This window comes from Pseudomonas sp. Colony2 (genome assembly GCF_019382755.1).
In the GTDB taxonomy this organism is placed as follows: Bacteria; Pseudomonadota; Gammaproteobacteria; order Pseudomonadales; family Pseudomonadaceae; genus Aquipseudomonas.
In genome coordinates, this window is sequence record NZ_CP080030.1 from 1,915,076 (window position 1) to 2,028,851 (window position 113,776).

General features: G+C 59.2%; 105 protein-coding genes and 1 pseudogene (1 of these 106 only partly in view). 68 read left to right on the plus strand and 38 right to left on the minus strand.

Annotated features, from left to right (window positions below; genetic code table 11):
* Positions 1-5 precede the first annotated feature (5 nt).
* The 3 genes from JV201_RS08200 to JV201_RS08210 form a co-directional block, all read right to left on the minus strand.
* On the minus strand, positions 6-2,582 hold the full coding sequence (locus tag JV201_RS08200; RefSeq protein ID WP_219406725.1) for a fimbria/pilus outer membrane usher protein: 2,577 nt from the start codon (positions 2,580-2,582) through the stop codon (positions 6-8).
* 41 nt (positions 2,583-2,623) lie between these two features.
* The gene (locus JV201_RS08205) at positions 2,624-3,319 is read right to left on the minus strand and encodes a molecular chaperone (RefSeq protein ID WP_219406726.1); all 696 of its coding nucleotides are present in this window, start codon (positions 3,317-3,319) and stop codon (positions 2,624-2,626) included.
* 67 nt (positions 3,320-3,386) lie between these two features.
* Complete coding sequence (locus JV201_RS08210; RefSeq protein ID WP_003218890.1) at positions 3,387-3,965, minus strand: fimbrial protein; 579 nt, start codon at positions 3,963-3,965, stop codon at positions 3,387-3,389.
* Between the two features lie 437 nt (positions 3,966-4,402).
* Here JV201_RS08210 and mqo point away from each other — a divergent pair, with 437 nt between their 5' ends.
* Entirely contained in the window at positions 4,403-6,049 is a 1,647-nt protein-coding gene (mqo, locus tag JV201_RS08215) for a malate dehydrogenase (quinone) (RefSeq protein WP_177036279.1), read from the plus strand.
* An 85-nt stretch (positions 6,050-6,134) separates the two neighbouring features.
* Here the strand turns inward: mqo and JV201_RS08220 are convergent, their stop codons facing one another.
* Positions 6,135-6,788 (minus strand): NADPH-dependent F420 reductase, encoded by a 654-nt coding sequence (locus tag JV201_RS08220; protein WP_008437644.1) that lies wholly within the window; start codon positions 6,786-6,788, stop codon positions 6,135-6,137.
* A 97-nt stretch (positions 6,789-6,885) separates the two neighbouring features.
* Between JV201_RS08220 and JV201_RS08225 the strand changes: the two genes are divergently transcribed.
* Complete coding sequence (locus JV201_RS08225; RefSeq protein WP_219406727.1) at positions 6,886-7,782, plus strand: LysR family transcriptional regulator; 897 nt, start codon at positions 6,886-6,888, stop codon at positions 7,780-7,782.
* Here JV201_RS08225 and JV201_RS08230 read toward each other — a convergent pair.
* The gene (locus tag JV201_RS08230) at positions 7,779-8,627 is read right to left on the minus strand and encodes a LysR substrate-binding domain-containing protein (protein WP_219406728.1); all 849 of its coding nucleotides are present in this window, start codon (positions 8,625-8,627) and stop codon (positions 7,779-7,781) included. The genes JV201_RS08225 and JV201_RS08230 overlap by 4 nt on opposite strands.
* Before the next feature lie 97 nt (positions 8,628-8,724).
* Here JV201_RS08230 and JV201_RS08235 point away from each other — a divergent pair, with 97 nt between their 5' ends.
* Positions 8,725-9,624 carry a DMT family transporter gene (locus tag JV201_RS08235; protein WP_102605622.1) on the plus strand — a complete coding sequence of 300 codons (900 nt, stop codon included), beginning with the start codon at positions 8,725-8,727 and terminating at the stop codon, positions 9,622-9,624.
* A 160-nt stretch (positions 9,625-9,784) separates the two neighbouring features.
* Complete coding sequence (locus tag JV201_RS08240; RefSeq protein ID WP_023659079.1) at positions 9,785-10,114, plus strand: YXWGXW repeat-containing protein; 330 nt, start codon at positions 9,785-9,787, stop codon at positions 10,112-10,114.
* Positions 10,115-10,129: 15 nt separating this feature from the next.
* Here JV201_RS08240 and JV201_RS08245 read toward each other — a convergent pair whose 3' ends face one another.
* From JV201_RS08245 to JV201_RS08255, 3 genes are all read right to left on the minus strand, one after another.
* Positions 10,130-10,504: a hypothetical protein gene (locus JV201_RS08245; RefSeq protein WP_032899669.1), complete on the minus strand. Its 375-nt coding sequence runs from the start codon at positions 10,502-10,504 to the stop codon at positions 10,130-10,132.
* A 74-nt stretch (positions 10,505-10,578) separates the two neighbouring features.
* A complete protein-coding gene (locus tag JV201_RS08250; RefSeq protein ID WP_003218874.1) occupies positions 10,579-10,974 on the minus strand; it encodes a PIN domain-containing protein in 396 nt (131 codons plus the stop codon).
* On the minus strand, positions 10,971-11,285 hold the full coding sequence (locus JV201_RS08255; RefSeq protein ID WP_003218872.1) for an AbrB/MazE/SpoVT family DNA-binding domain-containing protein: 315 nt from the start codon (positions 11,283-11,285) through the stop codon (positions 10,971-10,973). Before JV201_RS08255 ends, JV201_RS08250 begins: the two co-directional genes overlap by 4 nt.
* A gap of 98 nt (positions 11,286-11,383) precedes the next feature.
* Here JV201_RS08255 and JV201_RS08260 point away from each other — a divergent pair, with 98 nt between their 5' ends.
* Positions 11,384-11,776 carry a RidA family protein gene (locus JV201_RS08260; protein WP_003218870.1) on the plus strand — a complete coding sequence of 131 codons (393 nt, stop codon included), beginning with the start codon at positions 11,384-11,386 and terminating at the stop codon, positions 11,774-11,776.
* Position 11,777: 1 nt separating this feature from the next.
* Here JV201_RS08260 and ppnN read toward each other — a convergent pair whose 3' ends face one another.
* Together ppnN and JV201_RS08270 are read right to left on the minus strand one after the other, a co-directional pair.
* The gene (gene ppnN, locus JV201_RS08265; RefSeq protein WP_003218868.1) at positions 11,778-13,151 is read right to left on the minus strand and encodes a nucleotide 5'-monophosphate nucleosidase PpnN; all 1,374 of its coding nucleotides are present in this window, start codon (positions 13,149-13,151) and stop codon (positions 11,778-11,780) included.
* 147 nt (positions 13,152-13,298) lie between these two features.
* Positions 13,299-14,123 carry an aspartyl/asparaginyl beta-hydroxylase domain-containing protein gene (locus tag JV201_RS08270; protein WP_003218865.1) on the minus strand — a complete coding sequence of 275 codons (825 nt, stop codon included), beginning with the start codon at positions 14,121-14,123 and terminating at the stop codon, positions 13,299-13,301.
* 384 nt (positions 14,124-14,507) lie between these two features.
* Between JV201_RS08270 and fabV the strand changes: the two genes are divergently transcribed.
* A complete protein-coding gene (gene fabV, locus JV201_RS08275) occupies positions 14,508-15,701 on the plus strand; it encodes an enoyl-ACP reductase FabV (RefSeq protein WP_003218863.1) in 1,194 nt (397 codons plus the stop codon).
* A 100-nt stretch (positions 15,702-15,801) separates the two neighbouring features.
* Complete coding sequence (locus JV201_RS08280; RefSeq protein ID WP_177080479.1) at positions 15,802-16,425, plus strand: HAD family phosphatase; 624 nt, start codon at positions 15,802-15,804, stop codon at positions 16,423-16,425.
* On the opposite strand, the gene JV201_RS08285 is transcribed toward JV201_RS08280, so the two are convergent.
* Positions 16,422-17,327 carry a LysR family transcriptional regulator gene (locus JV201_RS08285; RefSeq protein ID WP_102368413.1) on the minus strand — a complete coding sequence of 302 codons (906 nt, stop codon included), beginning with the start codon at positions 17,325-17,327 and terminating at the stop codon, positions 16,422-16,424. The two genes, JV201_RS08280 and JV201_RS08285, sit on opposite strands and share 4 nt — an antisense overlap.
* A 103-nt stretch (positions 17,328-17,430) precedes the next feature.
* On the opposite strand from JV201_RS08285, the gene JV201_RS08290 reads away from it, so the two are divergent.
* Positions 17,431-18,600 carry an aspartate aminotransferase family protein gene (locus JV201_RS08290; RefSeq protein ID WP_177050886.1) on the plus strand — a complete coding sequence of 390 codons (1,170 nt, stop codon included), beginning with the start codon at positions 17,431-17,433 and terminating at the stop codon, positions 18,598-18,600.
* Between the two features lie 65 nt (positions 18,601-18,665).
* Here the strand turns inward: JV201_RS08290 and punR are convergent, their stop codons facing one another.
* Entirely contained in the window at positions 18,666-19,598 is a 933-nt protein-coding gene (punR, locus tag JV201_RS08295; protein WP_003218855.1) for a DNA-binding transcriptional activator PunR, read from the minus strand.
* 122 nt (positions 19,599-19,720) lie between these two features.
* Here punR and punC point away from each other — a divergent pair, with 122 nt between their 5' ends.
* Entirely contained in the window at positions 19,721-20,914 is a 1,194-nt protein-coding gene (gene punC, locus JV201_RS08300) for a purine nucleoside transporter PunC (protein WP_008437667.1), read from the plus strand.
* Here punC and JV201_RS08305 read toward each other — a convergent pair.
* A complete protein-coding gene (locus JV201_RS08305; protein WP_219406729.1) occupies positions 20,911-21,744 on the minus strand; it encodes a nucleoside-binding protein in 834 nt (277 codons plus the stop codon). The genes punC and JV201_RS08305 overlap by 4 nt on opposite strands.
* Positions 21,745-21,888: 144 nt before the next feature.
* Positions 21,889-22,839, minus strand: a complete 951-nt coding sequence (locus JV201_RS08310; RefSeq protein WP_219406730.1) for a LysR family transcriptional regulator — start codon at positions 22,837-22,839, stop codon at positions 21,889-21,891.
* Between the two features lie 172 nt (positions 22,840-23,011).
* On the opposite strand from JV201_RS08310, the gene JV201_RS08315 reads away from it, so the two are divergent.
* Complete coding sequence (locus JV201_RS08315) at positions 23,012-24,523, plus strand: nucleobase:cation symporter-2 family protein (protein ID WP_010176247.1); 1,512 nt, start codon at positions 23,012-23,014, stop codon at positions 24,521-24,523.
* Between the two features lie 116 nt (positions 24,524-24,639).
* Here the strand turns inward: JV201_RS08315 and JV201_RS08320 are convergent, their stop codons facing one another.
* Positions 24,640-25,572: a proline iminopeptidase-family hydrolase gene (locus JV201_RS08320; protein WP_003218843.1), complete on the minus strand. Its 933-nt coding sequence runs from the start codon at positions 25,570-25,572 to the stop codon at positions 24,640-24,642.
* 94 nt (positions 25,573-25,666) lie between these two features.
* Positions 25,667-26,431, minus strand: a complete 765-nt coding sequence (locus tag JV201_RS08325; protein WP_008437673.1) for a LuxR family transcriptional regulator — start codon at positions 26,429-26,431, stop codon at positions 25,667-25,669.
* A gap of 182 nt (positions 26,432-26,613) precedes the next feature.
* Here JV201_RS08325 and JV201_RS08330 point away from each other — a divergent pair, with 182 nt between their 5' ends.
* From JV201_RS08330 to JV201_RS08355, 6 genes are read left to right on the plus strand one after another with little or no spacing between them, the layout of a single operon-like run.
* Positions 26,614-27,501: a proline iminopeptidase-family hydrolase gene (locus JV201_RS08330; RefSeq protein ID WP_008437674.1), complete on the plus strand. Its 888-nt coding sequence runs from the start codon at positions 26,614-26,616 to the stop codon at positions 27,499-27,501.
* 3 nt (positions 27,502-27,504) lie between these two features.
* Positions 27,505-28,452 carry an ABC transporter permease gene (locus tag JV201_RS08335; protein ID WP_003218838.1) on the plus strand — a complete coding sequence of 316 codons (948 nt, stop codon included), beginning with the start codon at positions 27,505-27,507 and terminating at the stop codon, positions 28,450-28,452.
* Positions 28,449-29,306, plus strand: a complete 858-nt coding sequence (locus JV201_RS08340; RefSeq protein ID WP_219406731.1) for an ABC transporter permease — start codon at positions 28,449-28,451, stop codon at positions 29,304-29,306. Before JV201_RS08335 ends, JV201_RS08340 begins: the two co-directional genes overlap by 4 nt.
* Positions 29,303-30,259, plus strand: coding sequence for an ABC transporter ATP-binding protein (locus tag JV201_RS08345; protein ID WP_102368420.1), 957 nt, complete (start codon positions 29,303-29,305; stop codon positions 30,257-30,259). The genes JV201_RS08340 and JV201_RS08345 overlap by 4 nt, the downstream gene beginning before the upstream one ends.
* Complete coding sequence (locus JV201_RS08350) at positions 30,256-31,227, plus strand: ABC transporter ATP-binding protein (protein WP_177036274.1); 972 nt, start codon at positions 30,256-30,258, stop codon at positions 31,225-31,227. The genes JV201_RS08345 and JV201_RS08350 overlap by 4 nt, the downstream gene beginning before the upstream one ends.
* Before the next feature lie 51 nt (positions 31,228-31,278).
* Positions 31,279-32,793 (plus strand): ABC transporter substrate-binding protein, encoded by a 1,515-nt coding sequence (locus JV201_RS08355; protein WP_177040076.1) that lies wholly within the window; start codon positions 31,279-31,281, stop codon positions 32,791-32,793.
* Positions 32,794-32,933: 140 nt separating this feature from the next.
* On the opposite strand, the gene JV201_RS08360 is transcribed toward JV201_RS08355, so the two are convergent.
* The 4 genes from JV201_RS08360 to JV201_RS08375 form a co-directional block, all read right to left on the minus strand.
* Positions 32,934-33,674, minus strand: coding sequence for a YciK family oxidoreductase (locus JV201_RS08360; protein ID WP_003218829.1), 741 nt, complete (start codon positions 33,672-33,674; stop codon positions 32,934-32,936).
* Between the two features lie 188 nt (positions 33,675-33,862).
* Positions 33,863-34,534: an N-acetylmuramic acid 6-phosphate phosphatase MupP gene (gene mupP / locus JV201_RS08365; RefSeq protein ID WP_003218827.1), complete on the minus strand. Its 672-nt coding sequence runs from the start codon at positions 34,532-34,534 to the stop codon at positions 33,863-33,865.
* Between the two features lie 4 nt (positions 34,535-34,538).
* On the minus strand, positions 34,539-35,237 hold the full coding sequence (gene ubiG / locus JV201_RS08370; RefSeq protein ID WP_003218825.1) for a bifunctional 2-polyprenyl-6-hydroxyphenol methylase/3-demethylubiquinol 3-O-methyltransferase UbiG: 699 nt from the start codon (positions 35,235-35,237) through the stop codon (positions 34,539-34,541).
* A 63-nt stretch (positions 35,238-35,300) separates the two neighbouring features.
* The gene (locus JV201_RS08375) at positions 35,301-36,632 is read right to left on the minus strand and encodes a TRZ/ATZ family hydrolase (protein ID WP_003218823.1); all 1,332 of its coding nucleotides are present in this window, start codon (positions 36,630-36,632) and stop codon (positions 35,301-35,303) included.
* Positions 36,633-36,740: 108 nt separating this feature from the next.
* Between JV201_RS08375 and mtnA the strand changes: the two genes are divergently transcribed.
* From mtnA to JV201_RS08515, 28 genes are all read left to right on the plus strand, one after another.
* Positions 36,741-37,817, plus strand: coding sequence for an S-methyl-5-thioribose-1-phosphate isomerase (gene mtnA / locus JV201_RS08380; RefSeq protein WP_087693679.1), 1,077 nt, complete (start codon positions 36,741-36,743; stop codon positions 37,815-37,817).
* 302 nt (positions 37,818-38,119) lie between these two features.
* On the plus strand, positions 38,120-40,783 hold the full coding sequence (gene gyrA / locus JV201_RS08385) for a DNA gyrase subunit A (protein ID WP_219406732.1): 2,664 nt from the start codon (positions 38,120-38,122) through the stop codon (positions 40,781-40,783).
* 218 nt (positions 40,784-41,001) lie between these two features.
* Positions 41,002-42,087 (plus strand): 3-phosphoserine/phosphohydroxythreonine transaminase, encoded by a 1,086-nt coding sequence (serC, locus tag JV201_RS08390; RefSeq protein WP_003218814.1) that lies wholly within the window; start codon positions 41,002-41,004, stop codon positions 42,085-42,087.
* Positions 42,087-43,181 (plus strand): prephenate dehydratase, encoded by a 1,095-nt coding sequence (gene pheA / locus JV201_RS08395; RefSeq protein ID WP_003218812.1) that lies wholly within the window; start codon positions 42,087-42,089, stop codon positions 43,179-43,181. The genes serC and pheA overlap by 1 nt, the downstream gene beginning before the upstream one ends.
* A 9-nt stretch (positions 43,182-43,190) precedes the next feature.
* On the plus strand, positions 43,191-44,303 hold the full coding sequence (gene hisC / locus JV201_RS08400; protein WP_219406733.1) for a histidinol-phosphate transaminase: 1,113 nt from the start codon (positions 43,191-43,193) through the stop codon (positions 44,301-44,303).
* Positions 44,304-44,331: 28 nt separating this feature from the next.
* Positions 44,332-46,542: a bifunctional prephenate dehydrogenase/3-phosphoshikimate 1-carboxyvinyltransferase gene (locus JV201_RS08405; RefSeq protein ID WP_008437686.1), complete on the plus strand. Its 2,211-nt coding sequence runs from the start codon at positions 44,332-44,334 to the stop codon at positions 46,540-46,542.
* On the plus strand, positions 46,539-47,228 hold the full coding sequence (gene cmk, locus JV201_RS08410) for a (d)CMP kinase (protein WP_003172653.1): 690 nt from the start codon (positions 46,539-46,541) through the stop codon (positions 47,226-47,228). The genes JV201_RS08405 and cmk overlap by 4 nt, the downstream gene beginning before the upstream one ends.
* Before the next feature lie 119 nt (positions 47,229-47,347).
* Positions 47,348-49,042, plus strand: coding sequence for a 30S ribosomal protein S1 (rpsA, locus tag JV201_RS08415; protein WP_003218806.1), 1,695 nt, complete (start codon positions 47,348-47,350; stop codon positions 49,040-49,042).
* A gap of 339 nt (positions 49,043-49,381) precedes the next feature.
* On the plus strand, positions 49,382-49,678 hold the full coding sequence (gene ihfB, locus JV201_RS08420) for an integration host factor subunit beta (RefSeq protein ID WP_008437689.1): 297 nt from the start codon (positions 49,382-49,384) through the stop codon (positions 49,676-49,678).
* A 23-nt stretch (positions 49,679-49,701) separates the two neighbouring features.
* Positions 49,702-49,944 carry a lipopolysaccharide assembly protein LapA domain-containing protein gene (locus tag JV201_RS08425; protein WP_003218802.1) on the plus strand — a complete coding sequence of 81 codons (243 nt, stop codon included), beginning with the start codon at positions 49,702-49,704 and terminating at the stop codon, positions 49,942-49,944.
* 266 nt (positions 49,945-50,210) lie between these two features.
* Positions 50,211-51,560: a Wzz/FepE/Etk N-terminal domain-containing protein gene (locus JV201_RS08430; protein WP_003218800.1), complete on the plus strand. Its 1,350-nt coding sequence runs from the start codon at positions 50,211-50,213 to the stop codon at positions 51,558-51,560.
* A 649-nt stretch (positions 51,561-52,209) separates the two neighbouring features.
* A complete protein-coding gene (gene tviB, locus JV201_RS08435) occupies positions 52,210-53,487 on the plus strand; it encodes a Vi polysaccharide biosynthesis UDP-N-acetylglucosamine C-6 dehydrogenase TviB (protein WP_102606086.1) in 1,278 nt (425 codons plus the stop codon).
* 51 nt (positions 53,488-53,538) lie between these two features.
* Complete coding sequence (locus tag JV201_RS08440) at positions 53,539-54,564, plus strand: NAD-dependent epimerase/dehydratase family protein (RefSeq protein ID WP_023659073.1); 1,026 nt, start codon at positions 53,539-53,541, stop codon at positions 54,562-54,564.
* A gap of 105 nt (positions 54,565-54,669) precedes the next feature.
* Complete coding sequence (locus JV201_RS08445) at positions 54,670-55,791, plus strand: DegT/DnrJ/EryC1/StrS aminotransferase family protein (protein WP_003218792.1); 1,122 nt, start codon at positions 54,670-54,672, stop codon at positions 55,789-55,791.
* Positions 55,792-55,805: 14 nt separating this feature from the next.
* Entirely contained in the window at positions 55,806-56,480 is a 675-nt protein-coding gene (locus JV201_RS08450; protein ID WP_207241541.1) for a WbqC family protein, read from the plus strand.
* 14 nt (positions 56,481-56,494) lie between these two features.
* Positions 56,495-56,908 carry an N-acetyltransferase gene (locus JV201_RS08455; RefSeq protein WP_219406734.1) on the plus strand — a complete coding sequence of 138 codons (414 nt, stop codon included), beginning with the start codon at positions 56,495-56,497 and terminating at the stop codon, positions 56,906-56,908.
* A 19-nt stretch (positions 56,909-56,927) separates the two neighbouring features.
* On the plus strand, positions 56,928-58,433 hold the full coding sequence (locus JV201_RS08460; RefSeq protein WP_003218787.1) for an oligosaccharide flippase family protein: 1,506 nt from the start codon (positions 56,928-56,930) through the stop codon (positions 58,431-58,433).
* A complete protein-coding gene (locus tag JV201_RS08465) occupies positions 58,430-59,350 on the plus strand; it encodes a glycosyltransferase family A protein (RefSeq protein WP_003218785.1) in 921 nt (306 codons plus the stop codon). The genes JV201_RS08460 and JV201_RS08465 overlap by 4 nt, the downstream gene beginning before the upstream one ends.
* 7 nt (positions 59,351-59,357) lie before the next feature.
* Positions 59,358-59,885: a serine O-acetyltransferase gene (locus tag JV201_RS08470; RefSeq protein ID WP_003218783.1), complete on the plus strand. Its 528-nt coding sequence runs from the start codon at positions 59,358-59,360 to the stop codon at positions 59,883-59,885.
* Between the two features lie 28 nt (positions 59,886-59,913).
* Positions 59,914-61,188 carry a hypothetical protein gene (locus tag JV201_RS08475; RefSeq protein ID WP_219406735.1) on the plus strand — a complete coding sequence of 425 codons (1,275 nt, stop codon included), beginning with the start codon at positions 59,914-59,916 and terminating at the stop codon, positions 61,186-61,188.
* Positions 61,189-61,239: 51 nt separating this feature from the next.
* A complete protein-coding gene (gene asnB, locus JV201_RS08480; protein ID WP_003218778.1) occupies positions 61,240-63,129 on the plus strand; it encodes an asparagine synthase (glutamine-hydrolyzing) in 1,890 nt (629 codons plus the stop codon).
* Positions 63,126-64,268, plus strand: a complete 1,143-nt coding sequence (locus tag JV201_RS08485; protein WP_219406736.1) for a glycosyltransferase — start codon at positions 63,126-63,128, stop codon at positions 64,266-64,268. The genes asnB (JV201_RS08480) and JV201_RS08485 overlap by 4 nt, the downstream gene beginning before the upstream one ends.
* Positions 64,268-66,226, plus strand: a complete 1,959-nt coding sequence (gene asnB, locus JV201_RS08490; RefSeq protein WP_219406737.1) for an asparagine synthase (glutamine-hydrolyzing) — start codon at positions 64,268-64,270, stop codon at positions 66,224-66,226. The genes JV201_RS08485 and asnB (JV201_RS08490) overlap by 1 nt, the downstream gene beginning before the upstream one ends.
* Complete coding sequence (locus JV201_RS08495) at positions 66,223-67,353, plus strand: glycosyltransferase family 4 protein (RefSeq protein ID WP_219406738.1); 1,131 nt, start codon at positions 66,223-66,225, stop codon at positions 67,351-67,353. Before asnB (JV201_RS08490) ends, JV201_RS08495 begins: the two co-directional genes overlap by 4 nt.
* Positions 67,350-68,318, plus strand: coding sequence for an SDR family oxidoreductase (locus JV201_RS08500; protein ID WP_219406739.1), 969 nt, complete (start codon positions 67,350-67,352; stop codon positions 68,316-68,318). The genes JV201_RS08495 and JV201_RS08500 overlap by 4 nt, the downstream gene beginning before the upstream one ends.
* Positions 68,319-68,357: 39 nt before the next feature.
* Positions 68,358-69,380 carry a glycosyltransferase family 4 protein gene (locus JV201_RS08505; RefSeq protein ID WP_134325981.1) on the plus strand — a complete coding sequence of 341 codons (1,023 nt, stop codon included), beginning with the start codon at positions 68,358-68,360 and terminating at the stop codon, positions 69,378-69,380.
* Positions 69,381-69,482: 102 nt separating this feature from the next.
* Positions 69,483-71,477 (plus strand): nucleoside-diphosphate sugar epimerase/dehydratase, encoded by a 1,995-nt coding sequence (locus JV201_RS08510; protein ID WP_219407144.1) that lies wholly within the window; start codon positions 69,483-69,485, stop codon positions 71,475-71,477.
* A 110-nt stretch (positions 71,478-71,587) separates the two neighbouring features.
* Positions 71,588-71,920 (plus strand): helix-hairpin-helix domain-containing protein, encoded by a 333-nt coding sequence (locus JV201_RS08515; RefSeq protein WP_003218764.1) that lies wholly within the window; start codon positions 71,588-71,590, stop codon positions 71,918-71,920.
* Positions 71,921-71,964: 44 nt separating this feature from the next.
* On the opposite strand, the gene JV201_RS08520 is transcribed toward JV201_RS08515, so the two are convergent.
* The 4 genes from JV201_RS08520 to eat all read right to left on the minus strand — a co-directional run bounded on the left by JV201_RS08520 (position 71,965) and on the right by eat (position 76,602).
* Positions 71,965-72,528 carry a TetR/AcrR family transcriptional regulator gene (locus JV201_RS08520; RefSeq protein WP_219406740.1) on the minus strand — a complete coding sequence of 188 codons (564 nt, stop codon included), beginning with the start codon at positions 72,526-72,528 and terminating at the stop codon, positions 71,965-71,967.
* Between the two features lie 353 nt (positions 72,529-72,881).
* The gene (locus tag JV201_RS08525) at positions 72,882-74,822 is read right to left on the minus strand and encodes a hypothetical protein (protein ID WP_257903295.1); all 1,941 of its coding nucleotides are present in this window, start codon (positions 74,820-74,822) and stop codon (positions 72,882-72,884) included.
* A gap of 137 nt (positions 74,823-74,959) precedes the next feature.
* Positions 74,960-75,127, minus strand: a complete 168-nt coding sequence (locus JV201_RS08530) for a DUF2897 family protein (RefSeq protein ID WP_008437727.1) — start codon at positions 75,125-75,127, stop codon at positions 74,960-74,962.
* A gap of 110 nt (positions 75,128-75,237) precedes the next feature.
* Entirely contained in the window at positions 75,238-76,602 is a 1,365-nt protein-coding gene (gene eat, locus JV201_RS08535) for an ethanolamine permease (RefSeq protein WP_219406741.1), read from the minus strand.
* A gap of 344 nt (positions 76,603-76,946) precedes the next feature.
* On the opposite strand from eat, the gene kdpF reads away from it, so the two are divergent.
* The 6 genes from kdpF (at position 76,947) to JV201_RS08565 (ending at position 84,951) form a co-directional block, all read left to right on the plus strand.
* Positions 76,947-77,036 carry a K(+)-transporting ATPase subunit F gene (gene kdpF / locus JV201_RS08540; protein ID WP_003218754.1) on the plus strand — a complete coding sequence of 30 codons (90 nt, stop codon included), beginning with the start codon at positions 76,947-76,949 and terminating at the stop codon, positions 77,034-77,036.
* A gap of 9 nt (positions 77,037-77,045) precedes the next feature.
* Positions 77,046-78,740: a potassium-transporting ATPase subunit KdpA gene (gene kdpA, locus JV201_RS08545; RefSeq protein WP_177019482.1), complete on the plus strand. Its 1,695-nt coding sequence runs from the start codon at positions 77,046-77,048 to the stop codon at positions 78,738-78,740.
* Positions 78,741-78,752: 12 nt separating this feature from the next.
* On the plus strand, positions 78,753-80,810 hold the full coding sequence (gene kdpB, locus JV201_RS08550) for a potassium-transporting ATPase subunit KdpB (protein ID WP_003218752.1): 2,058 nt from the start codon (positions 78,753-78,755) through the stop codon (positions 80,808-80,810).
* A 67-nt stretch (positions 80,811-80,877) separates the two neighbouring features.
* Entirely contained in the window at positions 80,878-81,423 is a 546-nt protein-coding gene (kdpC, locus tag JV201_RS08555; protein ID WP_087693688.1) for a potassium-transporting ATPase subunit KdpC, read from the plus strand.
* Positions 81,424-81,566: 143 nt separating this feature from the next.
* Positions 81,567-84,218, plus strand: a complete 2,652-nt coding sequence (locus JV201_RS08560) for a sensor histidine kinase KdpD (protein ID WP_177050910.1) — start codon at positions 81,567-81,569, stop codon at positions 84,216-84,218.
* Positions 84,219-84,255: 37 nt separating this feature from the next.
* A complete protein-coding gene (locus JV201_RS08565; protein WP_003218747.1) occupies positions 84,256-84,951 on the plus strand; it encodes a response regulator in 696 nt (231 codons plus the stop codon).
* A 128-nt stretch (positions 84,952-85,079) separates the two neighbouring features.
* On the opposite strand, the gene JV201_RS08570 is transcribed toward JV201_RS08565, so the two are convergent.
* On the minus strand, positions 85,080-86,117 hold the full coding sequence (locus JV201_RS08570; protein WP_219406742.1) for a patatin-like phospholipase family protein: 1,038 nt from the start codon (positions 86,115-86,117) through the stop codon (positions 85,080-85,082).
* Between the two features lie 217 nt (positions 86,118-86,334).
* Here JV201_RS08570 and JV201_RS08575 point away from each other — a divergent pair, with 217 nt between their 5' ends.
* The 3 genes from JV201_RS08575 to JV201_RS08585 all read left to right on the plus strand — a co-directional run bounded on the left by JV201_RS08575 (position 86,335) and on the right by JV201_RS08585 (position 88,357).
* Positions 86,335-86,613, plus strand: a complete 279-nt coding sequence (locus JV201_RS08575; protein ID WP_003218744.1) for a hypothetical protein — start codon at positions 86,335-86,337, stop codon at positions 86,611-86,613.
* Between the two features lie 80 nt (positions 86,614-86,693).
* Positions 86,694-87,458: a CHAD domain-containing protein gene (locus tag JV201_RS08580; protein ID WP_102368434.1), complete on the plus strand. Its 765-nt coding sequence runs from the start codon at positions 86,694-86,696 to the stop codon at positions 87,456-87,458.
* Between the two features lie 101 nt (positions 87,459-87,559).
* Positions 87,560-88,357, plus strand: a complete 798-nt coding sequence (locus JV201_RS08585) for an acyl-CoA thioesterase II (protein WP_008437738.1) — start codon at positions 87,560-87,562, stop codon at positions 88,355-88,357.
* A 19-nt stretch (positions 88,358-88,376) separates the two neighbouring features.
* On the opposite strand, the pseudogene JV201_RS08590 reads toward JV201_RS08585, so the two are convergent.
* The 3 genes and pseudogenes from JV201_RS08590 to JV201_RS08600 form a co-directional block, all read right to left on the minus strand.
* Positions 88,377-88,634, minus strand: a pseudogene (locus tag JV201_RS08590) (terminase); the annotation flags it as partial.
* Positions 88,635-88,742: 108 nt separating this feature from the next.
* Entirely contained in the window at positions 88,743-90,224 is a 1,482-nt protein-coding gene (locus JV201_RS08595; protein ID WP_219406743.1) for a methyl-accepting chemotaxis protein, read from the minus strand.
* A 96-nt stretch (positions 90,225-90,320) separates the two neighbouring features.
* Positions 90,321-91,127, minus strand: a complete 807-nt coding sequence (locus JV201_RS08600; protein ID WP_003218739.1) for a TatD family hydrolase — start codon at positions 91,125-91,127, stop codon at positions 90,321-90,323.
* Positions 91,128-91,365: 238 nt separating this feature from the next.
* On the opposite strand from JV201_RS08600, the gene JV201_RS08605 reads away from it, so the two are divergent.
* From JV201_RS08605 to JV201_RS08615, 3 genes are all read left to right on the plus strand, one after another.
* Entirely contained in the window at positions 91,366-92,787 is a 1,422-nt protein-coding gene (locus JV201_RS08605) for a transglycosylase SLT domain-containing protein (protein WP_219406744.1), read from the plus strand.
* Positions 92,788-92,891: 104 nt separating this feature from the next.
* Positions 92,892-93,326: a DoxX family protein gene (locus tag JV201_RS08610; RefSeq protein WP_003218737.1), complete on the plus strand. Its 435-nt coding sequence runs from the start codon at positions 92,892-92,894 to the stop codon at positions 93,324-93,326.
* A gap of 256 nt (positions 93,327-93,582) precedes the next feature.
* Positions 93,583-93,891: a hypothetical protein gene (locus tag JV201_RS08615; RefSeq protein ID WP_003218736.1), complete on the plus strand. Its 309-nt coding sequence runs from the start codon at positions 93,583-93,585 to the stop codon at positions 93,889-93,891.
* A gap of 4 nt (positions 93,892-93,895) precedes the next feature.
* Here JV201_RS08615 and JV201_RS08620 read toward each other — a convergent pair whose 3' ends face one another.
* The 3 genes from JV201_RS08620 to JV201_RS08630 are packed head-to-tail and all read right to left on the minus strand — an operon-like array spanning position 93,896 to position 97,365.
* Positions 93,896-95,701, minus strand: a complete 1,806-nt coding sequence (locus JV201_RS08620; RefSeq protein ID WP_219406745.1) for a Gldg family protein — start codon at positions 95,699-95,701, stop codon at positions 93,896-93,898.
* Between the two features lie 15 nt (positions 95,702-95,716).
* The gene (locus tag JV201_RS08625; protein ID WP_219406746.1) at positions 95,717-96,442 is read right to left on the minus strand and encodes an ABC transporter permease; all 726 of its coding nucleotides are present in this window, start codon (positions 96,440-96,442) and stop codon (positions 95,717-95,719) included.
* A complete protein-coding gene (locus JV201_RS08630; protein ID WP_219406747.1) occupies positions 96,439-97,365 on the minus strand; it encodes an ABC transporter ATP-binding protein in 927 nt (308 codons plus the stop codon). Before JV201_RS08630 ends, JV201_RS08625 begins: the two co-directional genes overlap by 4 nt.
* A 304-nt stretch (positions 97,366-97,669) precedes the next feature.
* Here JV201_RS08630 and JV201_RS08635 point away from each other — a divergent pair, with 304 nt between their 5' ends.
* Positions 97,670-98,899 (plus strand): hypothetical protein, encoded by a 1,230-nt coding sequence (locus JV201_RS08635; RefSeq protein WP_219406748.1) that lies wholly within the window; start codon positions 97,670-97,672, stop codon positions 98,897-98,899.
* Positions 98,900-99,051: 152 nt separating this feature from the next.
* A complete protein-coding gene (gene greB / locus JV201_RS08640; RefSeq protein ID WP_008437752.1) occupies positions 99,052-99,525 on the plus strand; it encodes a transcription elongation factor GreB in 474 nt (157 codons plus the stop codon).
* A 46-nt stretch (positions 99,526-99,571) separates the two neighbouring features.
* Here the strand turns inward: greB and JV201_RS08645 are convergent, their stop codons facing one another.
* Positions 99,572-102,082, minus strand: a complete 2,511-nt coding sequence (locus JV201_RS08645; protein WP_219406749.1) for an ABC transporter permease — start codon at positions 102,080-102,082, stop codon at positions 99,572-99,574.
* On the minus strand, positions 102,082-102,765 hold the full coding sequence (locus JV201_RS08650; RefSeq protein ID WP_003218726.1) for an ABC transporter ATP-binding protein: 684 nt from the start codon (positions 102,763-102,765) through the stop codon (positions 102,082-102,084). Before JV201_RS08650 ends, JV201_RS08645 begins: the two co-directional genes overlap by 1 nt.
* Before the next feature lie 10 nt (positions 102,766-102,775).
* Here JV201_RS08650 and JV201_RS08655 point away from each other — a divergent pair, with 10 nt between their 5' ends.
* The 3 genes from JV201_RS08655 (at position 102,776) to JV201_RS08665 (ending at position 104,774) form a co-directional block, all read left to right on the plus strand.
* Positions 102,776-103,381: an arylesterase gene (locus JV201_RS08655; protein WP_219406750.1), complete on the plus strand. Its 606-nt coding sequence runs from the start codon at positions 102,776-102,778 to the stop codon at positions 103,379-103,381.
* Between the two features lie 58 nt (positions 103,382-103,439).
* The gene (locus JV201_RS08660) at positions 103,440-103,733 is read left to right on the plus strand and encodes a hypothetical protein (protein WP_003218723.1); all 294 of its coding nucleotides are present in this window, start codon (positions 103,440-103,442) and stop codon (positions 103,731-103,733) included.
* Between the two features lie 72 nt (positions 103,734-103,805).
* Complete coding sequence (locus JV201_RS08665; protein WP_008437756.1) at positions 103,806-104,774, plus strand: L,D-transpeptidase family protein; 969 nt, start codon at positions 103,806-103,808, stop codon at positions 104,772-104,774.
* A 132-nt stretch (positions 104,775-104,906) separates the two neighbouring features.
* Here JV201_RS08665 and oprI read toward each other — a convergent pair whose 3' ends face one another.
* Positions 104,907-105,158, minus strand: coding sequence for an outer membrane lipoprotei OprI (gene oprI, locus JV201_RS08670; protein WP_003172710.1), 252 nt, complete (start codon positions 105,156-105,158; stop codon positions 104,907-104,909).
* Between the two features lie 626 nt (positions 105,159-105,784).
* Between oprI and JV201_RS08675 the strand changes: the two genes are divergently transcribed.
* Complete coding sequence (locus JV201_RS08675; RefSeq protein WP_003189869.1) at positions 105,785-106,066, plus strand: GNAT family N-acetyltransferase; 282 nt, start codon at positions 105,785-105,787, stop codon at positions 106,064-106,066.
* Positions 106,067-106,180: 114 nt separating this feature from the next.
* Here JV201_RS08675 and JV201_RS08680 read toward each other — a convergent pair whose 3' ends face one another.
* Complete coding sequence (locus JV201_RS08680; RefSeq protein WP_003218719.1) at positions 106,181-107,257, minus strand: 3-deoxy-7-phosphoheptulonate synthase; 1,077 nt, start codon at positions 107,255-107,257, stop codon at positions 106,181-106,183.
* A 133-nt stretch (positions 107,258-107,390) separates the two neighbouring features.
* Positions 107,391-107,825 carry a PilZ domain-containing protein gene (locus JV201_RS08685; protein ID WP_087693654.1) on the minus strand — a complete coding sequence of 145 codons (435 nt, stop codon included), beginning with the start codon at positions 107,823-107,825 and terminating at the stop codon, positions 107,391-107,393.
* Between JV201_RS08685 and JV201_RS08690 the strand changes: the two genes are divergently transcribed.
* The 5 genes from JV201_RS08690 (at position 107,824) to cysB (ending at position 111,750) form a co-directional block, all read left to right on the plus strand.
* The gene (locus tag JV201_RS08690) at positions 107,824-108,216 is read left to right on the plus strand and encodes a thioredoxin (RefSeq protein WP_102605075.1); all 393 of its coding nucleotides are present in this window, start codon (positions 107,824-107,826) and stop codon (positions 108,214-108,216) included. The genes JV201_RS08685 and JV201_RS08690 overlap by 2 nt on opposite strands.
* Entirely contained in the window at positions 108,213-109,175 is a 963-nt protein-coding gene (locus JV201_RS08695; RefSeq protein ID WP_102368441.1) for a putative 2-dehydropantoate 2-reductase, read from the plus strand. Before JV201_RS08690 ends, JV201_RS08695 begins: the two co-directional genes overlap by 4 nt.
* A gap of 14 nt (positions 109,176-109,189) precedes the next feature.
* Positions 109,190-110,107, plus strand: a complete 918-nt coding sequence (locus JV201_RS08700) for a 5'-nucleotidase (protein WP_003218711.1) — start codon at positions 109,190-109,192, stop codon at positions 110,105-110,107.
* 63 nt (positions 110,108-110,170) lie between these two features.
* Entirely contained in the window at positions 110,171-110,671 is a 501-nt protein-coding gene (locus JV201_RS08705; protein ID WP_219406751.1) for a universal stress protein, read from the plus strand.
* Positions 110,672-110,775: 104 nt separating this feature from the next.
* A complete protein-coding gene (gene cysB, locus JV201_RS08710; RefSeq protein ID WP_003218707.1) occupies positions 110,776-111,750 on the plus strand; it encodes an HTH-type transcriptional regulator CysB in 975 nt (324 codons plus the stop codon).
* 5 nt (positions 111,751-111,755) lie between these two features.
* Here cysB and JV201_RS08715 read toward each other — a convergent pair whose 3' ends face one another.
* Complete coding sequence (locus JV201_RS08715; protein ID WP_003218705.1) at positions 111,756-112,238, minus strand: GreA/GreB family elongation factor; 483 nt, start codon at positions 112,236-112,238, stop codon at positions 111,756-111,758.
* A gap of 15 nt (positions 112,239-112,253) precedes the next feature.
* Positions 112,254-112,622, minus strand: coding sequence for a hypothetical protein (locus JV201_RS08720; protein WP_003218702.1), 369 nt, complete (start codon positions 112,620-112,622; stop codon positions 112,254-112,256).
* A 131-nt stretch (positions 112,623-112,753) separates the two neighbouring features.
* On the opposite strand from JV201_RS08720, the gene earP reads away from it, so the two are divergent.
* On the plus strand, positions 112,754-113,776 hold the 5' portion of the coding sequence (gene earP / locus JV201_RS08725) for an elongation factor P maturation arginine rhamnosyltransferase EarP (RefSeq protein ID WP_178966197.1). It continues 111 nt past the right edge of the window; only the first 1,023 of its 1,134 coding nucleotides appear in the window; the start codon lies at positions 112,754-112,756; its stop codon lies off the right edge, out of view.

The window sequence follows — 113,776 nt, forward strand, 5'->3', positions numbered from 1 at the left end:
TCATGTCAGGAATCCTTGGCACCCGACCCACCGGCCGCGCGCTCACATTGAATATTCAGTTGGGTAATCCCGCCTTCGGCAGGCGCTGTTTCGTCCAGCTTCAATTCACGGCTGCACCACGGCTGGCCGTCGACGCTGACCAACAACCGCGCCTCGGGCGGCACGCCGGTCAGGAACGCGCGGCCTTTGTCGGCCACCAGGGTGTTGCCGAGGGCGCGGCCATCCGGGGCAAACAATTCGGCGCGGGCGGCAAACGGCGCTGCTTCGCCAAGGGGGTCGCTGATGCGAAACAGGATGCGTTGGCCGCGCCGGGTGTCGAAGTCGGCCAGTACAAACGCGCCGCGGTTTGGCGTGACTTCCTGCACCGGCTCGGCGATGTCGACGTCAGACGGCATCGACTGGGTGTCCAGCGACACGCGGTTTTTGCGATAGGGCAGGGCCTGCGGCACCACGGTGTAGCCATTGCTGTTGGTGCGCACACCGCGCTTGTTGCTGATGCCCACGTCGGCGGCGCCCGGTGTGGCGACGATCACATTGGTTTCGCCCAATGGCTGGCTGAACATCAGGTTGCTGCCATACGCCACCACCGAACCTTCGACGCCCATGTCCAGTTGGCGGCTGCCGGTGGTCTCGTTATAGGCACCGCGCACAATCGCGTTGGGCGCGTCGTATTGCGCGGCGAAGGTGCCGCCGGTCTGGCGTTGCGCGCCGCTGACTTGCTGCGACACACCCGCGCTGTAGGCCAGCGTATCGTCCTCGAACGCGTTGCCGCTCAGGGTCGCGGTGCGTGATGCCGAGCCCCGCGCGCTCTGGTTCATGTTGGCCGTAACGCGCTGGCTGCGCGTGCCGCCCAGGGGCATGCTGATGCTCAGGGACAGGCTGCGGTCGTCGCTGTTGGCGCCTTTGTTCAGGCCCAGCCCAAGGGAGTAGGAAATGTCCCCGACGCTCGCGCTGTATCCCAATTGGATCGAGGTGTCGGCCTTGCTCTTGTCCCAGTAGGCGGTTTTCGACACGTTGGCATAGACCCCGCCGTAGCCGCCCAATTGCTGCGACACGTTGGCGGTGAAGTTGCTTTTCATGTGGCCGCTGCGGTACGTGTCCAGGGTTTGCTCGGTGCTGCGGCTGTTCAGCGCTTCGTTGAACGAGTAGTAGCCGCCGGTGGAGTAGCGGTAGCCGATCAGGCTGAAGTTGGTGTCGGTGGCCGCCAGGGACTTGGAATAGCGAAAGCGAAACGACTGGCCGCTGGACGTGGTTTTCTCCCGGCCCACGGCGTCGCTGCGGGCGTGGGTCACGTCCACCGAGATCGCGCCAAAGCCGGCAAAGTCGTGGGCAAAACCCAGCAGGCCGGCGTTGTATTGATCACTCAGCAGGCTGCCGCCAAACAGCGTGGTGCTGCCGCTCAAACCGCGTCGCAGGGAGGCCTGGATAAATGTTGGGGTTTGCTGCACAAAGGACGATTGCGCCGGGCGGTATTGGCCGGCGAATACCGAATAGCTTTGCTGGCCTTCGCGCAGCATGTAGGGCACCGACGAGAACGACTGGGTGTAGACCTGGCGCTGGCCGTCCGGGCCTTCCACGGTGACTTCGATGTCGCCATTGCTGGCGGTGGGGTACAGGTCGGTCAAGGCGAACGGCCCCGACGGCACCCATTGCTCATGGATCACATAGCCGCGCTGGCGGATGATCACCCGCGAGCGGCCATTGGCAATGCCGCGAATCACCGGGGCGAATTCGCGGGCCTGGTCGGGCAGCATGTCCAGATCAGAGGCGATGCCCAACCCGCGATAGGGGATCGCGTCAAACAGGTCGCCTTCGGTGGTGGAATCGCCCAGGGTGGCGATCGCCATCATGTTGCCCATGTCGCGCTGGGCGTAGGTTTCCAGTGACTCCCAGCGCCCGGGCGTGGTGCTGCCTTTTTGCCAGGTCGAAAAATTGCGCAGGCGCCAGGCCCCGGCATTCACGCCGCTCCTCAGGCTGCCGAACTGGTCCTGGCGGCGGCCGCTGTCGGACTCTACGGTGCTGCCGGTAAAGCTGTAGTTGGTGAACGCCACTTGCTCGCCGTTGCTCCACTGCCGACGGCGCACTTCAAACGCGATGCTGCCCAGGTAGGCCTGGGGGATTTCAATCGACAGGATCTGGCGGTTGAAGTCGTAGTCGTAGCTCACGCCGGCCAGGCCCTGATCGAACGCAATGCAGGTGGGGTCGGCGTCGGTGCGGTTTTGCAGGGCCGTGTCGGCCACGCCCTGAGCGCGGAAGAACTCGACATCCAGGCAGGGGAACAGGCCGGTGCTCGAGCGTTCCTGGGTGCCGGTGGCGCGGATGAAGCGCACATCACGCTGTTCGATCGAACGCTGGTTGAGCTGGATATCCACCCGGTAAATCCCCGGCAGCTGGCCGTCGCTCATGGCGCTGACCTGCTGTTTCACGGCTGCCGAACTCTGCCCGCCGCCGATTTCGAGAAACGACGCATCGAACTCGTAGCCGGCGTGGGCGGGGGCCAGGTGCAAGGCGGCGGCGGCCACGAGCGGGCAGCCGAAAGCCTTCACGGCGCAACGGCGCATGAATGGGAATGAACGGAGCATGGTCGTTCCTGAAAAGGCGTTCCGGGGTTGTCGCTTGGGTATCAGTGAATGCGGATGACGGGGGCGGTCACGATGCTGCCGTAGTCATCGATGTAGCTCAGTTGCACTTCATCGCCGGCCTTTGCCTGGATCGGCAGCTCACGCGCTTCGCCTGGGCGCAGCACATCCGGCGCCTGTGTGATCGGCAGGCCGTTGAGCTTCAGTTCGCTGACCACCACGTGCAGCTTGGAGGCGTTATTGACGGCCAATGCACCCGCTTGGGCCTTCCAGTTCACTTGCGCCACCGCGTCCTTGAGCGAACCTTTGAGGCCGGCCGGGCGGTAGAACAATTTAATTGTGGTCTTGAGCGCGATCTGCAGCACGTTCTTGCCTTTTTGATCGTCGCTCATGGCCGGGATTGCCTTGACGTTCATCAGGAACAGGCTTTCGCGGTCCTGGGGCACTTCTGGGCCACCGGTAAAAATGATGCGCAGGATATTTTCCTTGTCGGCATCCAGCCGGAACAGCGGCGGCGTGACGATAAAGTTATCGACGCTTTCCTCGTTGCCACTGCCGAAGTGGCTGACCCAGGACTGCACGAGGTAAGGCGAGGTGTCGTCGCGGTTGCTGACGTTCAGGTTGGCTTCGTTGGAAGCGCCGTCGTAGATCAGTCGCGTGGCGCCGACGGTGACGGCGGCGTTGGCGGCGCTGTGCCAGAGCGGCAGCAGGGCGAGCAGAAGATAGACTTTCAAACGCATGACAGGGGGACCTCCGAAAGCCCGCGGGCCGGCGCGCGAACGCCTGGCCCACGGTGTTGACGAGCAATTACTTGTAGGTAACGTCGAAGCTGGCCAGCGCGTGCACCTGACCGGTGCTGATGCCGGAGGTGGTCACCGCGTCGTCGCCTTCGCCGGTGGTGGTGTCGGCGACGGTGCGCACGTAGGCAGCGGTGAAGTCAAAGGTGTTGGACTGTGCACGCAGGTCGTAATCGGCGGTCGGCGTGTTCAGTGGCAGTTTGTTGCCGTTACGGGAGTCGGTGATCTGGATCGCGATGCCGCGCACCTGGTTTTCACCGGTCAGGCCCAGCAATGTCGGGTCGCTGGCGTCTTGCTGGCCGCTGAAGGTGATCGCGACGTTTTTACGGGTCGCGGTGCTGCAGTTGTCCAGGCTGATGGAAAACGGCTTGGCTTTATCGGTGAGCACCGAACCCACGGTAGGCGCGAAGTCAGCGATGCGCACCGGGTCCAGGGTCACCGACTTGTTCACGTCGCCGGTGGTGATGGTGCAGGCGTTATCGGTGACGGAACCGGTGAATTCGATCTGCCCGTCCGCCGCCTGTGCGGTGCCGGCCAGCAACCAGCAAGCGCCGCAGGCGAGGGTGAGTTGGCTCAGTTTGTTCAGCATTGCAGTGCCTCTTTTAAGAGAAGGAAGGTTGTCTGCCTACCCGTCAGGTAAGCCAATCCATAGTGCAATGCTGTGATTTAGAGGCACATGAGACGGATCTTAAAAACTGGCGAACTGATGGCCGCCCGACCGCTGAGTCCATATAAGGCGCCGAGCGTGATATTCTGCGCGCCATCTTGGTCTAGCCTCTATCGAGTACGTACACCCGTATACGTCCCGGTGGTTGGCTGGCGCCCAGGTAGCTGAAGCCAATAATGATAAGAAGTCAGCGCAGAAGGGACATAAAAGTGAGGTCGATACGTCGGCCTTGTGTGCCCACCCTGCGGTCCCCGAATGAATGTGCACACCCCGCGGTGCGTTGCCTGGCGCAGCGTGATTGAGGGTTGCCCATGATCAGGGGCAGTGGGGCGGATGGCGTTTTATCATAGGTGCTACTGATGTTTAAAAAAGTAAACACTGCCCTGCTGGGGCTGGCTTTGTCGATGGGGATCACTTCCGTTCACGCGGAAGAGGCAAAGAAAGTCGATGTGCTGCTGATCGGCGGCGGCATCATGAGTGCAACCCTGGGTGTGTGGCTCAATGAGCTGCAACCGGATTGGTCGATGGAGATGGTCGAGCGCCTCGATGGCGTGGCCGAAGAAAGCTCCAACGGCTGGAACAACGCCGGTACCGGTCACTCGGCTTTGGCTGAGCTGAACTACACCCCGGAAGACAAGAACGGCAACGTTGAGATCCCGAAAGCGGTCGAGATCAACGAAGCGTTCCAGATCTCCCGTCAGTTCTGGTCCTGGCAGGTTCAGCAGGGCGTCCTGAAGAACCCGCGTTCGTTCATCAACTCCACTCCGCACATGAGCTTCGTGTGGGGCGATGACAACATCAAGTTCCTGAAGAAGCGTTACGAAGCGCTGCAAGCGAGCCCGCTGTTCGCCGGCATGCAGTACTCCGAAGACCCTGCGCAAATCGCCAAATGGGTTCCGCTGATGATGGAAGGGCGTGACCCGAACCAGAAAATCGCGGCCACCTGGACCCCGATCGGTACGGACGTGAACTTCGGCGAGATCACGCGCCAGTTCGTCGCTCACCTGCAAACTACGCCGAAGTTCGACCTGAAATTGTCGAGCGAAGTGCAGGACATCACCAAGAACGCCGATGGCACCTGGCGTGTCAGCTACAAGAACCTGAAAGACGGCACCAAGACGGAAACCGACGCCAAGTTCGTGTTCATCGGCGCGGGCGGCGGTGCACTGCACCTGCTGCAGAAGTCGGGCATTCCTGAAGCCAAGGAATACGCGGGCTTCCCTGTTGGCGGTTCGTTCCTGGTCACCGATAACCCAACGATTGCCGAGCAGCACCTGGCCAAGGCCTACGGTAAAGCTTCCGTTGGCGCACCGCCGATGTCGGTTCCGCACCTGGACACCCGCGTGCTGGATGGCAAGCGCGTGATTCTGTTTGGCCCATTCGCTACCTTCTCGACCAAGTTCCTGAAAGAAGGCTCGTACCTGGACCTGCTGACCAGCACTACCACCCACAACATCTGGCCAATGACCAAAGTCGGTATCCGCGAATACCCACTGGTCGAGTACCTCGCCGGCCAACTGATGCTGTCGGATGACGACCGCTTCAAGGCGCTGCAAGAGTACTTCCCGAACGCCAAGAAAGAAGACTGGCGCCTGTGGCAAGCCGGTCAGCGTGTGCAGATCATCAAGCGTGACGAAGAGCAGGGCGGCGTCCTGAAACTCGGTACCGAAGTGGTCAGCTCCGCCGACAACACCATCGCCGGCCTGTTGGGTGCATCGCCAGGCGCGTCCACCGCGGCTCCGATCATGCTGACCGTGCTGCAGAAAGTGTTCAAGGAACAGGTTGCTTCCCCGGCCTGGCAGGAAAAGCTGCACCAGATCGTGCCTAGCTACGGCACCAAGCTGAACGACAGCCCTGAAGCTGTGGCTAAAGAATGGGCCTACACCGCCAACATTCTGCAGCTGACGCCTCCACCTGCGATTCCGCAGCTGACTGCTCCGAAAGCCACCGAGGCTGCAAAGCCTGCGGCTGAGCCGAGCAAGCCAGCTTCTGACATCGCGCTGTAAGACGTTGGTGAGGTCCTGATTCAGGGCCTGCGCAACGTAAAAAGCCCGCTGAACCGGTGACGGTCAGCGGGCTTTTTTGCAGGTGTCACCAATGAGCGGGTACTTCGACCTGCCGCTCTGCAGCTGCCAACGCTGCCTTCAGTCCCTCTTTATCCAGAGGTATGCAGTACGCCGGCTTGGCGCGTTCAAACCGCCAGCTCTCATCCAGCCCACCGGCATCTACGGCGTCGAAGCCGATCTCGTCCAGCAGGGCGATGACTTGCGCCTTGGCTGCCGGGTCATCCGCCGCGACCGGGAGCGCGCGCCGGTCGGGTGCGCCGCGGCTGCGAGCATCCTGGGTCAGGTCCGGCGCCAGGATAGCGTTGAACACTTTCACCACATTTGATTGCGACAGGTGCTCGGCCACCAACCGGCTGGTGGTGGTTTCAAAGCGGTCGAGCACGGGAATATGGCCGTCGCGGTTCGGGTAGTAGTTGTTGGCATCCATCACGGTTTTGCCTTCCAGCCACTGCGCCGGCACGCTGCGGTAATGTTCGAACGGAATCGCCAGCAGGACCAGTTCGCCAAATTGCGCGGCGTCTTGCGCAGTACCCACTTGAACCCCACGAATGCCACTCAGCACGCTGCTCATCGACTGCGGGCCGCGGGAGTTGCTCAACATCACTTCATGGCCGGCCGCCAACGCCAACTGCGCAACGGCGCGTCCGATAAAGCCTGCTCCGATAATGCCAATTTTCATGTCGGTGCTCCTGAGTTGAGAGAGACGTTATGATGATTGGCTACTGGATGAGGATAAATGGCCGTTCTGGTCTTGGTGTTGTTACTGGGAGTTGTGAATGATGGACCGCCTTTCAAGCATGAGTGCCTTTGTGATGGCTGCCGAACTGGGGTCCTACGCCCGTGCTGCCGAACGCCTGGGAATGTCGCCGCAGATGGTAGCCAAGCATGTGGCGGCGCTGGAGCGGCGGCTGGGCGCACGCCTGCTCAACCGCACCACACGCCGGCAAAGCCTGACGGAGTTGGGAAGCGCGTACTACGAGCGCTGCAAACATATCCTGACAGAGGCAGAGGCCGCAGACTCCCTCGCCCAGATCATGAATGACACACCACGGGGCAAGCTCAAGATCAGCGCCCCAGTGACTTTTGGCTCCTACAGCCTGATGCCACTGGTGACCGAATTTTTACGCGACAACCCCGAGGTGGAAATCGACCTGCACCTGACCGACCGGTTTGTCGACCTGTTGGAGGAGGGCTACGAAGTGGCGTTCCGTATCGGCCCGCTGGCGAACAGCAGCCTCACCGCCCGGCCGCTGCAGCCCTACCGTCTGGTGGTCTGTGCGGCACCCAAATACCTGGCCGAGCGCGGCACGCCGCTGACGCCCGCTGACCTTGAACACCACGAGTGCCTGGGATACGCCTACTGGTCACGCCCGGCGGATCGCGAATGGTCGTTCTACCAAGGCGCCGTCCTGCACAAGGCGCAGGTTGCCAGCCGCCTGCACGTGAATGAAAGCCGGGCCTTGATGTCGGCCGCGCGGGATGGTTTCGGGATTGTGCTGGGGCCTGAGGATTTCTTACGCTCGGCCCTCAAGAGCGGTGAGTTGGTGCGAGTGCTGCCGGACTATGAGGCGCCAAGTCGGCAGATGCATTTGCTCTACACCGCGAATCGCCAGCGCACCGCCAAGCTGCGGCGATTTGTCGATGCGGTGCTGTTGCGTTTCGGACCGCCCTAGACGCTGAAGCCGGCCTTGACCTGCTCATACAGATGCAGTGCCAACAGGTTGCTGCTGTCGCCAAGCAGGTACAGGTGGTGCAGCGGCAGCGGCGGCAGTTCAGCTCCAGCAATCCGGCGCGTCAATCCCTTACCCATGCGGCTTTCTTCCACCAACCCCACCGCCATGCCACTGCGGATACACGCTTCAACAGCGGGCGAACTCGCGCTTTCCAGCAGCACCCGATAGTAAGTGCCGTGCTCCTTCAGCGCTCGAATCGCTGCAGCGCGATAAGGGCAACCTGTCAGTTGCACGGCAATCGGCAGCGGCGCCTGCGGTGGGCAGCTGAAGTGTTCGGCGGCCACCCACAGCGGCTGGATTTCTCCCAGGCGCTCGCCTTGTTCCAACGGCTGGGCGCTGACAATCAGGGCCAGGTCCAACTGCCTGCTGGCGAACAGCGTGAGCAGTTCGCCACTGGAGCGCGCCTCTACCTCCAGTTCCAGCAGTGGGTTGTCGGCGACCAGGCGGGGCAGGAACTCCTGCATGAAGTCTGGCGCGTAGGAATCAGGCAAACCCAGGCGAATCTTGCCCTGCATGCGTTGCGGCGTGAGGGAGGCCAGCAAGCGGTCGTGGCTCTTGAGGAATTCGGTGGTTTCGCCCAGGAGTTTCTTGCCGTACATCGTCAGTTCAACCCCCTGGTTGCTGCGGCTGAACAGGCGTTGGCCGACCTGGTCTTCGAGCTTCTGGATCTGCGTGGTCACCGTCGAGGCACTGCGGTGCACATGATTGGCCGCTTCGTTGAATCGCTGGAAGCGGGCCACCGCGTGGAAAGTGCGCAACAGGTCAATATTCAGTTGTTTGCCCATGATTCCACTTTTAAGGATTAGTGGTACAGATTATTCAAATATACAGAATCATGCGCGGCACTTAGCCTTTTGGTCAATCAAGCGAACCGGAGGCTCAATGAAGCGATCAACCGTGGGGCGGTTGCTGTTACAGGCGGTGTTCGTGCTGTCGTGGAGTTCGGGGTTTATCGGCGCGAAACTGGCGACCCGGAGTGATGGCGTGTTCAACGTGCTGTTCTGGCGTTTCTTGCTGGTGTCGTTGTGCCTGGCGCTGTTTTTGAACGTGCGGCTGCTGAAGGTTTCCTGGGCACAGATCCGCCATCACGCGGTGGTGGGTTTCCTCTCGCAGTTTCTCTATTTGACCTGTGTCTACGTGGCGATCCAGAACGGTTTGCCGCCGGGGATTGCGGCGATCATCGCGGCCCTGCAGCCATTGATGACGGCGGCGCTGTCATCGGGTAGCCACGCCGAACGCAGCGGCGGCTGGCAGTGGCTGGGGTTGATGATCGGTTTTGCCGGCGTGTCGATCGTCATCTTCGGGCAATACCGCAACAGCGGGGCCGAAGTCGGGTGGGTCATGTATGCATTGCCCCTGGTGTCGGCACTCGGTCTGACCGTGGCCACGCTGTACGAACGGCGGGCGGCCCGCACTGACTCCGGCGGCCTGAGCCTGGCGTTGTTTATCCAGTCGTTGCTGACCTTGATCGGCTTTGCTGCAGCGGTGCTGTACACCGATACGCTGAGCATTCCGCGGACCCCCGACGTATTGATCTCCATCGTTTGGCTGACGGTGTTCTCTACCTTCGTGGCTTACCTGAGCCTGTGGATGTTGTTGCGCGTAATGACGGCTACCCATGTGGCGACATTGGTGTACCTGGAGCCTCCCGTGACACTGGTGTGGGCGGCACTGATGTTTGGCGATGAGATTCATGCGTCGACATATGCAGGGATCGCCGTGGTGGTGGCCGGGCTGATTCTGGTGCGACTGAAACAGCCGGTCGCAGTCTGTGCCTCTTGAAAAGGTCAGTTTTTCTTTACCTGCTGTCTGCCCGTGGGTTCAGCAAGCTGACAGTTGGCACCTGTTAAAAAGTCTTATGGCCAAGCAGGAGCGCGGCTGGAACAAGGGGGCATTTTTTTTTCCGGTATAAACGCTGGGCGGTCACGCCCGAGGATTCTGTATGTTGTTACGTTATGCGGCATTGGCGGCTTTGGTCGTCGCGGCTTCCGGGTGTGTAGAGGAGCGGGTCGTGCATGATCGACGACCGGTGCAGCGTGAATATGTAGAAGTCGTCGCGCCGCAACCGCCGCCGGTGCAGGTCATCGAGGTCGAGCCCGAAGGGCGGCCAGGTTACCTGTGGTCGCGTGGCTACTGGCGTTGGGAAGGCGGGCGCTATGTGGCGGTTCACGGCCACTGGGAGCCGGTACGGCCAGGTTATCGTTATGTTCACCCGCATTGGGAGCAGCGTAACGACGGCTATCACTGGCAGGGCGGCGGTTGGGTTCGCTGACCGTTTTCCGATGGCTTAAATCGGCTTCTTCGTACCCAGAAGCCGAACTTCCCTGAGCAGCGCCGCGCCCAACTGGCCGGTGCCAAGCTCCTTGTAACCTACAGCTTTAACATCGCCATTCTCTTCCGCCTGGATGAGGATCACCGGTGTTTCCTTGCCGGTGCCTTCGTCGACATGCATGGCGTACTGCGGGATATCCAGCTTGATCGGCGTGCCTGCCGCCTTGCCCTTCACATTGATCAGAAACGCCGCACAACCGGTGTCCACATCCTGACTGGTAGCGGAGCGACCGCTGACGAAGCAGGTGTCGGGCAGGTCGGGCCAGGCGATGGCTTCGGCGAGGGTCAATGGGGACGTTAATGCCAGGCCGGCGAGAAAAAGCGTGCGCACGTTGGTCTTGTCTCTGGATAAAGTCAGTAAGGGCATTTTCTACCAAAGCCTTGACGCTTCTGCAACGCGACGCCTCAGGTCAGCCGCCGCATACCTGTAGCCTTGGCCGCGCTGACATCAAATGTCGCCGTATATTCACAGCCTGCTGCGTGGGCGCAGCGTTCAATCAGGCAGTCGGCGAAATCGGCCCTGGTGCTTGTAAATCGCCGGAGTGCCTGCCAGATAACGTCGGCGTGCTCTACGGTCAGTTCGCGGGTACGCAGCAGCGTCTCCAGGACCGCAACCACTTCACTCTTGGCTGACTGGTAACTGGACTGCAGGACCCACACCAGTTCCACCACTGAAACCAGGCTGACAAAACCCGGCGAGGCAGTGGTGAGCGACTCGATCAGTCTGGATGCCTTTGGCGATTGGACGGGATCATCCTGGGTGACGTAACGCACCAGCACATTGGTATCCAGTCCAATCATCGTGCTTTGGCTCCCTGTGCAGCGATGGCCAGGTTCATTTCTTCGATGCTGACGGGCTTGGCGGGTTTGCGGATCAGCCCTTTGAGGTCCAACACAGTCTTGCTGGCCGCGATGATCGCAAACTTGCCCTCTTCCATTTCGACGAATTCGACCCGGTCGCCAGTGTTCAGCCCAAGTGCGGCCCTGACTTGAACGGGAATGGTTATTTGGCCTTTTGAAGTGAGTGTGGCGGTAGCCATGTTGAAAGCCTCTCTCGTGATACTCCTTACCTTAGGGTAAGGAATAGTGGAGGGCAAGATCCATTGGTCCATAGGTTACTCATCTGGCGTGGGTGGGTCGGAACAGGTAAAACGATAGTCCGAACGTTTCCCGTCGACACGCCTGAAACCAGCCTTAAGAGATACAACATATGACCGACCGCCACCTCATCATCCCCACTTCCATGCACCCCATCGTCGAGCGCGCCGGCTACGTCCCGGCCGTAAAAGTCGGCAAGACCCTGTACTGCGCAGGGCAGGTCGGCCGCACGGAACACCTGGAAGTCATCACCGATCCCGAGGCACAGTTCGTCGCCGCCTGGGAGAGCCTGCGCCTGGTATTGGAGGAGGGGGGCTGTACGTTTGAAGACGTGGTCGACATGACCACCTACCACGTGAACATGAGCGAGCACATGGCGGTTTTCCGTGAAGTGAAAAACCGCCTGTTCCCTCGCGGGTTGTGCGCCTGGACGGTCATTGGCGTATCAGAACTGGCCAACCCAGGCTTGCTGCTGGAGATCAAGTGCGTAGCGGTTCAGCGCTGACTCACTGCACCACGCGGTAGCACGGCACGTAGGCGGCGCCGCCTGGCAGTTTCATCCGGTGCTGCTCTACGAACGCCTTCAGCAACTCATCCAGCGGTTTCATGATCGCCGGGTCGCCATGAATCTCATACGGCCCGTTCTGCTCGATCAGGCGGATGCCCTTGTCCTTGACGTTGCCCGCCACAATCCCCGAGAACGCCCGGCGCAGGTTGGCCGCCAGTTCATGGGGCGGCAGCGCGTGGCTCAGTTGCAGGCTGGCCATGTTGGCGTGGGTCGGGTCGAACGGGCGCTGGAAGCCCTCGTCGATCTTCAGCAGCCAGTTGAAGTGGAACGCGTCGTTGCGCTCGCGGCGGAACTGTTTGACCGCTTTCAAGCCGACGGTCATCTGCCGGGCCACCTCAGCCGGGTCGTCAATGATGATCTGGTAATGAGCCTGGGCCGCTTCGCCCAGGGTCGCGCCGACGAACGCGTGCAACTGTTGCAGGTACGGCGCGGCGTGTTTCGGCCCGGTGAGGATCACCGGGAACGGCACGTCGCGGTTGTCCGGGTGCATCAGGATGCCCAGCAGGTACAGGAACTCTTCGGCGGTGCCGGCGCCGCCCGGGAAGATGATGATGCCGTGGCCGACGCGCACGAAGGCTTCCAGGCGCTTTTCGATGTCCGGCAAAATCACCAGCTCATTGACGATCGGGTTCGGCGCCTCGGCGGCGATGATCCCCGGTTCGGTCAGGCCCAGGTAGCGCCCGCCGGTAATGCGTTGCTTGGCGTGGGAAATGGTCGCGCCCTTCATCGGGCCTTTCATCACGCCGGGGCCGCAGCCGGTGCACACGTCGAGGCTGCGCAGGCCGAGTTCGTGGCCGACTTTCTTGGTGTATTTGTATTCTTCGGTATTGATCGAGTGCCCGCCCCAGCACACCACGATCTTCGGCTCGACGCCCGGGCGCAGGGTGCGGGCGTTGCGCAGCAGGTGGAACACGTAGTCGGTGATGCCCTGGGAGCTGCTCAGGTCGATGCGCTGGCTGTCCAGTTCGTTTTCGGTGTAGACGATGTCACGCAGGGCGCTGAACAGCATCTCCCGGGTACTGGCGATCATTTCACCATCGACGAACGCGTCAGCCGGTGCATTCAACAGTTCCAGGCGCACGCCACGGTCCTGCTGGTGGATGCGCACTTCGAAATCTTTATAGGCGTCGAGGATGGTCTTGGCGTTGTCGATGTGCGCGCCGGTGTTGAGGATGGCCAGGGCGCATTGACGGAAGAGGGTGTAGATGCTGCCGGTACCGGCTTCGCTCAGTTGCTGGACTTCACGTTGCGACAGCGTTTCAAGGCTGCCTTTAGGGCTTACGGAGGCATTGATGACTTGTCTTTGGGGCATTCTGATTCCCTGAAAGCACAGCCACCGGACCATGCATGGCCAGTGGCTTGAGGATAGTGCGCGCCGTTTTCGGTCGCATTGGACTGGCATTTTCCCCGGCACTGGAGCCGAGCGCAAACACCGTCGCGCACCATCATGCCGCAGAAGTTACTGAATCAGCTTCCAGTTTTTGTAGAAAAACCGACGCAGGGTAAAGACTGCTCCGGCAAAGCCCGCGATCAGGCCGTTGAGCACCGACGGCACCAGGGTTGGCCGCACGATGTCGATGAACAGGCAGTAGCGCTTGGCGTCGTTCTTGTTGAAGGAGGCATGCATCAGCGTGTCATCGAAGATAAACAGCGGATCATCGTGCCAGTAGTGTTTGTGCTTGCCGACCTGGATGTAGACGCCATCGTGATGGGGCGCCGGTGCCATGTTGTAGAGCACGCGGAACATCATGCGCAGCGGGCCGAAGTGAAACGAGGTGGAACGGTTTTCGTTGAATACCGACACGCCGATGGTTTTCACGTAGGGCAGTTTTTCCCGCAGTTGCGGGATATCCAGGGTGGTCTCGATCGGGCGGCCGTACCATTGGAAAAACAGCATGCCGCGTTTTTTCTCGGCCATGCGCTCATCCAGGTACTGGATGATCTCGTCTTTGTTGGCCATGGCGTCGTCGATCACCTTTTGCAGGTCTTCGCGCCAGGCGGGCGGCAGGTCGTTCATTTTATAAACGTGGCGATTGCGCTGGCTCAACAGGTCAAACAGCGTGTTGAACGGCGCCAGCAACCAGGTATTGCGGCCGTTGCCGATGAAATACTTCTTGATGGTCGCGCCGTCGTACAGGCCATTGCGCAGGAAATCGTACAGGCCGCAGAACACCACCAGCATCAGAAACACCAGGGTGGTCTTGGGGAAGCAATAAATGAACAGCAAGACGCCAAGGACCCATGCGGCGGACGCCAGGCGTTTGCGGATGACACTCTTACTCATGAAACTGGGCTCCATCAGACGGTTTTCGATTGCTTCAAAACCGTCCGCGGTTGACTGGCAGGCCAGGCAAAGGAGTCAGTCAACCCGTGGGCATCATGCCCGAGCCGAAACATATCGAAATAATATGGTCATGATAGGGTGTTATCGCCCTCACGTGGCGTTTTAAATGCTGGAAATTTGTGAAGTCACTGCACAGATTTTTACCGCTGTCCCCCTAAAATGCCTCGGCGGATGGCCAGGCTGGCGGTGTTGCGGATAGCATTTTGTGAACAGAAGATTTGCGACTATCGTGACGCTTCGGTTTTCCGGGCGTCATAGACCCGTACGATTGACGCTGTAATGGCCACCATTGGCCTTCGGCACCTTGGAAGAGGCAGAAATTTTATGATCATCAAACCGCGGGTTCGTGGCTTTATCTGTGTGACCGCTCACCCGGTTGGCTGTGAAGCGAATGTCAAAGAGCAGATCGACTACGTGACCGAACACGGTGCCATTGAAGGCGGCCCGAAAAAGGTGCTGGTCCTCGGGGCTTCCACCGGCTACGGCCTGGCCGCGCGCATCAGCGCTGCCTTTGGCTGCGGCGCCGACACCCTGGGCGTGTTTTTTGAGAAAGAAGGCGAAGAAGGCAAGCTCAGCTCTGCCGGCTGGTACAACAGCGCCGCCTTCGAGAAGTTTGCGCTGGAAAAAGGCCTGTACGCCAAGAGCATCAACGGCGATGCGTTCTCTGACGAGATCAAGCGCCTGACCATCGAAACCATCAAGAAAGACCTCGGCAAGATCGACCTGGTGGTCTACAGCCTGGCCGCGCCACGCCGTACCGACCCGCAAGGCGTGGTGCACAACTCCACCCTGAAGCCGATCGGCAAGGCTGTGACCCTGCGCGGCATCAACACCGACAAGGGCGTCGTGGTCGACACCACCCTCGAACCGGCCACCCAGGAAGAAATCGACGGCACCGTGAAAGTCATGGGCGGCGAAGACTGGCAGCTGTGGATCGACGCCCTGCGTGACGCCGACGTGTTGGCCGAAGGCGCCAAGACCACTGCGTTCACCTACCTCGGCGAGAAGCTGACCCAGGATATCTACTGGAACGGCTCCATCGGCGAAGCCAAGAAGGACCTGGACAAGAAAGTCCTGACCCTGCGCGAAAACCTCGCGGCGCTGAAAGGCGACGCCCGTGTGTCGGTACTCAAGGCAGTAGTGACCCAGGCCAGCTCGGCGATCCCGATCATGCCGCTGTACCTGTCGTTGCTGTTTAAAGTGATGAAAGAGCAGGGCACCCACGAAGGTTGCATCGAGCAGGTCTACGGCCTGTTCAAGGACAGCCTGTATGGCAAAGAGCCCAAGCTCGACGCCGACGGCCGCCTGCGCGCCGACCTCGCGGAACTTGAGCCTAAGGTTCAGGACGCGGTAGCGGCCCTGTGGAATCAGGTCTCCGATGACAACGTCAACGAGATCAGCGATTTTGCCGGCTACAAGGCGGAATTCCTGCGCCTGTTCGGTTTCGAGATCGACGGCGTGGACTACGACGCTGACGTGAATCCGACCGTGAAGATCAAGGGCCTGATTCAGGCTTAAGCGCTTGCGGTAACGAAGAAGCGGCCTCCAGGGGCCGCTTTTTTGTGCGCGTCATGCCAGACTGCGGCCGTTATCACACCCACGCTAACGGAGGATCTACATGACGATTCGTGCAGTCGTTTTTGATTTCGGCGGTGTCCTGTTCGACTGGAACCCGCACCATCTCTACCGCCAGCTGATTACCGACGACCGGGAGCGCCAACGGTTCCTGGACACCGTCTGCACCCAGGCCTGGAACACCGAGCAGGACGCCGGGCGCAGTCTGGCTGAGGGCACCCGCGCGCTGATCGCCGAACATCCGCAGCATGCACCAATGATCCAGGCGTACTACGACCGCTGGCACGAGATGCTGCGTGGTTCATTGCCGGAGGGCGTGGCGATACTCGAAGCGTTGCATGAGGCGAAGATGCCGCTGTTCGGCCTGACCAACTGGTCCGCCGAGACCTTTCCCTATGCCCGCGCCCACTATCCCTTCCTGCAGTATTTTCGCGACATCGTGGTGTCCGGCGAAATCAAGCTGATCAAGCCCGATCCTGCTATTTACCAAGCCAGCCTGGCGCAGGTGCGCGCCCATTTGCCGGATATCCAGCCGGGTGAAGTGGTGTTTATTGACGACGTAGCCGGCAATACCGAGGCGGCTACTGCGCTGGGTTGGCAGGGGATTCACCACGTGTCTGCCGCGCAGACCCGGGAGCGCTTGATCGAGCTGGGGGTGAGCCTCTAGCGCGCCCATTTCTCCATGACGAAATCCACGAACGCCCGCAGCTTGGGCAGGCGATAGCGGTCCTGGGCGTACAGCAAATGCATGGGCCGGCTGGGCAGTTGGTAGTCCGTCAGTAATGCCACCAGTTTCCCGGCCCGCAGGTCTGGCTCGACCAGGGCGTCAGGTAGCATCACGATGCCCATGCCTTCCAGGGCAGCCTGGCGCAAGGCCTGCGAACTGTTGATGGTCAATGAGCCGGAAACCGGAATTTCCACTTCGCCCTCTGCACCGCGCATTCGCCACAACTTGTCGGCGTTGCGCCAATCGTCGGTCGCCGGGTAAGCGAACGCCAGGCAGTCATGTTGCTGCAGATCGTCGGGGCGTTGAGGTGTGCCACGGCGCGCCAGGTACTCCGCAGAGGCGCAGAGGGTGATGGTGTAATCCTGCATGGGGCGGGCAATCAGGCTTGGCGCGTCCAGGTCGCCCAAGCGGATGGCCACGTCGAAGCCGCTGTCGACCATGTCCATCCGCTGGTTGCTCAGCACCACGTACAGCTTGATCTGTGGGTAGCGCTGGGAAAATTCGCTGAGCGCCGGTGCCAGGCGTTCGGTGCCAAAGGCCGGTGGTGCGGTGATCCGCAGCAGCCCCTTGGGCACGTCACTGTTGGCTTGTTCGGCCATCTGCTCGGAGTCGGCCACCAGGCCCAGGACCTCCAGGCAACGCTGGTAATAAATCCCGCCAAACTCGGTCAGGCTTTGCTTGCGCGTGGTGCGCTTGAGCAGGCTGACCCCCAGCCTTTGTTCCAGCGCGCGCAGGTGATTGCCGACCATGGTGGTGGACATGCCGCACGCCTGCGCTGCCGCCGTCATGCTGCCGGCTTCCACCACTTTTACGTACACCGTCATCGCCTGGAACAGATCCATTATCAAGCCCTGGTTTAAAGTGATCGCAGTGTTGTGCAGTTTATCCAGCTCGGGTGGCTAACGATACTGGTGCCATCACTACGATGCACTGGAGCCTGATGCCATGACCGCCGCCTGCCTGATGACCACTTATCAACCGTCGCCCCTGAGCTTTACCCGAGGCCTTGGCACGCGCCTGTGGGACCAGCAGGGCCGTGAATACCTGGATGCGGTGGCAGGTGTGGCGGTGACCAACGTCGGTCATTCCCACCCGCGGCTGGTAGCGGCCATCAGTGAGCAGGCCGGTTTGCTGCTGCACACCTCCAACCTCTACAGCATCGACTGGCAGCAGCGCCTGGCCCAGCGCCTCACCCGGCTTTCCGGGCTGGACCAGGCGTTCTTCAACAACTCCGGTGCCGAAGCCAACGAAACGGCGCTGAAGCTGGCCCGGCTGCATGGCTGGAAAAAGGGCATCGAACAGCCGCTGGTGGTGGTGATGGAGAATGCCTTTCACGGGCGCACCCTGGGCACCCTGTCCGCCAGCGACGGGCCTTCCGTGCGGTTGGGATTTCAAAAACTGCCGGGGGACTTTATCAAGGTCGGCTTCGGTGACTTGAAGGCGCTGGAGGCCGTGACCCGGGAGTTTGGCCCGCGCATTGTTGCGGTGCTGCTTGAGCCGATCCAGGGCGAAAGCGGCGTGCAAGTCGCGCCGCCGGGCTATCTGAAAGCCTTGCGCGAGCACTGCAGCCGGCAAGGCTGGTTGTTGATGCTCGATGAGATCCAGACCGGGATCGGCCGCACCGGTCGCTGGTTTGCCTTCCAGCATGAAGGCATCGTGCCTGACGTGATGACCCTGGCCAAAGGCCTCGGCAACGGTGTGCCGATTGGCGCGTGCCTGGCCCGGGCCGCTGTTGCGCAACTGTTTACCCCCGGCAGCCACGGCAGCACCTTCGGCGGCAACCCGCTGGCCTGCCGTGTCGGTTGTACGGTGCTGGAGATCATCGAAGAACAAGGCCTGCTGGACAACGCGGCGCAACAGGGTGAGCGGCTGCTGGCGCGCCTGCGGGTGGAATTGAACGAGCATCCCCAGGTGCTGGCGATTCGCGGGCAAGGGCTGATGATCGGCATCGAACTGGCAACGCCTCAGCGCGACCTGGCCCACCGTGCGGCGCAAGAGCATGGCCTGCTGATCAACGTCACCCGGGGCAAGATCATCCGCCTGCTGCCGCCGCTGACCATCGATGCCAAGGAAGTGGAGATGATCGTGCGCGCACTTTCCCGGCTTCTGGACTAAACACGGATGAGGCTGACGCGGAGCGTCACTGGCTGCATTCCCACGCAGAGCGTGGGAACGATCAGTCAAACGGGGTAGCCGGAGCCCACCTGCACCCCGTTCAGCCATTCCTGATTCAGGGTCTCGGTATCCCCCAGGTAATCCAGCAACCAGGCCATGGCCGGCGACAGTTTGTTCTGTGCCCAGGCCACGCACGACGGGCTGGCAGGGAAGGGCCGGGACAGTTGCAGGGCGCTCAGCTCGCCGCGCTCGATCCACGGCTGCACCAGGTGCGCCGGTGCCATGCCGACGCACAAGCCATCCCGCAGGCAATCAATCGCCGAAGCCCAGTGCGGCACCACCAAACGACGCTGGTTATCCAGGGTCCAGGTGTCGCGCTTGGGCAGGTTGCGCGAGGTGTCGGTCATGCACAGGGAGGCGAAGGGCCGCAATTGGTCATCGCTGAGCAGGCCTTCGACCGCTGCCAGCGGATGCCGGCTGCTGACCACGCACAGCCAGTTCAGCAGGCCCATGTCACGAAATGTGAATTGACTGGCCACCGGCACCGCGCTGGTGGCGCCGATCACGATATCGGTGCGGTCATCGGCCAGGGCATCCCACACCCCGTTGTACACCTCGTAATCCAACAGCAATTCCACCTCCGGGAACTGCCGATAGAAATCCAGTACCAACTGCCGGCAGCGCTGCTGTTTAACGATGGAATCCACCGCGACTTTCAACTGGCCACTCCAGCCATTTGCCACTTGCTGGCACAGCCGGCGGGTGCCGAGCATTTTTTTCATGACGCCGCGGGCTTCGTCGATGAACAATTTACCCGCGGGTGTCAGCTCCACATCCCGATGCCGTCGGACGAACAGCGGCACCGCCAGCCATTCTTCGAGTTGCCGCACGGTGTAGCTGATGGCTGACGGCACGCGGTGCAGTTCCTGGGCGGCGGCGCTGAAGCTGCCGTGGCGGGCCACTGCATCCACCACATCCAGGGAATATTCAGACCACATGGGGTTTGCCTTCAAAATTATTGATAAGAGTTTCCAATTATTATCGCTTCACAGGGATTTGCTCAGCTTCATAATAGGCGCCAGTCAGCAAATAGTTTGATGGCAGGTTATACAAGGCTTCAATGAAAAATTCTTTTGGATTCACCTGGTACCTGGCGGGGCTGAGCATGCTCGGCTATCTGGCCATGGATATGTACTTGCCGGCGTTTGGCGCCATGGGCGAGCAACTGCAGATTTCCCCCGGCGCGGTGGGCGCGAGCCTGAGCATTTTCCTCGCCGGCTTTGCCGTAGGGCAGTTGCTGTGGGGGCCGCTGTCCGACCGGTTGGGACGCAAGCCGGTGCTGCTTACGGGCCTTTCACTGTTTGTGCTCGGCTGCCTGGGGATGTTCTGGGTCGAGACCGCACCGCAGCTGTTGGCCTTGCGTTTTGTCCAGGCGATTGGCGTGTGCTCTGCCGCCGTCAGCTGGCAGGCGCTGGTGATTGACCGCTACCCGGCGGACAAGGCCCATCGGGTGTTCGCCGGCATCATGCCGCTGATGTCACTGTCTCCGGCCCTGGCGCCATTGCTGGGAGCGCTGATGCTGAATCACTGGGGCTGGCAGGCGATCTTCGGTGTGTTGTTGGTGGTTTCGCTGCTCCTGCTGCTGCCTACGTTGTTTCTCAGGCCGCTGCCGAAACGCCTGACAACCGACGGCGAACCGTCCCGACTCGGCTATGGGCAATTGCTCAAGTCGCGGGTGTTCACCGGCAACGTGATGATCTTTGCCGCATGCTCGGCCAGTTTCTTCGCCTGGCTTACCGCCTCGCCGTTCATCCTTGGCGGGATGGGCTACAGCCCGAATGACATCGGCTTGAGCTACGTATTGCCAACGCTGTCGTTCCTGATCGGTGGCTACAGTTGCCGCAGTGCGTTGCAGCGGTTCCAGGGCAAGACTTTGTTGCCGTGGCTGCTGCTGGCGTACTGCATCAGCATGGTCGCGCTGTACCTCGTCGCGACCTTGACCGTGCCGACGCTCGCCACCTTGCTGATTCCGTTCTGCCTGATGGCCCTGGTCAATGGCGCCAGCTACCCGATCGTGGTGGCGAATGCACTGATGCCGTTTGCGGAAAATTCCGGCAAGGCGGCGGCATTGCAGAACACCTTGCAGTTGGGGTTGTGCTTCCTGGCGAGCCTGATCGTGTCGTCGATGATCGACCAGCCGCTGTTGATCACTGCGATCGTGATGCTGGCGACCGCGCCATTGGCCGTGTTGGGCTACTGGCTGGCGCGACCGAAGGTCGACGATGGCGATGCCGACCTGGTGCGCGCCCGCTAGAACGTCACTTCCATGTTCACCGTCGGCGTTGACGTGCGGCTACCCCGGCCGCCGTCCACGCCGAACTTGTTATGCCAATACTCATAGCCGACGCCCAGGTAGAGATTGGGCTTGACGCCTTTGCCCGGACGCACCGCCACCATCAGCGCGGTGCGCATCAGGGTTTCCGGCGCGGTGTCGCGGCCATGGAAGTCTTCGCCCTTTTCCCCGACGTGATTGATAAACCCCTGAAACTTCGCCCCGTGGTTGCCGATCTCGAAAGGCCGCATCCAGGTCAGGTTGAGCATGTAGGTATCGTCGAAGGTGTGATCGGGGTCTTTCGCGCCAGGGATGCCGGAATGGTTTCTTTCCTTGTAGTACATCAGGCTCAGGTCCAGCACGCCGACGGTGTTGAACTTCAAGGTCGGGCCAATCACCAGCGCGCGTTTTTTCGCCGACGCCAGGTTGTTGTTGCGGTTAGCATCAAAGCCGAAGGTCAGTGCGTAATCCTTGATCACCCCGGTGCCCAGCGGCACATCGAATACCCGTGAGGCGTACAGCTGGTGCCGGTACACCGCATACACTTCGCTGCCGCCGTGGTCGGTGCCCTTGCGTGGGTCGCGGCTGTCGGACAGGAACACATCGAGGTTCAGGTAGTTGCTGCCGTACTGGTAGCCGCTGGCGTGGGTGAAGCTGTAGATGCGCTTGCTGAATTCATCCGGGTTGTTCGGGTTGGTGAACTGCTGGCCGTAGCGAAATCCCAGGCTGTTGTTCATCCATTCCAGCGCGACAGCCTCCCCGCCGCCGAACAGGGTGAGTAATACGGTTGCGCCGTGCAGTGCCTTTTTCATTGTTTTAATTCCTTTGGCGTTTTGGCTCATGGCGACCGCGCAAGGGTCGCCGGGCGCAGTATCGGCACATCCGTTGTAGGTTCCAAAGAACAGAATCTCGCCTGGGCCGATGCCGAAACGGCAGCACTGAAATTGGCCTGAGAGTCAGGAAATACGTGGCGCCCAGGGTGTTTCCTGATGTTCGCGCAAACTGATTTCTTCACTGAGCAGATGGGCCATGGCTTGCACCGCCATCGGCAAGTCCCGGTCTTTGCGGGCGTACAGGCCTAGGTCGCTGAAGATCCCGCCCTGGTCGCTGAGCGGAATGTGCAGCAGTTCGCCGCGGGCTAAATCTACCTCCACGCCAATGCGCGTCTGGAACGCGATGCCCAGTTGCTGGCGCGCCAGTTGCCGGGCCAGCTCCATCGAGTTGCTGTGCAGCAGTGGCTTGTTCGTCGCCGCCGAACGCTTGTGCAGCGGTGCGATCAGGTGGTGAACCGAGAGCTCGCTCTTGGCCTGGATCACCCCGTGTTCACAGCAGCGCGCGTAACTCACGCTGGTTTCACCGGCCAACGGATGCCCCGGTGCCATCAACGCCCCCAGGCGAAAATGGCCGACACACACCTGGATGGTTTCGCTGCTGCGCGGTAAAGCAAAGGCCAGCCCCAGGTCAGCCTGGCCGTTGATCACCGCACCGGGAATCGATTGCGAACCTTGTACCGTGACGCCAATAGTCACTTTCGGATAACGCTCACGCATGCGCTTGAGAGCGGCGGGCAGCAGTTCCACAGTGGCGCCTTCCACCGTGGCGATTTCCACGTGGCCGGTCTGCACACCGTTCAAGCCATCCAGTTCACCGCGCACGCGCTCCACGTCCTGCAACAGGAAACTCACGTGGCGGGTCAGGATTTCCCCGGCCGCCGTCAGGCGCAGGCCGCCGGGTAGGCGCTCGAACAGCGCCGCGCCCACCTCGTCTTCCAGCTTGAGGATCTGCCGGTTCACCGCCGAAGACGCCACGTTCAGGCGGCGCGCGGCTTCGCGGATCGAGTGGCAGCGGCGAACCATGTCGAAGTAGTAAATCGCCGGGGCGTGGATGCGCAGCTTGCGGTTGAGCATTTTTTTCAAGTCCTTGTGCGCAGCGCTTCGAGCCACGGGGCAGGGCGGCTGAATGGATTTTTGTAACGGCGTTCAGGGTGTTCTTGTGAAAATGATTGTATACAACTCTATGGACATCCAATCTTTCTATTGCATACAGTGAGTGCACAACAAAAACAGAGAACCCCTCACCATGACTATCCCGAAGGCGTCACCGCAGCGGCCAGAAGATGAGAATCTCGGCGTCGCGGCCAACATGGCTTACGGCCTGCAGCATGTGCTCACCATGTACGGCGGCATCGTGGCTGTACCGTTGATCGTCGGCCAGGCGGCCGGGTTGTCGCCGGCCGATATTGGCCTGCTGATCGCTGCCTCGCTGTTTGCCGGAGGCCTGGCTACGCTGTTGCAAACCCTGGGCCTGCCGTTTTTCGGCTGCCAGTTGCCGCTGGTGCAAGGGGTGTCCTTTGCCGGGGTGGCGACCATGGTGGCGATTGTTGGCAGCGACGGTGCGGGTGGCATCCCGGCGATTCTCGGGGCGGTGATGGCCGCCTCCCTGATAGGCCTGCTGATCACCCCGGTGTTCTCGCGAATCACCAAATTCTTCCCGCCGCTGGTTACCGGGATTGTGATCACTACCATCGGCCTGACGTTGATGCCCGTCGCCGCCCGCTGGGCCATGGGCGGCAACAGCCGCGCTGCAGATTTCGGCAGCATGCCGAACATCGGCCTGGCGGCGCTGACCCTGGTGCTGGTATTGCTGCTGAGCAAGATCGGCAGCGCGACCATCTCGCGACTGTCGATCCTGCTGGCGATGGTGATCGGCACCGTCATCGCGGTGTTCCTCGGCATGGCTGACTTCTCCAGCGTGACCCAGGGCCCGATGTTCGGCTTTCCCACACCCTTCCATTTCGGCATGCCAACCTTCCATCTCGCGGCGATCATTTCCATGTGCATCGTGGTGATGGTGACGCTGGTGGAAACCTCGGCGGACATTCTGGCAGTGGGTGAAATCATCGACACCAAGGTCGACTCCAAGCGCCTCGGCAATGGCCTGCGTGCGGATATGCTGTCGAGCATGTTTGCGCCGATCTTCGGCTCGTTCACCCAGAGCGCGTTTGCACAAAACGTCGGACTGGTGGCGGTTACCGGGGTCAAGAGCCGTTATGTGGTCGCCACCGGTGGGATATTCCTGGTGATCCTCGGCCTGCTGCCGTTCATGGGGCGGGTGATTGCGGCAGTGCCGACTTCGGTGCTGGGCGGGGCCGGGATCGTGCTGTTCGGCACCGTGGCTGCCAGTGGTATCCGGACCTTGTCCAAGGTCGATTACCGCAACAACATGAACCTGATCATCGTCGCCACTTCCATCGGTTTTGGCATGATCCCGATTGCGGCCCCGAGTTTCTACGATCACTTCCCGAGCTGGTTCGCGACCATTTTCCACTCGGGGATCAGTTCGTCGGCGATCATGGCGATCCTGTTGAACCTGGCGTTCAACCACTTCACCGCGGGCAACTCGGACCAGCAGTCGGTATTCGTTGCCGGGACGGAACGCAGCCTGTGCTTCCAGGACGTGGCGGCGTTGCGGGACGGGGATTACTTCAGCGGCGGCAAGCTGTTTGATGCCGAGGGCAAGGAAATTCCGTTGCTGGAGGAAGTGCCGAAGAAAGCGGCTGTGCACGGCAGGGCGCAGACCAGCGAGGTGTAACAGCCACAAAGAGTCCAATGTGGGAGCGGGCTTGCTCGCGAAGGCGGTGTGTCAGTCGCTAAATATGCTGACTGATCYACCGCCTTCGCGAGCAAGCCCGCTCCCACATTTTGATCTCAGCCAGTCTTGAGCGTTCTGTGGGGCACCGAACAAGCCTCATCCAAAAACTGCACCACCGTCCCCATGCACGCCTGTCGCTCTTCAACATGCGGCATGTGGCTGGAGTCTTCGAACAGCGCCCAGCGCACATCGGCGATCTCATCCAGGAACGGCTTGACCACCAGCGGCGTGGCCTCGTCATGGCGACCGGAAATCACCAGGGTCGGCACATTGACCTTCGACAGCCGGCCGATCACGTTCCAGTCTTTCAAGCTGCCAATCACATGGAATTCCGTCGGGCCGCTCATGGCGTGATACACCGTCGGGTCCGAATCCACCTGGGCGAATGTGCGGGCGACTTCTTCCGGCCACGGATTGACCCGACACACGTGCTGGTCATAGAAAATCCGCGAGGCGGCCAGGTATTCAGGGTCCTGGTAGGTGCCGGCCTGTTCATGCTTGAGCAAGGTCTCGTGCACGCCTTCAGGCAGTAGCTTGCGCAGGCGGTTGGCCTCGGCAACCCAGGTACGCATGCAGGTCGGCGAGTTGGCCGGAATAAATGCACGCAGGCCCTTGGGTTGCAGGATGGCGTGTTCGCTGCCGAGCATGCCGCCCCAGGATTGACCCAGGATCGCGTAGTTGTTGCTGATCTGCAGATGGTCCAGCAGGTTGTCCAGTTCTTCGAGGAACAAGCCGACGGTCCAGAATGAAGGGTCTTTGTCAGGCAGGTGGGTGGAGCGGCCGTTGCCCAGTTGGTCGTAGTGAATGACCGCGTGGCCACTGGCGGCTACGTCCTTGTAGGCATCGACATAATCATGGGTACAACCCGGGCCACCATGGAGGATGACCAGCGGCGTGAGGCCGCTGTCCAGATCGCCGGTTACCCGATACCAGGTCTGGTAGTCGCGAAAGGCCGCATAGCCTTCGCGGATTGTTTCGATGAATTCCATTTCGTGCCCTGCCCTGAGAAAAAGTGATCAGGTACACGATAGTCGGCACAGAAAGTTTAAGTAACTAGCAAAACAGCTAGGTTTTTCCTTCGGATCAGTCTTCCAGCAGCCGGTAATGAGTGGCCCGTACCACCGCTTGCACCCGGTTCTTGGCCCCCAGTTTGTGCATGGCCGACGCCAGGTGCAGGGTAACCACTGCCAGGGAGCGGCTCAATTGCGTGGCGATTTCGGCGGCGGTCAGGCCGTCGGCGGCCCATTTCAGGCATTCGCGCTCACGCTTGGTCAGGCGGATATGCGGGTAGGAGCGCAGTTCCTTGCTGAAAAGCGGGTAGGCCGCTTCCTGCAAGGCGTGGGTAATCAGGCTGAATTCCGACAGCGTCTGGCGGGCGTCCTGCAACACGGCGCTGGCCTTGCCGGTGCGCAGGCCGGTCAGCGAGGCGAAGCCGCCACGGGGCAAATGGATCGGCACGCTGACGCCGCAGGTCATCTGGCGGTCGTGCAAGTAGCTGGAAACCGGGGCGTGGCAGGGGTCGATGATTTTTTGCAGCGCGGTATCGGCCTTGGCCTCGTAGGACCACACAAATGGTGAAACCGTCGACAGTGCGAGGTGTTGCACCGGATCGATCTGATAAAAACCGGAGCTGCACCACAGGTTGTACCAGTCGGGCGGGGTATTGCGCAGTTGCAGCACAGAAGGGGTGATCAGTGCACCATTATGGTCAATGGGCACGGGGGTGTAGTCGTAGACCAACGCATCAAAACCCAGGTCCTGGGCCAATACGAGGGTGTTGTCCATCTGTTCATCCAGGCTCCTGCCGGGGATGAGACGGTCATTAAACGCAGTTAGCCTGGCCAGCATCCGTTCTGCTCCCGATTTCATTTGAATCTCGTCTTGCTGCAAGTAGAATGCCACGCCCCGGCGAAGGACTGCCAGACCAAACCTATAAGAATTACCAGGTTATGGACACGCGGCATCCTCGGTAGTGTTGGCCTCTAAACGGCCACTCTCCACAGGGCCGACACACAACAAGGAATGTATGCATGTGGCGTGAAATTGCCCCCGACCAGCGGTACAACGTGCAGGTCGATGGCCACAACCTCGTGGCCTATAGCTTTGGCGAAGGCGATGAAGTGTTGCTGTGCCTCAATGGCGGCCCCGGGCTGCCTTGCGACTACTTGCGCGACGCCCATGGCTGGCTCAAGGACAACGGCCTGCGAGTGGTTGCATTCGACCAGCTTGGCACGGGCGCTTCAGCCAGACCGACCGATGTTTCGCTGTGGGAAATCAGCCGTTATGTCGAAGAAGTCGAAACCGTGCGCCAGGCCCTTGGCCTTGGCCGCGTGCACTTGCTGGGGCATTCCTGGGGCGGATGGTTGGGCATCGAGTACGCCATTCACTACCCCGATGCGCTGAAAAGCCTGATCCTGGAAAACACCGTCGGCGACATTCCGCACCTGTCCCTCGAGCTGGAACGCCTGCGCGGCGCCCTGGGCAGCGAAACCGTGGCGATGATGCAACGCCATGAAGCCATGGGCACCCTCGATCACCCGCAGTACCAGGCCGCCATCACCTTGCTCAACTACCGCCACGTCTGCCGCCTGGACGAATGGCCGGCGCCGGTCCAGCGTTCCCTCGGCGACTGGAACATGGGCCCCTACGAAACCATGCAGGGTCCCAACGAATTTCTCTACATCGGCAACCTCAAGGACTGGAACCGCATCCCCGAGATGGCCGAGTTCAAGATGCCGATACTGATCACCACCGGCCAGCACGACGAACTGACCCCGGCCTGCGCCATGCGCATGAAAAGCGCGGCCCGGCACGCCGAGCTGCACGTGTTCCCCAACAGCAGCCATATGCCTTTTTACGAAGAGCCCCAGGCATACTTCCCGGTGCTGCTGGACTTCCTCGCTCGTCATCGAGGCTGACGGATGAACCTGGCGCGTTACCGTTTTGTGCTGTCCCGGCCGCTGCAATTGCTGCCGGTGCTGTTTGGCATCAGCCTGATCACCTTTGTGCTGGTGCGCTCGATTCCCGGCGACCCGGCGCGGGCCCTGCTGGGTTCGCGCAGCACCCCGGACGCCTTGCTGAAGATCCGCGCCCAGTACGGCCTCGACCAGCCGCTGTGGCTGCAATATTTCTACTTCCTGAAAAACCTGCTCAAGGGCGACCTCGGCCAGTCACTGCTGTACAAGGTCGACGCGCTGAAACTGATCGTCACCCGCATCGAGCCGACCCTGTTCCTGGTGCTCGGCAGTGTGCTGCTGGCGCTGTTGATCGCCGTGCCGCTGGCCACCGTGGCCGCGCGTAATAAAGGTGGCTGGGCGGATAACCTGATCCGGCTGTTCACTACGGTGGGCCTGGGCATGCCGGCGTTCTGGCTGGGCTTGATGCTGATCCTGTTGCTCAGCGTGCAATGGGGCCTGTTCCCGGTCTCCGGGTATGGGCGCACCTGGCTGGACAAGGCGCACCACATGGTTCTGCCGTGCCTGACCATCGCCCTGGCGCTGTCGGCGGTGCTGGTGCGCAACCTGCGGGCGAGCATGTTGATGGAGTTGCAGGCTGACCACGTTACCGCCGCCCGGGCGCGCGGGTTGTCGGAGGCGGCGGTGTTTCGTCGTCATGTGCTGCCCAATTCCCTGGTGCCGGCGGTGAACCTGCTGGCGGTGAACATTGGCTGGCTGATCAGCGGCACGGTGGTGATCGAAAGCCTGTTTGCGATTCCCGGCATCGGCCAATTGCTGGTGCGCGGCATCTTCACCCGCGACTACATGGTGGTGCAGGGCGTGGCGATGGTGCTGGCCTGTGCCACCGTGCTGGTCAACTTTGTTGCCGATGTGGTGACGGTCACGCTGGACCCGCGAGTGAAGATGCAATGAGCAGCCGCCCATTGATCGCCCCATGGCGCCTGCGCCTGCGCTTTGGTTTTCGCAATGGCCGGCTGACGGCGGCCTGGGGCCTGTTGATTCTGCTGACATGGCTGGCGCTGGCCGTGTTCGCCCCCTGGATCGCACCCTTTGACCCGATTGCGCAAAACAACGACATCAGTTTGCTGGGTCCCAGCCAGGCCCATCCATTTGGCACGGACAACTACGGGCGAGACATCCTTTCGAGGGTGATCTGGGGCGCACGCATCGACCTGCAACTGGCGGTGGTCGGGGTGATCTTTCCGTTCCTGATCGGCACCTTCGTCGGTGCGGTGTCCGGCTACATCGGCGGGCGTTTCGACAGCTTCTGCATGCGGGTGATCGACGTGATCCTCGCGTTCCCTTTCCTGGTGCTGATGCTGGCGATCATGGCCATTCTCGGCCCGGGTTTGAAAAGCTTTTACATCGCCATGGCGCTGGTGGGCTGGGTGTCCTACGCGCGGCTGATCCGCTCGCAGATCCTGGTGCTCAAGGAAAGCGACTTCGCCCTGGCCGCCAAAAGCCTGGGCTTTGGCCATGGGCGCATTCTGTTCCGGCATTTGTTGCCCAACGCGATGTTCGGTTCGATTGTGTTCTCGATGTCTGACGCAGTGCTGGTGCTGCTCAACGGAGCAGCGGTCAGCTACCTCGGCCTGGGCGTACAACCGCCGACCGCCGAGTGGGGCACCATGGTTGCCGAAGGCCAGGCGTTCATCACCACCGCCTGGTGGATTTGCACTTTCCCGGGCCTGGCCATCGTGACCCTGGCCATGGGCTTCAGCCTGCTGGCCGATGGTGTGGCGCAAATGCTGGGGGATCGCTCATGAGCCTGTTGCAGGTGCAGGACCTGAGCGTCATCGCCAATAACACCGGGCGCGACGTAACGTTGGTGGACCGGGTGTCGTTCGACCTGGCCGAAGGTGAAATCCTCGGCCTGGTGGGCGAAAGCGGTTCGGGCAAGACCATGGCCTGTCGCGGGCTGATGCGCTTGCTGCCGTCCCCGAGCCTGCGGGTGCAGGGCGGTTCGGTGCGCCTGGCGGGCCAGGACCTTCTGCAGCTGGATGACGCCGGCATGCGCGCGGTACGCGGTGGGCAACTTGGGATGATTTTCCAGAACCCCAGCAGCCACCTCGACCCGTTGATGCGCATCGGCGAGCAGATCGCCGAAGGCATCCGACTGCACCAGGGCGCGTCGAAAAAGGAGGCGCGCTTGCAGGCTATCGAAGTGCTGCGCCAGGTCGGCATTCCCGATCCCCAGGCGCGGATCGACAATTACCCCCACGAGTTTTCCGGCGGCATGCGCCAGCGGGCAATGATCGCGGTGGCCCTTGGCTGCAATCCCAAGGTGCTGATTGCCGACGAACCGACCACCGCCCTCGACGTGACCGTGCAAGCCCAGATTCTGCGGCTGTTGCTGGACCTGCGGGACCAGCGTGGCCTGTCGATCATCATGATCACTCACGACCTGGGCGTGGTGGCGCAAACCTGCGACTCCATCGCCGTGATGTACGCCGGGCGCCTGTGCGAACACGGCAGCAAATACGAGCTGCTGGCACACCCGCAACACCCTTACACCGCCGGCCTGATCGAGTGCCAGCCCGCCACCAGCAGCGGCCACGCCCTGTTGCGCACCATCGCCGGCCAACCGCCATTGCTCGACGCATTGCCCAAGGGCTGCCGGTTCAACCCGCGCTGCCCGCAAGTCGGCAGCTTGTGCACCGAGCTGCTGCCGGAAGGCGCGCGGGTGGCCTGTCACTATCCCCTGGGAGTTCGCCCATGACGCTGTTGCAGGTGAATGACCTTGAGGTGCGTTTCGCCGCCGCCGGCAGCGGCCTGTTCGGCCTGAATAAACAGTGGGTGAGGGCGGTCAACGGGGTGTCGTTGACCCTGGCCGCCGGTGAAACACTGGGTTTGGTGGGCGAGTCCGGCAGCGGCAAAAGCACATTGGGGAGGGCGATCCTGCACCTCAACCCCATCAGCGCCGGGCAGGTGGTGTTTGACGGCATCGACATGGCCCACGCCGGGCCGGTCGATATCGCTCGTTTGCGGCACGAGACGGCGATGATCTTCCAGGATCCCTACGCGGCCCTGAACCCGCGGCTGACCATCGGCGAAACCATTGCCGAAGTCCTGCGGGTGCAGCGCAAGGTGGCGCCAGAAAACATCCCACGCCGGGTCGACGAATTACTCGATCTGGTAGGCCTGCGCCCCGAGCTTGCCAGCCGCAAGCCTGGCTCCCTGAGCGGCGGCCAGTGCCAGCGCGTCGGCATTGCCCGGGCGCTGGCGGTGGAGCCGCGGCTGATCATCGCCGACGAATGCGTGGCTGCCCTGGATGTGTCGATCCAGGGCCAGATCATCAACCTGCTGCTGGAACTGCAACAGCGCATGAACCTGGCGATCCTGTTTATCGCCCACGACCTGGCCATCGTCCGCCGCCTGTGCGACCGGGTGGCGGTGATGTACCTGGGGAAAATCGTTGAGGAAGGTCCGGTGGAGGCGGTGTTCACCACGCCGCGCCATCCCTACACAGCAGCGTTGATCCAGGCGATCCCGGAGATTGATCCGTACCGCCCGTTGCCCAGCGAACCGTTGCCGGGCGAGCCGCCGAGCCCGCTGAAGCTGCCTAATGGTTGCGCCTTTCACCCGCGTTGCCGACATGCACGAGCCGTGTGTGCCGAGGTATTGCCGCCGACTCACGTTGTGCAAACGCATCGGTACAGTTGCGTGCTTGAAGAACCTTTGCTTTGAACCCTTCCTGCCGATCATGAACAACCGCCGTTATAGACAAGGAGTTATGACATGCAATCCCGTCACTTGAAGTTGCTCGCCGCCGCCACACTCACCGCCTGGTCGCTGACCGCCGGTATTGCCCACGCCGCAGGTGTGCTGACCATCGGTTGCCGCGAAGACAGCACCACGTTTGACCCGATCAAAAGCGCGCAGAACCGCGATACCTGGGTGTTCGCCAACGTCTACGACACCCTGGTACGCGTGGACAACCTGGGCACCAAGATGGAACCGGGGCTGGCCGAAAGCTGGGACATTTCCAAGGACGGCCTGACGTACACTTTCAAGCTGCGTGCCGCGAAGTTCTCGGATGGCTCGCCGATCACCGCCGAAGACGCTGCCTTCAGCCTGTTGCGCATCCGCGACAACAAGGCCTCGCTGTGGAGCGACCCGTTCAGCCTGATCAACACCGCCAAGGCCAGCGACCCGCAAACCCTGGTAGTGACCTTGAAAACCCCGGCGGTGGCCTTCCTCTCGCAACTCGCTTCGCCGACGGTGTCGATCCTGTCGGAAAAAGCCATGACCCAGATGGGTGAAGACGCCTACTCGGAAAACCCGGTGACCTCTGGCGCATTTACCGTGGGCGAGTGGCGCAAGGGCGATCGGGTGATCCTGAAGAAGAACCCGAACTTCTGGCAGGCCAGCAACGTCAGCCTGGATGGTGTGGAATGGGTCTCCGTCACCGACGACAACACGCGCATGCGCATGGTGCAGAACAACGAGCTGGACACGGCGATCTTCGTCCCGTTTTCCCGGGTTGAAGAGCTGAAAAAAGACAAGAACGTGGTGGTGCACTCCGACCCGTCTACCCGTGAAGATCACCTGTTGATCAACCACGCCCACGGCCTGCTGGCCAAGCCGGAAGTGCGCCAGGCGCTGGACATGGCCATCGATAAACAATCGCTGGTGAAAACCGCCACCTTCGGCCAGGGCACCGTGGCCTATTCCTACATCCCAAAAGGCTCGCTGTACCACTACGCCAACAACCTGCAACGCCCGTATGACCCGACCGAAGCCAAGAAGCTGCTGGCGGCTGCCGGCGCCCAGGACTTGAAGCTCAACTATGTGGTCAACGCCGGCAACGAAGCCGACGAGCAGATTGCGGTGATGATCAAGGATCAACTGGCCAAGGTCGGTGTGACGGCCAACCTGCAAAAGGTCGACCCGACCCAAAGCTGGCAGATGCTGGTGGACGGTGATTACGATATTTCGGTGATGTACTGGACCAACGACATCCTCGACCCGGACCAGAAGACCACCTTCGTGCTGGGCCACGACACCAACCAGAACTACATGACCCGCTACAAGAACGACAAGGTCAAGGACCTGGTGGCCGCGGCGCGGATCGAGGCGGACCCGGTCAAGCGTGAGCAGATGTACGTCGACCTGCAGAAAATGGCGAAACAGGATGTGAACTGGATCGACCTGTACTACAGCCCGTACATCAACATCTCACGCAAGAACGTGAGCAACTTCCTGCAAAACCCGCTGGGGCGCTTCACGCTTGAGGAAGTGGTGAAGAACTAAGTTCTAGAGATCACCGCAATACAAATGTGGGAGCGGGCTTGCTCGCGAAGGCGGTGGATCAGTCGATATCTCTGTTGACTGACACTCCGCCTTCGCGAGCAAGCCCGCTCCCACATTAGGTTGCACTGTGTTCCAGATAGTTATTGCGCGTCAAACGCCTGCCCATTGATGCCGGTACTGTCCGGCCCCATCAGGTACAGGTACACCGGCATGATTTCCTCCGGTGTCGGGTTATCGGTCGGGTTCTCCCCTGGATACGCCTGGGCCCGCATGCTGGTGCGGGTGGCGCCTGGGTTGATGCTGTTGGCGCGCACCGGTGCGACGTTATCCAGCTCGTCCGCCAGGGTTTGCATCAGGCCTTCGGTGGCAAACTTCGACACCCCGTACGCCCCCCAATAGGCACGGCCCTTGCGGCCCACGCTGCTTGAGGTGAACACCACCGACGCATCCTGGGACAGCTTGAGCAGCGGCAACAACGTGCTGGTCAGCATGAACATCGCGTTGACGTTCACATGCATCACCCGCATGAAGTTCTCGCCGGACAACTGCTCGATCGGCGTGCGCGGGCCGATGATCGAGGCGTTGTGCAGCAAACCGTCGAGGTGGCCGAACTCCTTTTCGATCATCGCTGCCAGCTCATCGTATTGATGGGGCAGGGCGGTCTCCAGGTTGAACGGGATCACCACCGGCTGCGGTTGGCCGGCGGCTTCGATTTCGTCGTAGACCTGGGCCAGGTTGGCTTCGGTCTTGCCCAGCAGCAGCACGGTGGCGCCGTGGGCAGCATAGGTTTTGGCCGCCGCTGCGCCAATCCCGCGACCGGCGCCGGTGACCAGGATGACCCGGCCCTTGAGCAGTTCTGGACGTGCGGAGTAATCAAACATAAACAACCTCGACAAAGTTCACAGAAAATCCATGTGATTGATTGCGGCTAAGGCTGGCCAAGGCTTCTGTGGCGAGGGAGCTTGCTCCCGTTGGGTTGCGAAGCAGCCCCAGCTTTCGCGACTGCTGCGCAGTCGAACGGGAGCAAGCTCCCTCGCCACAAAGTTGCAGCAACCTCAGGCAGTCCCGATCAGCAGCTGCACAGCGCGCTGTCCAGCACTTTGCGCAATTCCAGCGGGTGATCCACCACCACATCGGCACCCCAGTTGCGCGGGTTGTCGTCCGGGTGGATATAGCCGTAGGTGACCGCCGCGGTACGAGTGCCGGCGTCGCGGCCCGACTCGATGTCCCGCAGGTCATCCCCCACGAACAGCACGCTGGCCGGGTCCAGGTCGAGCATCTTGCACGCCAGGATCAACGGTTCCGGGTCTGGCTTGCTGTTCTTCACGTGGTCCGGGCAGATCAGCAGCGCGGAGCGCTCGGCCAGGCCCAGCTGCTGCATGATCGGTTCGGCAAAGCGCAGTGGCTTGTTGGTGACCACGCCCCAGATCAGCCTGGATTTCTCGATATCCACCAGCAGCTCCTCCATGCCCTCGAACAGCTTGCTGTGGATCGCGCAGCCCTTGAGGTAACGCTCGAGGAATTCCTGGCGCAGCTCTTCAAAGCCCGGGGACTCGGGGTCCATGGAAAAGGTCACGGCGACCATCGCCCGGGCGCCGCCGGAGATTTCATCGCGGATGTGCTGGTCGTTGATCGGTGCCAGGCCGCGGTCAGCGCGCATGGCCTGGCAGATGGCGATAAAGTCTGGCGCGGTGTCCAGCAGGGTACCGTCCATGTCGAAAAGAACCGCTCGCAACTTCACAGGCTTACTCCTCGCGCAGGGTCTGGATCATGTAGTTGACGTCAACGTCGCTGGCCAGCTTGTAGTGCTTGGTCAGCGGGTTGTAGGTCAAGCCGATGATGTCCTTGACGGTCAGCCCGGCCTGACGGCTCCAGGCGCCCAGCTCGGAAGGGCGGATGAATTTCTTGAAGTCATGGGTGCCGCGGGGCAGCAGCTTCATGATGTATTCGGCACCGATGATCGCGAACAGGTACGCCTTCGGATTGCGGTTGATGGTGGAGAAGAACACCTGGCCACCGGGCTTGACCATGCGGAAGCAGGCGCGGATCACCGAGGACGGGTCCGGCACGTGCTCGAGCATTTCCAGGCAAGTGACCACGTCGAACTGCCCGGGCATCTCTTCGGCCAGCTCTTCGGCGGTGATCTGCCGGTATTCGACGTTCACGCCGGACTCCAGTTGGTGCAACTGGGCCACGGCCAATGGCGCTTCGCCCATGTCGATACCCATCACGGTGGCGCCGCGCTGAGCCATGGATTCACTGAGGATCCCGCCGCCGCAACCCACATCCAGTACCTTCTTGCCGGCCAGGTTGACGCGCTCGTCAATCCAGTTGACCCGCAGCGGGTTGATGTCGTGCAGGGGTTTGAACTCGCTTTCGCGGTCCCACCAGCGATGGGCGAGGGCTTCGAATTTGGCGATTTCAGCGTGGTCGACGTTGCTCATGGGGAATCCTCTAAATCTGATAAAACGTTTTGCCGGCCCTGGCATGCGTTGCCAGGGCGGGTGTTATTCGCTGTGTCCGCTGATGCGCTGGCCCCAGGCGATGGCCGTGGCGCACAACTGTTGTTCATCCAGGCGGGTCAGTTGCCGGTCGTCGAGCAATTGCTTGCCGCCGACCCAAAGGTGTTTCACACAATCGCGTCCGGTGGCATATATAAGCTGTGAGACCGGATCGTAGATCGGTTGTTGCGCCAGGCCCGACAGGTCGAAGGCCACGATGTCAGCGGCCTTGCCGACTTCCAGCGAGCCGATTTGACTTTCCAGGCCCATGGCCCGGGCGCCGTTGAGGGTGGCCATGCGCAGGGCGCGGTGGGCATCCAGGGCGGTGGCCGAGCCGGCGACGGCCTTGGCCAGCAGCGCGGCGGTGCGGGTTTCGCCCAGCAGGTCGAGGTCATTGTTGCTGGCCGCGCCGTCGGTGCCTACTGCCACATTGACGCCGGCTTGCCACAGGCGTTCCACCGGGCAGAAGCCGCTGGCCAGTTTCAGGTTGGATTCCGGGCAATGGATCACGCTGGTGTTGCTTTCTACCAGCAAAGTCAGGTCGTCATCGCTGATTTGGGTCATGTGAACGGCCTGGAAGCGCGGCCCCAGCAAACCCAGGCGGCCAAGCCGTGCCAGCGGGCGTTCACCACGCTGTTCAACGGACTGCTGCACTTCGAAGGCGGTTTCATGCACGTGCATGTGGATCGAGGCGTCCAGTTCCTCGGCGATCACCCGGATTTTTTCCAGGTTTTCATCGCAGACGGTGTACGGCGCGTGCGGGCCGAAGGTGATTTTGATCCGTGGGTGATGCTTGAGGTCGCCGAACAGCTCGACGCCTTGGCGAATCGCCTCGTCGGCGTCAGCAGCGCCGGGAATCGGGAAATCCAGGATCGGGATGGCGATTTGCGCACGCATGCCGCTGTTGTGCACCCGTTCGCTGGCGACTTTCGGGAAGAAGTACATGTCCGAGAAACACGTGATGCCGCCCTTGATCTGCTCGGCGATGGCCAGGTCAGTGCCGTCGCGGACGAAGGCTTCGTCGACCCACTTGGCCTCGGCGGGCCAGATGTGGTTTTCCAGCCAGGTCATCAGCGGCAGGTCGTCGGCCAGGCCGCGAAACAGCGTCATGGCCGCGTGGCCGTGGGCGTTGATCAGGCCGGGGCTGAGCAGCATGCCCGGCAGTTCACGCACTTCGCTCGCTGCGAGCTTCAAGGCCGCGGCGCGTGGGCCGATAAACGCAATGCACCCGTCACGAATGCCCAGGGCGTGCTCCTTGAGCACTACGCCGGCAGGCTCGACAGGTACCAGCCAGGTGGGCAGCAGCAATAAGTCGAGCGGGGCGGCAGTCGGTGTCATCGAGGGCAGTTTCCCAGGCATCTATAAAGAACGGCGAAGTATACCCGAGCGTCCTGGCTGGCGGATCGCTATAATCGGCGGCTTTTGTTCATGAGTGCGGGGTGAGGGATGCGCGATCGACTGTTGGCTGCGGAGAAAGTGAAGGCCATCGACTGGCGTGATGGCGCACTGTACCTGCTCGATCAGCGTATTTTGCCGTCTGCAGAAACCTGGGTCGCCTGCACCAGTGCTGCCGAGGTGGCCGAGGCCATTCGCACGATGGTGGTGCGCGGTGCGCCGGCCATTGGCATCAGTGCGGCGTATGGCCTGGTGCTGGCCGCTCGTGCCCACATCGCCGAGGGCGATGACTGGCAGGCCGCCTGGGAAGAGGACTACGCGCTGCTGGCGGATACCCGCCCGACCGCGTCGAATCTTTTCTGGGCCATGAAGCGCATGCGCGATTGCCTCGATCGCCTCAAGAAACACGCCGACCCGCTGGCGGTACTGGAAGCCGAGGCGGTGGCCATTCACCAAAGTGATCGCGAAGCCAACCTGACCATGGCGCAGCTGGGTGTAGAGCTGATCCGCAAGCATCAGGGCAATGTTCAGGCGATCCTGACCCATGGCAATGCGGGTGCGCTGGCTACCGGCGGCGTCGGTACCGCGCTCGGGGTGATTCGCGGTGCGTTCCTGGAAGGCATGGTGGAACGGGTCTACGCCAACGAAACCCGGCCCTGGCTGCAAGGCTCGCGGCTGACGGCCTGGGAATTGGCCAATGAAGGCATTCCGGTCACCGTGAATGCCGATTCGGCTGGCGCGCATATTCTCAAGACCAAGGGCGTGACCTGGGTGATCGTCGGTGCCGACTGCATTGCGGCCAACGGTGACGTGGTCAGCAAGATCGGCACCTATCAGCTGGCGGTGTGCGCCATGCATCACGGCGTGCGTTTCATGGTGGTGGCGCCCAGCTCCACCATCGACCTGATGGCGGCCAGCGGCGATGACGTGCCGCTTGAAGAGCGCGACGCCCGTGAGCTGCTGGAAGTCGGCGGCACCCGCGTAGCCGCTGATGTAGACGCCTTCAACCCGGTGTTTGACGTGACGCCGGCGGACCTGATTGATGTGATCGTCACTGAAAAAGGCATCGTCGAACGCCCCGACACGGCGAAGTTGGCGCAGCTGATGTGTCGTAAACGCCTGCATTGAGGCAATTTGCCCGCAAAAATCCCCTTGGATCCAGCTCTAAGGCCCTCTCGTCGCCGTCAAGCCTGTCATCCGTCAACTTACTATGCTCCATGCGCATCAGGGGGATAGGTGCGTGGCGGCGATTGTGATAACATCCGGCGGTTTCCAGGGTCACCCCAAGGGGTAACCTTTAATGCGCAGATCCGTGTCATAACTCGTTGATTTGTCGTAAGTCGTTGCCAGGCATCATGCCGGCAGCGGCGAGCTTCGTTCGTCCCATAGGATGTGACGAGGTTTCACCCGAAAAAGGAATCAGGCTTCTCATGGGCGAACTGGCCAAAGAAATCCTCCCGGTCAATATCGAAGACGAGCTGAAACAGTCCTACCTCGACTACGCGATGAGCGTAATTGTCGGTCGGGCACTGCCTGATGCGCGCGATGGCTTGAAGCCCGTGCACAGGCGTGTGCTGTTCGCGATGAGCGAGCTGGGTAACGACTGGAACAAGCCGTACAAGAAATCTGCCCGTGTTGTCGGTGACGTGATCGGTAAGTATCACCCTCACGGCGACACTGCGGTGTACGACACCATCGTTCGGATGGCCCAGCCGTTTTCCCTGCGCTACCTGCTGGTAGACGGCCAGGGCAACTTCGGTTCGGTCGACGGCGACAACGCTGCGGCCATGCGATACACCGAAGTGCGCATGACCAAGCTGGCGCACGAGCTGCTGGCTGACCTGCACAAGGAAACCGTGGACTGGGTGCCGAACTACGACGGCACCGAAATGATCCCGGCGGTCATGCCGACCCGTATTCCCAACCTGTTGGTCAACGGCTCCAGCGGTATCGCCGTGGGCATGGCCACCAACATCCCGCCACACAACCTCGGTGAAGTCATCGACGGTTGCCTGGCCCTCATCGACAACCCCGAGCTGACCGTCGATGAGCTGATGCAGTACATCCCGGGTCCGGACTTCCCGACCGCCGCGATCATCAACGGTCGCGCCGGCATCATCGAAGCCTACCGTACCGGTCGCGGCCGCATTTACATGCGTGCCCGCTCGATCATCGAAGACATCGACAAGGTCGGTGGCCGTCAGCAGATCGTCATCACCGAACTCCCTTACCAGTTGAACAAGGCGCGTCTGATCGAGAAGATCGCCGAGCTGGTTAAAGAGAAGAAGCTGGAAGGCATCACCGAGCTGCGCGACGAGTCTGACAAGGACGGTATGCGCGTGGTGATCGAGCTGCGTCGTGGCGAAGTGCCTGAGGTGATCCTCAACAACCTCTACGCCCAGACCCAGCTGCAAAGCGTATTCGGTATCAACGTGGTAGCGCTGATCGACGGCCGCCCGCGCATCCTGAACCTCAAGGATCTGCTGGAAGCCTTCGTGCGTCACCGCCGCGAAGTGGTAACCCGCCGTACCGTATTCGAACTGCGCAAGGCCCGTGAACGCGGCCACATCCTGGAAGGCCAGGCTGTTGCGCTGTCGAACATCGACCCGGTCATCGCCCTGATCAAGGCTTCGCCGACGCCGTCGGAAGCCAAGGAAGCGCTGATCAAGATGCCGTGGGAATCCAGCGCCGTAGTAGCGATGGTGGAACGTGCCGGTGCCGATTCGTGCCGTCCGGAGACCCTGGACCCACAATACGGCCTGCGCGACGGCAAGTATTTCCTGTCCCCGGAACAGGCCCAGGCCATTCTGGAACTGCGTCTGCACCGTCTGACCGGCCTGGAACACGAGAAACTGCTGGCCGAGTACCAGGAGATCCTCAACCAGATCGGCGAGCTGATCCGCATCCTCAACAGCGCCGTGCGCCTGATGGAAGTGATCCGCGAAGAACTGGAAGTGATCCGCGCCGAATACGGCGATGTGCGCCGCACCGAGATTCTCGACGCCCGTCTCGACCTGACCCTGGGTGACATGATCCCGGAAGAAGATCGCGTCGTGACCATTTCCCACGGTGGCTATGCCAAGACCCAGCCGTTGGCTGCGTACCAGGCCCAGCGTCGTGGCGGTAAAGGCAAATCGGCTACCGGCGTCAAGGATGAGGACTACATCGCTCACCTGCTGGTTGCCAACAGCCACACCACGCTGCTGCTGTTCTCCAGCAAGGGCAAGGTGTACTGGCTGAAAACCTACGAAATCCCGGAAGCGTCCCGCGCTGCCCGTGGTCGTCCGCTGGTCAACCTGCTGCCGCTGGACAGTGATGAATACATCACCACCATGCTGCCGGTAGACGAGTACACCGAAGGTCACTTCATCTTCATGGCCACTGCGAAAGGCACCGTGAAGAAGACCCCGCTGGAATCCTTCAGCCGTCAACGCAGCGTGGGCCTGATCGCCCTCGAACTGGACGAAGGCGACGTATTGATCAGCGCGGCCATCACTGACGGCGAGCGTGAAGTCATGCTGTTCTCCGACGGCGGCAAGGTTACGCGCTTCAAGGAGTCCGACGTTCGTGCCATGGGCCGTACCGCCCGCGGTGTGCGCGGCATGCGCCTGCCGGAAGGGCAGAAGCTGATTTCGATGCTGATCCCGGAAGAAGGCAGCGAGATCCTCACTGCATCGGCCCGCGGCTACGGCAAGCGTACGGCCATCAGCGAGTTCCCCGAGTACAAGCGTGGCGGCCAGGGCGTTATCGCCATGGTCAGCAACGATCGCAACGGCCGCCTGGTCGGCGCGGTCCAGGTGCTGGATGGTGAGGAAATCATGCTGATTTCCGACCAGGGCACCCTGGTACGTACCCGGGTTGATGAAGTGTCGAGCCTGGGGCGTAACACCCAGGGCGTGACCTTGATCAAGCTGGCCAGCGACGAAACGTTGGTAGGCCTGGAGCGTGTCCAGGAGCCATCGGAAGTCGAAGGCGAGGAGCTGGAAGGTGAAGAGGGGATTGCACTCGAGGGGCAAGTGATCGGCGATGCCGATGACGGCGTCGACGAGCCAGCACTCGACGCTGCCGCAGACGAAGAAGAACCGCAGGAATAAGCGGACACACAGGGGGCGGATGAAGATTCGCCCCCTTGTTGTTTGTCCCGTTTGAAATACGACGCCGCGCCGCTCTTGTAGGAGCCGGCTTGCCGGCGATGGCATCAACTCGATTCAAGTGAAGCATCGAGTCGTTTGCATCGCTGGCAAGCCAGCTCCTACAGGGTTCCGCGTTGCGGGATGTTGATTGCAGTCCCACCAGATCAGAGAGATTGGATGTGAGCAAGAGAGCCTATAACTTCTGTGCCGGTCCCGCGGCGCTTCCTGAAGCAGTCCTGCAGCGCGCGCAGGGTGAACTCCTCGACTGGCATGGAAAAGGCCTCTCCGTGATGGAAATGAGCCATCGCAGCGATGAGTTCGTGTCCATTGCCACCAAGGCCGAGCAGGATATGCGCGACTTGCTGGACATCCCGTCCGATTACAAAGTGCTGTTCCTGCAGGGTGGTGCGAGCCAGCAGTTCGCCCAGATCCCGCTGAACCTGCTGCCGGAAGACGGCACTGCGGACTATATCGACACCGGTATCTGGGGGCAGAAGGCCATTGAAGAGGCCTCCCGTTACGGTCACGTCAATGTGGCAGGCACGGCCAAGCCCTACGACTACTTCGCCATCCCCGGTCAGAACGAGTGGAAGCTGTCGAAAGACGCGGCCTATGTTCACTACGTGGCGAACGAAACCATCGGCGGCCTGGAGTTCGATTGGGTGCCGGAAGTGGGTGATGTCCCGCTGGTCTGTGACATGTCCTCGGACATCCTCTCGCGCCCGATCGATGTGTCCAAGTACGGCATGATCTACGCCGGTGCACAGAAGAACATCGGCCCGAGCGGCATCCTGGTCAACATCGTCCGTGAAGACCTGTTGGGTCGTGCGCGTTCGCTGTGCCCGACCATGCTCAACTACAAGGTCGCGGCCGATAACGGCTCGATGTACAACACCCCGCCGGCCTTCGCCTGGTACCTGTCGGGCCTGGTGTTCGAATGGCTGAAAGAGCAGGGCGGTGTGGCTGCCATGGGCAAGCTCAACGAAGAGAAGAAACGTACCCTGTACGACTTCATCGACGCCAGCGGCCTGTACAGCAACCCGATCAACCTGACCGACCGTTCGTGGATGAACGTGCCGTTCCGCCTGGCGGATGACCGCCTGGACAAGCCTTTCCTCGCCGGCGCCGACGAGCGCGGCCTGTTGAACCTCAAGGGCCACCGTTCGGTAGGTGGCATGCGCGCCTCCATCTATAACGCTGTCGATATCCACGCCGTCAAGGCGTTGGTGGCTTACATGGCAGAGTTCGAAAAGGAACACGGCTAATGTCTGAGCAAGAACTCAAGGCCCTGCGCGTACGCATTGACAGTCTGGACGAGAAAGTCCTGGAACTGATCAGTGAGCGCGCGCGGTGCGCCCAGGAAGTTGCACGGGTGAAGATGGCTTCCCTGGCTGAAGGCGAAGTGCCGGTATTCTACCGTCCGGAGCGTGAAGCCCAGGTGCTCAAGCGCGTGATGGAACGCAACAAGGGCCCGTTGGGCAACGAAGAGATGGCGCGGTTGTTCCGTGAAATCATGTCTTCGTGCCTGGCACTGGAGCAGCCGCTGAAAGTGGCTTACCTGGGCCCGGAAGGCACCTTCACTCAAGCCGCGGCCATGAAGCACTTCGGTCACGCGGTGATCAGCAAGCCGATGGCTGCGATCGACGAAGTGTTCCGTGAAGTGGCCGCCGGGGCGGTGAATTTTGGCGTGGTGCCGGTGGAAAACTCCACCGAAGGTGCCGTCAACCACACCCTCGACAGCTTCCTTGAGCACGACATGGTGATCTGCGGCGAAGTCGAGTTGCGTATTCACCACCACTTGCTGGTGGGCGAAAACACCAAGACCGACAGCATCAGCCGCATCTACTCCCACGCCCAGTCCCTGGCCCAGTGCCGCAAGTGGCTGGACGCGCACTACCCGAATGTGGAGCGCGTGGCGGTGTCCAGCAACGCCGAAGCGGCGAAGCGGGTCAAGGGTGAGTGGAACTCGGCGGCGATTGCCGGCGACATGGCTGCCGGCCTGTATGGGTTGACGCGCCTGGCCGAGAAAATCGAGGATCGCCCGGATAACTCCACGCGCTTCCTGATGATCGGCAGCCAGGAAGTGCCGCCGACCGGCGACGACAAGACATCGATCATCGTCTCCATGAGCAACAAGCCCGGCGCGCTGCATGAGCTGCTGGTGCCGTTCCACGATAACGGGATTGACCTGACGCGAATCGAGACTCGTCCTTCGCGCAGCGGTAAATGGACTTATGTGTTCTTTATCGACTTCGTCGGCCATCACCGCGACCCTCTGGTCAAGGGTGTGCTCGAGAAAATCAGTCAGGAAGCCGTGGCACTCAAGGTGCTGGGCTCCTACCCGAAAGCGGTTTTGTGAGGCTTTAACATGAGTGGCAACTTCCTCGCCCTGGCGCAGCCGGGCGTGCAACAACTGTCGCCTTACGTTCCGGGCAAGCCTGTGGACGAGTTGGCGCGCGAGTTGAACCTGGATCCGTCGAAGATCGTAAAGCTGGCCAGTAACGAAAACCCGATGGGCCCAAGCCCCAAGGTACTGGCCGCGATTCGTGAGGCGCTGGCCGAACTGACCCGTTATCCTGATGGTAACGGCTTTGAACTCAAGTCCCTGCTGGCGAAAAACTGCCGCGTTGATATCAACCAGGTGACCCTGGGTAACGGCTCCAACGATATTCTGGAGCTGGTCGGCCGCGCCTATCTGGCGCCGGGCTTGAACGCGGTGTTCAGCGAGCATGCATTTGCGGTCTATCCGATCGTCACTCAGGCCGTTGGCGCCGAGGCGCGTGTGATTCCTGCGAGAGACTGGGGTCATGACCTGCCAGCCATGCTGGCGGCCATCGATGACAATACTCGTGTTGTGTTTATCGCCAACCCGAACAACCCGACCGGCACCTGGTTCAGCGCCGAGGTGCTGGATAACTTCCTGCAGGACGTGCCGGAGCATGTACTGGTGGTGCTGGACGAGGCGTACATCGAGTACGCCGAAGGCAGCGACTTGCCGGACGGCCTGGACTTCCTCGCGGCTTATCCGAACCTGCTGGTCTCGCGCACGTTCTCCAAGGCTTATGGCCTGGCGTCGCTGCGGGTCGGTTACGGCTTGTCCACTGCGGTGGTAGCCGATGTGTTGAACCGTGTGCGCCAGCCATTCAACGTCAACAGCCTCGCACTGGCGGCGGCTTGCGCTGCGGTGCAGGACGCCGAGTACCTGGAAGAAGGCCGTCGCCTCAACGAAAGCGGCATGCTGCAGTTGCAGGAAGGTTTCCGTGAGCTGGGCCTGGGCTGGATTCCGTCCAAGGGCAACTTCATCTGCGTCGACCTCGGCCAAGTGGCGGCTCCTGTGTTCCAGGGCTTGCTGCGCGAGGGTGTGATCGTGCGTCCGGTGGCCAATTACGGCATGCCGAACCACCTGCGCATCACCATCGGTCTGCCTGCTGAAAACAGCCGCTTCCTCGAAGCGCTGGCCAAGGTTCTGGCTCGTGGTTGATGTCACTGCATTGCAACCTGCTGTACCTATGATCGGTCGCCTGGTGGTGGTCGGTCTGGGATTGATCGGTGGCTCCTTTGCGAAGGGCCTGCGGGAAAGCGGCCTGTGTGGCGAAGTGGTCGGTGTGGACCTGGACCCGCAATCGCGCAAGTTGGCGGTGGAGTTGGGTGTGGTGGACCGTTGCGAGGCTGATCTCGCTGTAGCCTGCCAGGGCGCGGATGTCATTCAGCTGGCGGTGCCGATCCTGGCCATGGAGAAGTTGCTGGCGCTGTTGGCCGGCATGGATCTGGGCCAGGCAATCCTGACCGATGTCGGCAGTGCCAAGGGCAATGTGGTGCGTGCGGCGCGGCTGGCCTTTGGTGGCATGCCTGCGCGGTTTGTGCCTGGGCATCCGATTGCCGGGTCCGAGCAGAGCGGGGTGGAGGCGTCCAATGCGCAGCTGTTCCGTCGCCATAAAGTGATTCTGACACCGCTGGATGAAACCGATCCTGCGGCACTGGCCGTGGTGGATCGGCTCTGGCGCGAGCTGGGGGCGGATGTCGAGCATATGCAGGTCGAGCGCCACGATGAAGTGCTGGCAGCGACCAGCCATCTGCCGCATTTGCTCGCATTTGGCCTGGTGGATTCGCTGGCCAAGCGCAACGAGAACCTCGAGATTTTCCGCTACGCCGCCGGTGGTTTCCGCGACTTTACCCGGATCGCCGGTAGTGATCCGGTGATGTGGCACGACATCTTCCTTGCCAACCGCGATGCGGTGTTGCGCACCCTGGACACGTTCCGCAGCGACCTCGACGCCTTGCGCGACGCGGTCGATGCTGGCGACGGGCACCAGTTGTTGGGCGTGTTCACCCGTGCGCGGGTGGCACGGGAGCATTTCAGCAAGATTCTGGCGCGTCGGGCTTATATGGATGCTGCAGTAAACGCGGATGACCTGGTGTTTCTCGCCAGTCCCGGTGGCCGCTTGAGCGGGCAGATCCGCGTGCCTGGGGATAAGTCGATCTCCCATCGCTCGATCATGCTCGGTTCTCTGGCGGACGGTGTCACTGAAGTCGAAGGTTTTCTGGAGGGTGAGGACGCCCTGGCGACCTTGCAGGCGTTCCGCGACATGGGCGTGGTGATTGAAGGCCCGCACCATGGGCGCGTCACCATCCACGGGGTTGGCCTGCATGGCTTGAAGCCGGCGCCAGGTCCGATCTATCTGGGTAACTCCGGCACCTCCATGCGGTTGTTGTCCGGTTTGCTGGCGGCCCAGCGCTTCGACAGTGTGTTGACGGGGGACGCCTCGCTGTCCAAGCGCCCGATGAATCGCGTGGCCAAGCCATTGCGCGCAATGGGCGCGGTGATCGAGACCGGGCCGGAAGGGCGCCCGCCGCTGACCATTCGTGGCGGCCAGGCACTCAAGGGGCTGACCTACGCATTGCCGATGGCCAGCGCTCAGGTCAAGTCCTGCCTGTTGTTAGCCGGGTTGTATGCCGAGGGTAAAACCTCGATTACCGAACCGGCGCCGACCCGCGACCATACCGAGCGGATGTTGCGCGGTTTTGGGTATCCGGTGGACGTGGCGGGCGCTACGGCTGCGGTCGAGTCGGGCCATGCGTTGACCGCGACCCATATTGAGGTGCCTGGGGATATTTCCTCCTCGGCGTTCTTTCTGGTGGCGGCTTCAATCGCCGAAGGCTCCGAGCTGTTGCTTGAACATGTGGGTATCAATCCGACCCGTACCGGCGTGATCGATATCCTGCGACTGATGGGCGCGGACATCACCCTGGAAAACCAACGGGAAGTGGGTGGTGAGCCGGTCGCTGATTTGCGTGTTCGTGCGGCGCCGTTGAAGGGGATCGAGATTCCTGAAGCCCTGGTCCCGCTGGCTATCGATGAGTTCCCGGTGTTGTTCGTGGCTGCGGCGTGCGCCGAAGGCCGGACGGTATTGCGTGGGGCAGAGGAGCTGCGGGTCAAGGAGTCCGACCGGATCCAGGTCATGGCCGACGGTCTGCTTGCGCTGGGCGTGAAGTGTGAACCGACACCTGATGGGATTATTATCGATGGTGGCGTGATCGGCGGTGGTGAAGTCCACGCCCATGGCGATCACCGGATTGCCATGGCCTTCAGCGTGGCTTCCCTGCGAGCGGCTGCGCCGATTCGTATCCATGACTGTGCCAACGTGGCTACGTCTTTTCCGAATTTTCTTACACTGTGTGCCCAAGTCGGCATCCGTGTTGCCCAAGAGGCTCAATTGTGAATATCAAAGCACCGGTGATTACCATCGACGGGCCAAGTGGCTCGGGCAAGGGCACGATCGCCGGCATCCTGGCCAAGCGCCTGGGCTGGTGCCTGCTGGATTCCGGGGCGCTATACCGATTGCTGGCCTTTGCCGCCCGCAACCATGGCGTCGACCTGACCAACGAAGAATCGCTGAAGCTGCTGGCTGCGCATCTTGACGTGCAGTTCGTCGGGGCGACCGAAGGTCATCCCCAGCGCATCATCCTGGAAGGGGACGATGTGACCGACGACCTGCGCAACGAGCAGGTCGGCTCCTGGGCTTCCCAGGTCGCCGCATTGCCGGCGGTGCGCGATGCTTTGCTGCAGCGCCAGCGGGCTTTCCAGGAACCGCCGGGTCTGGTGGCCGATGGCCGCGACATGGGCACGGTGGTCTTCCCCGAGGCGCCGCTGAAGATTTTCCTCACGGCCAGCGCCGAGGAGCGGGCCCGTCGCCGTTACTTGCAGTTGAAGGGCAAAGTCGATGGTGTTAGTCTGTCGAGTCTGCTAGATGAGATCCGTGCACGCGATGAGCGTGATACCCAGCGTGCGGTAGCCCCGCTCAAGCCGGCGGCTGACGCCATACAGCTGGATTCCACGGAGTTGTCCATCGAGCAGGTGCTGGAACGCATCTTGAGTGAGATCGCCATTCGCGATATCGCCGGGTGACCAAGAAGGCCGCAGGGGACCAGTCATAGTCCTGTGGTGCTTCTTTTAATTGAAACTGACCCACACCGTCTGGGGTGTGGAGATGGGCGTATTCTTCGCCCTTATCAACAGGAATTAAAATGAGCGAAAGCTTTGCGGAACTCTTTGAAGAAAGCCTAAAAACCCTGAACCTTCAGGCAGGCTCCATCATCACCGGTGTTATCGTTGATATCGATTACCAAGCTCGCTGGGTAACCGTTCACGCTGGTCTGAAGTCTGAAGCTCTGATCCCGCTGGAACAGTTCTACAACGATGCTGGTGACCTGACTATCAATGTCGGTGACGAAGTTCACGTTGCTCTGGACTCGGTTGAAGACGGTTTCGGTGAAACCAAGCTGTCCCGTGAAAAAGCCAAGCGCGCTGAATGCTGGATTGTTCTCGAAGCAGCCTTCGCAGCTGAAGAAGTGGTCAAGGGCGTTATCAACGGTAAGGTTAAAGGCGGCTTCACTGTCGACGTTAACGGCATCCGTGCGTTCCTGCCAGGTTCTTTGGTCGACGTTCGTCCTGTGCGCGACACCACGCACCTGGAAGGCAAGGAACTCGAATTCAAGGTCATCAAGCTCGACCAGAAGCGCAACAACGTTGTCGTTTCCCGTCGCAGCGTCCTGGAAGCAGAGAACTCCGCCGAGCGTGAAGCTCTGCTGGAATCCCTGCAGGAAGGCCAACAAGTCAAAGGTATCGTCAAGAACCTCACCGATTACGGCGCATTCGTCGATCTGGGTGGCGTCGATGGCCTGCTGCACATTACCGACATGGCTTGGAAGCGTATCAAGCATCCATCGGAAATCGTCAACGTTGGCGACGAGATCGATGTCAAGGTTCTGAAGTACGATCGTGAGCGCAACCGTGTTTCCCTGGGCTTGAAGCAGCTGGGCGAAGATCCATGGGTCGCTATCAAGGCTCGTTACCCAGAAAGCACTCGCGTAACCGCGCGTGTTACCAACCTGACCGACTACGGCTGCTTCGCAGAGCTGGAAGAAGGCGTGGAAGGCCTGGTACACGTTTCCGAAATGGACTGGACCAACAAGAACATCCACCCTTCGAAAGTCGTACAAGTCGGCGACGAAGTGGAAGTTATGGTTCTGGACATCGACGAAGAGCGTCGTCGTATCTCCCTCGGCATCAAGCAGTGCAAATCTAACCCATGGGAAGATTTCTCTGGCCAGTTCAACAAGGGCGATAAAATCTCCGGCACCATCAAGTCGATCACCGATTTCGGTATCTTCATTGGTCTGGACGGCGGCATCGACGGTCTGGTTCACCTGTCCGACATCTCCTGGAACGAAGTTGGCGAAGAAGCTGTTCGTCGTTTCAAGAAGGGCGACGAGCTGGACACCGTTATCCTGTCGGTTGACCCAGAGCGCGAGCGCATCTCCCTGGGTATCAAGCAACTGGAAAGCGATCCGTTCTCCGAGTACGTTCAAGAGAACGACAAAGGCGCAATCGTTAAAGGCATCGTGAAGGAAGTTGACGCTAAAGGCGCCATCATCACTCTGGCCGACGATATCGAAGCGACTCTGAAAGCCTCCGAAATCAGCCGTGACCGCGTTGAAGACGCGCGCAACGTTCTGAAAGAAGGCGAAGAAGTAGAAGCCAAGATCATCAGCGTTGACCGCAAGAGCCGCGTAATCCAGCTCTCCATCAAGTCGAAAGACGATGCTGAAGAGAAAGAAGCCATCCAGAGCCTGCGCGACAAGCCAGCTACCTCTGAGCCTTCTGCTGGTCCTACCACTCTGGGCGACCTGCTGCGTGCACAAATGGAAAAGCAGAACTAAGTTCTGTCAGACCATAGAAAAAGGGCGACTTCGGTCGCCCTTTTTTGTGCCTGGGATTTGGTGTTGTGCACAACGTCGCCTTGGCGTTCTGTGGCTGGAGCGCCGTCGTCGCGCTGGCAGCGCGTTCGCGCTTATAGGCTCTATCTGGCAGCGATCGCGCTGGAGTGCCTCCAGTGAGACTGAGCGAGAGCTGGCTGTCGGGGTGCGCAATGCCAACTCTCTTCGAGTTGCACCCCAAGTCTTTGAATATAAGTCAATACATGGGCTGTTCAAATTCCTCCGGTCATGCTAAAACCTTCGAAGCGCTTTTCCTAGCTGCTTGAAAAAGAAGGGAAAAATATGACGAAGTCGGAGTTGATCGAACGAATTGTCACCCATCAAGGGCTGCTCTCATCCAAGGATGTGGAGCTGGCCATCAAGACCATGCTTGAGCAGATGTCCCAATGTCTGGCTACCGGCGATCGGATTGAAATTCGTGGGTTTGGTAGCTTCTCGCTGCACTATCGTGCGCCTCGTGTGGGGCGCAACCCAAAAACCGGGCAGTCCGTCAGCCTTGACGGCAAGTTCGTGCCTCATTTCAAGCCGGGCAAGGAATTGCGCGATCGGGTGAACGAAGACGAAGAAGAAAGCGTCTGAGGGTTTTTGGGTAGGAGAAGTTTATGCGTGGGGTCAAGCGCGTTGTGTCGGTGCTGATTACTTTGCTCGTCATGGTTGGGGTGCTGGCGTTTGTGCTGGAGAATCAACAGAGCGTCGCTTTGTCATTCCTGGGGTGGACCGCTCCCCAGGCACCGATTTCCATCTTCATGACATTGGCTTTGCTTGTAGGAATGATCGTTGGCCCATTGGTGGGTTTGGCGTTTAGGTTGAATCGCTCTCCTCGGTCGAAGAGGCTGGCGCCCTGATCGATAGCTCGGTGCGCATGGGGTATCGCACAAGTTTTTGTAGCATTTTTCAAGAAGTTTGGCTTTTTCGGAACAGTCCTACAGATTGTCAAGACTTGTAATATGGCAATTAGATGGCAAAATGCTTGCTGTTCTCGAGAATAGGCAATTTTTGTGGCTCATCCCAGCAGCGACGCCGGGGGCGAGCCAGATGTTTATAATTCTAAAAAACCATGAATTGTCTGCATAACGAGCCCGCAGTTTCTCTTTGAAGGCAGGTTTTTGTTGTGAGTAGTAGTTTTAATGCCCCTCCGGTACCACCATCCGATGAAATTGATCTTGTCGCGCTTTTTCAGGCGGTATGGCAGCAAAAGGTCCTCATAGTCATAGTCACCGCGCTTGTTGGCGCGATGGCTGCCGCTTATGCCTTTTTTGCGACTCCTGAATATCAAGTCAGTAGCGTTTTGCGTCCTGCGGCGATCAACGAATTGGATGCGTTGAATCGATCTGAAATTTACGGTCTTCCTCCTGGAGAGGCGCTGATCAGGGTCGGAGCGTCTCTTGAGTCGTATGACACCCGCCTGAGTTTTTTTCGGACTCATCAAAATCTATTTAAGGCATTTGAGCGTCCAGGAAGAACTCTCGAGCAGAGTTTTGAGGAGTTCAATCGTAACTCGATCAATCTGGTTCTGCCTGATCCTAAAAAAGCCGACTCCCTGAGTGCCTATATCAAACTTGAGATGAACTATCCCAAGGGAATTGATGGTGTCTCGATTTTGAACGGGTTTATTCAGTTCGCGATTGATGCCGAGCGTCAGCAGATCGGCGCTGATTTGAACGTAATCGTGAAAAACCGACTGAACGAGATTGAAGGTAAGCTGAAAGCTGCTCGCTCAAGCTATGAGATCGATAAAGAGGCAAAAATTGCCACTCTGACTGAAGCTGATGTGCTTCGGCGTGCCCAGTTGCAGGATGAGCTCAAAGCGCTCAGGGCCCAATTGAAAATCATCCGTGGTGATCGGCTTGTACTGCTGAACGAGGCAATTGGCATCGCCAAGTCGCTGGGTATTAAAAAGCCAGCTACTCCCTCGTCGCTCGGCGATGAAAACCGCGCTGGGACGCCAGGCATGATGCGTACCGAAATCAATAACCAGCAGATCCCCCTATATTTTATGGGCGTAGATGCACTGGAGGCAGAGCGAAATGCCCTGCAACGGCGCACGTCTGATGACTTTACTGAAGGTCGTATCGCGCAAATTGCCAAAGAGCTTCAACTGCTGCGGGCCAATCGTCAGATTGAGGTCTTGAATCGTCGTGAGAATGAAGACCTGTTTCTAATCAATGTGGAGCCCCTGCGTGCAGAGGAGGCTCGGCTACGTAAACTGAATATCGATATGAGTCGGTTGAAACTGGTGACTATTGACAAGCAGGCGCTCGAGCCGCTGAGTCCAATTAAGCCGAAGAAAGCTCTCGTGCTCGCAATGGGGCTGGTTCTGGGTGGGATTCTTGGCGTTCTGATTGCTCTGGCTCGAACACTGCTGGCAAGCAGGAAAAGAATGGCGACACGTCAAGTGCCCGTTCTCGGCTCTGAACTGCTTGGAGAGGGAAAAGCTCAGGCTCAGACGCGAGTGTATTAACTGCGTCCAGTAGGGTTGTGTCGCTCGATTGTGTGCAAACAACCCGATCCCCAATTCTTCTCTCGGTATAGGGACTGCTCCTATAGCGAACCAAATCACCTTCGGGTGTTCAAAAAATGACTCTCCGGCATGCCATGAGCCTTCAGGCTCTTGGCGTTGCATGTCTGACGTCGGGATCCGGATGCCGCGAGTTCTGATTTATATTGGTATCGCGTAGTATGATTATCTAGCTGTCATGGAACTCTTCTAATTGAGAATCATCGAGGCATGATGGCATTGCGCTATGCTTCGCGGTCTTCTGATTATCCGATTCCGAGTGTAACTGAGGGCGATATTCTTCATGGTGTTCAGCGGGTTGTGGTGTTTAAACTATCCGGCGCTGATGGGCCAGGAGCGATACGTACCCTATTCGACAGGGGAGGCTGCGGCAGTGCCAGAAACAGACCTGAATTGTTCGCTGATGGAATATGCTGCTGACGAATAATATAGGTGGTGGAATGCCTCAAAAAGCATCACTGAGGGATTAGTTGGATGTGCGAGCCATGACTGTACCAGGAGAGAGTACTGAATCGGCGTCGCGCTTGAAGCACTTCATACTGAAATTAATTCAGTAAATATTATGGATTCTCTGATTATTTAGGCTTTGATTATGCAAAAACTGGAAGATATTAAGCTCGCCATTATCGGCCTTGGATATGTGGGCCTGCCCCTCGCAGTGGAGTTTGGTAAGCATCGGACGGTGGTCGGGTTTGACATTAACCAGCCGCGTATCCAAGCCTTGAAAGAAGGACATGATTCAACTCTTGAAGTCAGTGACGAGGAGCTGAAGCAGGCGGGCTATTTGAGTTATAGCTGTGAGCTGAATGAGCTGGCTGCCTGCAACACTTTTGTCGTTACCGTTCCGACCCCTATCGACGAATACAACCAGCCAGACCTGACGCCTCTGATCAAGGCTTCTGAAAGCATCGGGAAGGTGTTGAAGAAGGGCGATCTGGTTATTTACGAGTCAACTGTATACCCAGGCGCTACAGAAGAAGACTGCGTCCCGGTTCTTGAGCGGGTCTCTGGTCTCAAGTTCAACGTCGATTTCTTTGCTGGCTACAGTCCTGAGCGGATCAACCCGGGCGACAAAGAGCACCGGGTTACTACGATCAAAAAAGTCACTTCCGGCTCCACGCCTGAAATCGCTGACCTGGTCGACGCACTTTACAATCAGATCATTGTCGCGGGCACTCACAAGGCTAGCAGCATCAAGGTTGCCGAGGCTGCCAAGGTTATCGAGAACACTCAGCGCGACTTGAATATTGCGCTTATCAACGAGCTGGCGATTATTTTCAACAAGATGGGCATTGATACGGAAGCGGTGCTTGAGGCCGCGGGTACGAAGTGGAACTTCCTTCCGTTCCGTCCAGGGTTGGTCGGCGGGCATTGCATCGGTGTTGACCCCTACTACCTTACCCATAAAGCCCAGTCAATCGGCTACCATCCGGAAATCATCCTGGCCGGCCGTCGTTTGAATGATGGCATGGGCGCTTACGTTGTTTCACAGTTGGTAAAAGCGATGTTGAAAGAGCGCATCCATGTAGATGGTGCTCGCGTATTGATCATGGGTCTGACTTTCAAGGAAAACTGCCCGGACCTGCGTAATACTCGTATCGTCGATATCGTGAGTGAACTGGCAGAATACAACATTGCTGTGGATGTTTATGATCCATGGGTGAGTGTTGCCGAAGCGGAGCATGAGTATGGGATCACTCCTGTTTCCGAGCCGGGAGTAAATGCATACGACGGTATCGTTCTGGCGGTCGCTCACAATGAGTTCCGTGCCCTGGGTGCAGAAAATATCCGCCGGTTCGGTAAGGCGGAGCACGTTCTTTATGATCTTAAATATCTTCTGAGTCGTGAAGAATCGGACATTCGCCTGTAAGCCCCAGGTTTCTGAAGTCGTTAACCTAAATCAAATTACGAGCTAATATCGATGACCCGCTACGAAACTCTGATAGAAACACTTCCAGCTTCGCCGAAAACCTGGTTAGTCACCGGAGTTGCGGGTTTTATTGGCTCTAATTTGTTGGAAACACTGCTTGGTTTGAATCAGACGGTTGTCGGGTTGGATAATTTCGCTACCGGTCACCAAAGAAACCTCGACGAAGTAAAAAATACAGTTCTCCCTGAGCAGTGGGCACGTTTTCGATTTGTCGAAGGTGACATTCGAGAGCTCAAGGATTGTCATCAGGCCTGCGAAGGTGTGGATTATGTACTGCATCAGGCCGCTTTGGGGTCTGTTCCTCGTTCCCTTAACGACCCGATCACAACAAACGGTACCAACATTGATGGCTTCCTCAACATGTTGGTCGCGGCACGGGATGCCAAGGTAAAGAGTTTTACTTACGCGGCAAGCAGTTCGACTTATGGCGATCATCCCGGTCTGCCAAAAGTTGAAGATGTGATCGGTAAGCCGCTGTCCCCCTACGCGGTCACCAAGTACGTCAATGAACTGTATGCCGACGTTTTCGCCAGATGCTATGGTTTTGAAACAATCGGTTTGCGTTACTTCAATGTTTTTGGCAAGCGGCAGGATCCTGATGGTGCTTACGCGGCTGTTATCCCAAAATGGGCGGCTGCGATGATAAAAAACGAGGAAGTTTTCATCAATGGTGATGGTGAAACCAGTCGGGATTTCTGCTTCATCGAGAATACAGTTCAAGCCAATATTTTAGCCGCGACTGCAAGCGATTCTTCCGCGCGCAATCAGGTTTATAATGTGGCGGTCAGTGGGCGCACTGATCTCAATATGTTGTTTTCGGCGTTGCGCGAATCCCTGGCGGAAAACGGCATCACTTATGATAAAGAGCCTGTGTATCGAGACTTTCGCGCGGGTGATGTGCGCCATTCACAAGCAGATATTGGCAAGATACAAACGCTTTTGGGATATGCACCCAAGTTTAATATTGGGCAAGGCATCGCAAAGGCCATGCCTTGGTATGCGGAATTCTTGAAGTAAGAATAGCGCGAGATATGGGTTCTCTCTATCTCGCTATATGACTTACTAATAAGTACTCAGCTACGAGGCGCGGTTGAGTGATTAAGATTAGCGCAAGGAAGTTTTATGAGCGATAAGCCTGTTTATGTAACTCAGCCCTACCTTCCGCCACTAGAAGAGTTTGTTCCCTATCTTGAAAAAATATGGGAGAGCAAGACACTGACCAATGGCGGCCCAATGCACCAGCAGCTTGAAAAGGAGCTCTGTGAGTACCTGGGGGTGGAGCACATTGCGCTTTTTAATAACGGTACAATCGCGTTATTGACTGCGCTGCAGGCGCTCAGAGTTACAGGCGAAGTCATTACGACACCTTACTCATTCGTTGCGACTGCCCACTCTTTGTTGTGGAATGGGCTGCAGCCTGTTTTCGTGGATATCGATCCTGTTACTTTTAATTTGGATCCGAAAAAAGTCGAGGCGGCAATTACGTCGAAAACCACAGCTATCATGCCAGTGCATTGCTATGGTTATTCCTGCGATACCGACGCTATTCAGAATATCGCTGATAATTACAATCTGAAAATTATCTATGATGCCGCTCATGCGTTCGGCGTTAACGATGCAGGGGGAAGTATTCTTCGCCATGGCGACTTGAGCATTTTGAGCTTCCATGCCACTAAGGTATTCAATACCTTTGAGGGCGGCGCCATCGTCTGCCCCGACGCGAAGACAAAAAAACGCATAGAACAATTGAAGAACTTTGGCTTTGTAGATGAAGTCACCGTGGTCGCACCAGGGATAAATGGGAAATTAAGCGAGATTAACGCGGCGTTTGGGTTGCTTCAGCTGAAGCATATCGACAGTGCGATGAGTCTGCGTAAAGAAATTGGTCAACGCTACAGTTCCGGATTAAAAAGTGTTGAAGGTATCAGCCTGAGCCACATCAGTGCAGGCCTTGAGTCGAATTATTCGTACTACCCCATTCTGGTTGAAGATGATTACCCGCTCTCGCGAGACGAGCTTTACGAAGTGTTAAAGGAGCAAAACGTATTCGGTAGACGGTACTTTTTTCCTTTAATCAGCGAGTTTTCCATGTATAGAAGCATGCCTTCAGCGGACAGTCGGAACCTGCCTGTGGCTCATGATATTTCATCGAAAGTTCTTTGCCTTCCTATCTATCCGGCGCTGGAGATGTCTGCCGTTGATAAGGTTGTCGAAATAATTCGTAATGTGAGAAAAGCGTCGTAATGAAGCTCGCAATAATGCAGCCTTACTTTTTTCCGTATGTCGGATATTTTAAGCTGATAGGGTCCGTGGATAAGTTCGTTTTCTATGATGATGTCGATTTCATTAAAAATGGATGGATAAATAGAAATCGGATATTTGTATCCGGCAAAGTCGGTTATATGACTATTCCGCTCCTTGGGGCGAGCTCTAATCAAAAAATTTGTGACGTGCAAACCCAGAAAAAATCACTCTGGGTCCGTAAGCTGACCGAGGCGGTCAAACAGAACTATTCGAAAGCACCAAACTTCAAAGCGTGTTTCGAGTTGTTCAACGCCGTTCTCGAGCAAGAACAAGACTCAATTTCTGATTATGCAAAATCCAGTGTTTTGTTAACGGTCGAGGCATTGGGTATCGATGCTGAGATGGTAATGAGCTCGAAGGTTTACGCAAACGAGCAATTGAAAAGCGAAGACCGAATTCTGGATATTTGCAATAAAGAGCAGGCCGACGAGTACTGGAATTTACCAGGTGGTGCGCTTCTCTATGAGAAAGAGAGTTTTGCTTCGCGAGGCATTGACCTGAAGTTTGTCAAGCCGGCGCTAGTTGAGTATCCACAGGCGGGACGAGATTTCGAGCCCGGCCTCTCTATTTTGGATGTGATGATGTTTAACTCTTTTGATGAAGCTCGCCAGCTTGTCACTAATAAATAAACGATGGGTTATTTATGCTGCCCCCAGAGCTGAAAGATTTAATACACATTGAGCAGCGTCTTCAAAAAGGAGAGTTTATTCGCGGTATCTCTGCAGAAGACTACATTCTGAAAATTGAAGACCAGGCAGAGATTCTCATCCATCACTCTGGTGGGTCGTATGACGGGTTTGTGGCATTTTACTGCAATAATGATGTATCCAGGGAGGGATACATAGCGTTGCTTTTGATCGCTGCAAGTGGCCGAGGCAAAGGGCTTGGGGGCGAGCTCCTGAGCAGCGCACTCATGGTGATGAAGAGTCGCGGTTTCACTGCATGCAGCCTGGAGGTGCGCGCAGGGAACAGTTCAGCGATAAAGCTTTACACGCGGTATGGATTCAAGATAGTAGCAGACGGCGACACGAACATAAAAATGCAGGTTCGGCTATAAATATTCGGGATATAAACAATTGTCGCTTCAGAAGAACATAGCCGCTAACTACGTAAGCCAAATATATGTGACGTTGATTGGCATCGTGATGCTGCCTGTCTATATAAAATACATGGGCGCGGAAGCCTATGGCCTGGTTGGATTTTTCTCCATGCTGCAGGCCTGGTTCAGCTTGCTTGATCTTGGCTTGACACCTACGATCGGCAGGGAAACTGCACGTTTCAAGGCCGGTGCGGTATCGGCATTGGACTTTCGGCGGTTGTTCCGGGCGCTCCATGTTTTATTTCTGGGCATTGGCATTCTCGGCTTTATTACGTTGTATCTGTTTGCCCCGCTTGTTGTAAAACATTGGCTGAAACTTGATGCGTTGAGTGTCGAACAGGCGAGTTTTGCTATACAGATAATGGCCGCATGTATCGCAATCCGCTGGATATGTGGCTTGTATCGAGGCGTCATCACCGGTGGCGAACATCTGGTTTGGTTGAGTGGCTATACGTCAATCATTGCGACACTCAGATTTATATTTGTTTTGCCCGTGATGTGGTTTTATGGATATACGCCGATTGTATTCTTCTTTTATCAATTAATTATTGCGGTTGTGGAAATTCTTGGGTTGTACATTAAGTCGTATGGCGTACTCCCAAAGGTAGTCAGCGCGTCGATGGGGTGGTCGCTCAAACCCATTAGAAGTGTCTTGGCTTTTTCCCTCACGGTGGCGTTTACTGCCTCAATTTGGGTAATGGTCACGCAGACAGATAAGTTGATACTTTCGAGCATATTGCCGCTAAGCCAGTACGGATACTTCACTCTGGCGGTGCTGATTGCTGGCGGGGTAATGGTTATAACCGGACCGATCAGCAGCGCGATTATGCCGCGAATGGCCCGCTTACATGCCGAAAACAAGGAAGCTGATGTGATTACGATTTATCGTAACTCTACTCAACTTGTTTCCATTATTGCCGGTGCTGCATCGATTACCCTTGCAATTTGTGCGCGTCCTTTGCTGTGGGCATGGACAGGTGACGCGACCGTTGTCGAAAACGTTGCCCCGACAATGGTGTTGTATGCGATTGGAAACGGGTGCTTGGCGGTTTCAGCATTCCCTTACTATCTTCAGTATGCTCGCGGAAACCTGAGGCTTCATTTTCTGGGTAACCTGATTTTGTTATGCGTCATGGTCCCCGCTATCTATTTTTCGTCGACCTATTACGGAAGCATCGGTGCTGGCTACAGTTGGATGATGGTCAACCTGACATTCTTGATCTTTTGGGTTTGGTTCGTTCATTCGAGGCTTGAGCCTGGGCTCCACAAGAAGTGGCTGACTCATGATATAGGTTTGATTGTTTTACCCGCAGCCGCAGCCGGACTGCTTGTTAATTGGGTAGATGTGCGAAGTGAAAGCAGGATTTTAAGCGTGCTCATAGTGTTTGTTTCAGGTGGGTTAATTATGTTGACCGCGGTGGCTTTTTCAAGCGCTGCCCGGGCAATGGTAGCTAACAAGATTGTTGGGCGGAGAGGCGTGTGAGTATTGTTTCCGAGGGAGAAAATATAAAGGTTTCAGTATGTGTGCTGACTTATAATCAGGTTGGTTATATCAGCGAGTGCTTGTTGAGCTTGATTAATCAGGTCACGGATTTCAAGTTTGAGGTGATCGTCGGTGATGACTGTTCGACAGATGGCACCAGCGACGTAGTACGTAGTTTGGCGGAGCAATACCCCGATATTGTCAAGCCGCTTATACATGAAAAGAATGTTGGTATCACGGCAAATTACCTTGAAGTGCACGCTTTGGCATGCGGCAAGTACATTGCTCATCTAGATGGTGATGATTACGCTCTTCCAGGGAAACTACAGGCTCAAAGTGACTTTCTGGACGAGCACCCGAACTATAATATCGTCTGGCACAGGATGCTCGTCGAGAATCCTGGCACCAAGGTTGTTGTAGAAGACCTCATTGACTTATCTCGCGTGAGTAACTCGTTCACCAGAAAGGACATTTTTCAATATATAACGATTGGAATGAACAGTTCTAAAATGTATCGGGCCACGGCAAGGGACATTGAACTGCCAGATTTTCCTTTGCTGGATTACTTTGCAAACGTCGAGCAGGTTGGACAAGGCTATGCAGGGTTCGTCAGCGCCAAGCCTTTGGGTGTTTATCGTACAGGTATCGGTATTGCCTCCTCGGGAAACAAGACAAAAGTTTTGCTGGTTAAGTCGTTTGATTACTTTTTGGAAAAGTACAAAGGTAGTGCCGCAGATATATCGGTGTCTATCAGCTTCTTGTTTATTGCCGCACTGAAAAACAGGCGTTTTGAAGACTGTAAACTGTTTTTCCCAATATTCGTTCGCGCTTTTAGACTGACGACTATACCAAAAGTATGGCGTGCCAGTAAGATGCTTTCAATGCTCAGAATCCCCGATGCGGTCAAGAGTAAATGAGGTTTTTATGTCGTTAACCTATTTGATCCAGGACCTACGCTCAATCGCAGGTAGTGAGCGGGCGTCCAGAGTGCTCAAGAGCGTAGTGTTTGATCACACCGCTCATTTGACCATCATGTTGCGACTGGGCCAAAGCCTGTTAAAAATTCCCGTTATCGGGCGTGTATTGAGCTTTCTGGTTGAGTATTTTATTCGCATTGTCTTTGGTAGCGATATCTCTTGCAGGGCACAAATTGGCCCAGGTCTCTGCATCATGCACGGTCATGACATAGTGATAGGTGCCGATGTAGTAATGGGGTCGAACTGCAAGATTTTTAATGGTGTGACTTTTGGGAACCAGGACCTATCGAAAACCAGCAAGGGCAATCAACCGACACTGGCAAATAATGTGGTTATTTGTACGGGTGCAAAAGTCCTCGGGCCGATTTTTCTGGGTGACAATGTGGTTGTGGGTGCGAACAGCGTTGTTGTTAAAAGCTTTCCACAGGATACGGTTGTTGTAGGTGTTCCTGGCAAGGCGCTCGTGAGAACGTAACTTCAACTTCGGTGGCAGGGTGAGCAAGGTGCGGTCGTTTTTTTTGGTGTTGGTTGTTTTTTTCTACGTGTTCAATTTTACGCTCAGCTTTCTGGGCGTGCCCTCTGTCGCGCTTCTCATTCCTGGGGCTTTGCTTCTGATTCTTGCTGATCCGTTGCTCCGCGGTTTTGTTGGTTATGCATTTGTCACCTGCCGCTTTGCCATCGTGGCGCTGTTGCTCGCGGGTTCCTTGGGCGTGATGCTGAGTGTTCTCTGGGGTAACGCTGAGACAATATTTCTGGAGATTTTCATAAAGTTTATTGTCGTTCTGCTGTTGGCGCTGGTTATAACTTATTATGCGGTTGGCCGGCGTGCGAATTCAGATGATGCACTCTATGGCTTTCATCGATGCTTCGAGTTGATCTATTGGGCGACTGTTCTTCAGGCGTTTTTCATTATGCTGTCGTTCGTGGAGCCCTCTTTTAGGGATTTGTTATCCGCGTCGTTGGCTAACCGTGGAAATATTGAAGTTGATAGTGTTCTGCGCTTTCGCGGTATTCACGATAGCGGCGGTTTTAACCTCAGCGCTATTCTTGCGCTGGCCGCTGTATACGGTGTTTACTCAGTATATTCCCGGGCCAATAATGCGACCATTTGGCGATTTCTAAGCATCTCCGTGATTGCTCTTTCAATTACACTGGTTGCACGTACCGGTGTGGTCGTGTTCCTTCTTGGCGTGGGGCTTCTCGCGATTCGATGGCCTCTGAAGTCCCTCATCGTAGGGGTGGCTTTTAGCGCCTTTGCTGCGCTGGCAATTTTGTTATTCCAGTATTTTTTTCCGGAAAGGTTCGAATTTTTTTCAACCTACGTTTTTGATTATGCGTTCGAGATTTTCATCAACTATTCGAAAGGTCAGGGCCTCACCTCTGCCTCTACGGATGATCTGAAAAGTATGCTTTTCGTCCCGGATCTGTTGAATATTATTGCAGGTAGTGGCTCGTTTGATGATCAAAGTGGTGGCGTCGCGCGGTCTGACTCCGGTTATCTGAAAACGCTGCTCGCCAGTGGCGTCGTGGGATTTGTGCTGGTTTACGCGTCTTATGGTTGGATGTTCTTGAAAATCTGGACAGGGATGCGGCGATTTGCCGATGCGGGCTATTTTGTTTTGGTACTGTTGTGCCTGATTTTAGTTTTGGAAGTAAAGGCTCCTGTGTTTTATCAGAATGACGTGTCTCGCTTGTTTATATTGATATTTTCAAGCGCGCTATTGCACCGGTTTTATAATCGCTATGCGAGCGTGAACCCGAGTGCTCATCTGGCTTGACTCAGGCGGGCGAGAACGGCCCGACCAGTAAATTAATTGCGAGCTTTCCTGATGTGTGGTTTTTCCGGATATTTTACGAACAAGAAGTTTTCTACCGATGAGTCTTCGCTGCTTGAGGCAATGGGCCGCTCAATCATCAACCGTGGCCCGGATGGCGGCGGTTATTGGTTTGATTCAGCCGCTGGTATAGGCCTGTCCCACAGGAGGCTGGCGATTGTCGACCTGACTGCTGCCGGCCACCAGCCAATGCATTCATCGAGTGGGCGCTTCGTAATTGCGTTCAATGGCGAGATCTACAACCATGGCGAACTGCGTGCTCTTCTTGAGGAGAGTGGGCTTTCGCCTACCTGGAACGGGCACTCAGACACAGAAACGCTGCTTGAGTGCTTTGAGCACTGGGGAATCGAAAAGACCCTGCAGGCAACGGTTGGGATGTTCGCCATCGCGCTGTGGGATACGCGGCAAAATGAACTGGTATTGGCTCGGGATCGTCTTGGGGAGAAGCCGCTTTATTGGGGGTGGCAGAATGACGTGCTGTTGTTCGGTTCTGAACTCAAGGCGCTCAAGATCCATCCCGCGTTTTGCGCTGATATCGACCGTGACGCCTTGGCCCTTTATCTGCGCCACAACTACATTCCCGCGCCCTACAGCATCTATCAAGGGATAGAGAAGCTGAAGCCGGGGCATTATGTAAGGATCGCGATAGACCAGCGCCGATCGGATGTAAAAGCGCTTCCTTTTTGGTCTTTCAATCGGGCGGTTGAGGCGGGGCTTGCGTCTCCGCTGCAATCTGATGCCAACGCCGTAGTTGATACGCTTGAAGCACAGCTTAGCGAAAGCATCGGCATGCAAATGCTCGCGGACGTGCCCCTGGGCGCGTTTCTAAGTGGTGGCGTGGACAGCAGTCTTGTGGTTGGCCTGATGCAGAAACAAAGCCCGCGACCGGTCAAGACGTTCACCATTGGCTTCAGTGAGGCAGGGTTCAATGAGGCTGAACATGCTCTGGCCGTATCCCGCCATTTAGGTACTGAACATACTGAGATCTATGTTCAATCCAAAGACGCGTTGGACGTTATCCCGGATCTACCGAACATCTACTGCGAACCCTTTGCCGATAGTTCACAGATCCCGACCTTCCTGGTCAGTCGCCTTGCGCGACAACAAGTCACCGTCACGTTAAGCGGTGATGCGGGAGATGAGCTGTTTGGCGGCTATAACCCTTACCAATTTGCCCCACGTATCTGGGGGAAGATCAGCCAGGTGCCGTTACCCCTGCGACGTTTTGCATCCGCAACGCTCAAGGCATTGCCGATAAAAGGCAAGGTCGAGAAGTTGGTGGATATTCTTGATACTCCGAGTCGGGAGGACTTTTATCGGCAACTTGTCAGTCACTGGAAAACACCTTCCAGTGTCGTTATCGGCGCGAAAGAGCCGATTACGGTGCTTGACACCTCTTCAGCGTGGCCCGCTACGCAGCGGTATGAAGAGTGGATGATGGCGATGGATGCACAGACCTATATGGCTGACGACATCCTGGTAAAGGTCGACCGTGCGGCGATGGCCAGCAGCCTGGAAACTCGCGTGCCAATGCTCGATCACCGGGTTGTTGAATTGGCCTGGCGCATACCGTTGGATATGAAGATTCGAGGTGGTGTTGGCAAGTGGGTATTGAGGGAAGTGCTTTATCGTCATGTTCCTCGCGAGTTAATCGAGCGACCGAAAAAGGGCTTTTCCATACCTATCGCGACGTGGTTGCGCGGGCCCCTGCGCGATTGGTCGGAAAGCTTGCTGGATGAAGGCCGGTTGCGCCGGGAGGGTTTCTTCCATCCTGCACCGATCCGCCGTGCCTGGGAACAACACCTCAGTGGTCGGGCTGATCATTCAAGCAAGTTATGGGGTGTCCTGATGTTCCAGGCGTGGTTGGAGGAGCAAGGCCGTTGAAAGTTACCCATATTATTGTCGGTCTGCATATCGGCGGCGCGGAGTTGATGCTGCTTCGGCTCTGTGAGTCATTCAACTCAAGCGGCGATGATGAACACCGTGTTATCTCATTGACGGATTTGGGTGAAGTGGGCGCTCGGCTGCGTGCCTGCGGGGTGACTGTTGACACGTTGGGTATGCGGGGGGCCTGGGATGTCATGCCAACGTTTGCAAAGTTGGTTCGCCATCTTCGGCTGAACAAGCCTGATATCGTTCAGACCTGGATGTATCACTCTGACTTGTTGGGTGGCTTGGCAGCGCGTTGGGTGGGGATCAGGGGCGTGATCTGGGGGGTCAGGACCACTGACGTCAGCCGAGGTGGCGCAAAGGCCACAATTATTGTTCGCAAACTGTGTGCCTGGCTGTCGGCGACTGTCCCCAGCGTTATCGTGTGCGCTGCCCAGGCGTCACGAAAGACGCATATGACTGCGGGTTATTCCCCGAGCAGAATGGCTGTCATTCCCAACGGGTTTGATCTTGAGCGTCTGGTTGCATCGCCGCAAGAGCGTGAGGCCATAAGGTCGGCGCAAGGAATAAGCGCAGATGACTTCGTTGTAGGAAGCTTGGGGCGTTTTAACGAAGTCAAGGATCACGCCAGTTTTGTCGAGGCTGCCGGGCTCGTCGCTCCCAGGTTCCCGCACGTCAAGTTCCTGATGGTGGGACGTGATGTCGATGAGGCGAATAGCGTATTGATGGCGCAGATTGCATCAACCGGATTCGCTGATCGATTTGTGTTGCTGGGTGAACGAAAAGATGTGCCCGCCTGCTTTAAGGCGATGGACATGTTTTGCCTGCATTCATTTACCGAAGGTTTTCCTAATGTGCTGGGCGAGGCGATGAGCCTGGCGTTGCCTTGTGTGACGACCGATGCAGGAGACGCGGCATTCCTGCTGGGTGAAAATGGGTTTGTCGTACCCGTACAGGATCCACTCGCGTTGGCTGAAGCGCTGGCGAAGATGATTGCAGCGTCTCCTGCCGAGCGATCAATGATGGGGCAGGGTGCCTATACACGTATCGTCGAAAATTTCACGATGAAATGTACCGAGCATAAATTCAAAGAAATCTATGACCGGCTTTACTTAAATCAGGACGTTCATTGATGTGTGGTTTCAGCGGAATTTTCCAGGCCCGTAATAGTGATCTGGCATCGATCATTACCCGGATGAACGATGCCCTCGTGCACCGTGGCCCCGATGATCGTGGTGTATGGGTTGACGAAAATGCAGGCCTCGCGCTCGGGCATCGACGGTTGGCAATTGTCGATCTGTCGGAGGCCGGTCATCAGCCGATGCATTCCAGTTGTGGGCGATTTTTAATCGTCTTCAACGGTGAGATCTATAACCATACCGAACTCAGGCAGAAGCTGGACAATGAAGGATTGTCGCCACCCGCATGGCGAGGCCATTCTGATACCGAAGTCCTGCTCGCAGGTCTTGCAGGCTGGGGTGTCGAAAAGACCTTGCAGGCATCGGTTGGTATGTTTGCCTTCGCGCTGTGGGACAGGCAAGAGCAGGTATTGACGCTTGCACGCGATCGGATGGGCGAGAAGCCTTTGTATTACGGTTGGCAGGAAGACACGCTGCTGCTGGGGTCTGAGCTCAAGGCTATCAAGGCTTTCCCGCAGTTCACTGGCGAAGTGGATCGCAACGCGTTGACGCTATTGCTTCGGCACAACTGCATTCCTGCGCCTTACAGCATTTATAAAGGCATCGCCAAGCTCGAGCCCGGCCACTACGTAACGCTTGCGCTGAAGAATCTGCCCGCTGCAAAGGCCGCAGTCCCACAGGCTTACTGGCGTCTCAACGACGCAGTAGCAAAAGGCATTGCCGACCCCTTCAAGGGCACTCCCGCCCAAGCGACGGATTTGCTGGAGACGCAACTGAGCTCAAGCATTGGTCAGCAAATGCTCGCAGATGTGCCTTTGGGTGCATTCCTGAGCGGCGGCGTGGATAGCAGCACTATCGTGGCCTTGATGCAGGCCCAGAGCGCCCAGCCAATCCGCACATTCACCATCGGCTTCGACGAAGGCGGCTATGACGAGGCTGTTCATGCCAAGGCGGTTTCCAAGCATCTTGGCACGCAACACACCGAGTTGTACGTGCGCCCGGACGATGCCCTGGCTGTTATCCCGCGTCTACCGTCGATGTATTGTGAGCCGTTCAGCGACAGCTCGCAGATTCCCACATTCCTTGTCAGCCAATTGGCCAGCCAACAGCTCAAGGTTGTGTTGAGTGGTGACGGCGGCGACGAGCTCTTCGGCGGTTATAACCGCTACCTCAGCGCCAAGAAAGTCTGGTCAAAAATGCAGCAACTGCCGCCGTTTGCCCGACAGGCGAGCGCCGGGCTTTTACGCTCACTTTCACCGTCCACCTGGGACAGCCTGTTCCGTCTCTCCAAACCTTTGCTGCCCAAGCGGCTTCATCTCAGCACGCCTGGGGAAAAGGCTCATAAATTGGCTAGCGTCCTGGCGCTTGCGGATGGGCATGAGTTCTACCTGCAGCTCAACAGTCATTGGACTGACCCTGCCAGTGTCGTGATCGGTGGCAAGGAACCCGAAACCATTTTCACTGACCCTTCGCGCTGGCCCCAGACCGATAGTTTCGAACACTGGATGATGGCGATGGACGCCCAGACCTATATGTCGGATGACATCATGGTGAAACTGGATCGCGCTGCGATGGCCGCAAGCATTGAGGGTCGGGTCCCTATGCTTGACCACAGGGTTGTCGAACTGGCCTGGCGCATGCCTCTGGACCTGAAGATTCGTAACGGCCAGGGCAAATGGCTGTTGCGAGAAGTGCTTTATCGTCATGTTCCCAAGGAGTTGATCGAAAGGCCCAAGCAAGGTTTTGGTATCCCGCTTGGGGCGTGGCTACGCGGTCCTTTACGGGAGTGGGCAGAGTCTTTGTTGGATGAAGCGCGCTTGCGCCAGGAGGGATACTTCCACCCTGAACGCATCAGGCACATGTGGCAGGAACATCTTGAGGGCCGGGGAAACTGGCAGCCTCACTTGTGGACCATCCTCATGTTCCAGGCATGGTTGGAAGAGCAGGCATGAGTAAAGTACTTTTGTTTATCGTCAACGACCCGGGGTTTTTTCTTTCGCACCGGCTGGCAGTTGCCAAGGGCGCGCAGGCAGAGGGCTATAGGGTTCATGTGGCGTGCATGCCTGGTCCGGCCGTTGCGGCTATTGCCGCTGAAGATTTCGAGTTTCACCCGTTGCCGCTTTCACGTAGCGGCCGTAACCCCTTGGCCGAACTGGGACTGATGTTCGCGATCTGGCGGCTGCTCTGGCAATTGAAGCCGGACGTCTTGCACCTGGTGACCATCAAGCCGGTTTTGTATGGTGGCGTTGCCGCTCGGCTGGCACCGGTCAAAGGTGTGGTTACCGCTATTTCCGGACTGGGCTTTGTATTTCTCTCCAAGGGACTCAAGGCCACTATCACGCGAAAGGTTGTCAGCACCTTTTATCGGTTGGCATTGGGCAAGCGTAATCTGCGCTCGATTTTTCAGAACCCCGATGATCGTGACCTGCTCTTGAGCATGGGTGGACTTACCCAATCCAAGGTCGTGATGATTCGTGGTTCAGGCGTCGACCTGTCTCGTTACACCGCGTTGCCAGAGCCGGAAGGGACCCCAGTGGTGTGCCTGGCGGCTCGACTGCTGCTGGACAAGGGCGTTGTCGAGTTCGTTGAGGCGGCAAAAATATTGACCGCGCGCGGTGTTAACGCGCGCTTTCAGTTAATTGGTGATATTGATCCCGGTAACCCGGCGACAGTTACCACCTCACAGTTGCAGCAGTGGCGAGAGGAAGGGGTGATCGAGCTGCTCGGTTACCGCGATGACATCGCGAATGTGTTCGCTGCGGCGAATATCGTGACCCTTCCTTCCTATCGTGAAGGTTTGCCCAAGGTGCTGGTCGAAGCCGCAGCGTGCGGCCGCGCAGTGGTCACCACCGATGTGCCAGGTTGCCGGGATGCGATTGATGCCGATGTAACAGGGTTTCTGGTACCTGTTCGTGATGCACAGGCCCTGGCTAATCAATTGCAGGTGTTGATTGAGGCTCCTGCCTTGCGTGCCCGGATGGGGGCGGCTGGCCGTGAACTGGCTTTACGCGCATTTGCGATCGAGAAGATCGTGCAGCAGCATTTGGATGTGTACAGAGAGTTGGAGCGCGCGCTTTGAATCAGCACAAAACTATCTTCGTCACTGGAGCCAGTGGCTTTGTGGGGGGGGCACTGGTCAACCGGTTGGCATCTGCAGGGGACTGTCGGGTGTTGGCGCTGGTACGTCGCGAGGGTGTGACACTGCCTGCGTCTGCTGTACCTGTGCGGGTCGGTGCCGATTATCTTGCGGGTGAGTCGCTTGTTCTTGAAGGGGTTGATGTTCTGGTTCACTGCGCCGCGCGCGTTCATGTGATGTCAGATGCCTCCAGTGATCCGTTAACCGAGTATCGCAAGGTCAACGTCGAAGGCACGTTGAAGCTGGCGGAGCAGGCAGCTCAGGCGGGCGTCAGGCGTTTCATCTTTATCAGCTCGATCAAGGTCAACGGTGAGGGAACCCAAATGGGCGCCCCTTACACGGCAGATGACGTGCCGGCGCCGTGCGACCCCTATGGTGTTTCCAAAATGGAGGCCGAGCAGCAACTCTTGTCGCTGGCGCAAAGAAGCGGGATGGAAGTTGTTATTATTCGTCCCGTCCTGGTGTACGGCCCTGGGGTCAAGGCAAACTTTCGCAGCATGATGAATTGGCTCGACAAAGGAGCTGTACTGCCGTTGGGCGCTATTCGTAACCAGCGCAGCCTGGTTGCGCTGGACAACCTCGTTGACTTGATTGTGACGTGCCTGGATCACCCGGCGGCGGCCAATCAGACGTTTCTGGCCAGCGATGGTGATGACATGTCGACCACTGATTTGTTGAGACGCATGGGGATTGCCTTGGGTAAACCGGCCCGGTTGATCCCCGTACCGGCAGCCCTACTGCAATTGGGCGCGACCGTGCTAGGCCGCAAGGCTATTGGCCAGCGCCTGTGTGGTTCGTTGCAGGTTGATATTGGCAAGACTCGCCAAATGCTGGGCTGGAATCCTCCATTGACGGTGGCCAGCGCATTACGCAAGACGGCTGAAAGTTTTCAGGGAAGCTTGAAGTAAATAGTGGTGCCCTATGAGGGACCTTAATTGGAGCTGTAGATGAATCGTTTACTGTGGCTGGCGCCTGCTGTTGCAGCCCTTGCTCTTCTTCTGACCTGGTGCCTGCGCCGTTATGCGCTGGCCCGAAGTCTGATTGATGTTCCCAATGCGCGCAGTTCTCATACTGTTCCGACGCCTCGTGGAGGCGGAGTGGCGATAGTCTTGAGCTTCTTGATTGCGTTGCCAGTATTGTTTATCGGTGATGAGATAACACGCTCGGTTACATGGGCGTTGCTGGGGGCTGGTGCGGCTGTGGCGGTGCTTGGGTTTCTCGACGACCATGGCCATATCGCCGCGCGCTGGCGTTTGCTGGGGCACTTCAGTGCCGCGGCCTGGGCTCTTTTCTGGTTGGGCGGCTTGCCCGCAATAACGCTGCCCTGGGTGGTCCTCGACCTGAGCTGGGCGGGGCACATCCTTGCCGCGTTTTATCTGGTGTGGATGCTCAATCTGTACAACTTCATGGATGGTATCGATGGCTTGGCCAGCGTCGAAGCGCTCTGTGCATGCCTTGGCGCCTGTCTGATTTATTGGTTGGTTGGTTATCAGGCGCTTATCTGGGCACCACTGTTATTAAGCATGGCGGTGCTGGGGTTTCTCTATTGGAACTTTCCACCGGCACGAATCTTCATGGGGGATGCCGGTAGCGGTTTTCTCGGTATCGTCCTGGGCGTGCTATCCCTGCAGGCCGCCTGGCAGAACGCCGACTTGCTGTGGGTATGGTTGATCCTGCTCGGTGTCTTTATCGTCGATGCGACGTTTACTCTGGTCCGCCGCCTGATGAGGGGCGACAAGGTTTACGAAGCCCATCGCAGTCATGGCTATCAGTTTGCATCGCGTAAAGTTGGAGGCCACTTGCCAGTAACGCTTGGGGTGCTTGCGATCAACGTGATCTGGCTGCTGCCGATCGCACTTTGCGTTGCATTACTGGGTCTAAACGGCGTGCTGGGCGTTGTAATAGCGTACATCCCGCTGGTGATGCTGGCAGTCAAGTACAAGGCGGGTGAGCTGGAAAGGGCCGCGTGATTGTGTTTTTAGAGTCATTTCAGCGGTGATTGACTGGCCTAAAGTGTTTAAATTCGCAGAGCAGCAGCCGTATCAGGAGCAACAGAGGTGTTTAAAGGGTTTATGAGCATAATTCGATCATATTTGTTGGGTCTCCCTCGCCGACAGAAGCGCATCCTGCAGGTTATTGCGGACATTCTTCTTGTTTGGCTCGCCCTGTGGATGGCGTTTGTCGTTCGATTGGGGGTGGACGATATGATCAACCCTGCGTCTGCGCATCGCTGGCTGTTTCTGAGTGCTCCGGTCGTCGCTATTCCGCTGTTCATCCGTTTTGGCATGTACCGTGCTGTCATGCGCTATTTTGGCAATGACGCGCTTATCGCGATTATCAAGGCCGTCAGCCTTTCATCGTTGATTCTGGGCGTGGTGGTCTATTGGTACAGCGATCATCAAAACGTGGTACCTCGTTCCATCATTTTCAACTATTGGTGGTTAAGCCTCATCATGGTTGGCGGCCTACGCCTTGCCATGCGTCAATATTTCCTTGGCGACTGGTTTGCCGCCGCCCAGCACGTACCGTTCACCAATCGCGAAGATGGCTTGCCGCGCGTCGCCATCTACGGCGCGGGCGCTGCAGGCAATCAGTTGGTCGCTGCCCTGCGTATGGGCCGGGTCATGCGGCCTGTAGCCTTCATTGATGATGATGACAGTATTTCTGACCGGGTAATTTCCGGACTTCAGGTGTACAAGCCACGGCACATTCAGCGCATGATCGATGCCACCGGAGCCCAGGAAATCCTGCTGGCGATACCGTCTTCCAACCGTGCCCGGCGTCGTGAAATCCTGGGCTACCTTGAAGGGTTTCCTCTGCATGTGCGCAGTGTTCCAGGATTTATGGACCTGGCCAGTGGCCGGGTCAAGGTCGACGATATTCAGGAAGTGGATATCGCGGACTTGCTGGGACGTGACGCGGTGCCTGCCCAGGGCGAACTGCTGGAGCATTGCATCAAGGGGCGCAGCGTTCTGGTAACGGGGGCCGGTGGTTCCATTGGTTCAGAGCTGTGTCGTCAGATCCTTGCTTTGCGACCGACCATACTGCTGTTGTTTGAACACAGCGAATTCAACCTCTACAGCATTTTGTCGGAGCTTGAACAACGGATTACCCGAGAGTCGCTGCCAGTAAGGCTGCTGCCCATCCTCGGCTCAGTGCGCAATCAGAGCAAATTGCTGGGTGTCATGAAAACCTGGGGCGTCGACACGGTTTATCACGCCGCCGCTTATAAGCATGTGCCCATGGTTGAGCACAATATTGCGGAAGGCGTGCTGAATAACGTTATTGGTACGCTTAACACGGCCCAAGCGGCATTGCAGTCGGGGGTAGCCAACTTCGTGTTGATCTCTACCGATAAGGCTGTACGGCCCACCAATGTGATGGGAAGCACCAAGCGTCTCGCCGAGTTGACCCTCCAGGCGCTCAGTCGTGAGTTGGCACCTGTGCTGTTCGGTGACAAATCGAATATCTCGCGGGTCAATAAAACCCGCTTCACGATGGTTCGCTTTGGCAATGTATTAGGCTCCTCCGGCTCGGTGATTCCGCTTTTTCACAAGCAGATCAAATCCGGTGGACCTCTCACGGTTACCCACCCGAAAATCACCCGGTACTTCATGACGATTCCCGAGGCCGCCCAATTGGTGATTCAGGCGGGCTCCATGGGCCTTGGCGGTGACGTGTTCGTGCTGGACATGGGTGAGCCGGTGAAGATTGTCGAGTTGGCCGAGAAGATGATTCACCTGTCTGGTCTGAGTGTCAGGTCGGATAAAAATCCTCATGGCGATATTGCAATCGAATTCTCTGGCCTGCGCCCGGGTGAGAAGCTTTACGAAGAGTTGCTGATTGGTGACAACGTAGTCGCCACGCAGCACCCGATGATCATGAGTGCCAATGAAGATTACCTGTCGTGGGATGTGTTGAAGGACAAGCTGGCAGAGTTGCTGACAGCAGTAGAACAGGACGATTACACGCGTGTTCGCCAGCTTTTGCGCGAAACCGTCAGTGGCTACACGCCTGATGGCGAGATCGTCGACTGGATCTACCAACAGCGTCGTCTCGAGCCCTGACTCATACCCTGTAACTCACCTGTTTTTGACACCCTCCAAACATCACCTAAGTTTGAAAAGCAGCTTCGGAAAAGCTGCTTTTCTCTTACAGATGTCATGGAGCGTCACCTATGAATAAAACATGTTTCTCGTCCCTCATTTTCGCCTTCCTCTCCAGCATTTCACTGGCTACCACCGCAGCGCCGTCTACCAAGCCTGAAACGCCCACGCCGATAGCTGTGCAAATGACCAAGGCCGAGCAATCCAGCAAGGTCAGCCTCAACTCCGCCGACGCTGAAACCTTGCGCCGCGATCTGTTCGGAATCGGAGCAGCCAAAGCCAAGGCGATCATTGCCTATCGAGAAAGCAACGGGCCATTTACCGCAGTCGATGAGTTGTTGGAGGTGAAAGGGATCGGTAAAGCGCTGTTGGAGAAAAACCGCGATCGGCTGGAGCTCAATTAAGGAATAACGAAGTAAGCCAGGAGGCCGGTCATTGACCGGCCTCTTCAATTTTGTGCGATCTGTTTTTTCAGATTGCCACGTACTACCTCCAGGATCTGCGCTGCCAGCTCGGCGCTCTCCACGCTGCGCGCCAGCACCAGTGCTCCCACCAGAGTCGACATCATCAGCAGGCCTTGCTCATTGGCATCCGGCCGCCCCAGTGCGGCTTGCACCTGCTTCAACCGTGCGCCAAGTACTGCATCAGTGGTCGGGCTTTGCTGACCCCGCAGTCCTAGCTCAGGGCACATGGTTGTCAACGGGCACCCTTCATGCGGTGAGGTCTGGTGCCACTGCGAAAGATAGTTGTCGATGAACGCTTCAAGGGGGCGTTCCTGGCTGAACAGCTGTTCGCAGTGTTCATCCAGTTGAGCGGCCGCAGCTTGCAGGGCCTTTTCCACCAGCTCATCTTTGGATTTGAAATGCGCATAGAATCCGCCATGCGTCAGACTCAAGGCTTTCATCAGCGGTTGCAGGCCGGTAGCCCCGATACCATCGCGGCGAAAACGTACGGAAGCCTCCTTGATGATGCGCCGATGGGTTTGAGCTTTGTGATTTGCCGAGTAGCGCATAGAACAGCCTCCGAAACATTGCGCCATATTAGCCAAGCTCATGCAGGCAAAGGGGCATCTCGTTACAAAATTGCTGACTGGCTGATCGAATGTCTTGGAGTCGCGCGCCGATATCGTCGGCAGTTATCTGCACCCTGGCATGTCGTTGATCGAAAAGTTCGACGCGCTGATTCGTACCGTGCATGCCTGGAAGGTCCAGGCTGGCCTGTTCGGTGTGGGATTTAGTGATCGCCACAGGCGTTGCTCGAATGCTGGAGCCAGCTTGAGCGTGCTGTCTATAGGGGAGAATACTGCTGCATATCGCCAAGGCGGGTTGGAAATAAAAAAGCCCTTCAGTGAAGGGCTTTCCTTGATCAGATCACGCTGAAAACTGCGCCACTCGCCAGTTTGTAGAGGTCTCCCGCCACCAAACCTGCGGCTTTTGCAGCCGTATTATCGTTGAATGTACGCAATGTCATGTTGACTTGGCCAGGCATCGCTACCGGCGTAGCGAACTCGACACGAGCGCCTGATTCGTTACCCAACAGTTGCAGCTTTTTCTGAGACGGCAGCCATTGGATGAAGAAGGAACCGGAACGATTACCGGATGCCGAGTGGAATGCCACTACAGAGCCCGTCGTATCGGCACTGATAAGCGCCATGATTGCAGTGCTGGCCTCTACCACTGCGGTGCAGTCGGACAAGCTCGAATAGTCGGTCCGCAACTTGCGCCCGCGTGCCCAGACCTTGACTTGACTGATGGTATTGGTCGGCTCGACACCGAACGTCGCATTGGTCGCGCGGAACGAACCGCCCAGTACGGTATTCCCGACAGCGACGTTACCGCCTACCGAGGAAGTTTCCGAGTCAAAAAGCTTGTTCAGTTGAGCACTGTTGTCGTTGCAGTCCACCAGAACGTTGTTACTGATCACGACACCTTCGAGCGGCGGAAACAGTCCCCAGAACAGTGCCTTGAAGCTCGTGGCAATGTTATCGCTGAAAATGATCCACTTATCCGGCATTGCTTCGCCGGAGGAAGGGCCAAAGCCCCCCAGCACGCTCTCATTGCCGTTCCTGAATTCGTTACCGGTGACAATCAGGCGCCCGGCGCCCCATGAAAACGTTACTGCACCCTCGGAGTGACCATTTGCCTGGTTACCCGCCAGGCACACGCTCTCAACATAGTTGTTGATGAACCAGGAGGCACTTCCAACTGCGTCTGTATCGTCGTGGCGGCTTGTATGAAAGGCCGAGCCCGAGAGGTTGCGAAACTCGCAACTTTCTACCCGCAGGCCATGACCGACGATGCATTCGCCTGTGGTGTTGGCAAACCGTACGCCACGGATCCCCGAAGAGCGGCCGTTGATATAGATCTCCATGGCGAAGCGCCAGGAGTTGTTGAGTTGATTGGCGCTGTTGCCATCGACGGAGCCGTTGATGATCTGCACGTTGTAGTTGATGCCCGGGCGCAGCTTGCCGCCTTCTTCGGTAGACGGACGGCCGAGGAAGCATTGGAAGCTTTTACCAACCCACGATCCAGCAGGGATGGTTTGGGTCGTGTTACCGAAGGGACCAAAGCCGGCAGCCAGGGTCACTGTATTCGTATTCGGGTCGATTGCAGTGATACGCATGGGGCTTCGGCTGGTGTCTTGATCCCCTGAGCCAACAAACGCTGTCACGGTATCGTTGACGTACCAACTGTCGGGCACGGCATCCAGCACGATTGTATTGCTGCTTACGCTGGTGTCTGTGGCTAGTCTGGCGGTGGTGACCGATGCATCTGCGCGCATGAGAGTCGCGCCGTTCAGATCGATAACCAGATTGTTGATGTAGTCAATTTCAGCCGTGCGGTCGTAAATATAGGTACGGCCGGTTTCGAAATACAAACGCGAACCCTGGCCGTCCGGCACGTTGGCGCTGATCCATGCGAGTGCAGCGCGGATAGTGCTCGAATCAGTACCGGTGTCATCGTCCTGGCGGAAGTCCTCCACAGCAACGTCGAAGCCTGAGTCGCTCGAATAGATGAGATTGGTTGCGGTTGCAGCTCGGTCGTTCATGTCAGTCATCGTGTCCCTCGATAGAAAAAAAACCGCGGAGTGCGGATTGTTTTGGGCAGCTATCCCCAAGCATTTGGTATGCCAATGGATTTCTGCATGCTCCATGCAGGTCATTCGCCGCAGAAAGTGCTTGGTTTCAAGCACGAGGAAACGATAACAATGTACTGTATGAATAACCAGTGCTTTTTTTGAGAAATTAAACTCTTTGTTGATTGTTTTGCTTCGCGCGCGGTTTTTCCAGACGTGATTGCCAGTCATGAAACGGGGTTTTCCAGTGCGCGCGGAGGTGCCGCGACGCCGTCTATTCAGCTTGAAAAGACGGGCGGCGTGAAGGGAGGGGGAAAGCGAAACAGAGGGTTTTTAAGCAGGCTGAGCGAATATTTACACGAAAGTGATCAGCGATCCTGCGCATCCTTGGCGTCCGCCTGGGCATTGCGTTCTGCCACGCGCTTACGTTGTTCATCAGTCAATTCAACCTTGTTGGCGCTGTCTCGCAGCATCAACAAACCACCGACGATCGAACCGATCGCGACCACTAAAATCAACCAGGCATACCACGGCATAGGGCTCTCCTTGAGGCAGCAAACCGTGGGGAAATTTCCCACGGTAATGACTGCTTTGAGTAACGGGCTTTCTTAGTAGTTCATTGTAGGCCCGTTCTGCCCCGGTAGCCTTACAGCCCGGTCAACATAGCGTCCGCCGGTGCATCGGCGCGGTCTTGCGCGGTCAGTTGGAAGTACACAAAACCCACCACCATGAAGCCCAGGAAGATCAGCCCGATCAGCGCGTTGAACCACGCCATCGCCACCAGGCAGACCACGGCCAGTACCAGCGCAATCCCCGGCACGATTGGATAGCCCGGGGCGCGGAAGGTCCGCTCCAGCAGCGGTTCGGTCTTGCGCAGTTTGAACAGGCTGAGCATGCTCATGATGTACATGACGATGGCACCGAACACCGCCATGGTGATCATCGCGGCGGTCAGGGTCATGCCGCCCAGGTTGATCAGCCCGTCGCTGTAGATGGCGGCGATGCCGACGATGCCGCCGGCGATGATTGCCCGGTGCGGGGTCTGGAAGCGCGACAGTTTGGCGAGGAAGGAGGGCAGGTAGCCCGCGCGCGCCAGGGCGAAGAATTGGCGGGAGTAACCCAGGATGATCCCGTGGAAGCTGGCCACCAGGCCGAACAGGCCGATCCACACCAGCATGTGCAGCCAGCCCGAGCTGTCGCCGACCACGGTTTTCATCGCCTGGGGCAGCGGGTCGTTGATGTTCGACAGGGCGCGCCAGTCACCCACGCCACCGGCAAAGAACATCACGCCCATGGCCAGAATCACCAGGGTGAGGATGCCGCTGATGTAGGCCTTTGGAATAGTGCGCTTGGGATCTTTCGCCTCTTCGGCCGCCATGGCGGCGCCTTCGATGGCGAGGAAGAACCAGATGGCAAAGGGTATGGCCGCAAACATTCCGGCGATCGCCGGTGCGCCGAAGGTGTCGGAGCCGGCCCAGCCGTTGAGGGCGAAGTTGCTGAAGCTGAAGGCGGGAGCGACCACGCCCATGAACACCAGCAACTCGGCCACGGCAAGCACGCAGACCACCAATTCAAAGGTGGCGGCGAGCTTCACCCCGAGGATGTTCAGGCCCATGAACACAATGTAGGCGCCGACGGCCGCATGTTTCGGATCGAGGGCCGGAAACTGCACGTTCAGGTACGCGCCGATGGCCAGGGCGATCGCGGGCGGGGCGAAGACGAACTCGATCAGCGTCGCCAGCCCGGCAATCAAGCCACCTTTCTCGCCAAACGCCCGGCGGCTGTAGGCAAACGGGCCGCCAGCGTGAGGAATCGCGGTGGTCAGCTCGGTGAAACTGAATATAAAGCAGGTGTACATGGCGGCGACCATTAACGAGGTCACCAGGAAGCCCAATGTTCCCGCCACGCCCCAGCCATAACTCCAGCCGAAATACTCTCCGGAAATCACCAGCCCGACTGCGATGCCCCACAAATGCAGAGTGCCCAAGGTGGGTTTGAGTTGTGTGTTCATCGTGTAGCTCTCCCTGAACGGTTTGGAATGTTTCAGGGCATTGCAGCGGACATGCCATTAACCAAAGCCGTGTCGTAAAGGCGCCGAACTGTCGCCGAGGGAACGGTTTGGCGTTTGAATCATTTCAAGCGCTGCACCAGATAAGGGCGTTGGTGTCTGGTCTGACGCTATCGCGGGCAAGCCCGGCTCCCACATTTGAAGTGCATACCCCCCGTAAACCCCGCATAAACCCACTCTTTACGCCGTCTTTACGCCCCACCCATACCGTCGCTCTCGTTCCTTTACGCCACTCCTGCGGACAATCCTCCTACACGCGGCAGTCGCCGCACGACGGAGAAACTTCCATGAGCGTTCTGGACGGGGTGTCACTGCTGTTGGCTGTGGCGCTGTTCATTTATCTGCTGGTTGCGCTGTTACGCGCGGATCGGAACTAGGAGCAGGCTATGCACAGTTATGACTATTGGCTGATCATCGCCTTCTTTGCCTTGGTGCTGATTCCGGCACCGGCCCTGGGGCGGTTCTACTACAAGGTAATGGAAGGGCAGCGAACCTGGCTCACGCCGGTGTTCGGCCCGGTCGAGCGCGTGTGCTATCGCCTTTCGGGTGTCGATGCAGACCAGGAACAGAGCTGGCAGAAATACGCGCTGGCGTTGCTGGCGTTCAACCTTGCCGGTTTCGTGCTGCTGTTCGCGATCCTGCTGTTCCAGGAATACCTGCCGCTGAACCCGCAGAAATTGCCGGGTCAGGAATGGACCCTGGCGTTCAACACCGCCATCAGTTTCATGACCAACACCAACTGGCAGAACTACAGCGGTGAAGCGTCCCTGAGCTACCTCAGTCAGATGGTCGGCCTCACCGTGCAGAACTTCGTCAGTGCCGCCACCGGCCTCGCCGTACTGGTCGCGTTGTGCCGTGGGATCGGTCGCAAATCCACCAAGACTTTGGGCAATTTCTGGGTCGACATGACTCGCGCCACGCTCTACGGCCTGTTGCCGATGTGCCTGGTGTTCGCGTTGTTCCTGGTCTGGCAGGGCGTGCCACAAACTTTCGCTCACTATGTGAACGCGGTCACCATGCAGGGCGTTGACCAGGTCATCCCACTGGGCCCGGCTGCCAGCCAGATTGCGATCAAGCAACTGGGCACCAACGGTGGTGGTTTCTTCGGTGTCAACTCGGCGCATCCGTTCGAAGACCCGACTGCCTGGGCCAACCTGTTTGAGCTGGGCGCGATCATCCTGATTCCGGTGGCGCTGGTGTTCACCTTTGGCCACTACGTGAAAGATCTGCGTCAGAGCCGGGCGATCCTCGGTTGCATGCTGGCCTTGTTCATCATCGGCGGCGCAACCGCCATGTGGGCCGAATACCAGCCCAACCCGGCGCTGAACAACCCGGCGGTTGAACAGGCCGCGCCGCAGGAAGGTAAGGAAGCGCGCTTCGGCACCACTGGCACCGTGTTGTGGTCGGTGGCTACCACCGCCGCGTCCAACGGTTCGGTCAACGGTATGCAAGACAGCCTCAACCCCCTGAGCGGGATGGTGTCGCTGGTCAACATGATGGTCGGCGAAGTGATCTTCGGCGGCGTCGGTGCCGGCATGTACGGCATGTTGCTCAACGTGTTGATCGCGGTGTTCCTCGCCGGTTTGATGATTGGCCGTACACCGGAATACCTCGGCAAGAAACTCCAGGCCAAGGAAGTGCAGTTGCTGGTCGTGACCTTGCTGGTGATGCCGGTCGGCACCCTGGTACTCGGTGCCATCGCCGCCAGCCTGCCTGGCCCGGCCGGTGCCATCAGTAACCCTGGCCCCCACGGTTTCAGCCAGTTGCTGTACGCCTACACCTCGGCCAGTGCCAACAACGGTTCGGCGTTTGGCGGCTTCAGTGCCAACACCGCGTTCCACAACCTGATGTTGAGCCTGTCGATGTTGCTTGGTCGCTTCGGTTACATCCTCCCGGTACTGGCCCTGGCCGGCAGCCTGGCGATGAAGAAGACCGCACCGATTGGCCAGAACAGCTTCCCGACCCACGGCCCGCTGTTCGTGACCCTGTTGACCGTGACCATTTTGCTGGTGGGCGGCCTGACCTTCCTGCCGACGCTGGCACTTGGGCCTATCGCTGAACATCTGAGCATGGGCTTCTAAGGGGATATGAAAATGAATATGCCTGCAAAAAACGCGGCTCCGGTGAAAACCCAGGAGCCGGCCAAGACCGCAATGTCGGCCCTGTGGCGCCCGGCGCTGGTCCAGGCGTTCGTCAAGCTGGACCCGCGCCAGCTGCAACGCTCGCCGGTGATGCTGGTGGTCGAGCTGACCGCGATCCTCACCACCATCCTGTGCTTCGTGCCGGAGGTGGCCGTACCGACCTACGTCTCCGTGCAAATCGCCGTGTGGCTGTGGTTCACCGTGCTGTTTGCCAACTTCGCCGAAGCCTTGGCTGAAGGCCGCGGCAAGGCCCGCGCCGACAGCCTCAAGGCCGGCAGCGAGGGCCTCAGCGCCCGCCGCAAGGAAGCCGACGGCAGCTTCAAGGTCGTGCCGGCCACCAGCCTGCGCAAAGGTGATGTGGTACGCGTGGTCGCCGGGGAAATGATCCCGGGTGACGGCGAAGTCATCGAAGGGATTGCCGCGGTCAACGAAGCGGCCATCACCGGTGAATCGGCCCCGGTTATCCGTGAATCCGGCGGCGACCGCTCGGCCGTCACCGGCAACACCCGCCTGGTCTCGGACTGGTTGATGATTCGCATCACCGCCAACCCGGGCGAGTCGACCCTGGACCGCATGATCGCCCTGGTGGAAGGCGCCAAGCGCCAGAAAACCCCCAACGAAATCGCGCTGGACATCCTGCTGATCGGACTGACGCTGATCTTCCTGCTGGTGGTGGTGACCCTGCAGCCGTTCGCCCACTTCGCCAATGGCAACCTGCCGCTGGTGTTCCTGGTGGCGCTGCTGGTCACGCTGATTCCGACCACCATCGGCGGCCTGTTGTCGGCCATTGGTATTGCCGGCATGGACCGCCTGGTGCGTCTGAACGTGATCGCCAAGTCCGGTCGCGCGGTGGAAGCGGCGGGGGACGTGCACGTACTGCTGCTGGACAAGACCGGCACCATCACCTTCGGTAACCGTCGTTGCACCAACGTGATCGCCGCGCCGGGTGTCAGCGGCAAGGAACTGGCCGAGGGCGCGCTGCTGGCATCCCTGGCGGACGACACGGCCGAAGGTAAGTCCATCGTCGAATACCTGCGCGGCCAGCACCCACAAGCCGAGCCGTCGACGGATGAGCTGACCTCGGTACCGTTCAGCGCGGAAACCCGCCTGTCCGGCGTCGACTACCAGGGCCGTGTGTTCCGTAAGGGCGCCGTGGATTCGCTGTTGGCGTTCATTGGCCTGCAACGCCGCGACCTGCAACCGGCGCTGTCGCGGGAAATCGACAAGATCGCCCAGAGCGGCGGCACGCCATTGCTGGTGTGTGCCGACGGCAAGTTGCTCGGCGCGATTCACCTCAAGGACGTGGTCAAGCCCGGCATCCGCGAACGTTTTGCCGAGCTGCGCAAGTTGGGGATCCGCACCGTGATGGTGACTGGCGACAACCCGCTGACCGCCGCCGCGATTGCTGCTGAAGCCGGTGTGGATGACGTGCTCGCCGAAGCCACCCCAGAGAAAAAACTCGCGCGCATTCGTCACGAACAGAACGATGGTCGCCTGGTTGCGATGTGCGGCGACGGCGCCAACGACGCCCCGGCGCTGGCCCAGGCTGACGTCGGCATGGCAATGAACGACGGCACGCAAGCCGCCCGTGAAGCGGCCAACATGGTCGACCTCGACAGCGACCCGACCAAGCTGCTGGACGTGGTGCAGATCGGCAAGGAATTGCTGGTGACCCGTGGTGCGCTGACCACCTTTTCCATCGCCAACGACGTGGCCAAGTACTTCGCGATCCTGCCGGCGCTGTTCGCCTCGATCTACCCGCAACTGGGTGTGCTCAACGTGATGCACCTGCAAAGCCCGCAGAGCGCGATCCTCTCGGCCATCGTGTTCAACGCGCTGATCATCGTGGTGCTGATCCCCCTGGCGCTGCGCGGGGTACGTGTGCAGGCGGCGAGTGCGGCGGCGTTGCTGCGTCGCAACCTGCTTATCTACGGCCTGGGCGGGATCGTGGTGCCGTTCGTGGGCATCAAGGCGATCGACATGCTGTTGACCGCGCTGCACCTGGTTTGACCCGATGCCTGCAGGCGCCGGCAAACCGGTGCCTGCAGGTTGCAATAACCGAATCGAGGAATTTGAAATGTCCAACATAATCCGCCCGGCCCTGAGCCTGCTGGTGTTGATGAGCCTGATCACCGGTGTGGCCTATCCCCTGGTTGTCACTGGCGTGGCGCAAGTCGCGTTCCCTGACCAGGCCAACGGCAGCCTGGTGCACGATGCCAGCGGCAAGGTTCGCGGTTCGAGCCTGATTGCCCAGGATTTCACCGGTGACGGCTGGTTCCACCCACGGCCATCTGCCGGTGCGTTTGCTACGGTTTCCAGCAGCGCCAGCAACCTCGGCCCAAGCAACCCCGCACTGGCCACTCGTGTATTTGACGATGCCAGGAAAATGCTGGTGCCAGACCAGGGACCGGTGCCGATGGCATTGCTGACTACCTCCGGCAGCGGTCTTGATCCACACTTGCCACCGCAGGCAATTGCCTATCAACTGGCCCGGGTAGCTGCCGCGCGTAATCTGCCGGTGGCGACCCTGCAGCGCTTGATGGACGAGCACATCGAAAGCCCGCTGGTGGGGCCGCCGGTGGTGAACGTGCTGGCGTTGAACATGGCCTTGGAAAAACTGTAAGCCGTGGCGCCGCTTTCGCGAGCAAGCCCGCTCCCACATTCGACTGAGTTTCACCTTTGGAATGCGGTCAAATGTGGGAGCGGGCTTGCTCGCGAAGGCGGACTCAAGAAACCCACATCAACACCTGAAGGAAGACCGCCCGCATGAGCGACTCCGGCCGCGCCGATGCCCTGTTAGCCGATCTACCCCGGGACGGCCGTGGCCGGCTCAAAGTCTTCCTCGGCGCCGCGCCCGGCGTGGGCAAGACCTACGCCATGCTCCAGGCTGCCCACACCCAGCTGCGCCAGGGCGTGCGGCTGATCGCCGGCGTGGTGGAAACCCACGGCCGCGCCGAGACCGAAGCCTTGCTCAGCGGCTTGCCACAACAGCCGCTGCTGCGTTCCGAATACCGCGGCGTGATGCTGGAGGAAATGGACCTCGACGGCCTGCTCGCCGCCAAGCCCAAACTGGTGCTGGTGGACGAACTGGCCCACAGCAACGCCCCCGGCAGCCGCCACGAAAAACGCTGGCAAGACATTCAGGAATTGCTCTCGGCGGGCATCAACGTCTTCACCACGGTCAACGTCCAGCACCTGGAAAGCCTCAACGACCAGGTGCGCGGCATTACCGGCGTGCAAGTGCGCGAGACCTTGCCCGACTGGGTCTTGCAGGAAGCCGATGAACTGCTGCTGATCGACCTGCCATCCCGGGAACTGCTGGAGCGCCTGCGGGACGGCAAGGTCTACGTGCCGGAACAGGCCCGTGCTGCCATCGATGCCTTCTTCACCCAGACCAACCTCATGGCCCTGCGCGAGCTGGCGATGCAAACCGCCGCGGCCCATGTCGACGATGACCTGGCCCAGGGTTATCGCCAATTGGGCCAGGCCGCACCGGCTGTGCGTGGCCGCTTGCTGGTGGGCGTGGACGGCGATGCCCAGGCCGAACGCCTGGTGCGTCATGCCAGCCGCGTAGCCCAGCGTCGGCATTTGCCGTGGAGCCTGGTGCATGTGGATAACGGCCGGGTGCGCGATGAACAATCGCGCCTGCGTCTGCAAAACGCCCAGCAACTGGCCGAGCGTCTTGGCGGTGAAGTGGTGTTGCTGCGAGCGGGGGAGGTGGCCAAGACCCTGATCCAGCACGCCGCCGAGCGTCGCGCCAGCTTGATTCTGGTGGGGCAGTCCCGGCCGCGCTGGCATCGCACCGTGTTTGGTGGTGGCCTGGCGTCGCGTTTGTTGCGCAATGCCCGGGGCCTGGAAATCAACGTCCTCGACAGTGACGAAGTGCCGGCTCCGCCACGCCTGCCGGATGTGCGTGGGCTGGTGTGGTTTGACTATGCCCTGGCGGTGGTGGCGACCGTGATCGCGGCCGCAGTCGCATGGGGTGTCGCCAGTGCCTTGCCGTTGCCGAATATCTCGCTGGTGTTCCTCGCCGCCGTATTGCTGGTGGCGGTGCGCAGTAGCCTGGGGCCGGCGCTGGCGTGTGCGGCGCTGTCATTCCTGAGCTACGACTTCCTGTTCATCCCGCCGAATTTCTCGTTCGCGATCCAGCGTGAAGAAGACGTGCTGACGCTGTTGTTCTTCCTGCTGATGGCGGCGCTCACCGGTAATCTCGCTGCACGCCAGCGCCGGCAGTTGCAGGCGCTGCGCGATACCCAGGAAGAAACCACCGAGCTGCTCGACCTGTCCCGCAAACTCACCGCCGCCACCGATCGCCAGGCAGTGATCAGTGCCGCCGCGCATCATCTGGAAGGCTGGAGCGACCTGCAATTGTGCCTGCTCAACCGCGACGGGCAGGGCGACTGGAAGGTCGAGACCGGTGGCCCGATCACCTTTACCGAAGCCGAACGCGCCGCCGCCGACTGGGCCTGGCAGCACGATCAGCCGGCCGGCATGGGCACCGGCACCTTGCCGTTCGGGCGCTGGTGGTGGTGGCCGTTGTCCAGCGAAGAAGGTCCGTTGGGTCTGCTGGGGGTCAGCCCGAAGGCCGGGCTTGAACTGAGCGGCCAACGTCGTCGCCTGCTCACGGCCTTGAGCCAGCCATTGGCCCAGGCCCTGGCCCGTGCGCAGCTCGGCCAGGAACTGGAAGCGGCACGCCTGCACGGTGAAACCGAGCAATTGCGCAGCGCCTTGCTGGCTTCGGTGTCTCACGATTTGCGCACACCGCTGACCTCCATGCGTGGCAGCATCGACAGCCTGCTGGCCCTCGGCGAGGCGATTCCCCTGGAAGATCGCCGGGAGCTGCTGGAAGGCACTCGCGATGAGGCTGAGCGCCTGGATCGCTACATCCAGAACCTGCTGGACATGACTCGCCTGGGTCACGGCGCCCTGAAGCTGGCGCGGGACTGGGTGTCACCCGGCGATATCGTCGGCAGCTCCCTGGGCCGCTTGCGTGCGGTATTGGCGCCGCTGCAGGTGATCACCGACGTGCCGCCCGAGCTGCCGCTGCTCTACGTGCATGCCGCGTTGATCGAGCAAGCACTGGTCAACGTACTGGAAAATGCCGCACGCTTCTCGCCGCCACAAGGCCGGCTGAAACTCAGCGCGGGCGTGCAGGATAACCAGTTGTTTTTTGCTGTTGCCGATGAGGGACCGGGGATTCCCGAGGAGGAGCGGGCGAAGATTTTCGATATGTTCTACACCGCCGCCAGGGGGGATCGCGGCGGGCAGGGCACCGGGCTCGGCCTGGCGATCTGCCAGGGCATGGTCGGCGCCCACGGCGGGCATATCAGCGTGGCCGACGGCATTGACGGCCGTGGCACCTGCATCACTTTATTCCTGCCATTGCAGGCCCAGCCTGGCCTGGAAAGCGAACCTTGAGCTACCCTCTTTTCTTCACGGATTTTGATTGGACACCATGAGCCAGACTGCGACGATTTTGGTCATTGACGACGAACCGCAGATCCGCAAGTTCTTGCGTATCAGCCTGGCCTCCCAGGGCTACAAAGTGATCGAGGCCGGCACCGGCAACGAAGGCCTGGCGCAGGCCGCCTTGAGTAAACCGGACCTGCTGGTGCTTGACCTCGGCCTGCCGGACATGGACGGCCAGCAGGTGCTGCGCGAGTTTCGTGAGTGGTCCACGGTACCGGTACTGGTGTTGTCGGTGCGAGCCAGTGAAGTGCAAAAAGTCGAGGCGCTGGACAACGGCGCCAATGACTATGTGACCAAGCCATTTGGCATCCAGGAGTTTCTTGCACGGGTGCGGGCGTTGTTGCGCCAGGCGCCGGCGGGGGAGGCCCAGGAAGCGGCACTACGTTTTGGCCCGCTGACGGTAGACCTGGCTTATCGGCGGGTGCTGCTGGACGGTGTCGAAGTGGCGCTGACCCGCAAGGAATACGCGGTACTGGCGCAACTGGCGCGGCATCCCGGGCGGGTGATCACCCAGCAGCAACTGCTCAAGGATATCTGGGGCCCGACCCATACCGAAGACAGCCATTACCTGCGGATTGTGGTGGGGCATCTGCGCCAGAAACTGGCGGATGATCCGACCCAACCACGGTTTATCGTGACTGAGGCCGGTGTTGGGTATCGGCTATTGAACACCGAAGCCTGAAGCGTTAGCTCACCTGTGGCGAGGGAGCTTGCTCCCGCTGGGCTGCGCAGCAGCCCCAGAATCCTGGGAGYGCTTCGCACTCCAGCGGGAGCAAGCTCCCTCGCCACACAAGCCCTGCTTATCAAACCTCAGTGTTGCTCGCTCTCGTAACGATCCAGCGTATCGCTCGCGATCTCCCGCCCCAGCGCGATCAACTCCGGCGCTTTGTAAAACTCGAAAAACCGGCACACGCGCTTTGGCACGTTGATCAGAATATCCGGCGGATACCCGGCGATCTTGTACTGCGCCAATGACGTCTGCATCACCTCAAAGCTCTGGTTGATCAAATCCAGCAGCGATGCAGGCCCCACGTTATCGATGATGAACGAGCCGGTCGCCGACTTTGGCGCCCCGGCCTTTTCCGGTGCCGCCGCCGGTTGTTGCGCCTCGGGTTCGGCAGAGTCCAGCCACGGGTTGATGTCGGCAGCCTGGGCCAGCAGCGCTTCCTGTTCCAGCATCAACAACTGCTCGGCCTGCTTGCGCCGAAACGGCAAGTGCGAACCCAGTGAACGCACCAGGTTGTCGAAGCGGCTCCTGAACGCCGGCGGACGCTGGATCACCGGAAGCTTGTAGTGCTTCTGGTTGGTGGAGTTGAGGTTGACCGCAATGATCAGGTCGCAGTGGCTCGACACCACCGGCACGATCGGCAGAGGGTTCAGCAAGCCGCCGTCCACCAGCATGCGATTGCCCTGCATCACCGGGGTGAACAGGCTGGGAATCGCCGCCGAGGCCCGCATGGCCTGGCGCAGGCAGCCTTCCTGGAACCAGATTTCCTGCTGGTTGGTCAGGTCCGTGGCCACGGCGGTGTAGGGAATGCGCAGGTCTTCGATATTGATCTCGCCGACGATCTTGCGGATCTGCCCGAACACCTTCTCGCCACGGATCGCCCCCAGGCGAAAGCTCACGTCTACCAGGCGCAGTACGTCCAGGTAGTCGAGGCTTTCGATCCAGTTTCGGTACTCTTCCAGCTTGCCCGCGGCATAGATCCCACCCACCACGGCGCCCATGGAGCAACCGGCAATGCAGGCGATGTCGTAGCCGCGTTTTTCGATTTCCTCGATCACGCCGATATGGGCGTAGCCCCGGGCGCCGCCGGAGCCCAGCACCAATGCAACACGTTTCTTCATGACCTGATCCTTCGCAAAACAGGTGACCACAATGCACCCATCGAGGGGCGCGCTTCAATCATCACTGTCACAACCGATTATTTTCGCGAGCGGGCCACCACGCTCGGGTATGCTCTGGCAATCGGGACTGCGGATTCAGGCAGTCGGATAAGGCACTTTTCGGTGTAGGCAACGTCTACACCTGTGACTGTTTTTTCTTTTCTTGAGGTGTCATTTGATGAAAGCCTGGATGTGTGTGCCTGTGATCGTGTTGGCCCTGGCCGGTTGTGCCGGGAAAACCGCTTATCGCGACAGCTGCGGCACGCAACTGGACGCTGCGTGGCACGAGCTGGACCTGGCCAAGGCCGAAGGTTTCGCCGGCACCGTGAGTTACTCCAAGGCTCTGTCGTTGTTGACTGGCGCCAAGACCCAGCAGCAGTTCGAAGCCTTCGAAGGCTGCTCGACCAAGGCCGAGAAAGCCCGCTTCTATATTCGTGAGTCGCGCGCAGGGCGCTAACCCCGCGTAGCAGCTGTCGAGTGCAACGAGGCTGCGTCGGCGGCCTCAAGCCCGAAGGTTTAATCATTGAGGAGGAAAGGATGTCAGCCTTGGTCGATCAGCTAGTCGCTCAGGTCATCGGCCTGGAAGTTGGGTTACTGAGCTGCCAGGCGCGCCTCGCCGCCGTCACGGACGACGAGGCCCTGCATGATCTGCGTACCACGGTGCGGCGCTTGCGCAGCCTGTTGCGGCCATTGCGCGGGTTGCCCGGTGTCGAGCAGCTCGAGGCGGCCGCCAGTGCCGTCGGCCAACTGACCACGCCATTTCGCGACCGCGAAGTGCTGGCGGCGTACCTCCACCAACACGGCCATCATGAGGCGGCCGAGCGGCGTATCCGGCAGCAGCCGGCCACCTACCGCTCGGTTGCACAAGGGCCTGATCTGGCGCAACTGCTGTTGATCCTCGAAGCATTCCCCCGCTTTATCCGCGCCTCCCAACGGCAGAAATTGCTCAAGGGCCTGCGCACGCGCATTGAAAAACGCCTGGCCAAGCAATGGAAGAAGCTCGGCGAAGCGCTGCACGACCCCAACCACGACCGTCATCGCCTGCGCCTGTTGATCAAGCGCGTGCGTTATGCGGCCGAGGCTTATCCCGAGCTGAACAAGCTACCGCCCAAAGCCATATCGCGTCTCAAGGCGGCCCAGGGCGCCCTGGGTGATTGGCACGATTGCTGGCAATGGCTGGCGCAAGCCGGGCACGAGCCCGATTTGCAGCCGTGCGTGCCTGGTTGGCACCGCACCATGGCCGAGGCGGAAGGGCAGGCGGATCGGGTTTTGGATAAGTTGAACGCCGACTGCTTCGCTTGACCCTGCGACCTATCTGTCCGGGATTTTGGCCGGAATAGGCGCTGCATGGTGTAGGCCGGCTGGTTAAGATCCCTCAACTCCTTTTTCAAGTTGAGACCGCCATGCGCTTTAGTGATTTACTCGACGCTGCCCGCAGCCACCCGTTGGACGTTTCGATCCCGGCCGAATGGGCCCAGGGCCGCGCCAGCTTTGGCGGGCTGGTTGCGGCGTTGGAGTACGAGGCCTTGCGGGCGAAAGTCCCGGCGGATCGCCCGTTGCGCTCACTGGCGATCACCTTTGTGGGGCCGGTGGCGCCGGATGTGCCGGCCCGCTACGAGGTCGAAGTGTTGCGCGAAGGCAAGGCCGTCAGCCAAGTGCTGGGACGTGTGGTGCAGAACGGTGAAACGATGACCCTGGTGCAGGCCAGTTTTGGCGCATCACGGCCTTCGCAGATTGACGTCGCCGCCGAACCGGCGCCCACCTTCAAGCATTGGGATGAATGCCAGGAGTTGCCCTACATCAAAGGCGTGACGCCGGAGTTCATGCGCCACCTGGCGATGCGCTGGAGCGTCGGTGGCCTGCCGTTCACCGGCAATACATCCCGGGAGATGGGCGGCTGGGTGCGCTTGCGTGGCGATGTAAAGGAAGAGCCGCTGACCGAAGCGCACATCCTCGCGCTGGTGGATGCGTGGCCACCGTCGGTGTTGCCGCACCTGAAACAACCGGCGGCCGGCAGCACCCTGACTTGGACCATCGAATTTGTCCAACCGCTGCAAAACCTGAGCACCCTGGACTGGTGCCAATACCTGGTCCACATCGAGCACGCCCGCGATGGCTATGGCCATGCGGCTGCGCAGTTGTGGAGCCCCGACGGCCAGTTGATCGCTATCAGCCGCCAGTCGGTGGTGGTGTTCGCCTGAGTCCTCAGACCAGCAAGTGTTGATCGCTGGAGGCGTCGCTGCCGCGTGCCTCCAGGCGGCGACCGTGATGCTGCAATCCAAGGGCTGCCAGAATGCCGACGATACCGATGGCGGCACTCGCCAGGTTCTCGCTGAACACGCCCGATGCCATCAACAGAAAACCGATGACCAGGAGTGGCAGCGCAATCAGCTGCAACACTTGATTGGTCCCGTGCTGGTGATTTTGCGGGTGGGTGCGCCATTGCCAGGCGGGGATATTCGGATGACGTTTGCCCATGATCGTGATTCCTCTGTCCGTTGAAACATCTTGAGCAGAGTTTAGGTCGGGCAGGGTGGGGCCGCGAATCAAGGATGGCTATGGGGGCCATAGCCATCTCTTCAGGGGTTAAAGCCGCAACTGGCCGATGGCCTTGCTCAGTTCCCCGGCCAGGGTTGCCAGCTCATTGCTGGTGGTCGCCGAGTCTACTGTCTGCTGCACGGTGTTTTCGGTGACGTCCCGAATGCTCACCACCGCTCGGTTCATTTCCTCGGCCACATGGCTTTGCTGCTCGGCAGCCACGGCAATCTGCGTGTTGCTCTCGCGCATCTGCGCCACCGCGCCGGTGATCTCGGCGAGGGCAATCCCGGCTTCTTGAGCCTGTTGCACACAGTCGTCGGCCTTGAACGAGCTTTCCTGCATGAAGTCCACCGCGTCCCGGGTGCCGGCTTGCAGGGCGGACACCATGCGGGTGATTTCATCGGTGGAGCTTTGCACCCGCTTGGCCAGGTTGCGCACTTCGTCGGCGACCACGGCAAAACCCCGGCCCATTTCGCCGGCGCGGGCGGCTTCGATGGCGGCGTTGAGGGCCAGCAGGTTGGTCTGTTCGGCAATGCTGTGAATCACCCCGACCACGCCGTTGATTTTCTGGCTGTCCTCGGCCAGCTTCTGGATCATTTCGGCGGTCTGCTGCACGCCGGTGGACAGCCCGGCAATCGAGCGCTGTACCCGGCTGACCACTTCCTGGCCGCTGCCGGCGAGAGTGTCAGCCGTCTGGGACAGGTCGCGGGTGGCGCCGGCGTGCTGGGCGATGTGGTAGACGGTGGCGGTCATCTCGTTGATCGCCGTGGCGGCCTGGTCGGTTTCGCTTTGCTGGCCGAGCATGCCGTGCTGCACCTCGTTCATGCTGCTGGCCAGGCGTGCGGCGCCGTCGTCCAGTTGCCTGGCGGTGCGCGCAACCGTGTTGACCACCCGTTGATAACCCGCCTGCATCGCGTTGAAGGCGCTGGCCATCTGCCCGACTTCATCCTTGCAGGCCAGGGGGACGCGGGCCGAGAGGTCGCCGGTTTTCTCGACGTGCAGCATCACGTCTTTCAAGGTGTTGAGCTGGCTGAGGAGAAAGCGGATCAGCAGCTGTGAGGCGCCGAGCATGGCCAGCATCAGAATCATCACCGCTACGGCGTAGTTGGCGAAGCGTTCTTCGAACACTTGGCTCAAGCTGGGCCCGTAGGCCAGCACGGCGACCTGTTGACCGTCGGCACGGCTGATTACTTCGGTGCCCATCAGCGGGTTTTTGCCGAGCAGTGGCATGTGATTGAAATCCACCCAGCCACTGGCGTTGGCCAGGGCTGACAGATCTTCGTCGCCCAGTTGTGGGACTTTGCCCCTGGCAAACGTCAGCCAGTGCTCGCCCTTGGGCAGTGGCTGGCCGGCGGGCCAGGCACCGAGCAAGCGCCCCTGGGCTTGCGCCGACGCCTGTGAGGCCTGGCTGCGGGCCTGTTGTTCGAGCTGCACGGCGTACAACACCAGCAGCAGGGTGGTGATGAAGGCGACCGCGTTCACGGCCCAGAATTTGTACTTCAGCGAGATGTTGCTAAGCCAGGCACCCATGGAAGGTTTTCTCTGATAGCGGAAACAGCATTGGCAAGGTGCCATTATTTTGCCGCTATCGGGATGCCGGGTTTTGATATGGGTCAATGCGCCGCGTCAATCCGGCACAGGCAATCCAAAAAAGGCGCGGGCACAGGCGGTGCTGTGTTGCGCCAGGTCTTCCACGGTTTCTTCGCGGTGCAACGCGACCTCCCGTAGGACTTCCGGTAAATAGGCGGGTTCGTTGCGACCGTTTTTCGGCTTGGGCCGCAGGGTGCGAGGCAGCAGGTAGGGCGCGTCGCTTTCCAGCATCAGGCGGCCCCGGGGGATTTCCCTGACCAGCGGATGCAGGTGCGTCCCACGGCGCTCGTCACAGATCCAGCCGGTGATGCCGATATGCAGGTCCAGGTCGAGGTAGCTGAACAGCGCCCGCTGCTCGCCGGTGAAGCAGTGCACCACGGCGGCCGACAGGTGATCGCGGTAGTCCCGCAGGATTTCCAGCAGGCGCTGGTTGGCGTCACGTTCGTGGAGGAATACCGGGAGCTTCAACTCCACGGCCAGGGCCAGGTGTTCTTCGAGGACTTTTTCCTGCTGGGGGCGCGGCGAGAAATCCCGGTTGAAATCCAGCCCGCATTCACCCACCGCACGCACGCGACTTTCCTTGAGCAGGCCGCGCAGGCGCCTGGCGCTTTCGGCGTTCCAGTCACTGGCAGAGTGGGGGTGAATGCCGGCGGTGGCGAACAGGCGTTGGCCACTTTCGTCCAGTTGCTGGCACAGCTCCAGGGCCTGTTCGCTGCCGTCGACACTGGTACCGGTGAGCACCAATTGGCTCACCCCGGCGGCGTAGGCACGGTCGAGAACGGCCTGGTGCTTTTCGTCGAAACTTGGGTTGGTCAGGTTGACGCCGATATCAATGAGTTGCATGGTGCTACCTCCGCCTGCGGTCGGAAAGCATATCAGAGCTGTAGATTTATAAGAAAAGCCAAGAACTACAACGAGTTAAAGCTGTCTTTGAAAGTCGCAAGTAACACCGTGTTTGGTTTGTCGCCATCTGCCGTGCCACCCTTGCGCCCAAAGCCTGCGCTCATGGCGCTCTGTTTCTGTCCCCCAACGCCTCGTTTTTCGCGAAGCAATGGGCAGTATTCTTTCTTCCGGAGAGCGGATGATCCGACCCTCGGCGTTGCTTGTGTTGTGCCTGACGTTACTGCTGCCCATGGCGGCGGTTGCGCGTCTGGACGGGCCGCTGGAAGTGACCCGGCCCGGCAAGGTCCGCGACCTTGCGGAAATCCGCAGCAGCCGCACCTTGCGGGTATTGGTCAACCAGAGCCGCAACAGTTCCGGCGAAGTCCAGGGCCAGGCCATCGGTGTTGAATACCATCGCCTGCGCGCTTTCGAGCAATACCTCAACGGTCACGCCCGTGACGGCGAGGAAATCAACCTCAAGATTATTCCCAAGGCCAAGGATCAGCTGATTGGCGCATTGGCCCGTGGCGAGGGCGACCTGGTGGCACCCGGCGAATTGCTGGATGTGAAGGCCGCCCACAAGATTGCCACCAGCGACCCGATCGCCAGCAACGTGCCGTTATGGCTGGTGGGGCTGAAGGGCGAGCGGCGGTTTACCCGGCTGGAGCAACTGTCCGGGCGCACGCTGGCCTTGACCACGGGCAGTGCCGCGTCGGATGCGATCAGCCAGGTCAACCAGAAGCTGGCGCTGCACAAATTGCCGCCGGTGAAGGTGGAATGGGTGGATCCGAGCCTCGCGGTAGAGGACGTGCTGGAGATGGTACAGGCCGGGATTTTCCACCTGACCATTGTCGAGCGGCCGATTGCCGAACGCTGGGCGAAGATCCTGCCCAAGCTGCGTTTCGACCGGCAAGTGACCATCAGCGAGCCGGGCGAAGAGTATTGGTTTGTGCGCCAGGATGCCTCGATGCTGCGGGCCAGTATTGATCGCTTCCTCAAGACCTACCGCACGCCGTCCGATCAGGATGTGGCGTTCCAGCGCATCTACCGCCGCCTCTACCAGGTACGTTATCCACTGGCTCGCGTCGACCGCCAGCGCCTGGAAAAACTGCGCCCGGTGCTGCAAAAGCATGCCCGCGAGCAGGGCATGGACTGGCTGAACCTGGCCGCGCTGGCGTTCAAGGAGTCTGCCCTGGACCCTGGCGCTCGCAGCAGCGGCGGCCCCACCGGGCTGATGCAGATCACGCCATCGGCGGCGCAGCGGGTCGGGGTGAACAACATCGAAAGCCTGGACAGCAATGTGCAGGCGGGCGCGCGGTACCTGGCGATGATCCGGCGCAAGTTCTTCTCAAGCCCCAAGCTCAACGAGCGCGAGCGCATGGCGTTTGTGCTGGCGGCCTACAACATGGGGCCCGAGCGGGTCCAGGGAATGCGTGCCGAGGCGCGGCGGCGGGGGCTTAACCCAAACCAATGGTTTTTCCAGGTCGAGCGCATTGCAATGGAGCAGGTGGGAATGAGCGGCGTCAGCTATGTTAATAGCGTGAACAAGTATTACCTGGCGTTTGATCGTGAGCGGGAGTCGTTGGAGCCGGCAGCGCCACGGGTTGCCTCACGTAAATAATCTATTAATTCGATAATTATGAGCCGCTTTATCGGCTTTTATCATTGTTTAAACTGATTAATATAGCGGCCAACCCAACCCCTACCTTGAAAAGGATTATCAGCATGAGCCCATTGATCACCCGCATCCTCTCCACCCGCGCCGGCTACGGCCTGACTGTCCTGCGGATTTTTGTCGGGATCATCTTCGCCGCCCACGGTTCGCAAAAACTCTTTGGCTGGTTTGGCGGCGGCGGCCTGGCGGGCACTGCCCAGTGGATGGAAAGTATCGGCCTGGCCCCAGGTACCCTGATGGCGGTGCTGTCCGGTGGTACCGAGTTCTTCGCCGGGCTGGCGCTGATCATTGGCTTGCTGGCACGGCCGGCGGCACTCGGCCTGTCGATCATTTCCCTGGTGGCGATTTTCTCGGTGCATATCCATAACGGTTTGTTCATGGCCAACAACGGCTACGAGTTCGCCCTGGCGCTGCTGGGCGGTACGCTGGCCGTGTTGTTGGAAGGTGCGGGCAAATTGTCCGCAGACCGCGCCATCACTCACTGATACCGCGACCCCCCCCTTAAAAGGCCCGCCCAGTGCGGGCCTTTTCGTTGCTCGGGATTCTTGACACCGCCCTACAGGCTTCTCTAGGATGTTGCCCATGCGCCGATTTAAACAGCTAATTGCGGGGCGCCACGGGTGACTGATCACAGTCCCGACAGAAGCCAGAGCCATGGGCCAGCTTCGAAATTCCGCTAAAGCGCTGGTTCGGTGTTGCCTCTCACCTGCCCGCAGACTTTTGAGGCAGAGACACGACACAATGAATGCACTACGCCCCCTCATACGCCTGGCCCCGATCACCGCGGACCTGACCCAACGCAATCCTAAAATCCTCTTGGGCGGCAAGCATCAGCCGACGTTGCTGCGCTATCTGGATGGCTGGCCGCGCCGCACGGGGCGGCCTTCGGCCTTTCTGATCCAGTTTGTCGAAGACGGCGACTCCCTTGCGCGCTTTGCGTCCAACAGCTTCGACCTGGCCGTCATTCAGGCACCCAGTGCCAGCGACGCGGGCGAAGTGATACGCCAACTGACCCGCATTGCCCGGCAAGGGCTGATCGCCCGGCGTTGAGCCCTCAGTAGAACGCTGCTGAAGGCAGGTGCCGGCGACGGCGACGCAGCAGGAAAATACCCCCCGCAATCAGGCACAGTATCAGCGGTACAGGCACGATATTGAGCAGCTTCACTTTGCGTTCCAGGGCGTGAACCTCGGCGTATGACTGGACCTTCAGCGCGTGAATTTCCATGGGGATTCGCAACCGCTCCTTGTTGAGCGCTTGCAGCAGTGTGTTGGAGGTTGCAGCCTGAGGGCCCGGGAAAATTGTCGGGGGGTTGAGCAGTTGCCATTCCTTTTCCGTTTGTTCCAGGCGTTGCGCCAGTTCGGCGGACTTCTCACCGTAGGCCAGTGCCGCGTCTTCGCGCATTGCCTGCAGCACCTGCAGTGATCGAGAACCGCCTGCGCGGGGGCGAATGTTCATCAGTGCATCGGGCGCCGCCAGGTTGTCCAGGGTGTTCAATACAAACATCGCGTTATCTGACAACGGGCCACCCGCCGCGCGATGCTTCTGGAGCATTCCAGACACACGATCGCTGAGCAGGTCAGTGTCGGCGACCACGACCACATGGATGTTCGCAGCCTTTTGCAAGCCGGTGTTACGCCCACTGATGCCGTCAGGAAAGGCGGAATAGGCGGGCCCTTCGACGCGGGCGGCGATCACCTGTTGTTGAGCGCGAGTGGCTGTTTCATTGATCAGTGAATTGAGCTGCGCTGGCAGGGCGAAGCGCTCTGCCTCAAACAGCGCGGCGTGCGCGGAGCTTTGCAGCAACGGGGTGAAGGTCATGCGGCTTCTCTTGGCAGGGGCCAGGGCGCCGCTGCTCAAGACGTTGACGTTGTGAAGTTTCCAGGCGCTGATGTCATCCTGTGCCATCGCCTGGCGGGGCAAGGTCAGTGCCGCGGGATGGCGCACAGGCGGCTGGCCCGTGGTCAGGATCACCGAAGTGGCATAGTCGCGATCGGCAATCACCTTGTTCGCGGGCATCTGGATGCCCCAGGCGGACAGCAATGCTTCCATCTTGGGGTTTTCCGGGGCCGTGACGCTGGTGTCCAGCCCGACAAGCGGGTCGGTAAACATCATCAACTTGCCTGCGCCCAATACAAACTGGTCTATTGCGTAGAGGGTTTGGTCAGGCAGGTTGCCGGGATGAATCACCATCAGGGTTTTGACGTGTTCAGGAATTTGCGCGATACCCGGCTCCAGGCTCACCACGTTGAACTGGCGACGGATCTCCTGCAACACCTGCCAGGGAGGCGTATTAACGCCGTTGCGTTCATCTCGCTCACCGTTTATTGGCAGCCGGGAGATCACGCCCACAATGGGTTGCTCGGGGTGGATCACCTTATGAATCAAATGGCTGATTTCATACTCCAGCAGTGACTCCCGGTCCGGGCTGAATGACGGGATGCTATGGGGCGCATGGCCCGCGCTGGTACCCACCAGGCCGAAGAATCCGTGTTGTTCGTCAAGTCCCAGTAACCTGGCTTTGTATTCATCTTCAGAAAAAGGGGTGGGGTCGATGAGGTGCAGGTTGATTTTGCCCTTTGCCGCTTTTTCATATTCCTTGAGCAACAGCTCTACCCGTTTAGCGTAGCTTTCAACGGCGTTGGCTTTGTGTGCACGGTTGCTTGAATTGAAGAAGTACAGATCCACCGGTCTTTCCAGTGAACCGAGCATAGTCTGTACAGGATCGGAAAGTGTATGGATGTTCTGTTCCGAAAAATCCAGCCGTGGATTTGGAAGTTTCAGTGCCCAGACCAGGTTAAAAGCGAGAAACAGTAACAGGAGCGTGATAATTGTGAGGCTGGCACTTAGTCGCGTTTTCATCGTGATGTGTCCCTCTCAACCGTTTCTTACATTCAGGACAATGACCGTCGCGCCAAGAAAGGCGATGATCATACTGATGAAGTACAAACTGTCTTGAAGAGCCAGTACCCCTTGGTCAATGGCGTCAAAACGCGCAGACGGGCTCAGGGAAAGAAGGCGGTCAATCAGCCATACCGGAACTTGATGTTCAATCGCATCAAGAATGGATGACAGGCCACTGGCGGTCAGCAGCAAGCACAGGGTTACGGTGAATATAATCGCGCGATGGTGTGTCAGTGCGCAGATAAAACAGCCCACGGATAGATAACATCCGGCCAATACCCAACTTCCCAGGTATTGTGACGCAATGACTGTATTGTCCGGATTGCCAAAATAGTTGACGGTGATAACTATCGGGAAGGTCAACAGCAGGGCCACGCCGGAAACAATCCAGGCCGCCAGAAACTTTCCGACCACTATCTCGAAACGTGTGACGGGCAGGGTTTTCAGGAACTCCATGGAACCGGTGGTGGGCTCGTCGGCCCAAAGCCGAGTGCATAGGACAGGTGTCAACAGTAAGTAGAGCCAGGGGTGCAACTGGAAGAAGCCCTGCAAGTCGGCACTGCCGACTTCCAGTAACCGGGTTGCATGGAAGCCAAATACAGCAGCGGCGGTCAGGAAAACCGCAGTGCTCAGGTAAGTGACGGGAGCCGAAAAATAACTGACCAGTTGACGCTTGAATATGACCGGGAGAAGTTTCAAATCGATGCCTCCTGGCTCATATGGTGCACAACGTCATCCAGGCGCCCGGCTTCCAGGTTCAGGGCATTGAGCTTCCAGCGGCGCTGGGTGACCAGTGCATTGATGTGGGGGTAGATGATTTGCCCCGGCAGGGCGAGTACGGTCACTGTGCCGGGAGTCTCGCGGTCTTCCTCGATGCCGGCGACCCCGGGCAATACCGCCAGGGCCAACAGGTCCAGCGGTGTGTCGGCTGCAAGGGTGACCGCCTGGTGATGACGGGAGCTGCGCTGCAGTTCGGGCACCGAAGTGTCTGCCACCAATCGGCCGTCGGCTATCACCAGTGCGCGGTTACAAATACCGGTCAGTTCTTCCGGCGCACGGGACGCGACAATGACCGTCATCTCGTCGCTGAGCGACTTGATGAGCATTCTGACTTTGTGTTTCTGGTCGGCATTCAGACCTCCTGTTGGCTCATCGAGCAACAGCAGGCTGGGGTCATGCAGGATTGCCTGGGCGATGGCTACCTTGCGTTTCAACCCGTCCGTGAGGGTTTCCACCGGGCTTTTGAGTATCCGCCACAACTCAAGCCGTGCAACTGCCCGGTCAATCATCTTGCGTTTTTCCGCGCCGCGGAATCCGCGTATTTCGGCAATGAAACCGAGAAAGGCCTTTACACTCATTGCACCATGGCTCAAGAGTCGCTCTGGCTGGTAGCCGGTGACTTTCTTTGCCTGGAATGCGTTCAGGGCGATATCGTTACCGAATATTTTTATATGACCTGAAGAGGGTGTAGTCGAGCCTGAGATCATTTTGATAATAGTTGTTTTTCCCGCACCATCATTTCCAAACAGCCCGAGGCATTCCTGGGGTTGGGCGTTGAATGAGAAGTCATGAATAATGTTTTTTCCGCCCATGGTTTTTGTCAGGCTCGTTATCTCGATCATTATGCTTTTCTACTGAATGGATATGGCAAGGCTGGATTAACCTGGGTGAACAGCAGGTTGTGAATGTTCGAAATTCAATGCTTGAAATCTTTTTATGTTGAAGCTTTTCCGACGTCGCACTGTTAAAAAATGGTACGTTCAATAAACGCTCTTGGAAATGCTGAGGGGGCTGAATAAGATAAGTCCTACATGCCAGACTATGACTCGCTGAAACAATTGTTTTGGTTTTGATGATTTAATTACAGTCGTTGTTTATTTGGTGTTTATTTAAAGTTTATGCCAATTTGAAATGGAGCCTGATGTCATGCTGCTTCTACGTACCCTTGTTCTTGAACAGTCCGGGCATGATGCACCGGTCAATGGTGCACTGCTTTGTGGTTTTGCGGTGGCGCAGATCTCTTCAAACTTTCTTGCCTACAGTCTGGATGAAGAAACAGAGCCCGGTAGTTCACGGGTGTACATCGCAGCGTTGCGCAAAAAGTCCGAACGTTACTTTCTGGGGGCGATAGACTCCAAGGAAGACCTGCAAATAGCGACCCATGTCTTCAAGCAAATCCTGACGCTCGCGGCTGCTCCCGGGGCAAAATCTGCAAGCAGTGGCGAAACTCAGATTCCCTTTCATTTTGTTGATTTGAAAGGCTGCAAATTGCCCCCGGCCAGGCCTGAAGATCATCACTCGTTGACGATCAAGAAATCCCTGGTGATGAAGGTGATTACCCTGGGAACGTCGGCGCCCGGTTTGCCCGCGATTGAAAGCAACACGTTGATCGTGCCGTCGATTCGTTTCTCCTCAAGAATGGTGTCTGCTCCCAGGTCCCCCGATCCTTCAGAGCCTGCGCGGTCATTGCCCGAGCCGGTGACGCAGGCGCCCGAGGCTGAGCTCGAGATATCCGAGCCGCTCGTTGAGGCGCCACTACAGGCACCGATCGAGGCGCCTGCTGTCGCTGCGCCACTGCCGGCGCCCATAGTCCAACAACCTGAACCGGTCCCCCAGGCGCCGCCGCCCATGCCTGCCCGGAATGAGTCATCCTCGTTGTTTGAAGTGGACGATACGCTGGCCAATCTTTCCCGATTGTCACAGGAGCTGACGCAGCAAAAGCTCAGCGTGCTCAAGCAGGAAGAAGCGCTTGATCAGTTGCGTCTCGAACTGCGCCAGGAAAAGGCTGACCTTGAGCAGGAGAGTCAGCGGAGTGCCGATAGGATTGCCGAAAAGGAAACGTCCCTGGAACAGTTGGCCCGCACGCTGGCCCTCCGGGAGGAGCATCTGGCTGGCAGCTCGGCGCTGAACCAGACAGAGCAGCGTCGAATGGACGAGCGTGCGCGCTACCTGGAGAGCCAGGAAGCCCAGTTGCATGACCGTGACCTTGCGGTGCGCCTCAAGGAGCAACAGCTGACGGCTGCGCTGTTCCAGTTGCCTGTCCTGCGGGACAACCTGAGGGTTACGCTTCAATCCCTGGATGAGTCACTTGCATGGCTTGGCGAGAACGGGCGCGGCCAGCCTGAATGCGGCCCGACCCAGACGGAGGCTGACTGATACGCGTCGTTGCCGGAATCCGCCGGTGGGTCTGGCTACTTTCCCGAGTTCATTTATCATCGACCCCCACAGCCGACATCGGGCGTTAAATGCGTTGTGCCTGATGCGGCAGCGGGTCTGAAAAATGCAAACTTCCAGGGGATGTAGAGCTTTTGAGCACCAAGCTGATTACCAAAGAAGGTCATGAGGCCCTGAAAAAGGAGCTTGATTACCTGTGGCGAGAAAAGCGCCCTGATACCACCCGCAAAGTGACGTGGGCGGCCTCCCTGGGGGACAGGAGCGAAAACGCCGACTACCAGTACAACAAGAAGCTGCTGCGGGAAATTGATCGTCGGGTGCGTTATTTACGCAAGCGCCTGGAAGACATGCGCGTGGTCGAGTACATGCCCGAGCAGGAAGGGAAGGTGTTTTTCGGCGCCTGGGTGGAGATTGAAAACGAACAGGGCGAGACCAAGCGGTTTCGCATCGTGGGGTACGACGAGATCTATGAGCGTATGGACTACATCTCCATCGACTCACCCATGGCCCGGGCACTGTTGCGCAAGGAAGTGGATGACGAGGCGCTCGTGCAGACCCCGAGTGGCGAAGTGTGCTGGTGGATCACCGCTATCGAATATGTGAAGTGACAACGGATGGCCCGTACGCATGAACGCGTGCGGGCCATTTGCGTTTTCAGCCCTCGCGCAGCACCGTCAACGGGCTGGCATTCAGTGCGCGGCGGGTGCCGAACACGCCGGCACCGCCGATCAGCACGGCGCCGATCACCGGCAGCAGCAATAGCCACGGATGCGGGTGCCAGGTCAGGTCGAACGCGTAGCGGTACAGCACCAGTGTCACCAGTTCAGTGCCCAGCGCTGCCAACAGCCCGCTGACTGCGCCCAACAACCCGAACTCGATACGCCGGGCCTTGACCAGCAACTTGCGCTCAGCCCCCAGCGCCCGCAGCAGGGCGCCCTGGCGAATCCGCTCATCGAGGGTTGCCTGGAGCCCGGAGAACAACACGGCCATCCCCGCTGCCAGGACAAACAACAGCACGTACTCCACCGCCAGGGTGACCTGGGCCAGGATGCTGCGCAGTTGTTCCAGCAGTGCCTCCACCTGCAGGATGGTCACCGCCGGGAAGGCCCGGGACAGGTCGACGATCTGTTGGTCATGGCCGGGTGCGAGGTAGAAGCTGGTCAGGTAGGTGGCCGGCAGGTCCTTCAGGGTGCCGGGCTGGAAGATCATGAAGAAGTTGGGCTGGAAGTTGTCCCAGTTGATTTCCCGCAGGCTGGTGACCCGCGCTTCACGGTTTTCCCCGCCGACGGTAAACACCAGGTGATCGTTGAGCTTGAGTTTCAGGCTGTCGGCGACCTTGGCCTCCACCGAGACGCCTGGAATCTCGTCGGTCGGTTGCGCCGTCCACCAGGAGCCCGCCGTCAACTTGTTGCCCGGTGGCAGGTCGGCGGCCCAGGTCAGGCTCAAGTCTCGCTGTACTGCACGATCGCCGCTGGAGTCCTTGCTGACAATCTCCTGCACTGGCGAGCCATTGATGCTGATCAGTCGTCCCGGTACCACCGGATACAGCGGAGCCGATTGCGCCTGTAATTCCAGCAGGCGTGCGCCGAAGGTGTCTTTGTCGGCGGGCAGGATGTTCAGGGCGAAATAGTTGGGGGCGTCCTTGGGCAACTGGTTCTGCCAGGTATCCAGCAATTCGCCGCGCAACAACGCGATCAAGCCCATGGATAACAGGATCAGCCCGAACGCCAGTGACTGCCCCGCGGCGGCCAGGGGATGACGCAGCAACTGGCCCAGCCCCAGGCGCCAGGGCAAGGAGGCCCGGGCCAGCAGGCGTCGCAGGCTTTGCAGCAACAGGAGCAGCAGGCCGCCGAGAACCAGCGCGGCAATCACGCCGCCGCCCAGCAGGGCGAAGGTCAGCACCAGGTCGAGGCTCAAGCGCCACATGATCAGGCCCAGGGCGAAGAGTGCGGCGCCGTAGACCATCCAGGTGCTGGAAGGGATTGGCAGCAAGTCGCGGCGCAATACCCGCAGTGGCGGCACCCGCCCCAGGGCGGCCAGCGGCGGTAGGGCGAAACCGGCGAGGGCTACCAGCCCGGTGCCAATCCCGGCAACGGCCGGCAGCAGCCCGCCGGGTGGAACGTCCGCCGGCAGCAGGTCATGCAACAGCGCAAACAGGCCCAATTGCGCCAGCCAGCCGAGCAGGGCGCCGGTCAGGCTGGCCAGCAACCCCAGCACGGCCAATTGCAGGCTGAACAGCAACATGGTTTCGCGTCGCGACAACCCGAGGCAGCGCAGCAGGGCGCTGGCATCAAAGCGTCGGCTGGCGAAGCGATTGGCCGAGAGCGCCACGGCCACGCCGGAGAGCAGCACCGCCACCAGGCTGGCCATGTTCAAGTAACGTTCGGCCTTGCCCAGCGCGCCGCCGATCTGCTGGTTGCCGTCGCGCGCATCCTGCAGCCGCTGGTTGGCAGCCAGGCCGGGCTTGACCAGGTCGCGATAGGTTTGCAGCACGGTGCCGCCTTGTGGCGCGCGCCACAGGTCGCGATAACTCACGCGACTGCCGGGCTGCACCACGCCGGTGGCGTCAAGGTCGGCCAGGTTGATCATCACCCTGGGCGTCAGGCTATAGAAGTTGCCGGCGCGATCCGGCTCATAGGTCAGCACGCGGGAAAGGCGCAGGGTCTTCATGCCGACGTCGATGCTGTCGCCGATTTTCAGGTTCAGTGCCGTCAACAGCCGTGCTTCCACCCAGGCTTCACCGGGTTTGGGGCCACCTCTGGCAGTTTCTTCGGCGAAGGGTTCGGCGGCGCTCTTCAGCTCGCCGCGCAACGGATACGCCTCGTTGACCGCCTTGATGCTGGACAGCTGGATGCCGGCGTCAGTGGCAATCACGCTGGAGAATTCCACCACCCTGGCGTGCTGCAGGCCCAGCTCGGTGCCACTCTGGATTTGCTCGGTGCGGGCGGGTGAACTGCCTTCCAGCACCAGGTCGGCCGCCAGGAACTCGGTGGCGCGCAACATCATCGCGCCGTTCAGGCGGGCACCGAAGTAACCGATGGCGGTGCTGGCGGCCACGGCCACCAGCAGGGCGAAGAACAGCACGCGCAGTTCGCCGGCGCGGGCATCGCGCAGCAACTGGCGAAGGGCAAGGCTGAACAGGCGCAACAAGGGCAAGCGTGCCATCAAGGCTCCAGGGGCGCGACCATCAGGCCGGCTTCAAGACGGATCAGGCGACGGCAACGGTGGGCCAGGCGCTCGTCATGGGTCACCAGCACCAGGGTCGTGCCGCTCTCTTTGTTGAGTTCGAACAGCAGGTCGCTGATGCGCTCGCCGGTATGGCTGTCGAGGTTGCCGGTGGGTTCATCGGCAAACAGCACGTCTGGTTCGGCAGCAAACGCCCGGGCAATCGCTACCCGTTGCTGCTCACCCCCCGAGAGTTGGCGCGGCGAGTGGGTGAGACGCTGGCCCAGGCCGACACGCTCCAGCAGGTGTTTGGCGCGCTCGCGGGCGTCCTTGCGGCCGTCCAGCTCCAGGGGCAGCATCACGTTTTCCAGCGCGTTGAGGCTGTCGAGCAACTGGAAGGACTGGAACACAAACCCCACGTGCTCGGCGCGGATGCGTGCACGCTGGTCTTCGTCGAGGGTACTCAGGGCCTGGCCGGCGAGGGTGACTTCGCCACTGCTGGGCAGGTCGAGGCCGGCCAGCAGGCCGAGGAGGGTGGATTTGCCGGAACCGGAGGCGCCGACGATAGCCAGGCTATCGCCCTTGTTCAGTTCCAGGCTCAGTTCGTGCAGGATAGTCAGTTCACCTTCCGCGCTGGGAACCACTTTGCTAAGGTTTCGCGCGGTGAGAATGCTTGCGCCCATGGAGAATCCAATGCGAATGTGGTTTTTGAGTGCTGGCCTGGCCTTGATGTGCATGGCCCAGAACGCAGCGGCGGGTACAGTCCTGATCGTTGGCGATAGTATCAGTGCCGGTTTCGGGCTGGATACCAGCAAAGGGTGGGTAGCGTTGTTGGGACAACGGCTCAAGAGCGAAGGTTTCGACGATAAAGTGGTCAACGCCTCTATCAGCGGCGACACCAGTGCCGGAGGCCGGGCGCGGCTGCCGGCGGCGCTTGCAGAGCATAAGCCGGACCTGGTGATCATTGAGCTGGGCGGCAATGACGGCCTGCGTGGGCAGCCACCCGAGCAATTGAAACAAAATCTTGCATCGATGATTGAACAGTCCAAGGCCAGCGGTGCCAAGGTGCTGCTGCTGGGCATGCAGTTACCGCCCAATTACGGCCCGAAATACACCACCGCGTTTGCCGAGGTCTACGGGGCGTTGGCCAAGGAGAAAAGCGTCCCGCTGGTACCGTTTTTCCTGGAAGGAATCGGCGGCCATCCAGAGCTGATGCAGGCTGACCAATTGCACCCGGCGGTTGGCGCGCAGGGCAAGTTGCTGGAAAATGTCTGGCCAACGCTAAAACCACTGCTATGACGCTTTTCTAGCAGCGGTCTTTCGGCTAAGGTGGCGCCCCCCCGATTTGGAGCCCCCGATGTCGCGTCCTGCCTGGTCACTGTTTGCCTACCAACTGATCGAGCCTGACGAACAGCTGGATCTGTTCGCCTGCCAGGAAGTCCGGGTGCATCTGGTGACGCGTCAATTGGAGTTGGGCGGGTCCATCGACCGCACCCTCTGCGGCACGTTGTTGCCTGCCCAGCCGCGCTGGTCATCGGTGGATCGCTCGATCTTCCAGGACCAGCGTTTGTGCCCCCTGTGCCGGGCGATCCTCGAGTCGCAAAAACGCGGCACACCGCCGATCTGGCCGGAGCTGCGCTTCGAGCTTTGAATATGGGTGCCCGCCGGGCAGCCGTGTACAATCCATTTTCTACTACCCGTCGATCTGCGAAGGAATTCCCGGATGTTGTCGCGCCTTTCCGCCGTCACCTGCTGCCTGTCTCTCGCTGCGCTCTGCGCGGCCGGTCCTGCTGCAGCCTTGCAGTTGCCTTTGCCGCCACCGGGTGAAGATATCGTTGGCCAGGTCCAGGTGATCAAGGCCAAGTACGAAGATACCTTCGCGGACCTCGGCACCACCTACGACCTGGGTTATTCGGAGATGGTCGCGGCCAACCCGGGCGTGGATGCCTGGCTGCCGGGAGCGGGTACCGAGATCGTGTTGCCGACGCGCTTCATCCTGCCGCCCGGCCCGCGTGAAGGCATCGTGATCAACCTGGCGGAGTACCGGCTCTACTACTACCCCAAGGGCCAGAACGTGGTGTACACGTTCCCGTTGGGGATTGGCCGTGAAGGCTGGGGCTCGCCAGTGGCCCACACCACCATCACGGGCAAGATCCCGAACCCGACCTGGACCCCGCCAGCCTCGATCAAGGCAGAACACGCCGCCAATGGCGACCCGTTGCCCAACGTCGTGCCGGCGGGCCCGGACAACCCGCTGGGGCCGTTCAAGTTCACCCTCGGCACGCCGGGCTACCTGATCCACGGTTCCAACATGAAGTTCGGCATCGGTACCCGTACCAGCCACGGTTGCTTCCGCATGTTCAACAACAACGTGCTGGAAATGGCCGACATGGTGCCGGTGGGCACGTCGGTGCGGATTATCAACGACGCCTACAAGTTCGGCGCGGCCGGGGGCAAGGTCTACCTGGAAGCCCATACGCCGCTGAACGACGATGGCACCCCATCGGTCGTCGACAAGCACACCGCCGTCATCAACGCCTTGCTCAAGCGTGAAGACCTGTCCAGCAACCTGCGGGTCAACTGGGACCAGGTGCGTGACGTGGTTGCGGCTGAAGACGGTTTGCCGACGGAAATCGGTGTACCCGGCGGGGCGCCGATGGTGTCGAGTACGCCGGTCGATCTGCAGCAGTAAGCCTGCACGATCCATAACCCGTTATCGCCTCGCGCGGTGACGGGTTTTTTATTGTCTGGAATCCAGCCAAATCACAGGCAAAAAAAAGCCGATCCAAGAATGGATCGGCTTGATAACAACCCCGGAGGATTATTACTTGCGGCTTGCTTTTTCAAGCATGCGCAGAGCGCGCTCGTTAGCTTCGTCAGCAGTCTGTTGTGCTTTTTGAGCAGCAGCCAGAGCTTCATCAGCTTTACGGTAGGCTTCGTCTGCACGAGCCTGGGAGCGTGCTGCTGCGTCTTCAGTTGCAGTCAGACGAGCTTCGGTTTCTTTGGAGACGCTGCTGCAACCGGTAGCCAGAACTGCGGCCAGAGCCAGAGCAGAGAATTTCAGAACGTTGTTCATCGTGTTCCCCTTCAAGGACTTTCTATTAAATGGCTACTTTCTCAGAGTGAGCTAATAGCCGGCGTACATACTACCCATTACTTGTAGTAAGTAAACTGACGTAGCGCAAGAAGCAAAAAAAATTCTCGCGTCCAATCTATTTTGGCTAATCTTTCGAGAGTCTGTATAAAAAATATGCAAATTTTTGCACTCGGCCGAGGATTGGATCCAGCCTGAAAGGGCCGGCTGGCATGTGTTAAGCCATGTAAACATAAGTCATTTTATATATCGTCCCTGACACTATTGTTCAGATTGTCTTTTCGCCATTCGGTATCTTTTGTGCATGTTGAGGTGACTTTAAGAGCGCGTGTTCGTCTCAAGCTTCAACTGCCGGCAATGTTCAGGCCATCGACGTAAGGAATCTCGATTGGCCCTTTCTATGTCCGCCAGCGCAACGGAAGACGAGCGCGTCTTGAGCAATTGTGCGATTGGCGCCTACTATTTCCCTGTGCTGGTTGTGAGCGCTAGTGCAAGGCACTGGCCGCTTTTCTCGTTGTCGAAACCGGCACCGGGTGGCGTAGATGTTCCTTCGCCGGAAAAACATCGGTAAGGTAGGGGTCAGAAACCAAGACCCGCGAGGAGTAGTGATGAGCGAGGCGTTGTCCATCCACCATGACCAGGCTGGTCATCAGTTCGAGACCAATGTGGACGGTCATCGTGCCTATCTGACCTATATGGATCTCGGGAAGCAGACCCTGGATATCTATCGCACCTTCGTGCCCAACGCATTGCGCGGCCGTGGCATTGCTGCCGCGCTGACCGAGGAAGCGTTGAAGTTCGCCGAAGAGGCAGGTTATACGGTGATCCCGTCCTGCTCCTACGTTGAGCGCTACATGGAGCGCCACCAGCGCCATGCCGCGAAGCTTTGAGCATTGAGTAGGGCGGTACGCAGGGCATCCCAGGATGCATTCCCACGCAGGGCGGGGGAACGATCAAAAAAAACGCCGGGTTTAGCCCGGCGTTTTTGTGTCCGCAGTCTGTGCTCAGCCGCGCTGGCGCTTGGGCAACACGTCCTTGAGCTTGGCGTGCATGCTGCGCAAGGTGGTCTCGGTGGCAGACCAGTCGATGCACGCATCGGTGATCGACACGCCGTATTGCAGGTCGGCCAGGTCCTTTGGAATCGCCTGGCAGCCCCAGTTCAGGTGGCTTTCGACCATCAGGCCGATGATCGACTGGTTGCCTTCCAGAATCTGGTTGGCCACGTTCTCCATCACCAGCGGTTGCAGGGCCGGGTCCTTGTTGGAGTTGGCGTGGCTGCAATCGACCATGATGTTCGGCTTGATCTTCGCCTTGTTCAGCGCCTGTTCGCACAAGGCCACGCTGACCGAATCATAGTTGGGCTTGCCATTGCCGCCACGCAGTACCACGTGACCGTAGGCGTTGCCCTTGGTGGTGACGATGGACACGCCACCTTCCTGGTTGATGCCCAGGAAGCGGTGCGGGCTGGAGACCGACTGCAGGGCGTTGATCGCCACGGTCAGGCCGCCATCGGTACCGTTCTTGAAACCCACGGCCGAGGACAGGCCGGAAGCCATTTCGCGGTGAGTCTGGGATTCGGTGGTGCGTGCACCAATTGCCGACCAGCTGATCAGGTCTTGCAGGTACTGCGGGGAAATCGGGTCCAGGGCTTCGGTTGCCGTCGGCAGGCCCATTTCCGCCAGGTCCAGCAGCAATTGACGACCGATGTGCAGGCCATCCTGGATCTTGAACGAGTCGTCCAGGTACGGGTCGTTGATCAAGCCTTTCCAGCCGACGGTGGTACGCGGCTTCTCGAAATAGACACGCATCACCAGGTACAAGGTGTCGGACACTTCCGCCGCCAGCACCTTCAGGCGCTCGGCGTATTCGTGGGCAGCCTTGAGGTCATGGATCGAGCACGGCCCGATGACCACGAACAGGCGGTGGTCGGTGCCGTCGAGAATCTCACGGATGACTTCGCGGCCCTTGGTGACGGTCTGCAGGGCAGCGTCGCTCAGGGGGATTTCGCGCTTGAGCTGATCGGGCGTGATCAGGGTCTCGTTGGATTCGACGTTAAGGTCGTTGATCGGTAAATCAGCCATCGTGTTACTCGTCAGGGTCACGGGTGCCGGCCGCCAGCGATCCCCGTGCGGCGGAGCACAGCATGATTTAAGTGCAGCGGGGAGCGGAACCTTAGCGCGTTACAAGGCTGCGAGACAATGGGCAACGTCCGCTTTAATCCAGCGCTGGCAGCACAAAAGCCTCATGGGAGAACTCGCCGGCATGGCGCGTGACCCATTCCCGGGCCAGCGCTTCGCTCTGCCCGAGTGTGGGCTCGACGCCTTCGTGGAGGCGGCAGTACCGTTCGATCTGGCACACTTGCTCACCCATTCGCGCACCGAACAAGGCCTGCTCATCGGTAAAGGCAATGTCGACGCGGTAGCCGTTTTCGGCCTTGCGGCACCATGCCACATAGCCCGGATAGCGGGCCGTCTGGCCCAGTGAGGGGATGTGCAACTCGATGGCCGCGCCCTGGCGCCAGGCGCGCGGGCAATTGCATGCGACGCCGCCCAGGCCGATAGTGTGCAGCCGTTGGCGGGAAATGCCGGAAATGGGGCGTTGGGTTATTTCGACAGCGACATCATCAGGGTGAGGAAAGAAACGACCCATGCACACGGACTCCGAGCACCGTCCAGTTGACGGCGGTGGCAGCAGTATAGTGAAAGAGCTGCAACTTACCGACCTGGATATCGACCAGCAATTACTGGGGCTTCCCGGCACGTCCCTGGTGGTGTTTACCGGTGACGGCTGCTCGCGTTGCCGCTTCCTGCACCAGCAACTGCCGGGTTGGGACTTGCCGGTGGACCGGGTGTGCTGGGTGGATGCGGGTCACAATGGCGGGGCAGTGGAGCGCTACGAGATCTTTCACCTGCCGGCGTTGTTTGTGGTGTGTAACGGGAAATTCCATGGAATATTAGCGTCACTGACGCGTCTGACCGCCAGCGACCTGACTCAAGGTGTGCAGCAGGCGCTCAAACGAATACCAGAGGAGTTGCCATGACCGAAGTAACCAAACAGTCGCCACGGATCGGGATCATCGGCACCGGGGCCATTGGTGGCTACTACGGTGTGATGCTCGCGCGCGCCGGCTTCGATGTGCATTTCCTGCTGCGCAGCGAGTACGCGGCGGTCAGCGAGCGCGGCCTGCAACTCAACAGCACGATCCACGGAACCGTGCACCTTCACCCGGTACAGGCTTATGCCCGCGCCGCCGACATGCCGCCGTGCGACTGGCTGCTGGTGGGCACCAAATCGACCGGGAATGTCGAACTGGCCCCGACCATCGCTCAAGTTGCCGCCCCGGACGCCAGGATAATCCTGTTGCAAAATGGCCTCGACGTAGAGGACAGCCTGCGTGAACACCTGCCGCCGTCGCTGCACCTGCTGGGTGGCCTGTGCTACATCGGCGTGCACCGTTCCGGTCCCGGGATCGTCGAGCATCAGGCGCTGGGCCGGGTCAACCTGGGTTACCACAGTGGCCCCGCGGCCAACGATGACAACGGTCGGCAAGCCATCGTCGAAGAAGGCGCCGCGCTGTTTCACCAGGCCGGTATCGATTCCCAGGCCATGGCCAATGTGCACCAGGCGCGCTGGCATAAACTGGTGTGGAACGTGCCTTACAACGGTCTCTCGGTAGTGTTCGGCACGGGCACCACGGCGATGATGGCGGATGAGTCCAGCCGCGAACTGATCCAGGCGCTGATGGCCGAAGTGGTGCAGGGCGCCCACGCCTGCGGGCATGAGATTCCCGCCAGTTACGCCGGGCAGATGTTCACCATGACCGAGAGCATGGATGACTACTTGCCCAGCATGTATCACGATTACGTGCACAAGCGCCCGCTGGAACTGGCGGCGATCTACGCGCGCCCCTTGGCCGCGGCCAACGCGGCGGGTTGTGAATTGCCACGCATGCAGGCGCTGTATCAGGCCTTGAGTTTTATGGATCGGCATAACCGCTGATTGGGGGGAACACCATGGCGAAGGGATTGGGCGACAAACTGGTGCTGGCGATTTCCTCGCGAGCGCTGTTCGACCTGAGCGAGAGCCACAAGGTCTACCTGGCCCAAGGCGTCGAGGCGTACCGCAAGTACCAGATCGACCACGAGGAAGAAACCCTCGAGCCCGGTGACGCCTTCCCGCTGGTGAAGAAACTCCTGAGCCTCAACGCCAGCCTCGGCCGCGCCCGGGTCGAGGTGGTGCTGGTGTCGCGCAACAGTGCCGACACCGGCTTGCGTGTATTCAATTCGATCCAGCATTACGGGCTCGACATCTCCCGCGCGGCGTTTGTCGGCGGGCGCAGCCCTTATCCTTATCTGGCGGCGTTTGGCTGCCACCTGTTTCTGTCCACCCATGCCGAGGATGTGCGCAGCGCCCTGGATGCCGGGTTTGCCGCAGCGACGATTCTGTCGGGCGGCGCAGGTCGGGCCTCCAGTGCTGAATTGCGGATCGCCTTCGATGGCGACGCGGTGCTGTTTTCCGACGAGTCCGAGCGCGTTTATCAGTCGGGCGGCCTTGAAGCCTTCCAGGCCAGCGAGCGCGAATCCGCCCGCGAGCCGTTGCGCGGCGGCCCATTCAAGGGCTTCCTGGCGGCACTCAACCTGTTGCAGCGCGAGTTCCCCGACGAGTCCTGCCCCATCCGCACTGCGCTGGTGACCGCCCGTTCGGCGCCTTCCCACGAGCGGGTGATTCGCACGCTGCGCGAGTGGGATATCCGTCTCGACGAGTCGCTGTTTCTTGGTGGCCTGGAGAAGTCGGCGTTCCTCGAAGCCTTCGCCGCCGATGTGTTTTTCGATGACCAGGAAGGGCATTGCGAGAAGGCCCGGGAGTTCGTGGCCACCGGTCACGTCCCCCATGGCATCAGTAACGAGTTGAAAATTCAGACCGAGGGCTGAGCACTGCCAAAGGCGCTGCTAAGCTGAATCAATCCCCGCCATCCTGGCTGCCCAGGAGGTTCTATGATTCGTTCGATGCTGTACGCCACTGACCTCGGTCTGTATGCCCCCTATGTGATGCAACATGCCCTGGCGCTGGCGCGAACGTTCAAGGCTGATCTGTATGTGATTCACGTGGTCGAGCCCATCGGGCTGTTCGCCGAATCGGTGTTGCACAGCTACCTTGATGAGAAGGCCTTGAGTGAATGGCAAAGCCAGGGCCTGACGACGGTGATGGCGACCATCGAACAACGGGTGCTCGACAGTTTTCGCGAGGAGCTGGGGGACGGGGAGCAGGACCTCAAGTTGATCCGTTCGGTGCGGGTGATCCAGGGTGATCCTTGTGAAGTGATTCTCGACCAGTCGCAGAAACTCTCTGTGGATTTGTTGATCGTAGGTAGTCACAGCCAGGCGGTCGGGGTGGCAACACCTCTGGGGAGAACCGCCGCACGGGTGCTGCAGCTGTCCCAGGTGCCGGTGTACCTGGTGCCGCTGTTGCAGCGTCGACGCAGTGACGACGTGTGATTGGTAGAAAACGATAAAAAGTTCTAGATTTATCCGTCTAACCTTTAATATAGTTATATACCGTCGCTGATACCCGTGGCGTCTATCCGCTTTGAGGGACACATATGAAGCTTCAACAACTGCGCTACATCTGGGAAGTGGCGCACCACGACCTCAACGTTTCCGCTACTGCTCAAAGCCTTTACACCTCGCAACCCGGTATCAGCAAGCAGATCCGCCTGCTCGAAGATGAGTTGGGCGTTGAAGTGTTCGCACGCAGCGGCAAGCACCTGACCCGTGTCACCCCGGCCGGTGAGCGCATCATCACCACCGCCGGCGAGATCCTGCGCAAGGTCGAAAGCATCAAGCAGATCGCCCAGGAATTCTCCAACGAGAAAAAGGGCACCCTGTCGATCGCCACCACCCACACCCAGGCGCGTTATGCGCTGCCGCCGGTGATCAGCAGCTTTATCAAGCAGTACCCGGACGTGGCCTTGCACATGCACCAGGGCTCGCCGATGCAGATCGCCGAGATGGCCGCCGACGGCACCGTCGATTTCGCGATTGCCACCGAAGCGCTGGAATTGTTCGGCGACCTGGTGATGATGCCGTGCTACCGCTGGAACCGTTGCGTCGTGGTCCCACAAGGCCACCCATTGGCCAAGCTGCCGAAGCTGACCCTGGAAGCCCTGGCTGAATACCCGATCGTGACTTACGTGTTCGGTTTCACCGGCCGTTCGAAACTCGACGAAGCCTTCAGCCATCGTGGCCTGACGCCGAAAGTGGTGTTCACCGCGGCTGACGCCGACGTCATCAAGACTTATGTGCGCCTGGGCCTGGGTGTCGGTATCGTCGCCAAGATGGCGGTCGACACCAAGCTCGACAACGACCTGGTGGTGCTCGATGCCAGCGAGCTGTTCGAGTCCAGCGTGACCAAGATCGGTTTCCGTCGTGGCACCTTCCTGCGTGGTTTCATGTGCGACTTCATCGAAAAGTTCGCGCCGCACCTGACGCGCGAAGTGATGGCCAAGGCCATCCAGTGCCACAACAAGCAGGAACTGGAAGAGCTGTTCGACGGCGTTGAACTACCGGTTCACTGATCGGCTTACTTCACCTCGGTAACAGCAAACTGTTGCCGAGCGCCCCCCACCAGAATCTCCACCTCATCCCCTTCGAACTTGCCCAACAGGCTTTTGCCCAGGGGCGAGCGTGGGGTGATGACGGTCACCGGTTGCCCCACCACATCGACCTTCAAGCCTGCGCCGTCCGGCGCCAGGAATAGCCACTGCTGGCGATCGTTTTCATCTGCCAACCCCAGTAATGCGCCGACTTCGATGCCGCGCTGGTCATCGTAGGCCCGCAGCTGCATGTTCTGGCAGAGCGTCAGCGCCTGCCGGATCTCCTCGACGCGTCGGGCCTGGCCGGCTGCCAGGTAAGAAGCCTCCAGGCCCAGGGTGTCGTACTTGTTCTCGGCGATGTTTTCTTCGTGGGTCGCGGTTTCGTACGCGGTTTGCGCGGCGCGCTGGGCGATATCGAGATCGACCGCGAGTTTGTCCAAAACCAACTGGTGAACGGCGTGTTTATTCATGGGCGGCTTTCGTGATCAATCGCAAAATTGCAGGACGTTGGCCCGGCTCTTGTCGTTGGGGGCGTTCTGGTCCTGTTGCAGCCAGAACTGGCATTTGGGGTTGGACAGGTTACGCGGGTTGTTGCGGGCTTGGTCCAGGGTTTGCTGTTGCTCCTGCTTGCGCAGGTTCTCCTGGTACTGCTCGAACATCCGGTTCGGTGGCTCCGGTGCAACCACCTCTGGCTTGCCCAGTTGCTGCACCACTCGGGCCACCGGCGCCACGGTTTGCTCGGGCAGGTAGCGGGAAGCCAGCCACACGCTCAGCACAATGGCGATAAACCCCAGCCACAGGCCGAAGGCCACGGCGATACTGAGTTTGAACAGCGAGAACGAACGATCAGACATGGTGGCCTCCTGGCAGGCACGTGCGGCATGGCGCCGATTGTCCCACAGCCGCGCGCAGAATAATCGCGATCAACCCTTCTGTATCGAGGCATTTATACGGACAATCGAGCCTTTGAGCGTTGGAGCCCGGAATGAAAGCCCGCTGGGATATTTTTTGCAGCGTCGTCGATAACTACGGCGACATCGGCGTGACCTGGCGCCTGGCCCGGCAATTGGTGGCGGAACAAGGGTGTGCGGTGCGCTTGTGGGTCGATGACCTGCGGGCGTTCGAACGCATGTGCCCCGAGATTGATGTGCAGGTGCACCAGCAATGGCAAGAGGGCGTCGACGTGCGCTACTGGCCCTCCGACTGGCCGGCGACCGACGCGGCAGACGTGGTGATCGCTGCGTTCGCCTGTCAATTGCCGCCTGGCTACATGGAAGCGATGGCCGCACGCGACCGCACGCCGTTGTGGATGAACCTGGATTACCTGAGCGCCGAAGACTGGGTGGTCGGCTGCCACGGTTTGCCCTCGGTGAAATTCAAGGGCGTGCAAAAGTACTTCTTCTTTCCCGGATTCCGTCCCGGCACCGGCGGTTTATTGCGTGAGGCGGGGCTGCTGGAACAGCGCGATGCCTTCCAGCAAGACGCCGCCGCCCGGCAGCAGTTTCTGCAGGCGCTTGGGGTTTTCCCGGTGGACGGTGCGCGAATGATGTCGTTGTTCGCCTATGAAAACGCCGGGCTGGCCAGTTGGCTTGACGTGCTGGCGGCCGATGGGCGCGCCACTCATCTGCTGGTGCCGGAAGGGCGGATCCTCGGAGATGTGCAGGGCTGGCTGGGGGTCGAGTCATTGGAAGTAGGTGATGTGCACCGGCGCGACGGGTTGACCGTGCAAGTGCTGCCGTTTGTGCGCCAGGAGCAATACGACCGGCTGTTGTGGTGCTGCGACTTCAACGCCGTGCGCGGCGAAGACTCGTTCGTGCGGGCGCAATGGGCCGGGCGGCCACTGTTGTGGCATATCTATCGCCAGGACGAAGACATTCACCTGGACAAGCTCGATGCGTTCCTTGAGCTGTATACCGAAGGTCTGTCTCCGGCTGCGAAAGTCGCGTTGGTCGGCCTTTGGCAGGCCTGGAACGCTGATGGCGATATGGCACTTTGCTGGAAAATGCTG

Excerpts from the sequence above, each read along its gene's own strand:
- JV201_RS08335 (WP_003218838.1), top strand. The coding sequence starts at position 27,505 with ATGAACCTGGCGCGTTACCGTTTTGTGCTGTCCCGGCCGCTGCAATTG.
- gyrA (WP_219406732.1), top strand. The coding sequence starts at position 38,120 with ATGGGCGAACTGGCCAAAGAAATCCTCCCGGTCAATATCGAAGACGAG.
- JV201_RS08305 (WP_219406729.1), bottom strand. The coding sequence starts at position 21,744 with ATGAAAAAGGCACTGCACGGCGCAACCGTATTACTCACCCTGTTCGGC.
- JV201_RS08235 (WP_102605622.1), top strand. The coding sequence starts at position 8,725 with ATGAAGCGATCAACCGTGGGGCGGTTGCTGTTACAGGCGGTGTTCGTG.
- oprI (WP_003172710.1), bottom strand. The coding sequence starts at position 105,158 with ATGAACAACGTTCTGAAATTCTCTGCTCTGGCTCTGGCCGCAGTTCTG.
- JV201_RS08355 (WP_177040076.1), top strand. The coding sequence starts at position 31,279 with ATGCAATCCCGTCACTTGAAGTTGCTCGCCGCCGCCACACTCACCGCC.
- JV201_RS08250 (WP_003218874.1), bottom strand. The coding sequence starts at position 10,974 with ATGATTGGACTGGATACCAATGTGCTGGTGCGTTACGTCACCCAGGAT.
- JV201_RS08690 (WP_102605075.1), top strand. The coding sequence starts at position 107,824 with ATGCACACGGACTCCGAGCACCGTCCAGTTGACGGCGGTGGCAGCAGT.
- JV201_RS08515 (WP_003218764.1), top strand. The coding sequence starts at position 71,588 with ATGAATAAAACATGTTTCTCGTCCCTCATTTTCGCCTTCCTCTCCAGC.
- JV201_RS08605 (WP_219406744.1), top strand. The coding sequence starts at position 91,366 with ATGATCCGACCCTCGGCGTTGCTTGTGTTGTGCCTGACGTTACTGCTG.
- JV201_RS08645 (WP_219406749.1), bottom strand. The coding sequence starts at position 102,082 with ATGGCACGCTTGCCCTTGTTGCGCCTGTTCAGCCTTGCCCTTCGCCAG.
- JV201_RS08440 (WP_023659073.1), top strand. The coding sequence starts at position 53,539 with ATGACCCGCTACGAAACTCTGATAGAAACACTTCCAGCTTCGCCGAAA.
- JV201_RS08505 (WP_134325981.1), top strand. The coding sequence starts at position 68,358 with ATGAATCGTTTACTGTGGCTGGCGCCTGCTGTTGCAGCCCTTGCTCTT.
- JV201_RS08320 (WP_003218843.1), bottom strand. The coding sequence starts at position 25,572 with ATGGAATTCATCGAAACAATCCGCGAAGGCTATGCGGCCTTTCGCGAC.
- JV201_RS08705 (WP_219406751.1), top strand. The coding sequence starts at position 110,171 with ATGATTCGTTCGATGCTGTACGCCACTGACCTCGGTCTGTATGCCCCC.
- JV201_RS08565 (WP_003218747.1), top strand. The coding sequence starts at position 84,256 with ATGAGCCAGACTGCGACGATTTTGGTCATTGACGACGAACCGCAGATC.
- eat (WP_219406741.1), bottom strand. The coding sequence starts at position 76,602 with ATGAACACACAACTCAAACCCACCTTGGGCACTCTGCATTTGTGGGGC.
- ppnN (WP_003218868.1), bottom strand. The coding sequence starts at position 13,151 with ATGCCCCAAAGACAAGTCATCAATGCCTCCGTAAGCCCTAAAGGCAGC.
- JV201_RS08615 (WP_003218736.1), top strand. The coding sequence starts at position 93,583 with ATGAATGCACTACGCCCCCTCATACGCCTGGCCCCGATCACCGCGGAC.
- JV201_RS08655 (WP_219406750.1), top strand. The coding sequence starts at position 102,776 with ATGCGAATGTGGTTTTTGAGTGCTGGCCTGGCCTTGATGTGCATGGCC.
- JV201_RS08425 (WP_003218802.1), top strand. The coding sequence starts at position 49,702 with ATGCGTGGGGTCAAGCGCGTTGTGTCGGTGCTGATTACTTTGCTCGTC.
- JV201_RS08310 (WP_219406730.1), bottom strand. The coding sequence starts at position 22,839 with ATGCTCAACCGCAAGCTGCGCATCCACGCCCCGGCGATTTACTACTTC.
- rpsA (WP_003218806.1), top strand. The coding sequence starts at position 47,348 with ATGAGCGAAAGCTTTGCGGAACTCTTTGAAGAAAGCCTAAAAACCCTG.
- kdpB (WP_003218752.1), top strand. The coding sequence starts at position 78,753 with ATGAATATGCCTGCAAAAAACGCGGCTCCGGTGAAAACCCAGGAGCCG.
- JV201_RS08510 (WP_219407144.1), top strand. The coding sequence starts at position 69,483 with ATGAGCATAATTCGATCATATTTGTTGGGTCTCCCTCGCCGACAGAAG.
- JV201_RS08255 (WP_003218872.1), bottom strand. The coding sequence starts at position 11,285 with ATGGACCAATGGATCTTGCCCTCCACTATTCCTTACCCTAAGGTAAGG.
- JV201_RS08285 (WP_102368413.1), bottom strand. The coding sequence starts at position 17,327 with ATGGATCTGTTCCAGGCGATGACGGTGTACGTAAAAGTGGTGGAAGCC.
- kdpC (WP_087693688.1), top strand. The coding sequence starts at position 80,878 with ATGTCCAACATAATCCGCCCGGCCCTGAGCCTGCTGGTGTTGATGAGC.
- JV201_RS08585 (WP_008437738.1), top strand. The coding sequence starts at position 87,560 with ATGCGCTTTAGTGATTTACTCGACGCTGCCCGCAGCCACCCGTTGGAC.
- JV201_RS08200 (WP_219406725.1), bottom strand. The coding sequence starts at position 2,582 with ATGCTCCGTTCATTCCCATTCATGCGCCGTTGCGCCGTGAAGGCTTTC.
- JV201_RS08330 (WP_008437674.1), top strand. The coding sequence starts at position 26,614 with ATGTGGCGTGAAATTGCCCCCGACCAGCGGTACAACGTGCAGGTCGAT.
- punR (WP_003218855.1), bottom strand. The coding sequence starts at position 19,598 with ATGTGGTCTGAATATTCCCTGGATGTGGTGGATGCAGTGGCCCGCCAC.
- JV201_RS08630 (WP_219406747.1), bottom strand. The coding sequence starts at position 97,365 with ATGATCGAGATAACGAGCCTGACAAAAACCATGGGCGGAAAAAACATT.
- JV201_RS08405 (WP_008437686.1), top strand. The coding sequence starts at position 44,332 with ATGATCGGTCGCCTGGTGGTGGTCGGTCTGGGATTGATCGGTGGCTCC.
- JV201_RS08205 (WP_219406726.1), bottom strand. The coding sequence starts at position 3,319 with ATGCGTTTGAAAGTCTATCTTCTGCTCGCCCTGCTGCCGCTCTGGCAC.
- JV201_RS08525 (WP_257903295.1), bottom strand. The coding sequence starts at position 74,822 with ATGACTGGCAATCACGTCTGGAAAAACCGCGCGCGAAGCAAAACAATC.
- JV201_RS08575 (WP_003218744.1), top strand. The coding sequence starts at position 86,335 with ATGAAAGCCTGGATGTGTGTGCCTGTGATCGTGTTGGCCCTGGCCGGT.
- JV201_RS08610 (WP_003218737.1), top strand. The coding sequence starts at position 92,892 with ATGAGCCCATTGATCACCCGCATCCTCTCCACCCGCGCCGGCTACGGC.
- JV201_RS08455 (WP_219406734.1), top strand. The coding sequence starts at position 56,495 with ATGCTGCCCCCAGAGCTGAAAGATTTAATACACATTGAGCAGCGTCTT.
- cysB (WP_003218707.1), top strand. The coding sequence starts at position 110,776 with ATGAAGCTTCAACAACTGCGCTACATCTGGGAAGTGGCGCACCACGAC.
- JV201_RS08375 (WP_003218823.1), bottom strand. The coding sequence starts at position 36,632 with ATGACACCGACTGCCGCCCCGCTCGACTTATTGCTGCTGCCCACCTGG.
- JV201_RS08530 (WP_008437727.1), bottom strand. The coding sequence starts at position 75,127 with ATGCCGTGGTATGCCTGGTTGATTTTAGTGGTCGCGATCGGTTCGATC.
- JV201_RS08650 (WP_003218726.1), bottom strand. The coding sequence starts at position 102,765 with ATGGGCGCAAGCATTCTCACCGCGCGAAACCTTAGCAAAGTGGTTCCC.
- JV201_RS08210 (WP_003218890.1), bottom strand. The coding sequence starts at position 3,965 with ATGCTGAACAAACTGAGCCAACTCACCCTCGCCTGCGGCGCTTGCTGG.
- JV201_RS08685 (WP_087693654.1), bottom strand. The coding sequence starts at position 107,825 with ATGGGTCGTTTCTTTCCTCACCCTGATGATGTCGCTGTCGAAATAACC.
- JV201_RS08680 (WP_003218719.1), bottom strand. The coding sequence starts at position 107,257 with ATGGCTGATTTACCGATCAACGACCTTAACGTCGAATCCAACGAGACC.
- JV201_RS08700 (WP_003218711.1), top strand. The coding sequence starts at position 109,190 with ATGGCGAAGGGATTGGGCGACAAACTGGTGCTGGCGATTTCCTCGCGA.
- asnB (WP_003218778.1), top strand. The coding sequence starts at position 61,240 with ATGTGTGGTTTTTCCGGATATTTTACGAACAAGAAGTTTTCTACCGAT.
- JV201_RS08715 (WP_003218705.1), bottom strand. The coding sequence starts at position 112,238 with ATGAATAAACACGCCGTTCACCAGTTGGTTTTGGACAAACTCGCGGTC.
- JV201_RS08220 (WP_008437644.1), bottom strand. The coding sequence starts at position 6,788 with ATGAAAATTGGCATTATCGGAGCAGGCTTTATCGGACGCGCCGTTGCG.
- kdpA (WP_177019482.1), top strand. The coding sequence starts at position 77,046 with ATGCACAGTTATGACTATTGGCTGATCATCGCCTTCTTTGCCTTGGTG.
- JV201_RS08450 (WP_207241541.1), top strand. The coding sequence starts at position 55,806 with ATGCAGCCTTACTTTTTTCCGTATGTCGGATATTTTAAGCTGATAGGG.
- JV201_RS08570 (WP_219406742.1), bottom strand. The coding sequence starts at position 86,117 with ATGAAGAAACGTGTTGCATTGGTGCTGGGCTCCGGCGGCGCCCGGGGC.
- JV201_RS08675 (WP_003189869.1), top strand. The coding sequence starts at position 105,785 with ATGAGCGAGGCGTTGTCCATCCACCATGACCAGGCTGGTCATCAGTTC.
- JV201_RS08445 (WP_003218792.1), top strand. The coding sequence starts at position 54,670 with ATGAGCGATAAGCCTGTTTATGTAACTCAGCCCTACCTTCCGCCACTA.
- JV201_RS08695 (WP_102368441.1), top strand. The coding sequence starts at position 108,213 with ATGACCGAAGTAACCAAACAGTCGCCACGGATCGGGATCATCGGCACC.
- ubiG (WP_003218825.1), bottom strand. The coding sequence starts at position 35,237 with ATGAGCAACGTCGACCACGCTGAAATCGCCAAATTCGAAGCCCTCGCC.
- tviB (WP_102606086.1), top strand. The coding sequence starts at position 52,210 with ATGCAAAAACTGGAAGATATTAAGCTCGCCATTATCGGCCTTGGATAT.
- JV201_RS08345 (WP_102368420.1), top strand. The coding sequence starts at position 29,303 with ATGAGCCTGTTGCAGGTGCAGGACCTGAGCGTCATCGCCAATAACACC.
- JV201_RS08360 (WP_003218829.1), bottom strand. The coding sequence starts at position 33,674 with ATGTTTGATTACTCCGCACGTCCAGAACTGCTCAAGGGCCGGGTCATC.
- JV201_RS08635 (WP_219406748.1), top strand. The coding sequence starts at position 97,670 with ATGCTGCTTCTACGTACCCTTGTTCTTGAACAGTCCGGGCATGATGCA.
- hisC (WP_219406733.1), top strand. The coding sequence starts at position 43,191 with ATGAGTGGCAACTTCCTCGCCCTGGCGCAGCCGGGCGTGCAACAACTG.
- punC (WP_008437667.1), top strand. The coding sequence starts at position 19,721 with ATGAAAAATTCTTTTGGATTCACCTGGTACCTGGCGGGGCTGAGCATG.
- mtnA (WP_087693679.1), top strand. The coding sequence starts at position 36,741 with ATGCGCGATCGACTGTTGGCTGCGGAGAAAGTGAAGGCCATCGACTGG.
- JV201_RS08280 (WP_177080479.1), top strand. The coding sequence starts at position 15,802 with ATGACGATTCGTGCAGTCGTTTTTGATTTCGGCGGTGTCCTGTTCGAC.
- pheA (WP_003218812.1), top strand. The coding sequence starts at position 42,087 with ATGTCTGAGCAAGAACTCAAGGCCCTGCGCGTACGCATTGACAGTCTG.
- JV201_RS08290 (WP_177050886.1), top strand. The coding sequence starts at position 17,431 with ATGACCGCCGCCTGCCTGATGACCACTTATCAACCGTCGCCCCTGAGC.
- JV201_RS08595 (WP_219406743.1), bottom strand. The coding sequence starts at position 90,224 with ATGGGTGCCTGGCTTAGCAACATCTCGCTGAAGTACAAATTCTGGGCC.
- JV201_RS08580 (WP_102368434.1), top strand. The coding sequence starts at position 86,694 with ATGTCAGCCTTGGTCGATCAGCTAGTCGCTCAGGTCATCGGCCTGGAA.
- ihfB (WP_008437689.1), top strand. The coding sequence starts at position 49,382 with ATGACGAAGTCGGAGTTGATCGAACGAATTGTCACCCATCAAGGGCTG.
- asnB (WP_219406737.1), top strand. The coding sequence starts at position 64,268 with ATGTGTGGTTTCAGCGGAATTTTCCAGGCCCGTAATAGTGATCTGGCA.
- JV201_RS08340 (WP_219406731.1), top strand. The coding sequence starts at position 28,449 with ATGAGCAGCCGCCCATTGATCGCCCCATGGCGCCTGCGCCTGCGCTTT.
- JV201_RS08620 (WP_219406745.1), bottom strand. The coding sequence starts at position 95,701 with ATGAAAACGCGACTAAGTGCCAGCCTCACAATTATCACGCTCCTGTTA.
- JV201_RS08240 (WP_023659079.1), top strand. The coding sequence starts at position 9,785 with ATGTTGTTACGTTATGCGGCATTGGCGGCTTTGGTCGTCGCGGCTTCC.
- fabV (WP_003218863.1), top strand. The coding sequence starts at position 14,508 with ATGATCATCAAACCGCGGGTTCGTGGCTTTATCTGTGTGACCGCTCAC.
- JV201_RS08470 (WP_003218783.1), top strand. The coding sequence starts at position 59,358 with ATGTCGTTAACCTATTTGATCCAGGACCTACGCTCAATCGCAGGTAGT.
- JV201_RS08665 (WP_008437756.1), top strand. The coding sequence starts at position 103,806 with ATGTTGTCGCGCCTTTCCGCCGTCACCTGCTGCCTGTCTCTCGCTGCG.
- JV201_RS08520 (WP_219406740.1), bottom strand. The coding sequence starts at position 72,528 with ATGCGCTACTCGGCAAATCACAAAGCTCAAACCCATCGGCGCATCATC.
- JV201_RS08230 (WP_219406728.1), bottom strand. The coding sequence starts at position 8,627 with ATGGGCAAACAACTGAATATTGACCTGTTGCGCACTTTCCACGCGGTG.
- JV201_RS08325 (WP_008437673.1), bottom strand. The coding sequence starts at position 26,431 with ATGCTGGCCAGGCTAACTGCGTTTAATGACCGTCTCATCCCCGGCAGG.
- JV201_RS08350 (WP_177036274.1), top strand. The coding sequence starts at position 30,256 with ATGACGCTGTTGCAGGTGAATGACCTTGAGGTGCGTTTCGCCGCCGCC.
- JV201_RS08225 (WP_219406727.1), top strand. The coding sequence starts at position 6,886 with ATGATGGACCGCCTTTCAAGCATGAGTGCCTTTGTGATGGCTGCCGAA.
- JV201_RS08495 (WP_219406738.1), top strand. The coding sequence starts at position 66,223 with ATGAGTAAAGTACTTTTGTTTATCGTCAACGACCCGGGGTTTTTTCTT.
- JV201_RS08560 (WP_177050910.1), top strand. The coding sequence starts at position 81,567 with ATGAGCGACTCCGGCCGCGCCGATGCCCTGTTAGCCGATCTACCCCGG.
- JV201_RS08270 (WP_003218865.1), bottom strand. The coding sequence starts at position 14,123 with ATGAGTAAGAGTGTCATCCGCAAACGCCTGGCGTCCGCCGCATGGGTC.
- JV201_RS08260 (WP_003218870.1), top strand. The coding sequence starts at position 11,384 with ATGACCGACCGCCACCTCATCATCCCCACTTCCATGCACCCCATCGTC.
- JV201_RS08720 (WP_003218702.1), bottom strand. The coding sequence starts at position 112,622 with ATGTCTGATCGTTCGTTCTCGCTGTTCAAACTCAGTATCGCCGTGGCC.
- JV201_RS08660 (WP_003218723.1), top strand. The coding sequence starts at position 103,440 with ATGTCGCGTCCTGCCTGGTCACTGTTTGCCTACCAACTGATCGAGCCT.
- kdpF (WP_003218754.1), top strand. The coding sequence starts at position 76,947 with ATGAGCGTTCTGGACGGGGTGTCACTGCTGTTGGCTGTGGCGCTGTTC.
- JV201_RS08315 (WP_010176247.1), top strand. The coding sequence starts at position 23,012 with ATGACTATCCCGAAGGCGTCACCGCAGCGGCCAGAAGATGAGAATCTC.
- JV201_RS08600 (WP_003218739.1), bottom strand. The coding sequence starts at position 91,127 with ATGCAACTCATTGATATCGGCGTCAACCTGACCAACCCAAGTTTCGAC.
- mqo (WP_177036279.1), top strand. The coding sequence starts at position 4,403 with ATGTTTAAAAAAGTAAACACTGCCCTGCTGGGGCTGGCTTTGTCGATG.